We start from the raw sequence: 113,744 nt of genomic DNA, 5'->3' as shown, positions 1-113,744 counted from the left end.
CAGATCGCCAAGGGCGAGGAGGTTCGCGAGCGGCACGTGGTCGAGTTCGCCGCCCGTCAGACCCTCGCGCGGGCCAAGGCCGAAGCCGCCGCTGCGGTTGCCGGTGAATGGCAGCCGTGGCTCGGCGGGTCGGGCAGCGGTGGACTCGGTGGGATCGGCGGCCTCGGCGGCTACGCGCTGCCCGCGCGTGGTGCGTACACCTCGGGCTTCGGCGCCCGCTGGGGCACGATGCACCAAGGCATCGACATCGCGGCCCCGATCGGTAGCCCTATCTATGCCGCGGCGTCGGGTGTCGTGATCGACGCCGGACCGGCGAGCGGGTTCGGTCTGTGGGTGCGCATCCGGCACGACGACGGCACGATCACCGTCTACGGGCACATGTACGACTTCTTCGTCTCGGTCGGCGAACGGGTGCCGGCGGGAATGCAGATCGCCCGCGTCGGCAACCGCGGCGACTCCACCGGCCCGCACCTGCACTTCGAGGTGATCATCAACGGGCAGCACGTCGACCCTGCGCGCTGGCTGGCGCTGCACGGTCTCTCGCTGGCCTGAGCGCCTCGGTCAGACGGTGATCCGCCCCTCGACCGCGCCAAGCCCGATGTCGGTCCGAAAGTGACTGCCCGGCAACTTGATCGACGCCAGTCGCCCATACGCCTCGGTGCGCGCGGCGGACAGATCGGCGCCCGTGCCGATCACGCTGAGAACCCGCCCGCCGGCGGAGACGATCGTGCCGTCGTCGCGCTGTGCGGTGCCGGCGTGCAGCACGCCGTCGATGTCCGCACCGGTGATCACGTCACCGGTGCGGGGCGTGGCCGGATAATATTCGGCGGCGAGCACCACGGTCACGGCAGCGCCGTCGCGCCACCGCGGCGCGGGCTGCTGCGCGAGCGACCCGGTCGCCGTCGCGTACAGCAGCTCGCCGAGCGGGCTGTCGAGCAGCGCGAGCACGGCCTGGGTCTCCGGGTCACCGAAGCGGCAGTTGAACTCCACCACCGCGGGTCCGTTCTTGCCCATCGCCAGCCCCGCGTAGAGCAGCCCGCTGAACCCGCAGCCGCGACGCACCAGCTCGGCGGCGACCGGCACGACGACGTCGGCAACGATGGTGTCGACGCTGCCCTCCGGCAGCCAGGGCAACGGCGTGTACGCACCCATCCCGCCGGTGTTCGGGCCCGCATCGTTGTCGCCGACCCGCTTGTGGTCCTGCGCGGGCAGCAGTGGCACCACGGTTTCGCCGTCGACCAGGCAGAACAGCGATACCTCCGGCCCGTCGAGGAACGATTCGAGCAGCACCGGGTGGCCGTTTTCGAGTAGTTCTGCGGCGTGGTCGCGGGCCGCGGCGCGATCGGTGGTCACCACGACGCCCTTACCGGCGGCCAGACCGTCGTCCTTGACGACCCAGTTCGGGCCGAATCGATCGAGTGCCTCGTCGAGCTTCGCCGGGGTGTCGACGATCTCGCTGTGCGCGGTGCGGACGCCGGCGGCGGCCATGACGTCCTTCGCGAACGCCTTCGAGCCCTCGATCCGGGCGGCGGCGGCGGAGGGCCCGAAGCAGGCGATCCCCGCCGCGCGCACCGCGTCGGCGACGCCGAGCACGAGCGGCACCTCGGGCCCGATGACCACCAGATCGGCGGCGACATCGGTGGCCAGCGCGACGACCGACTCGTCGGAGGACGCGTCGACCGAACGGACCGTCGCAACGGAAGCAATACCGGCATTGCCGGGCGCACAGAACAATTCGGCGACGCCCGGATCGCTCGCCAGGGCGAGCAGCAGGGCGTGTTCACGGGCTCCGGATCCGATGACGAGTACGCGCACGGTGTCACGATACGGACTCCTGGGCTGCCTCGACATATCCGGCACCGGGTCCATGGTTTACGTCACTCCACAATTCCGGGTTTGATCAACCGTAGGAGTCCTGGACGCCGTCGGGGGTCAGGAGGTCGGAGCAGTGAGGTCGTAGACCGTCACTCCGCCCACCGTCTTCGCCGTGAAGTGCTCCTGGATCCAGGTGGAGATCTCCGAAGACGATCCCTCGCCGCCGCCGGGGCCACCGCCACCACCGACGAAGTAGTGGATCTTGCCGTCGGCGACGTACTGCTGGAACTCCGCCAGGGTCGGCGACGGGTCGGTGCCGTTGAACCCGCCGATCGGCATCACCGGCTCCTCGGTGGCCAGCTGATAGCCCGACGCATTCTGCGAACCGATCGCCGCGGCGACCCAGGTGTAGGAGTCCGCATCATGCTCGAGCAGCGCGACCATCTCGGCGCTCGGGTTGCTGCCGTTCAGCAGGCCACCCGCACCGCCCATGCCACCGCGTTGCATGTCCTGACCGGTCGGTGGGGCCATGCCGCCCTGGGTGTTCGTCGTGCCATCCTGGCCCGGCATCATCGGCACTGCGCCGATGTTGGGATCGCGACCGAAGCCGCGCATACCGTCACGCCGGCCACCGGGGCCGCCCATGCCACCGGGTCCGAACCCGGAACTGGGACCTGCAGAGACGATCGAGCCGGTGTGCGGGGTCGAGATGGTGTCGATGGCGTATGCCGTCGGGCCGGCAAGACCCACGATCAGCGCCGCTCCGGCACCGGCCAGGGCCAGCTTTCCGGTGAGCTTCGGTGCCACGATCAGCACGGTGGCGACCACCGCGGCGAAGACTACGACCCAGCGCAGCCACGGCACGAAATCTGTTGCCCGCGAGAGCAGAACCCAGGACACCCAGGCAGTCAGCAGCACCGTCGCGGCGAGCGAGATACGCACCCACAGCTTGTCGCGTTCGCGCCAGGCGAGCACTGATCCGGCGCCGACGAGCGCGGCAACCGCAGGCGCAAGCGCCACGGTGTAGTAGGCGTGGAAGATGCCGGCCATGAAGCTGAACGTGATGCCGGTGACGAGCAGCCAACCGCCCCAGACGATCAGCGCGGCACGGTTGACGTCGGTCCGCGGGGCACGGCCACGCAGCACGAGACCGAGGACGAGTAGGGCGAGCGCCGCCGGGATGAGCCACGCGATCTGGCCGCCCTGTGCCGACTCGAACATCCTGCCGATACCCGTCGAGCCCCACATGCCGCCACCGCCACCGGGACCGCCTCCGCCGCCGGGGAATCCGCCACCGTCGGCCATACCCGCGGGCATCCCTGCCGCGGCACCTGCGGGCATCCCGCCTGCGGCATCTGCCGCGCCCTGCGCCGCACCTGTCCGGTCGCCGCCGCCGGGCACGACACTGCCTCGCTCAGTACCACTGAGCCGGCCGAGACCGTTGTAGCCGAGGGTCAGCTCGAGGATCGAATTGTTCTGCGAGCCACCGATCCACGGCCGCGACGAAGCCGGCCACAGCTCGACTGCGGCGAGCCACCAGCCGGCGGACACGATCATCGCGCCGAGTGCGGCGAACAGCTGCGCGAGGCGCTTGCCGAATTTCGGCGGACCGGCGATCAGGTAGGTCAGCGCCAGCGGCGGCACGACCAGCATCACCTGCAGTTGCTTGGTGAGGAAACCGAATCCGACGAACACGCCGGTGAGCACGAGCCAGCGGGTACGGCCATCGGAGACCGCGCGCATCATCGCCCACACCGCGGCGATCATCAGGAACACCAACAGCGCATCCGGGTTGTTGAACCGGAACATCAGCACCGCGATCGGCGTCAGCGCCAGCACCAGGCCGGCGAGCAGGCCCGCGGCGGCACCGAAGTAGCGCCGAATCGTTGCCCACAGCAACGCAACCGACGCAACGCCGAGCAATGCCTGCGGTACCAGGATGGCCCAGCTGCTCAGCCCGAAGACCCGAACCGACAGTTCCATCAGCCACAGCGAGGCGGGTGGTTTGTCGACGGTGATCGAGTTCGCGGCATCCGAGGAGCCGAAGAAGAAGGCCTTCCACGACTGCGAGCCTGCCTGCACCGCGGCGCTGTAGAACGAGTTGCCCCAGCCGGAATCGCCGAGCGCCCACAGATAGGCGACGGCGGTGCCGATCAGCAGTGCGGCCAACGCCCACCATTCCCAGCGTTTCTTGCGGTGGTCCGGCTCGGCGGCCGGTGCGCCGGGGCGCACCTCGAGAGTGGCGGTCATCGAATGTTCTCCAAATCGCTTGTACGGAAGACCCAGCGCAGGCCGATAAAGCGGACCAGCGTGGCGACGAGATTGGCAATGATCAGCACCGCAAGTTCGACGTGCTTGGCGGCATCGGGCACCCATTCATGCAGCGCTGCAAGCGATCCGCTGGTCAGCGCGAGTCCGATACCGAAGATGACGAGGCCTTGCAGCTGATGGCGCGCGACGTTGGCCGAGCCGCGCACCCCGAAGGTGAACGCACGGTTGGCGGCGGTGTTGAGCACCGCGGTGATCAGCAGCGCAACAAGATTCGCGGCTTGGGCACCGAGCGTGGAGTGCAGCATGAGATAGAGCACGGCGTACGCCAGCGTGCTGGCGACACCGATGATGCAGAACCGGACGATCTGCCCGAGCATTCCGTGCGGCACTCCGGGCAGCAGCGGTTCACGGCCGAGCGAGTAGCGCAGTTCATCGACCGGAAGCCGGCCGCCGACCAGCGCACGACCGAGCCGCCAGATACCGAGCAGGTCCTTGCGCGCGGTGTCGACGATGTCCACCCGGCTGTCCGGGTCGTCGGTCCAGTCGACCGGCACCTCGTGGATGCGCAGACCTGCGCGCTCCGCGATGACCAGCAGCTCGGTGTCGAAGAACCACTCCGAGTCCTGCACGAGCGGCAGGACCCGGCGCGCCACGTCCGCGCGCATCGCCTTGAAACCGCACTGCGCGTCCGAGAACCGGGCATGCAGCGAGGTGCGCAGCAGCAGGTTGTAGCTGCGCGAGATGAACTCCCGCTTACGGCCACGCACCACCCGTGACCCGCGACCCAGCCGCGTGCCGATCGCGAGATCGGAGTGCCCGCTCACCAGCGGCGCGATCAGTGGGAGCAACGCGTTGAGATCGGTCGAGAGATCGACGTCCATATAGGCGACAACGGCGGCGTCGGAGGCCGTCCATGCGGTGCGCAGCGCACGCCCGCGGCCCTTCGCATCGAGATGCAGCACACGCACACCATCGAGCGACGCCGCGAGGTCTTTGGCGACCGCGAGCGTGCCATCCGTGCTGGCATTGTCGGCGATCGTGATGCGCGCCGGGTACGGCATCGCCGCACGCAGGTAGGCGTGCAGTCGGCGCACCGACGGCGCGAGATCGGTTTCCTCGTTGTAGACGGGCACGACGATGTCGAGGGTGGGTGTCATGATGGCGCCCCCGGTCGACACGGGCAGCTCGGCACTCGCCTGCGGCCGAGCGGGAAGTGTCGGAGATTCGGTCATGAAACCACAATCTCGCGCCAGCCTTCGCTGTCCCTCGAGCAAAGCTGGGAGGTTGCTGGGAGCCGAACGACCGCGCCGAAGTCGACCGGCGGTGCGCCCGGTCGGTTACTACAGCGTGCCGTTCTCGATGTCTCGTTTCATGGCCTGCTGGTTCGCGATGTGCGCAGACACGCCGTTCTGCACGGTGTAGTCGATCAGCACCGCCGGGGCCGAGAACGTCAGATGCTCGGTGACCAAGGTCGCTCCGCCCGTTTCGGCGAACGTGACCGTCTGGTGGGTGATCACGCCGGGCATATCCCAGGTATCGGTGCTGTACCAATGATCGGCGGCGTACGTCCGCTGCTGCCCGACGGTGCGTCCCGGGATCGACACCGGGCCCGCCGGGATGTCCTCGAGGGCGATGAACTCCCAGACGTCGGCGTCACCCTCGGTGTAGCTGCGGCGGTCGAGCACGCCCTTCAGGAAGGGGTGGCGTCCGAAGCTGTTGTCGAAGTTCGAATACGCCGGAAACACCCGATCGATGGGCGCGTCGATGGTGACCGGCAGGGCGACATCGCGGGTCACCAGCAGCGAACCGGCCTGACCGGCCTCGAACTTGTAGGCCGCCCACGAGGCATCCCATTCCGCGTCGAGTGCGGAGTAGGACTTCGGACCGGGTTCGGCCGCGGCAACGCCCGTGCTCCCCAGCGCAATTGCGCTAACCAGCATCACGACGGCGAGAAGGTTGGATTTCCAGCCCCGGACCCGCCGGACAAGGAGCTGCTCGCGACGTCCGCTCATCCGCATTACCTCACCGTCGAGACCGTTGCCGGCACTCGACAACCGGGCGAATGCTACCGCGTCGCGTCCCTCGGGTGAATCTCAGCAATTTCGAGTAAGCGATGAATGGAAGATCCGATCCCACATTGTGAACGGAAGATTTGGTGCGCTAGGCGGAGTGAACGCTTCCGTTCACTCCGCTCAACGAGACGAATGTTTCATTCACAATGTGGGATCGGGGACCGCACTCAACCCGTCCGGCCCGCGCACTACCCTGCCAATCATGGCTTCCGTATTCAGCTCGATCATCGCCGGTGACATCCCCGGCCGGTTCGTCTGGTCCGACGACGAGATCGTCGCCTTTCTCACCATCGCCCCGGTCACGCAGGGCCACACGTTGATCGTTCCGCGCGCGGAGATCGACCAGTGGCAGGACCTCGAGCCTGCCGAGTTCGCGAAGCTGACCGACGTCTCGCAGGCGATCGGCAAGGCGGTGCGCAAGGCCTTCGACGCGCCGCGCGCCGGGCTGCTCATCGCGGGCCTCGAGGTGCCGCATCTGCACCTGCATGTGTTCCCGGCCTACGACCTGGGTGATTTCAACATCTCCGGTGCCGATCCGAACCCGTCGGCAGAGTCGCTCGACGAGGCACAGGACAAGCTCAAGGCAGCGCTGCGCGAGCTCGGCTACGGGGCCAACGTCCCGGACTGAGCCGAGCGCTCCGACCCTGCCGGTGCACCGCCGCGCGGCAGCGTCACCGCGAACGTCGTGCCGACGCCCGGCGCGCTCTGCACCGCGACCGTGCCGGCGTGGCCCGCGATGATCGCCGCGACGATCGACAACCCCAGACCGGTACCGCCACTGGCCCGTGAGCGCGACTTGTCGGTGCGGTAGAACCGCTCGAACACGCGCTCCTCGTCCTCGGGCGCAAGCCCGGGACCGGTGTCGATCACCTCGACGCGAACCCAGTCCGGCTCGGCCGCCAGCCGCACGGTGACCGTCGCGTCGGCAGGCGTGTGTGCCACCGCGTTGCCGACCAGATTGTCGAACACCTGACGCAACCGCGCCTCGTCACCGATCACCTCGAGCGTGTCGTGGCCGGCCGCGACGTCGAGATCGATCCGCCGTTGCGGCGCGGTGGCGCGGGCATTGTGCACCGCATCGCCGGCGAGCGTGAGCAGGTCCACCGGACGCTGCTCCATCGGTCGCTGCGCGTCGAGCCGGGCCAGCATCAGCAGGTCTTCGACGAGCACCCCCATCCGTGCGGCCTCACCCTCGATCCGGCTCATCACCAGGGTCTGGTCGGCCGCGCCCTGGCGATACAGCTCGGCGAAGCCGCGGATAGTGGTCAGCGGGGTGCGCAACTCGTGGCTGGCGTCGGCGACGAACTGGCGCATCTTGTCCTCCGACCGGCGGGCGGCCTCCTCGGAAGCTTCGGTGGCCGCGAACGCGTGCTGAATCTGCGCGAGCATGCCGTTCAGTGCCTGGGAGAGGCGGTCGACCTCGGTGTTGGTGCCGCGCACCGGAACCCGCCTGTGCAGGTCCCCGCCGGCGATGGCGGCGGCGGTGGCCTCCACCTCGCGCAGTGGGCGCAGGCTGCGCCGGATGACGAAGTACGCGGCGATCGCGAGCGCGACGAGCACGAGCGCGCCGATGGTCAATTGCAGAAACACCAGTCGGGTGACGACGGCGTTGTTGTCGGTGAGCGGGATGGCGACCGTCGAGGTGCCGAACGGCGTCGTCGTGGACAGCGCCCGCCACTGTTCGGACGAGTCGCCCTCGGAGCCGACCGTGATCGGCTCGGTCCCCATCTGTTCGGGCAGGTCGGGGACGACCTTCCCGTCGTTGATGACGGATTGCACATTTCCGCTCGAGTCCTCGAACTTGGAGTAGAACTTGCTCGGCGGCCTGCCGGGGTTGGGCGCGCCCGGCGGCGGCGAGAGCCGTTCGGGCCGCGGCTTGGCCCACGTTGCGGCGGCCTCGTGCAATTGCTGATCGGTGCGGTCGAGCAAGGACTGCTCGATCGCCGACGTCACCGCGACACCGGAGACGAGCAACCCGATCGCCGTCATCACGACCAGTGCCGCCACCAGCGTCACACGCAGCGGGATCCCGGCAAGAAACTTCATGTCACTCGCGCGGTTCGCGCATGACGTACCCGACGCCGCGCAGGGTGTGGATGAGCCGTTTCGGGCCGGTGTCGACCTTGCGGCGCAGGTAGGACACGTAGGACTCCACCACCCCGACGTCGCCGCCGAAGTCGTAGCGCCAGACGTGGTCGAGGATGCGGGGTTTGCTCAGCACCGTGCCCGCATTGACCATGAAGTACCTCAGCAGGGTGAACTCGGTCGGAGAAAGCGCAACCGGCTCGCCCGCCTTCCACACCTCGTGCGTGTCGTCGTCGAGCTCGATGTCGGCGAAGCCGATTCGCGACGATTTCCGGTCCTCGGCGTTGTGGCCGGTCCGCCGCAGAATGACGCGCAACCGCGCGACGACCTCCTCCAGACTGAACGGCTTGGTCACGTAGTCGTCGGCGCCGAGCGTGAGCCCGGTGACCTTGTCGGAGACCTCGTCGCGTGCGGTGAGGAACAGCACCGGGGCATCGACACCGTCATCGCGTAACCGGCGCAACATGCCGAAGCCGTCCATCCCGGGCATCATCACGTCGAGGATCAACGCGTCCGGACGGAAGCTGCGCGCCTTGTCCAGCCCGGCGGCGCCATCGGCCGCGGACTCGACCTCGAAGCCTTGAAACCGCAGGCTGACGGTCAACAGTTCGACGATCATGGGTTCGTCGTCGACAACGAGGACTTTTGCTTCGGGCACTGCGGTGGTCACAGTGCCATCGTGACCCACCGGACTTCGCGGCGGCTGCGGAAATGCTGCGAGATTCCTGTGAGCGGCGTGCGCGGTCGCCGTCAGCTCAGATGGGTGCCGAAGAACGCAAACACCCGACTCCACGCGTCCTCGGTGGCCTGTTCGTTGTAGCCGAACCCGACGACCCGGGCGAACGGCTGGCCGGCCAGCTTGTTGGCGAACCCGTGCCCGGCACCGCCGTAGGTCTTCAGGTCGTGCTCGATGCCACGCGCGTCCAGACCCTTACGCAGCTTCTGCTCACCGTTGATATTGATCGGGTCGCGACTGCCGAAGCTGGCCACAATCGGGCAGGCGCCGTCGATCACCTTCTCGAACGAACTGGGCAGCGACGGGTAGAACGGTGCGGCGGCCTCGAACCCCTTGGGTGACGCGATCAGCGCGAAGCCGCCGCCGAGACAGAATCCGGCGACGGCGATCTTTCCGGTGCAGTCCTCCCGCGCCGCGAGGTGATCGCGCGCGGCGAGAATGTCGTCGACCGTGCGGCCCTCGTGCCGAATCAGGTCCCGGAAGACCGTGCGCGTACACCGCAGCGCACCGCCGCGCGAATACAGATCGGGCGCGATCGCCAGATACCCGGCGTCGGCGACGCGGCGGGCGATCCCGCGGATGTCCTCGCCCAAACCCAGCGCGTCGTGCAACACCACGACGCCGGGCCACGGACCGGTGCCGTCCGGCACCTCGATCGCTGCGCGAATGTCGCCTTGTGGGGTCTGCACCTGCGCGTCGGCCATGGGCGCGAATCTACCGACCGGTGACCCTGTTCGCCGCTATTGCGAGGTGAGATCGGCCTGCCCCTGGGGATCCGCGGCGGGCCGGTGCCGCGACGGCGTCACCACCCGGACGTCGTAAATCCAGCCCAATCGCTTGCCCACCCGCGCCTCCACGATGTCGCCCTCGGCCAGCGTGTTCCAGGTCTTCTCGTCGATGCCGTACGCATGTGTGATGCGGGCCCGCCCGTCATCGATCCCGATCCAGTAGCGGTAGGTCACGTTTTCGTCGTTGCGTTTCTTGACGAACTGGCGCTGGCGCACCACCTGACCGCGCACGGTCGCGTGGCCACCCAGGTCGAGTACGGCCAGCGCGATCGGGCCGGCGGCGAGCACGGCCGCGAATAACACGGCGAAGCGCACCGGGTCGCCCGGGAAGCCGAGAAAAGCCGAAAGCACTATGGCAACAATGAAAGTCGGTCCGGCCATGATGAGCGCGGCGAACAACCCACGGCCGATTCCCGCCCAGGCGCTGTAGCCCCACACGATCCGGCCCCATGGGCCGCGCCCGTGATAGCGAACGTGCACCAGATGCCACATGCCACCGAAGTCCGACCATGCCTTGCCGTCGTCGGCGGCCGTGCCGATAGGCAGGCTCACCACCGCGCGCTCGGCCAGACCGAGCGCGGCCGCATACGCCAGTGCCCTGCCCCAGATGGTGACCCCGGCGGCGGGTTGCTCGGCGAAGCGCCCGGTGCCGAGATGTTCCTGCACACCGAGCCACCGGCCCGCGGCCTGCGCGCCGGCTTCGGTGCCGCGCTCGCCGTTGATCTTCTCCTGAACCGCGACCAGAACGGCGATGGTCACGAAGACACCGGCGACGAAGCCGCCGAACGGGTCGCCGTCGGTGGCGGGCTCGGCGATCGCGAACAGCGCGCCCACCCCGAGCGCGGGTACGACGGCCGCGATCGTGAGCAGAGTCCGGTGCCACGGTTGCCACCGCGCCTGCGAGAGGCCGGCCGCCCGGGTCTCGTCGCGCACCGCCTTGGCGAACTTCTTCCACCAACCGCCGAGGTGCCGGGCACCCTCGGCGAGCGCGCCGGTCGCCACCACGCCATCGGCGGTCGCGAGCTTGTGCACGTGCGCGAGCACCATGTGCTCGTAGCGGGTCAGTCCGGCGGTGTCTGCGTTGCGGCGCACCCGCACCAGCGACAGTTCCGGGCCGACCTCCTCGATCGTGACGATCCGGCGCGCGGCGAGATCGAGCAACGTCGCCGACGCCGCCTCGTCGCACAGCCGGAACTCGCCGGTGATGAAGTCGACGACCGCGGGCGATTCCGGTCCGAAATTGCCGGTGGGAACGCCCCGTTCGATCCGCGGGGTGCGGGTGGCGCGCATCAGCGCGCCGAGGATCGCGAACCATGCGAGTAGCGCCGCGGCCGCGGCGACAAGTACGCCGAATGTCATGGCATCCATTGCGGGTCCGGCGGTCAGAACTGGACGCGGACCGGGCCGCGCTCCGTCTCCGGGGTGGCGAAGAACTCGCGCACGGTGAATCCGAACGCACCGGCGATGATGTTCGTCGGCACCGTCTGCGCCGAGGTGTTGTAGGTGAGCACCGCGTCGTTGTAGTACTGCCGTGCGTAGGCGATCCGATTTTCGGTGTCGGACAACTCGTTCTGCAGTTCGACGAAGTTGGTGCTCGCCTGCAGCTGCGGATATGCCTCGGCGACGGCGAACACGCTGCGCAGCGCGGCACTCAACGCGTTTTCGGCCTTCGCCTGTTCGGCCGGGCCCCGCGCATCGATCGCGGCGGACCTGGCTGCGGTCACCGCCTCGAAGGTCTGCCGCTCATGGCTCGCATAGCCTTTCACGGTTTCCACGAGGTTCGGGATCAGGTCGTAGCGGCGCTTCAGCTGGACCTCGGTCTGCGCCCAGGCGTTGTCGACGCCGTTGCGTTCGCGCACCAAGCGGTTGTACATCCCGATGGCGACGATCACCACCACGATGCCGATAAGTATCAGGACCCCGACCGCGATGAGTGCGCCCACGGTTGCCACCTTCGAGTTTGTCTGGACGTGTAGGCAGTAATTCTCGCGGGAAAGGCGCCGCGCCGATACATACCGAAGGGTGGGCTACGCCGCACCCTCGAGCCCGCGAATCAGCCGTGCGGATGCGCGAGCCGGGCGAGCAACCGGCCGAGTACCCGACCATCGGAACCGAGTTCGCCGTAGCGTTCCGGCGAGACCACGGCCGGGTGACCCACCCGCGCCCGGATCAGCCGCGACACCTGGGATCGGCGGCGGACGGCGAGGAGAATCTCCCGATCGAGTTCCTCGAGGTGCAGGTACAGATCGTCGAGTTCGCGCTGTCCTCGGACCAAGCGCTCCTCCGACGCGGGGAATGTTGGTGCGCTCATCTCGACCTCCTGGGGCATCTCACCCGGCGGGCCGAATCAAAGGTTGGCCTCGGCCCTACCGGTCGGTAACGCTTTCGAACCTATGGGAGAACACACGGGCCGCACACGCGTAGTTCGGTACTCGAAACCGCCTCACTTGGCACGCGGATTGCGCGGGACGACCACATGGGTACATCGCCACGGTCACGGAATTCGTTTCTGCAGGTCGGATATGCGGGGTCCGGACATGCGACGACCCGGTCCGCTGCATTGCAGGACCGGGCCGTCGGGGGATTGGCAATCAGTTGCCGGTGAGCTTGTCCTTCGCGGACTCCGCGACGTCCTTCGCCTTGCCCGCCGCATCATCGATTTTGCCCTTGACCGAGGACGACGCCTGATCCGTCTTGCCCTCCGACTTGAGGTCGTCGTTACCTGTGAGGCTGCCCGCTGCTTCCTTCGCGCGGCCCTTCAGATCTTCTGCCTTGTTTTCGGCATCGCTCACGATGTCATCTCCGATCGTGTGGTCCGAACTTGTGCGAGCACTGGTTAGCCAAAACCGCGCGAACGAAAACGTGATCCGGGTCACAGAGATGAAGCGGCCGAATGAACCCCGCCGATGGTGATGCACCGAACCTGAGGGGCCGATCACAGCTGCGGCTCCCGCGTGGAGCCCCCTGTCAGGATTGAACTGACGACCGCTCGCTTACAAGGCGAGTGCTCTACCACTGAGCTAAGGAGGCGAAAAGCGAGACCCATCATATCCACCTGCGTGGGCCCGCCCGAACCGGCTAGTTTTTCCCCATGAGCACATCCGAGATCGCCACCGTCCTCGCCTGGCACGACGCGCTGAACACCTCCGACGTCGAGACATTGCTCGAACTCTCGAGTGACGACGTCGAACTCGGCGGCCCGCAGGGTGCCTCGCAGGGAATCTCCGCGCTCCGCGATTGGGCGACCGAGTCCGGTATTCGGCTGGTCCCAGGACGGATCTACTATCACGACGGCGTCGTGGTGGTCGAGCAGGACGCCTCCTGGCCTTCGGGGCAGGATTCTGCCGAGGCGTCGAATCCCGACGAGGTCTCGAAGCTCGCCACCGCCTTCCGTGTCGTACACGACAGAGTCACCTCTGTTTACCGACACGACGACCTGGCTACCGCTCTAGCGGCAACCGACATGAACGAGCAGGACCTAGTTCCGGATAGCTGAGCTTGTGACGGACTTGATCGAATCTTCTACCGACAATTCAACAACGGCCGAACCGGGCGACGGGCGCTTGACGCAGTTCGCCGGCAGCGTGCTGCGCGCGATCACCGCGGACCACCGGGCGACAGCAGACACCGTCACCGAGGCGCCGGCGCCGCTGCAGCCGATCGACCTGACGAGCGACGCGAGTGTCGCCTCGGTGCTCGACCTCGCGGTGCGCATCGGGGAGGTGTTGCTCGCCTCCGGCACCGGTGTGCAGGACACTGTCGCTCAGGTGCAGTTCATCGCCGCCACCTACGGTCTGGCCCGCTGCGACATCGACATCACGTTCAACTCGATCACCATCAGCGCGGCGCGCGGCCCCACAATGCCACCCGCGTCGACGATGCGGATCGTGAATTACCGGTCGCACGACTTCACCCGCCTCGCCGCGGTCGATCGACTGACCCGTCGCATCCGCCGCGAGATGGTGCCGCCCGAGGTGGCGCACCGCGCATTGTCCGAGATCATCGCCGCGCCACACCCGTACAACCGATGGGTGGCCTCGCTCGCGTGGGCCGGCATGGCCGCCGCGATCTCCGCGCTGCTCGGCGGTGGCCTGCTCGTGATGGTGGTCAGCTTCTTCACCACGCTCGCCATCGACCGGACCAACCGGGTGCTCAACCGCTTCGGCCTGCCGTTCTTCTTCCAGCACATGGTCGGTGGCGCGATCGCCGCGGCGCCGGCGATCGCGCTGTACACATATGCCGACGACCTCGGCATCGAGATCTATCCCTCGCAGATCATCGCCGCGGGAATCACCGTGCTGCTGTCCGGACTGTCGCTCGTCGGCTCGGTGCAGGACGCCATCACCGGCGCGCCGATCACCGCCTCGGCTCGCCTGCTCGAGGTCATCATGTCGACGGGCGGGATCATCGCCGGCATCGCCATCACCTTGCGGCTAGCCGAACTGCTCGAGGCCAAGATCCCGGTCATCGAGACGCTGCCGCCGAACGAAATCATCCAGTTTCCGGTGAAGGTCGTGGCCGGTGCCGTCGCGGCGGTGATGTTTGCCCTCGCCAGCTACGCCGAGCGGCGTGCCCTCAGCGCGGCAGCGCTCGGCGCCGCCGTGGGCACGCTGGGCTTCCTGCTGCTGGAGCAGGCGGGGTTCGGGCCGGTGCTGGCATCCGGCTTCGCCGCGACGGTCGTCGGTGTGGCCGGTGGCCTGATGGCCCGCCGCTCGCTGACGCCCCCGCTGGTCGTCGCAGTCGCGGGCATCACTCCCCTGCTGCCGGGCCTGGCGCTCTACCGCGGGCTCTACGCGTCACTCAACGACCAGCTGCTGGTCGGGTTCAGCTCGCTGGCCGGTGCGTTCGGCATCGGCTGTGCGCTCGCCGCGGGCGCGACACTCGGTGAATGGATCGCCCGAACCATGCGCCGCCCACGAATCAAGCGCCGCACCGGCTGGACGTTGCGCGCGTCGCATCGCCAGGGTCGGTCGCCGTGGGGGCGGAGTTCGGCCACGCGGGCGCCCTGGGGCCGGGGTCCGGCCACCAGGGCGTAGGGAAAACTGGGATACCCGCGGTTGCTACGCCGCGGACGAGTCGCTAGTCCGCGGACGAGGCGGCGCGCGCCGCTTCGTCGGCAGCCATCGCCTCGCGCAGGCTCTTCGGCCGCATATCGGTCCAGTTCTGCTCGACGTACTCGAGGCACGCGGCGCGACTTTCCTCACCGAACACGACGCGCCAGCCCTGAGGCACATCGGCGAACGTCGGCCACAGTGAGTGCTGGTCCTCGTCGTTGACCAGAACGTAGAAGCGGCCGTCTTCGTCGTCGAACGGGTTAGTGCTCATTTCACCTCAACTCGTTTCGAGACCCGTTTGCCGGGTCTCTCGCTTTGATTTCGACCGTAGCAAGGTCTGCGTTACCACGGTCACGCACCTTTCCGGCCCAGGAGTGCAGCCTAAGCACCCGCGGGACCGTCTGGTCGCTCGGTGTATAGAGTCAGCCTATTCGGCCAGGAAGTCCAGTAAAACCTTGTTGACCTCTGCAGGACGCTCGAGATACCCGAAATGGCCGGCATCCGGGATCTCCACATAGCGCGCACCCGGGATCGCCGCCGCGACCTCCCTCGACAAGTACGGCGGGATCATCCGATCGTCCGCGAAACCGATCGATAGACACGGCACGGCGATGGCGCGATAGGCCGCGACCCGATTGAACTCATGGTCCATCCGCCGCTGCGCCCGCACACCCGGGGAAACGGCGCCGCCGGAGAACTCGAACAGATCGAGCCAGTCCTGCGCGGCGCGTGGGTCGGCCAGCGTGGCCGGAGACAGATTCATCGCCGCCGTGACGGCCGCCTCGTACTTGGGGGGCAGGTTGATGCCCTGCGCGTCGAGGTCGTGCTCGCCTACCGACAGCGTCTTCTGGAACTCGTCGAGCCGGGCGTGCCCGGCCATGAAGATCGCTTTCCGGACCAGCGCCGGGTGCCGCAGCGCGAGTTCCTGGGCCACCCGCGCGCCCATCGACGTCCCGACCACGAACGCCGGTCCCGCACCGAGATGCTTGATCAGCGCGGCAGTGTCGGCGACGAGGTCCTCGATGGTGATGCCGCCATCGCCCTCATGCGAGGGTGCGATGCCACGGTTGTCGAACGTGCACACCCGGAAGCCGGCCGCGACCAGCGCGGGCACCTGGTGCAGTTCCCATACCCGTCCGGGGCTACCCGTTCCCATGACCAGGACAACCAGCGGCCCAGCCCCCTTGACCTGGTAGTTCAGCGGGATCCCGTTGATCGTTTCGACCGGCATCGAGTGCCCTCTCTACTTGCGGACGTGCCTGGCAACCGTAGAACACCGCAGAATCGCCGCGCCGCACCGCCCGCAAATCAGCTGTGTAAGCCGTCACCTGCGCGAACAATCGACCGAAAGTGGCAATACCGGGTGCACTTCTCATAGAGTCGTTGGGCAATTTCGATATATGCCCGGGGTGCGCCCGAGCAACCGAAGGGGAAGATCATGGCCGCGAAGACGACGGCTCACGACATAGCAGACGACGAGCTCGAACCACTCGCCGACGAGACCGCCCGCCAGGCGCAGCGCGTCGTCGCCGCCTATGCCGAGAACGCCGAGGAATGCCGCATGCTGCTTGCGATGCTCGGCATCGGCCCGACACACCGTTCCGAGTAGCCCCCACCCGGCGCCCCGCCGGACGGGACGCCTGCGCACACCACCGCCGACTCTGCGAGGAACAAGTTGCCAAAAGGCTCGGATTTCGTCGTCGTCGCCAACCGTCTCCCGGTCGACCTCGAGACCTTGCCCGACGGGTCCACGCGGTGGAAACGCAGTCCCGGTGGTCTCGTCACTGCGCTCGAGCCGATCCTGCGCACCAACAAGGGCGCCTGGATCGGCTGGGCGGGAGTTCCGGACGCCGACGCCGACCCGATCATCGAAGACGACGTCGAACTGCATCCGGTTCCGTTGAGCGCAACCGAAGTCGCCGACTACTACGAGGGCTTCTCCAACGCGACGCTCTGGCCGCTCTATCACGAGCTGATCGTCCGGCCGATCTATCACCGGCAGTGGTGGAAGGCCTACGTCGAGGTGAACCGGCGATTCGCCGAGGAAACGGCGAAGGTCGCCGCGCAGAACGCCACAGTCTGGATTCAGGACTACCAGCTTCAGCTCGTCCCCAAGATGCTGCGCATGCTGCGGCCGGACCTCACCATCGGCTTCTTCCTGCACATCCCGTTCCCGCCGGTCGAGTTGTTCATGCAGATGCCCTGGCGGACCGAGATCGTCGAGGGCCTGCTCGGCGCCGACCTGATCGGGTTCCACCTGCCCGGCGGCGCGCAGAACTTCCTGTACCTGGCCAAACGCCTTGCCGGACAGCACACCTCGCGCGGCAACGTCGGCGTCCGCTCACGCTTCGGCATTGTGCAGGTCGGGTTCCGCAACGTCCGCGTCGGCGCCTTTCCCATCTCGATCGACTCCGGTGAACTGGACGAGTCGTCGCGCCGGCGCAGCGTGCGCGACCGCGCCAGGCAGATCCGCAAGGAACTGGGCAATCCGACGACGATCATGCTCGGCGTCGACCGGCTCGACTACACCAAGGGCATCGACGTCCGGTTGACCGCGCTCCTCGAACTGCTCGAAGAGGGCCGCGTCGACCCCGAGAAGACCGTGATGATCCAGCTCGCCACACCGAGCCGGGAACGCGTGGAGAGCTATATCCAGATGCGCGGCGACATCGAACGCCAGGTCGGGCGGATCAATGGCGAGTTCGGCCGGGTCGGGCACCCGGTCGTGCACTACCTGCACAAGCCGGTGCCGCGCGACGAACTGATCGCCTCGTTCGTCTCCGCCGACGTCATGCTGGTGACTCCACTGCGGGACGGGATGAACCTGGTCGCGAAGGAGTACATCGCCTGCCGCAGCGACCTTGGTGGCGCGCTCGTGCTCAGCGAGTTCACCGGCGCGGCGGCGGAGTTGCGCCAGTCCTACCTGTGCAATCCGCACGACCTGGAGGGCGTCAAGGATGCGATCGTGGCCGCGCTCGAACAGGACCGCGCCGATGGTCGCAAGCGGATGCGCACCATGCGCCGTCAGGTGCTCACCCACGACGTGAACCTGTGGGCGAACGCCTTCCTGGACGCGCTCACGCACGGAGGCATCGCCGGCGGGGCGCTGATGGGCAGCGCGGACTACGACCCGCAGGAGAACTAGAAGCCGCGACCCGTGACTACAGCGGGGTCAGCTCCGAGGTGAGCCAGACGCCATCTTCCTTCTGCATGTGCATCCGGATCCGGCTGCCCGAGGTGACCGCCTGCGGGGTGTCCTTCCCCGTGGTCACCTGATTGACGAACAGCAGCACGGTGGCATCGTCGGCCGAGGCATTCACGACGCCCTTGGCCTGCACGGAGACCTTGACGGTCAGCTGCTTCTCCTGGGCGCCGGGGATGATCACGTCCTTGATGAGCTGCGCGTATTCGTCTTTGAACGAACCGGTGAGCCCGTCGGCGGCCTTGGGCAACTCCGCCTCGACGGTGTCGAACTGGTAGCCGAGCATCGCCTCGGCCTGCCGTGCCGCCGCCTCGGGCGCCGCAACACGGGCATCTTCGGCGGCCTGGTTGTCCAGGTACCCCGGCAGCAGGAATCCGATTGCCACGGCCGCGGCGACGATCAGGACGCCGAGGACGACGAGAATGTTCCGAAGGGACTTGTTCGGCTTCTTGTTGGTGGTTTCGGTACTCACGCTACGAACTCCACCTTCGAGGTCTTCATCTGATCGTCCTCGTCGACGACGGTGATCCGGAGCCGGAAGTCACGCGGCTGCGGCTTGTCGGTCCCGGCATTCGTCACCATCGAGCGCACCGCGACAAGCACGGTTCCGGTGTCACCGGCTTCGCTTTCCAGTCCGGCCTCGAGCACCTCGCCGTCGGTGTTCACCTTGGCTTCGGTGACCACGCTGACGAACGGCTCGACTCGGCCGTCGAACTCCTCCTTGAACTCGCCGGTGGCGTTGTCCAGGATCCGCTGCACGTCGTCCTTGGCGGTATCGACGTGAATGCTGGTCAGATTCGTCGCACTGACCTTGGCCGCCTCGATGAACTCGTTCCGCTTGGCATCGAGGGCATCGGCCTGCTGCTTCTCGTACACCAGCCAGCCGGTGGTGCCGAGCAGCGCGAACAGCACGACGATCGCGGCAATCAGGCCGGCAAACTGCAGCCCACGGCGTCCGGAGCCGGAATCACTTGGTTCCGCCGGCGGGGCGTCCGCTACCGCCGACGCGGCCGATGCCGCGTCATCCGGTGAGTCTTTGACCGACTCGATAGGCGCTGGCTCTACACCGCTGGTCGTTCCCTCGACCGGCGGTCCCGATTGGCGGACGGCACGGCGCCGCAGCCGCCCTCCCGATTGCTCTTCGCTGTCGTTGCTTTCCGTCATCCCTGCTGTTCCGTCATCAACGTCTGCCAATCCGGCGTCGCCTTCGGGGATCCCGAGACGAGGTTCGGCTGGTTATAGGTGCGTCCATCGGGGCCGACGAACGTACCGGACGTTGGGTCGTACTGACGTGCTCCTGTTCTGGGTTGGTCGGCAGCCGGTCGATCCGTGGCTATCGGCCCAGTGTAGGAACTCGGCGTCGCGCCGGGCGCGGGCGGCTTCTGGATCGGCGGGTTCGTGCCCTCGGGCACGAACCCCTCCGGGCTGTTGCACTCCTCGATAGTGGGGGCCCGCTTGCCGGGCACCTCCATACACGGGGTGTTGCGAGCGCCGCGCACAACGAACTTGCTGTCCTGCGGCGTCTTGCAGAAAAGGTTGGGCGGGGTGTCCGGCACGCTGTAGTCCGTCGGAGAGCGCCATTCGCTCGGCGGCAGGAAGCCCGTGGTGCAGGCCGGCGGATCGCCCACCGAAAGGTGGAAGTCCGCCACGGCGCCATTCCGGGGATCACCGCGCAGGGCCGTGGTCAGTGCCGCGATCAGCGGCGGGTAGATGACCATAACCTGCTCGATGCTGGGGTTGTAGACCGCGGCGACTTGGCCGACGCTGACCAGGTTGGACAGCAGCAGCGGCAGCGTCGGCTGCAGCTCCTGGAACAACCGGGTGGCATCCGCGGCCGCGGACGGTCCGTTCTCCATGAGCGAGCGCAGCTGCGGGTCGCTGATCCGGAGCTGGTCGGTGAACCGAACGAGATCCGCTGTCCAGGAACGGATCGCATCGCTGCTTTCGACCTGAGTGTCGAGCAGCGGACCGATCTGGTCGATGAGGATCTTCGTCTGGTCGACGTTCGCGTTGGCCTCCTGAATCAGCAGGCTGGCCGAGTCGAGCAGCCGCTGCAGGTCCGGTCCGGTCCCGTTGAATGCGACGAAGGCGTTGTCGACGAGTTCGTGCAGGCGGGTGTTGGAAACGCTCTGCAGCAGCCGGTCGGCCTGGTCGAGCATCGGCCCGACATCCTGCGGCAACTGCGTGTCTTGCACCGGAATGACGTCGCCCTGCGACAGGTACGGCGATCCCGAACTCTTGGGGATGAGGTCGACGTACTGCTCACCGACCGCCGAGACGCTCTTGACCCACGCTTCGACGTCCTCGGGGATGTCGTAGCTGCTGTCGAGCGATAGCTTGGCGTCGACACCGTCCGGGGTCAGCCGCACCTCTTCGACCTTGCCGATGCTGGTGCCGCGGTAGGCCACGTTGGCGTGCGGGTAGAGCCCGCCGGTCGCGGCGAGTTGCACGGTCACCGAGTAGCGGCCGAAGCCGAGCATTGCGGGAACGCCGATGTAGACGACGCCCATCACGAGCAGACCGATCACCGTCAGCACCGAGAAGACAACCAGCTGACCGCGTACGAACCGGGTCAGGTTCACCGAGCACCTCCTGCGCCTGGCAGCGGAGCGGTCAGACCGGGAATCGGCGGCAGACCCGGAATATTCAGCGGCGCGGGAGCATCGGGGCTCGGTGCCGCCGTTGTCGTCGTCAGCGGCCCCTGCACCGGATCGCTCGCCCGGCCCGCGGTGTCGGTTGCGGTTTGGCCGAGCAATCCCTCGACGCCACCGAGCCGGCCGCCGAGGCCGGTGCCCGTCAGGAAGTTGGTGTCGAGTCGCTGGTTGGTCAGATCGATATTGATCACCAGGTTGGCGTAATCACCCTTGAGCCACTTGTCCATGTTGGTGATCGGGAACGGGAACGTGATCAGCGCCGGCAGCGCCTCGATCAGCTTGGTTCCGGTCCGGTTCAGCGCCGCGACAATCGGCTCGAGGTCATTGATATCGGCCTCGAGGTTGTCGCCGGTCTGGTCGAGCACCGAGTTGACGGTCGCGCTGAGCCGCCCGAATGCGATCACCGCATCCGAGATGTTCTGCTGTTGCGCGACAAGCACTTCCAGCGCCGGCGGAATCTGGTCCAGCGCAGTGGCAATGGTGTCCTGCTGCGCGGCAAACTCCACCGAAAGGCGATCGAGGCCATCCAGCGCGGAGACGATGTCGGCGCTCTGATCGTCGAGACGTGTCACCAGTTCGTTCAACTGCGGGAACAACTCCCGCACGTCACCCGCGCGGCCATCGAGTGCCGCGTTGAGCTCGCGCGTGATGTCCTGGAGCTGGGCGAGACCGCCACCGTTGAGCACGACCGACAGCGACGACAGCGTCTGCTCGGTAGTCGGGAAGACGCTCGCCCGCTCCAGCGGAATCGTGTCGCCCGGCTCGAGTGTGCCCTCCGCGGGCTGATCGACCGGCGCAGCGAGCTCCACATGGTTGGACCCGAGGAGGCTGGTCTGGCCGATCTTGGCGGTCGTGTTCGCCGGCAGCGCCACATCACCGTCGAGCTTCACCGTGACCAGTGCATGCCAATCCTGGACTTCGATCTTCGAGACCGAGCCAACCGTCACGTCGTTGACGCGGACCGGCGAATTCTGCGTCAGCGTCGTGACGTTCGGCATCTGAATCATTACTTCGTACGCGCCTGCGCCGGTGCCCTCGGCACCCGGCAACGGCAGCGAGTTCAGGCCGGTCCACTCACAGCCCGCGGTAGCGAACACCACGGCCGTGGCCACCAGGGTCGCGCCCGCAACGCGGCGCGACCTCGAGAACGTCCACGCGGCGCGGAGCGGCCGCAAGATTGCACCGATCACCGTCCACCTCCCGGCAACATCAGCGAACCAAGATTGGTTGCACCAGAGGCGGGAGTCGTCAGCGGCGGCGTAGTCGCAGCCCGCGTCTCGGGCGAAACCTCGTTCACGACATTCGGCGGCTGGTACACGATCTGGTCCGGGAACGCACCCACGTTGCTGGCGACGTTGGTCAGGATCGGTGGGTAGTTGACGATGATCGACTGGAAGATCGGCATCAGGAACTGGCGGCACAGGTCGGCGGTGCGCTGCGAGTCGTTCGTCTCGGTGCCCTCGATCGCGCCGCACAGCAACGCGGCCGGGTTGGCAATTTCGTTGAGACCGATCACACCGACCAGCGATCCTGTCGCCGGCATGTAGATGTTGTAGAAGTTCGCCAAGGCGTTCGGCGCGATGTGTAGCACCTGCTCGAGTTCGGGGCGCTTATCCGCGAGGACCTTGGTGGCCTGGCCCAGCTGGTCGACGCCGGTGGTGAGCCGCTCGTCGTTGTCGTTGATGAACCGCTGCACGTCCACGATCGCGACGTCGAGATCGTTGAGTGCCTGGCCCAGTTCGTCCGAACTCGATGAAAGCACCTCGGACACCGATGCCAGCCGCCCACCGAACTGGACGATCTGCTCGTTGCTGTTCGCCAGCGCCGAAACGAAGATCTGTAGGTTGCGCACGGTCCCGAACAGGTCGTCACGCTTGTCGCCGAACAGACCGATCGTGTGCGAGAGCTCCGTCAGCGCCGCGTTGAGCGACTCTGCGTTGCCACCGGCCAGGTTGTTCGCGGCAGCATCGACAAAGTTGCCGAGCGAACCCTGCTCAGCATCGCCCTGCGGGCCGAGTTCGGTGGACAGCTTGGTCAGCTCGGTCTTGATCTCGTCCCATTCCACCGGAACCGCGGTGCGCTCCAATGGAATCTCGTCGCCGTCGGAGAGCGTCGGTCCATCGGTGTACACCGGCGCCAGCTGCACGAAGCGGCCGGAAACCAGCGACTGCGCGATGATCACCGCGCGCGCGTCGGCCGGAATATCGACGTTGCTGTCCAGCGACATCGTGACCGTGGTGGAGTCCTCGCCCGGCGAGATGTCGTCCACCTTCCCGACCTTGACACCGAGCACGCGGACGTCGTCGCCCGGGTAGAGCCCGGTCGCACCGGTGAAGTGCGCGGTGACCTTGTCGTATCGCAGGGCCTGCCAGACGTTGTACGAAATCGTGATCGCAGCAATCGCGACCGCCACGATCACTACGGCGGCGATCCATTGGCGCGGGATGCTCTTGAGTCTGTTCATCGCGGCGGATCCTGCAGCTGGATGGACGGGGGCGGGTTGAGTAGGTAATTGCGCAGGTCGTCGGGAATGTGTTCCGGCCAGACGAAAGCATCGATCAACGGCTGGAACAACTTGCCCGAGCCGTAGTTCTGCACGAATGCCTGGAAGTACGGGCCGGAGCCGACGGCCTCGCCGAGTGATGTGGCGTACGGTCCGAGGTTCGTGAGCCCTTGGCCGAGGGCGTCGGCGTTGCGCTGCAGCAGCGCAGTCACCTTGTTGAGCTTGTCCAGCGCCGGGCCGATCACCGCCTCGTTGTCTTGCACGAATCCGGTGAGCTGCTGCGAGACGGCGGAAATATTGGAAATCAGTTCGGCAATCGCATCACGGCGGCGGGTGAGTTCGCCGAAGAGCTCGTTGCCGTCGAGAATCAATGCATTGATCTGCTGGCTGCGATCCGCAAGGACCTTCGTGACACCCTGCGCGTGTGTAAGCAATTCACGCAAATTCTGATCACGCGTGTTGAGGCTGCGCGACAACCGGCTCACCCCATCGAGTGCCTCGCGCAACGGCACCGGCGTGTCCTGGATCGCCTCCGACATCGTGTCCAGCGCGGTATTGAGCTGATCGGTATCGAGATCGCGCACCGTGTTGGAGAGGTCGCCGAGCGCGTCATTGAGCGAATACGGCGTGGTGGTGCGGTCGATCGGGATGTTGTCATCGCGTTTCATCCGGCCTTCACCCTGGGGGGTGATCACCAGCGACTTGCGGCCGAGCACCGTGTTGGTCTTGATCGCGGCCGAGGTTTGATCGCCGAGTTCGATCTTCTCCTTGACAGTGAATTGCATGACGACCTTGCCGTCCTGCAGTTTCACGTTACCGACCGTGCCGACCTTGATGCCGGCGACGTCGACCTGATCACCCGCGAGCAGACCGCCCGCGTCGGCGAACTCGGCCGTGTACTCGGTGCCGGAACGGAAGAACGGCAGCTTCTCGTACTGCAGCGTCGCGAGCACGATCGACACGGCCACCACGATGCCGACCAGACCGATACGAATTCGGTTTTCCATCAGCCGGCACACCTTCCTGCGGAGGTGTCCGCACCCGGCAAGTTGATCTTGATTTCCTTACCGTCGGGGCCGGAGAAGCGGGCGGTCGTCGCACACACGTAGAACTGGAAGAACGATCCATAGGCGCCGAGCCGACTCAGTCGTTTGAACGCGCCGGGCAGCGCGTTGATGACGTTCTCCAAAGTCTCGCTGTTGTCGTCGAGAGTCGTTGCCAGACCCTCGGTTTGGACCAGAGTCTCGTGCAGCGACGGACGAGTGCCCTGGAGCAGGTCGGCCAACCGACCGGTCGCGCTGGCGAGCTGCGGAATGGCCGCGCCGATCGGATCCTTATCGGCGGCGAGGCCGCTGATCAGCTGCTGCAGTTGATCGATCGTCGTGGAGAACTGATCGCCCCGATCGTCGACCGTCTTCAAAACGATGTTCAGGTTGTCGATCACGCTCCCGATGACGGCGTCCCGATCGGCAAGCGTCTTGGTGAACGACCCGGTCCTACCGAGCAGCGACACGAGGGTGTCGCCCTGGCCTTGGAAAACCTCGATCAGCGCCGCCGTCAGCGAATTCACCTGATCGGGATCGAGCCCGCGCAGCAGCGGTTTGAACCCGCCGAGCAGCATGTCGAGATCGAGCGCCGGTGCCGTCTGCGCCACCGGGATGGTGCCGTCCGATTCGAGCTTCTCGGTGGAACCGGGTCCCTCCATCAACTCGAGGTAGCGGTCACCGACGAGGTTCTCGTAGCGAATCGTCGCCTTGCTGCTCTGCAGCACAGGGTATTTCGTCTCCACGTCGAATTCGACGTGCGCGAGATTGTCGCTGCCGACCTCGACCGAGCCCACCGTGCCGACCGGCACGCCGGCGATGCGCACCTTCGATCCGGATTTCATTCCCGAGGCGCTGGTGAAGACGGCGTGGTAGCTCGTCGTACCGGCGAACCGCGCCTGACTGAACACGATCGCGAGCGCAGCGAAAATCAGCACCATCACCACGGCAAACGCAATGAATTTGATCGTCGTCGCTGTGTTTTTCATCGGTGCTCCACCGGGGTCAGTTCACCGAAGAGGATCTGGAAAATCTTCGGACCGTTCACCTTGAACTGCGTGTTCGGCACGTACGGTACGTTCGCGTTGTCGGTGACGATGAACGGCGCGTTCGGATCCTCGGGCGTCCGCTCGGGCAGGCCGGCACAGTTCGGCCCACCGGTCGCGTTGACCTTCGGCAGGCTGTCCGGATATGTGTACGGATCCACGCCGTAGGTGAATCCGGTGTTCAATTGGATCGAATTCTGGTAGGTACCCATGACCAGATTCGCCTTCGGAACCGCGTTGCCGAGTCCGACGATCGTGCAGTACAGCGCCGGGCTGTACAGGTTCAGGAGGTCGAGCGTCGGGCGCAGCACGTTGATCGCCGTGACCAGGTTCTGCTCGTTGTCGCTCACCACGGTGTTTGCGGTATCTGCGAGACCGATCGCGTTGAGCAGCAACGCATCCAGGTTGTCCTGCTCGTCGACGATCGTGTTTCCGATCCCGGTGGCGTTCGAGACGATGTGCAGCAGATCGGGCGCGGTGTCGGCGTACAGGTTGGTGACGTCGGCGGCCTTGGCGAAATCCTGTTGCAGCGCAGGCAGACTCGGATTGATTTCGGTCAAGTACGCGTTGGTGTTCGAGAGCAGCTCACCGATCTGCTCGCCGCGCCCATGCAGTGCCTCGGAGATCGCTCCGAGAGTCGCGTTCAGCTTCTCCGGCTCGAGCATTACCAGTACGTCGGACAGGTGCTGGAACAGCGTGTTGAACTCGACGGTGACCGAATCGGCAGGAACCGTCGAACCCGGCGCGAGGGCCTCGGCGTCCGGGCTCGCCGGCGGCACGAAGTTCACATATTTGGCGCCGAACACAGTGGTGGAGCGGATGTTTACGGTCGAGTTGGCCGGGATCAGCTCGAGCTTGTCCGGGTTCATGTCGAGGTGAAGCACGGCCTGCTCACCGTCCTCGGTGACCGACGCGACCCGGCCGACCTCGACGCCACGCATCTTCACCTTCGCCTGCGGGTCCATCACAAGGCCCGCACGCGGCGAGACGACGGTGACGGGGACGGTCTCGGTGAACCCGCCGACGAACATCGTCAACGCCACGACCACGACCACAGCGAGGCCGGCTACCAGCCCGAACGCTGCCAGTCGCTTGAACCAACTCTGCTCGCTCATCTCACCCCCTCGTTTCTAACCGGACAGGTTGAAATTGCCCGACATGCCGTAGATCGCCAGCGAAATCAGCAATGTCACCGTGACCACCGCGATCAGCGATGCCCGCACCGCGTTACCGACCGCAACGCCGACGCCGACCGGTCCGCCGGTCGCGGTGTAGCCGTAATACGTGTGAATCAACATAACGGCCAATGCCATCACGATTGCCTGCACGAACGACCACAAAATGTCGGTCGGAATCAAGAACGTCGAAAAGTAATGGTCGTACAAACCGGATGACTGCCCGTACAACAACACGGTCGCAAAACGGGACGCGAGGAACGACGCAATCACCGCGAGCGCATAAAGCGGCACGATTGCGATCATTCCGGCCACCACCCGCGTCGAAACCAAATACGGAATCGAGGGAATCGCCATTGTTTCGAGAGCGTCGATTTCTTCGGACACCCGCATGGCACCCAGTTGGGCGGTCGAGCCGGCGCCGATGGTGGCCGCGAGACCGATACCGGCGATCACCGGTGCCGCGATCCGCACGTTGATGAACGCCGCGAAGAATCCGGTCAACGACTCGACGCCGATGTTGCCGAGCGAACTGTAGCCCTGGACCGCGATCGTGCCGCCGGTGAACAGGGTCAGGAAGCCGACGATGACGACGGTGCCGCCGATGACGGCGAGCGCTCCGGTGCCCATCGAGATTTCGGCGACCAACCGGATCATCTCGCGCCGGTAGTGCACGACGGCCTTCGGTGCGGACGCGAGCGACTTGCCGTAGAACACGGCCTGCTCGCCGAACGAATCGACCGCGCCGAGCGATCGGCGGTACCGCTGCCGGACACCCGGGAAGCGGAACGTCAAAGCATCGACAACCACCGATTCACCCCGCCGTCAATTTGATACCGACCGCGGTCACTACGACGTTCACCACGAACAGAGCCATGAACGCGAACACCACCGTCTGATTCACCGCGTCCCCGACGCTCTTCGGGCCACCGCGCACGTTCAGCCCGAGGTAGCACGCCATCAACCCCGCGATAAGCCCGAACAAACCTGCCTTCACCTCGGAGATGATCAACTCGCCGAGCCCGGTCAGCAACGTGATGCCGTTGACGAACGCACCCGGATTCACGCCCTGCAGGAACACCGAGAACAAGAATCCGCCCAGGATGCCGATGGTGCAGACCAGACCGTTGAGCAACAACGCCACGATCATCGAGGCCAGCACCCGCGGCACCACCAACCGCTGGATCGGGTCGATGCCGAGGACCCGCATCGCATCGATCTCCTCGCGGATGGTGCGAGCGGCGAGGTCCGCGCAGATCGCGGTCGCGCCGGCGCCGGCGACGATCAGCACGGTCACGATCGGTCCGACCTGCGTCACCGAGCCGAGCGCGGCGCCCGCGCCGGACAGGTCTGCCGCGCCGATCTCGCGGAGCAGAATATTGATCGTGAAACTCACCAGGACCGTGAACGGAATCGCGACGAGCAATGTCGGAATGATCGAAACGCGCGCGACGAACCACGACTGATCGATGAATTCGCGGGTTTGAAACGGGCGACGTACCGACGCTCTTGCGGTTTCCGCCGTGATCTCGAAGAATCCGCCGACCGCGCGCAGCGGCACCGCCAGGAGGTCGTTCAACCGCTCCCCCTCCCTTCGCCGTAGGCGCGTCCGTTGTGGTCCACGTCATAGTACTAGAACACGTTCGGCTGTCAATTATCGGACATGAATGGCGATGATCTGCAATTATGCAGAAACTGCACCGCCATTGTTAGAACAGAATCACCATTGTTTCCGGCATCAAATTTCGAAATGTCTATTGCCCGCGCCGGACACCGAAATATTCGAGCGCGTACCGACCGAGAATGCGCCGGCGGCCCGAGTCGCAATTGCGCGCGCGGACCGCCGAACGCGTCCTAGTCCAGCTTGAGCGCCGCGGTGGCCGAGAACGTCCGCGCGGGATCACGGTCGGCAAAGTACCGACCCAACTCGCCGGCGAGATCCGCCGACGCCCACTGGCCGCCCGCCGCGTCGAAGCGCTGCTCGACCGTCGGCGCGGCCATCAACGCGACCATGCCGCCGTAGACGACGAACACCTGCCCGTTCACCTCCGCCGAGGCAGGCGAGGCCAGGTAGGCCACGAGCGTCGCGACATGATCGGGCGAAAGTGGATCGACCGAACCGTCGGGCGCGTCGCCGAAGACGTTCTCGGTCATCGCGGTTCGTGCACGCGGGCAGATTGCGTTGGCCCGCACGCCGAACCGGGACAGTCCGCGTGCGGCGGACAGCGTCAGCGCGGTGATGCCCGCCTTCGCGGCGGCATAGTTGGGCTGTCCTTCCGGCCCGAGCAGACCCGCCTCCGAGGAGGTGTTGACCAACCGGCCGTAGACCGGTCCGCCCGTCTCCTTCGACTTGGCCCGCCAATAGGCGCCCGCGTTGCGGGTCATCAGGAAATGCCCGCGCAGGTGCACGCCGATGACGAGATCCCACTCCTCGTCGGACATGTTGAACAGCATCCGGTCGCGAACGACGCCGGCGTTGTTCACCACGATATCGAGACCACCGAACTGCTCGTCCGCGGTCGCGATCAACGCATCCGCAGTAGCGCGCTCGGCAATATTGCCCGCGACGAACTCCGCCTTGGCTCCCGCTGCGCGGATGTCGGCGATCGTCTCGGCCACCGCGTCGTTGAGGGCCAGGTCGTTGACGACCACCGAGGCGCCCGCAGTACCGAGTGCGATTGCTTCCGCACGACCGAGCCCGGCGCCCGCGCCGGTCACGATCGCTACCTTGCCGTCCAGATTTGTTACAGGCTCGCTCACCGCGCAAACTCTAGAACGTGTTTCAGTTTTGGGCAAGAGCGCCGACCGGCCGTTTGCTCAGGACTGCTCCATCAGCGCGGCCTTCGGGCACTGCGCTATAGCCGCCCGTGCGTCCTCCACACGATCGGCAGGCACCTCCCCCTCGGCGACGTGCAGTTCGTCGTTGTCATCGAGGTCGAACAAGTCCGGCGCCACGCCGACGCACACCCCGTTGGCTTCGCACTGATCCCAGTCAACACCGATTTTCACGTCTTGCCTCCCATAACTTCACGCTGTTCCGTAGCGCCGTCACGCGTCCGACTAGGGACGAACGGTCGCCGATGAGGTTCAGACTAGAACCTGTTTCACCGCGTATGCAATGATTGGTCTCGCTTGCGAGAACCTGTTCTAGGGGACCGGTGTGCACGCCCGGCGAAGCAGCGGGAAGAGGAACGAATGCGAATCACCTACACCGAGGAGCAGCAGCGACTCCGTGCGGAACTGCGTGCGTATTTCGCGCGCCTGATCACGCCGGAGCGTCGCGCAGCCCTCAGCGTCCAATCCGGCGAATACGGCACCGGCACGGTGTATCGAGACGTCGTACGCGAGATGGGCCGCGACGGCTGGCTGACACTCGGCTGGCCGAAGGAGTACGGCGGCCAGGATCGCTCGATGCTCGACCAGTTGATCTTCACCGACGAGGCCGCCATCGCGGGCGCACCGGTGCCATTCCTCACGATCAACTCCGTCGCGCCCACGATCATGCATTACGGCACCGAGGAGCAGAAGAAGTTCTTCCTGCCCAAGATTTCCGCCGGTGAGCTGCACTTCTCCATCGGCTACTCCGAGCCGGGTGCGGGCACGGACCTGGCCAGCCTGCGCACGAGCGCGGTGCGCGACGGCGACGACTACATCATCAACGGCCAGAAGATGTGGACCAGCCTCATCGCCTACGCGGACTACGTCTGGCTGGCCTGCCGCACCGATCCGAATGCCAAGAAGCACAAGGGCATCAGCATGTTCATCGTGCCCACTGCGACGGAGGGCTTCTCCTACACGCCGGTGCACACGATGGCCGGCCCGGACACCAGTGCGACCTACTACCAGGACGTCCGCGTCCCGGCGACCGCAATGGTCGGCGCCGAGAACGCTGGCTGGCCGCTGATGACCAACCAGCTCAACCACGAGCGGGTCGCGCTGACCTCCGCGGGCGCGTTGCAGCTCGCGGTGCGTGAGGTGCTCGACTGGGCGCAGAACACCAAGGCTGCCGATGGCACTCGCGTCATCGACCAAGAATGGGCGCAGATCAACATCGCTCGCGTGCACGCCAAGGTCGAGTACCTGAAGCTGATGAACTGGGAAATCGCCTGGGGTGCCTCGCAGGGTGGCGAGAGCGCGCACGCTCCGGCGAAATGGGACGCCTCGGCGTGCAAGGTGTACGGCACCGAGCTCGCGACCGAGGCCTACCGGCTGCTGATGGAGGTCCTCGGGCCGATCGCCTACCTGCGGCAGGACTCACGCGGCGCCGCACTGCGGGGCCGGCTCGAACGGATGCACCGATCGTCGCTGATCCTCACCTTCGGCGGCGGCACCAACGAGGTGCAGCGCGACATCATCGCGATGACCGCGCTCGCCCAGCCCCCGGCCAAGCGCTGAGCTCCGCGGAACCCAGGACACGAGGAATTTCATGGACTTCACTCCCACCGAGGGACAGCAGGATCTCGAGCAGCTGACCCGGACCATCGTCGAAAAACTCACCAGCAACGAACGCCAGCGCGAACTCGACGCACTCCCGGCGCGCTTCGACGAGCCGCTCTGGCGCGCGCTCGCCGAGGCCGGCGTGCTCGCCTCGACGCTGCCCGAGAATGTCGGCGGCAACGATCTCGGCGTGCTCGAGCAGACGACCGTGCTGCGCGAACTCGGCCGGCAACTGGCGGCGGTGCCGTACCTGCCTTCCATCGTGCTCGGCGCGGCGACGCTGGCCCGCTACGGCAACGACGACCAACGCGAGTTCGCCCGGCGCGCGGGCACCGGCGCGGACATTCTCACCGCCGCGCTGGCCGAGGAAGCCAACTACGAACCGAGCCGGCCCGTCACCCGTGCGGATCTCACGGACGGCCACTGGTCGCTGACCGGCACCAAGATCACCGTGCCGGTCGCCGACCGGGCCGCCCGGATCCTGGTGCCCGCCGCAACCGATGCCGGTGTCGCGGTGTTCCTCGTCGACCCCACGGCCGATGGAGTCACGGTGGCTGCCCACGACGTCGTCGACCACACGCCCGAGTTCATCGTCGAACTCGGCGGTGTCGCAGGCGATCTCATCGGCTCGGTGGAGCAGGGCGCAGAGATTCTCGACTTCCTGCTCGCGCGGGCCGCGGTCGGCCTGACCGCGAGTCAGCTCGGCACGCTGGAACGCTCGCTCGAGCTCGTGGGCGACTATGCGCGCGAGCGCATTCAGTTCGATCGGCCGATCGGCAGCTTCCAGGCCGTCGCACAGCGCCTCGCCGACGCCTACATCGACGTGAAGGGTGTCCGACTCGCCCTCACGCAGGCGGCGTGGCTGCTGAGTGAGGACCTGCCCGCCGACCAGGAGGCGAACACCGCGAAATTCTGGGCCGCCGACGCCGGACACCGCGTGGCGCACACGGTGATCCACGTGCACGGCGGCGTCGGGCTCGACCGGGATCACCCGGTGCACCGATACTTCCTGGCGGCCAAGCACAACGAGTTCGCGCTCGGCTCGGCCACCGATCAGCTCCGCCGGCTCGGGGCATCGCTCGCCGCCACGCCCGCCTGAATCGGTGACGGCTCCAACACCCTCCGGGTGCTCCGCAGGCTCCGCACCTGCGCCCCCGGGGTGCTCCGCAGGCTCCGCACCGGCACCCTCGGGGTGCTCCGCAGGCTCCGCACCTGCGCCCCCGGGGTGCTCCGCAGGCTCCGCACCTGCCACCGTCACCGAGCTGCTGTTGCGGCTCGGTGACGTGCACGACCGCGGCCTCGCCACCCTCGACGAGGAGGGTGGCGAGTGCCGCTGGTCGTGGGCGCAGCACGTGCAGCTCAGCGCGGACCGTGCCGCGCTGCTCGACGATCTGCTCTCTTCCGATGCGCCAAGGCATTTCGGCGTGTTGCTCGACAACGTGCCCGAGTTCTCGTTCCTGCTCGGCGCGGCCGCGCTGTCCGGAACGGTGCTGGTCGGCCTGAACTCCACCCGGCGCGGCACAGCGCTCGCCCGCGATATCGCGCACGCCGACTGCCGCATCGTCGTGACGAATTCCCGGAACCGGGCGCTGCTCGACGGCCTCGACCTCGGCGATGTGCTCGTGCTCGATATCGATTCCGACGACTGGCCGCGGCGGCTGGACCGCTACCGCAACAGCCCGATCCCCGGGTACCGAGCGTTACCCGACGACCTGCTCATGCTGGTGTTCACCTCCGGCACGAGTGGCGACCCGAAGGCGGTGCGCTGCACGCATCGCAAGGTCGCGTTCCCCGGCACGATGCTCGCCGAACGGTTCGGCCTCGGCACCGCCGACGTGGTGTACCTGGCGATGCCGATGTTCCATTCGAACTCGATCATGGCCGGCTGGGCGGTGAGCCTGGCCGCGGGCGCGGGAATTGCGCTGCGCGCCAAGTTCTCCGCGTCCCGCTTCCTCGGCGACGTCCGCCGGTTCGGCGCCACCTACGCCAACTACGTCGGAAAGCCGCTGAGCTACGTGCTCGCCACACCTGCTCGACCCGACGACGCGGACAATCCGCTGCGCATCATGTACGGCAACGAGGGATCGGCGGGCATCGTCGACCAGTTCGCCACCCGCTTCGATGTGCGCGTGCTCGACGCATTCGGGTCCACCGAGGGCGGGGTCGCGATCCGGCCCGATCCGGCGGCGCCGATCGGGGCGCTCGGCCGCCTACCGGACGGGGTTCAGGTACTCGACCCGGACGGAAAGCCTTGTCCGCCTGCCACCTTCGACAGCGCTGGCCGCCTGATCAATGGCGATGTCGCGATCGGCGAGATGGTGAACACGAGCGGCCCTGGCGAATTCGCGGGCTACTACAACGATCCCGCTGCGGACGCGGACCGGATGCGCGACGGCAGGTACTTCAGCGGGGATCTGGCCTACGTCGACGACGCGGGCTACGTGTACTTCGCCGGTCGCACCGCCGGGTGGTTGCGCGTCGACGGGGAGAACCTGACCGCTGCGCCAATCGAGCGGATCCTGCTGCGGTACTCCGGGTTCCGTCGGGTTGCGGTGTACGCGGTGCCCGACCCGGCAGGCGGCGACCAGGTGATGGCCGCCGTGGTGCCGAACACCGATTTCGACACGGCGCAGTTGCACGAATTCCTCGGCAACCAGCCGGACCTTGGCCCCAAGCAGTGGCCGCGCTATATCCGGGTGTGTGCCGATCTACCCCAGACCGCGACGTTCAAGGTGCTGACCCGGGTGCTCGCCGCCGAAGGCACACAGTGCGCCGACCCCGTCTGGGAGTTACCACCCGCGACCGCGTAGTTGTTCCGGCTCAACAGGGCTGTCGAGCCGGAACAACTATGCAGTCGGTGTGTCAGCGGGCGCTATCGATGCGATTCGCGGCAGCGTCGAACTCGGCGAGCAATTCGGTGAAAATCTGTGCCACCGGCTTGATTTCGTTCATCCTGCCGACGATCTGGCCGACCGGCATCGCGACCACGTCGGGATCGGTGGAGTTCGCAATCCGGGTGTGCGCCTCGCTGACGAGCAGGTTCTGCAGCGGCATCGGCAGCGCGTCGGGCGCGCCCTCCGCGGCCCAGGCCTGGGTCCACTTCGTCTTCAGCAGCCGGGCCGGCTTGCCGGAGTAGATCCGGGTCCGCACGGTGTCGGCCGAGGTCGCCTTCAGCAGCGCGCGCTGCGTGGTGGACATGCCGTTCGCCGCGCTGCCCAGCCGGTACTCGGCGCTGGTAAGCCAGTACGAGCCCATCCACACGCCGGACGCACCGAGCGCGAGCGCCGCCGCGATCTGCCGTCCGCTGCCGATTCCGCCTGCGGCGAGCACGTTTTCGCCGCCTACCGCGTCGACGATCTCGGGTACGAGCACCATCGAGGCGATCTCGCCGGTATGTCCGCCTGCCTCGTAACCCTGCGCGATGACGAGGTCGACGCCATTCTCCCGGTGCCGCTTCGCATGCTCGACGGCTCCGGCGAGCGCGGCGACCGGAACGCCGTGCTCGTGGGCCTGTGCGATCACGTCCGGCGGCGGCGAGCCGAGCGCGTTGGCGATCAGCTTGATCGGGTGCTTGAGCGCGACATCGACGTGCGAGCGGGCCACCGAGTGCAGCCAACCCAAGACGCCCGCAGCGTGCTCCACGCTGGTGTCCAGCGGCGGCACGTTCAGTTCGGCGAGGGTGCGCTCGACGAATGCCCGGTGCTCGGCCGGAATCAGGGCGTCGAGATCGAGGGCCTTGCCCTCGGTGGGAACCTTTGCCGGCATGACGATGTCGACGCCATACGGCTTGCCGTCGGTGTTTTCGTCCATCCAGGTCAGGACTTCGTCGAGCTCGTCGGCGTCGTTGAACCGCACGGCGCCGAGGACGCCCATGCCACCGGCGCGAGTGACGGCCGCCGCCACGTCCTGCGAGGGCGTGAACGCGAAGATCGGATATTCGATCCCGAACCGGTCACACAGCGGAGTACGCATCAGACCGTCTCACGCTTCGCCGCTTCGGCAACCTCGTCCGCGGGACGGGCATCGGCCTGCGCCTGGGCCCACTTGTAGTCGGGCTTGCCCGCGGGCGAACGCTTGATCTCGTCGACGAACCAGAACGAACGCGGGAACTTGTAGGACGCGATCTCCTGCTCGAGGACCGGACGCAGCTCCGCGAACGTCGGGCGCTTGCCTTCACGCGGATGGATCACCGCGGCGACCCGCTGACCCCAGCGCTCGTCGGGCACACCGACGACAATCGCATCGAACACGTCCGGGTGGGCCTTCAGGGCGCCCTCGACCTCTTCGGGATAGATCTTCTCGCCACCGCTGTTGATGCTCACCGAACCGCGGCCGAGCATGGTGACCGTGAGGTCCTCCTCGACGCGCGCGAAGTCACCGGGGATGGAGTAGCGGACGCCGTGGAACTCCTTGAACGTCGCCTTGGTCTTCTCCTCGTCCTTGTAGTAGCCGAGGGGAATGTGACCCTTCCGGGCGATGAAGCCGATCTCGCCGGAGCCGGGCGCGACCGGGTGACCGTCGTCGTTGAGCACCGTGGTTGAGGCGTCGATCTTGACGCGCGGCCCGCCGTCGTGCGAGCCCTTCGTCACGGTGCTGAGTCCGCCGAAGCCGGTCTCGGACGAACCGATCGAGTCGGTGATCATCCGGTTCGGGAGCAGATCGACGTACTCGTCCTTGATGCTCGGCGAGAACAGCGCCGCGCTGCTGGCCATCATCCACAGCGACGACAGGTCGTAGGGCTCGCCCGTGTTCGGGTTGCCTTCCTTGAGCGCGTCGAGCATCGGGCGCGCCATCGCGTCACCGGTGATGAAGATCAGGTTGATCTTGTGGTTGTCGATCGCCTGCCACACGCCGTGCGCGTCGAAGTCCGGGATCATTACGGCCTTGCTGCCGGCAAAGAGGCTCTGGAATGTGGCCCACTGCGAGCCGCCGTGGATCATCGGCGGGATCGGGAAGCGCGTCATCGGCGGGTTCTCCGCGCCGACGCGAGCGAGCTCCCATTCGTCGTTGACGTACTCTCCGGTGAGGAAGTTGATGCCGCCACCGAGCACACGCCAGACGTCCTCGTGCCGCCACATCACGCCCTTCGGCGCGCCGGTGGTGCCACCGGTGTAGAGCATGTAGATGTCGTCGCCGCTCCGCTCTCCGAAATCACGTGCCGGCGAGGACTGGGCGAGGGCCTGCTCGTACTCGATGCCGTCGAAGGGCTCATCGGTACCGTCCTCGACCACAACGGTGGTCTTCAGTGCCGGGGTGCGCCCGCGGACCGCTGCCACCTTCGACGAGTAGCGGCGCTCGTGCACGAGGGCCACCATGTCCGAATTGTCGAAGATGTAATGCAACTCGTTCTCGACGTAGCGGAAGTTGACGTTCACCATCACCGCACGCAGCTTGAAGATGGCAATCATCGCCTCGATGGCCTCGCAGGTATTGCGCGAGTAGATACCCACCTTGTCACCGGCGACCACACCCTGTTCCTGCAGGTAGTGAGCCAGACGGTTGGCCCGATCCTCCAGTTGCGCGTAGGTCACCTCGTGGTGGTCGTCAGCGAGAACGACGCGCTCCGGCATAAGGTCCACAGCGTGTTCGACAAGGTCAGCGATGTTGTAAGCCACGGGTCAAAAATAGAACGTGTTACCGTTTCTGGCAAGAAGCCCCAGCGGCGTACCTCACACGTGTATCGGAGCAGCCAAGTGTCCACCCCTTCCGACACCACCGCAACCAACTCCAGCGAGGCCGCGCAGCCGCACTGCCTCGTCGAGAAGCGCGGCAACGTCCTGATCGTGACGATGAACCGTCCCGAGGCCCGCAACGCGCTGTCCGCCGAGATGACCGCGATCATGCGCGACGCCTGGGACCGGGTGGACAACGATCCGGAGATCCGCGTCGCGATCCTGACCGGCGCGGGTGGCGCCTTCTGCGCCGGTGCCGACCTCAAGGCCATGACGCAGAGCCACCCCGGCGATTCGTTCGGCAAGGGCACCGGCGGCAGCGGCCTGATGGACATGTCCCGCATCGACGCACTGCTCAAGGGCCGTCGCCTCACCAAGCCCCTGATCGCTGCGGTCGAGGGCCCGGCCATCGCCGGCGGCACCGAGATTCTGCAGGGCACCGACATCCGCGTGGCCGGTGAAAGCGCCAAGTTCGGCGTCTCGGAGGCCAAGTGGAGCCTCTACCCGCTCGGCGGCTCCGCCGTCCGCCTGGTGCGCCAGGTGCCGTACACCATTGCCGCCGACATCCTGCTGACCGGACGCCACATCACCGCCCCCGAGGCGTTGGAGATGGGCCTGATCGGCCACGTCGTTCCGGACGGCCAGGCGCTGACCAAGGCGCTCGAACTCGCCGAGATCATCGCGCACAACGGCCCGCTTGCCGTGCAGGCCATCCTGCGCACCATCCGCGAGACGGAAGGCATGCACGAGAACGAGGCATTCAAGCTGGACGCCGAGATCGGTATCGCCGTCTTCAAGTCCGCCGATGCCAAGGAAGGCCCGAAGGCGTTCAAGGAGAAGCGGAAGCCGAACTTCCAGGGCAAGTAGTCCTCACTCGCCACCCCCTGGGCGGAGTGAACGGAAGCGTTCACTCCGCTGAACGCTACAAATCTTCCGTTCACGATGACGCGCGGAGTCGGAACGAAACACTTGGACGCGGACGCTGTGCTGCCAGCTCGAAGTGAGCTTTGAGCTCGCGCAGCGTCCGCTCCGGCTTCTCGAGGATCATCGTCGGCGCGGTTGAAAACACGATGATGCCGTGCGACTGCATGACGGCCCGCCGCTCGAGGGTCATTCGATAGTGCGCCGGCGATAAGTGCCAGCCGAACGAATCGATCTCCCACGCCAGAGCGACTGAGGCGATCCAGCCGTCCGGCCGCGCGATGAAACGTCCGCGCGAGTCGAGCACATCGACGTTGAACAGCATCTCCGGTAGCCCACTCCGGGACCACAGTTCACGAGCCTTGATCTCGGCGACCGAGTGAACATCCGTTCCGACCTCGCCGAGCGCGATTCGCGGGAGGGCTGAGCCGCGAACACTTCCTTCGCTCAACTCGGCTGCCAAGTCAGCGACCGAGATTGACCCACGCTGGACGGCTTGGGCGATCACATCTCGCGCCGCGTCCAGTGTCTTCGATCGGCGCGCAGCGTCCACAACGGATCGAGCGATGGGTGCACATGGGAGGCCATTGCGCATCTCCGGTTCGGGAAGCCTGATTGTCCGCTCGACATATAGGAACTCGCGTGACTGCACCCGCCGCCGGTCCGGCAACAGCACGTGCACGTCATGGAACGGCACGCCAAATCCGTACTCTCGCAAAGCCGATCGCCCGGTCAGCATCGCGCCCTGCCCGGCGCACATCATTGCCGCGATAGTGCGTTGTCGCGCCGTGGGAGCGCCGGCGTGCAGCATGACGACGCCCGGGAGTAACCGTCGCCAGCGGCCGCCCCGCTCGCACCGTCGCCAAATCGTCGAACGCGTAATACCCAGACCCTCGAGGGCGGCGACGGTTACGACGCCGTCCAAGCTGACCTTGTGCAGACTGTCCGGGTTCTCCGCCCAAGTTCCCATTCGCATGTGTCAGACGATGCGAGCAAGCACCGACCGTTCCTCGGTGCCTACCAGGCATTCGGAATTGCCCTGTGGACAACGCGAGCCCTGTGGATACGCGGAAGCACGTTTGACGTGTGAACGGAAGATTTGTTGCGTTGAGCGGAGTGAACGCTTCCGTTCACTCCGGACGGGGGAGACAGCGGAAAGCCCGCCGGATCGCGAATGATCCGGCGGGCTCCCGTCAGCGTGCCGACGCCGTGCAGTTAGATCGCGGTCTTGCGATCGGCCCAGTACGGGTCGCGCAGCTTGCGCTTGTACAGCTTGCCGTTCGGGTCGCGCGGCAGTTCGACGGCGTAGTCGACCGACTTCGGCAGCTTGAACTTCGCCAGGCGCGCCTTCGCGAACTCGAGGATCTCGGCGGTGAGCTCATCGCTGGGCTCGACGCCCTCCTCGGGCTGCACGACGGCCTTGATCTCCTCGCCCCAGTCCGCGTGCGGCACGCCGAATACCGCGACATCGGCGATCTTGGGGTGCAGGATGAGCTCGCCCTCGATCTCGGCCGGGTAGATGTTCACGCCGCCGGAGATGATCATGTCCGACTTGCGGTCGCACAGGAAGAGGTAGCCGTCGGAGTCCATGTACCCGACGTCGCCGAGGGTGAACAGGTCGCCGACGCGGCCCTCTTCGGTCTTCTTCTTGTCACCCTTGTACTCGAAGGTCGAACCGCCCATGCGCATGTACACCGGGCCGATCTCGCCGGGCGGCAGCTCGTTGCCGTCGTCGTCGAGGATCTTGACCACGGAGTTCGGCCACGCCTTGCCGACCGAACCGGGCTTGCGCAGCCACTCGTCGCCGAAGATCGTTGTGCCGCCGCCCTCGGTGGCCGCGTAGTACTCGGTGACAACCGGGCCCCACCACTCCAGCATCTGTCGCTTCACTTCCTGCGGGCAGGGAGCAGCACCGTGGATCACGCAGCGCAACGAGGACACGTCGTACTTCTTGCGCACGTCCTCGGGCAGCGCGAGCAAACGGTTGAACTGGGTCGGCACCATGTGGCTGTGCGTGACCTTGTACTTCTCGATCAGCGCGATCATCTGTTCGGCATCCCAGCGGTCCATCAGAACCGCGGTGTGGCCCAGCTGAATCGAGATGGTGACGAAGTTCAGCACCGCGGTGTGGTACAGCGGCGAGCCACAGATGTGCACGTGGTTGTCGAACGGCTTGATCCCGAAGATGCCGAAGAAGCCACTCGACGCCAGCGGCACGTCGTTCGGGTTCGCGCCGGTGAGCGGACGCTTGACACCCTTCGGCTTACCCGTGGTGCCCGAGGTGTAGAGCATCGGTGCACCGGTGGTCTGGATGTCGGGGCGCCCGGTCTCCCCCGCGCCCAGCTCGGACAGCGGACGGAATCCGTCGATCGCACCGACCGAGAAGCGGCGATCGGCGGGCAGCCCGGCCTCGTCGGCGGCGATCGTCGCGGCCTCGGCGAACCGGTCGCCGGCCAGGAAGATCTTCGCCTCGCTGTCGGAGAGGATGTAGGCGACCTCGGGACCGGTCAGGTGCCAGTTCGCGGCCACGATGTAGGTGCCGGTCTGGAAAGCGGCGAAGTAGAACGCCACCAGCTCGGCCGTGTTGTGCAGCATCATCACGACCGAGTCGCCGGGACGCAGGCCCATCGCCTGCATGCCCCGCCCGTACCGATCGGCAGCCGCGGCGAGTTCGCCGTAGCTGACTTCGCGACCGTCGGGATCGACAAGCGCGATGCGCCCGGGATCGTCCGCAGCGATGTTCCAGAGTCCAGGAGTTGGTTCGTTGCTCACAGCGTCAAATCTAGAACGTGTTCTAACTATCGGCAAGAGCGGCCAGTTTCTTGATCTGTTCGCCGTTCTGCGCGGTGAGCAAGAGCATGGTGACGCCGGCGTCTTCCCAGCGCTTTAGATCCTGCCGGACTTCCGCGTCGTTCCCGATGATCATCGTCTCGGACACCATCTCGTCCGGCACCGCCTTGGCGGCCTCGTCCTTGCGCCCGGTGCGGAACAGCTCGCCAATCTCGGCGACCTCCTTGTGGTAACCCATCCGGCGGTAGACATCGGCGTGGAAGTTCATCTCCGCCGCACCCATTCCGCCCACGTAAAGGGCCAGAATCGGCTTCATCCGATCGATCTCGCCCTGCCGATCGTCGGTGATCACGATCTGGCAGGTTGCAGCAATCTCGAAGGTCTCGCGGGTGTGCCGCGCGCCCTCGCGGGCGAAGCCCTCGTCGAGCCACTCGTTGTACATCGGCGCCAGGCGCGGCGAGTAGTAGATCGCCAGCCAGCCGTCGGCGATCTCGGCGGTGAGCGCGACGTTCTTCGGGCCCTCGGCACCGAGCCAGATCGGCAGATCGGCACGCAGCGGGTGGGTGATCGGCTTGAGCGGTTTGCCCAGGCCACTGGCATTTTCTCCGGTCAGCGGAAGTGGGTAGTGCGGCCCATCGTTGCGCACGTGGGATTCCCGGGCGAGCACCTGACGGATGATCGAGACGTACTCGCGAGTGCGGGCCAGCGGCTTCGCAAACGGCTGTCCGTACCAGCCCTCGACGACCTGCGGACCGGACACACCGAGGCCCAGGATCGCGCGGCCGCCACTGAGGTGATCCAGCGTCAGCGCGTGCATGGCGGCGCTGGTCGGAGTACGTGCGGACAGCTGCGCTACCGACGTCCCGAGGCGCACCTTCTGCGTACTCGAGCCCCACCAGGCCAGTGGGGTGAACGCGTCCGAACCCCACGACTCCGCGGCGAACACCGCATCGAAGCCGGAATCCTCGGCGGCACGCACCAATTCCCCCGCGTTCGTCGGCGGTTGGGCCATCCAATACCCGAGTTGCAGTCCCAGCTTCACTACCTCGCCCTTTCCTCGACTCTTGCGACCAGAATAAGAACCTGTTCTACTCGACCTCGTGAGCTTTGGGAACAGCACGACGGCCGAGTTGCCAGCAAGGACGGATCAGGAGAAGCCGCTAAGCGCGCCCCTGATCCTCGACTTCGACTACACCAGATCGGTGGGGCCGGTCATCGGCCGGTTCCTCACCGGGCTTCGGGATCGCCGCGTTGTCGGCATCCGCGGGTCCGACGGTCGGGTATTCGTTCCGCCGCAGGAGTACGACCCCGGCACCGCCGCGGCGCTCGACGAGTTCGTCGATGTGTCGTCTGTCGGCACCGTCAAGTCGTGGACCTGGGTCCGCGACCCGCTGCCCGGGCAGCCGTTCGATCGCCCGTTCGCGTGGGCGCTGATCCAGCTCGACGGCGCCGACACCTCGATCCTGCATGCGGTCGACGTCGCGTCCCCTCATGACATCAACACCGGCATGCGGGTGCGGATCAAGTGGGCCGAGGAAACTGTCGGGTCCATTCACGACATCGCGTGCTTCGTGCCGGGTGAGGATGTCGAATCCACCCCGGCGGCAACCGATTCCGACCCGGTCACGATGCTGATCACGCCGGTGCACCTCGAGATCGACCACTCGGCGTCCTACGAAGAGTCCTACTACCTGCGCGGCCTGGCCGAGGGCAAGCTGCTCGGTGGCCGTTCCGAAGCCAACGGCAAGGTCTACATCCCGCCGCGCGGCGCCAACCCGACCAACGGAGAGCCGACCACCGAGCAGGTCGAACTGCCGGACCGCGGCATCGTCACCACGTTCTGCGTCGTCAACGTCCCATTCCTCGGGCAGCGCATCAAGCCGCCGTACATCGCGGCGTACGTGCTACTCGACGGCGCCGACATCGCATTCCTGCATCTGATCCTCGAGTGCGATCCCGCCGAGGTGCGGATGGGCATGCGCGTCGAGGCGAAGTGGCGGCCACGCGAGGAATGGGGCACGAAACTCGAGAACATCGAGTACTTCCGCCCCACCGGCGAGCCGGACGCCGAGTACGACACCTACAAACAACACCTGTAAGGGAGCCCCACCCCGTGACCGACATTGCTGTCGTCGGTTTCGCGCACGCACCACATGTTCGCGAAACCACTGGAACGACCAACGGCGTGGAAATGCTCGTGCCGTGCTTTCAGCAGCTTTACAAAGAACTTGGAATCACCAAGTCCGACATCGGATTCTGGTGCTCGGGTTCGTCCGACTACCTGGCCGGACGCGCCTTCTCGTTCATTTCCGCCATCGACGCGATCGGCGCTGTTCCGCCGATCAACGAATCGCACGTCGAAATGGATGCCGCCTGGGCGCTGTACGAGGCCTGGGTCAAGCTGATCACCGGCGAGGTCGAGACCGCGCTCGTGTACGGCTTCGGCAAGTCCTCGGCTGGCAAGCTGCGCCGGACCATGACCATGCAGCTCGACCCGTACACGGTCGCCCCGCTGTGGCCGGACTCGCTGTCCATCGCCGGCCTGCAGGCCCAGGCCGGCATCGACGCCGGCAAGTGGTCGCAGCGCTCGATGGCCGAGGTTGCGGCCGCCTACCAGGGTGACGTCGATATCGACGCACTGCTCGACACGCCTTTCATCGCCGACCCGCTGCGCAAGCACGACGTCGCCCCGATCACCGATGGTGCGGCCGCGATCATCCTCGCGACCGGCGACAAGGCCCGCGAACTGTGCGAGAACCCCGCGTGGATCACCGGTTTCGAACACCGCATCGACACGCCGAACTTCGGCGCGCGTGACCTGACGATCTCGCCGTCCACCATCGCTGCGGCCAAGGCGGCAACCGGTGGCGACACCTCGTTCGACCTCGCGGAACTGCACGCCCCGTTCACCCACCAGGAACTGATCCTGCGTGAGGCGATCGGCCTGGGCGGCTCCACCCGGGTCAACCCCTCGGGCGGCCCGCTGACGGCCAACCCGATGTTCTCCGGTGGACTCGAGCGGATCGGCGAAGCCGCCCACCGGATCATGACCGGCGAGGCAAAGCGTGTGCTCGCGCACGCGACGAGCGGCCCTGCGCTGCAACAGAATCTGATCGCGGTCATGGAGGGACGTCGATGAAGCAGCCGGCAGCGGTGCTCGGCACCGGGCAGACCCACTATGTCGCCAAGCGCCACGACGTCTCGATGGCGGGCATGTGCCGCGAGGCGATCGACCGGGCGATGGTCGATGCGAACGTCACCTGGGACGATATCGACGCGGTCGTGGTCGGCAAGGCCCCGGACTTCTTCGAGGGCGTCATGATGCCCGAGTTGTTCATGGCCGACTCGCTCGGCGCGACGGGCAAGCCCCTTATCCGCGTGCACACCGCGGGCTCGGTCGGTGCCTCCACGGGCATCGTGGCCGCCAGCCTGGTGCAGGCCGGCGTGCACAAGCGGGTGCTCGCGGTCGCGTGGGAGAAGCAGTCGGAGTCGAACGCCATGTGGGCGTTGTCGATTCCGGTCCCCTTCAACATGCCGGTCGGCGCGGGCGCGGGCGGATACTTCGCACCGCACGTCCGTTCCTACATCCGGCGTTCCAACGCACCGACGCACATCGGTTCGATGGTGGCGGTCAAGGATCGTCTGAACGGCTCGAAGAACCCGTACGCGCACCTCCAGCAGCCCGACATCACGCTCGAGTCGGTGCAGGCCTCGCAGATGCTGTGGGACCCGATCCGCTACGACGAGACCTGCCCGTCCTCGGACGGCGCGTGCGCCATCGTGCTCGGCAACTCCGAAGCTGCCGCGCTGGTGGAGGCGCAAGGCCGCAAGGTCGCCTGGATCCACGCCACGTCGATGCGGACCGAGCCCACCACCTTCTCCGAGCGCGACCAGGTCAACCCGCAGGCGGGCCGCGATGCGGCCGCGGCGCTGTGGGAGGCCGCGGGCATCAAGGACCCGCTCGAGGAGATCGACGCCGCCGAGATCTACGTGCCCTTCTCTTGGTTCGAGCCGATGTGGCTCGAGAACCTCGGCTTCATGCCCGAGGGCGAGGGCTGGAAGCTCACCGAGGCCGGCGAAACCGCGATCGGCGGCAAGCTGCCGGTCAACGCTTCCGGTGGCGTTCTTTCGTCGAACCCGATCGGCGCCTCGGGCATGATCCGCCTCGCGGAATCGGCCATGCAGGTGATGGACCGGGCCGGCGACCATCAGGTTGCGGGCGCACGTAAGGCGCTCGGTCACGCGTACGGCGGTGGCTCGCAGTACTTCGCCATGTGGGTCGTCGGATCCGAGCGCCCGGACTGGGCAGAAGGAAAGTAACTATGAAATTCACCGTCGGCGTCGCAATGAGCCCGCTCGATCAGCTGAGCGGGCTGGCGCAAACGGCAGAGGAATGCGGCTTTGCCTCCATCGCCCTGCCGGATTCGTTGTTCTACATGGAGACGGCGGCGGAGAAGTACCCCTACACGCCCGACGGCTCCCGGATGTGGAACGAGGAGACGCCGTGGGTTGACCCCTTGATCGCCGCGGCCTCGATGGCCGCGGTGACCAAGACCATCCGCTTCTACACCAATGTGCTGAAGCTGGGCTCGCGCAATCCGTTGCTGCTCGCCCGGCAGGTCGGATCGGTTGCCAACCTCACCGGCAATCGCTTCGGCTTCGGCGTCGGAATCGGCTGGGCACCCGAGGAATTCGAATGGTGCGGTGCGCCTTACGCGAAGCGGGGTGCGCGGGTCGACGAGATGATCGAGGTGATCAAGCTCGTCCTCGACGGCGGCATGGTCGAATACCACGGCAAGTTCTTCGATTTCGACCGGCTGCAGATGAGCCCGGCCCCGAGCGAGAAGGTGCCGTTCTACGTCGGCGGCCACACCGAAGTCGCCCTGAAGCGGGCGGCGCGGGTCGGTGACGGCTGGACCTCGGCGATGATGAAGCTGGACGACCTGAAGTCCACCATGGCCCGTCTCGATGAGCTGCGCGCCGAATACGGCCGGGCCGATGAGCCGTTCGAGATTCAGGCGGTGTGCATCGACCGCTTCGGCAAGGCCGGTTACGAGGAGATGGCCGAGGCCGGCATCACCGACGCAATCACCGTGCCGTGGATCTTCGACGGACTCGGCTTCGACGCCCCCTTGGGGGCCAAGCAGGACTCCCTGCGCAAGTTTGCTGCGGAGAACATCGCATGAGCACCGAACATCCCGTCCGCGTAGCCGCTCTCGCCTCGCAGGCTTGCGCCCGCACCAAGGACAAGGACGGCTGGCTGGCCCTCTTTGCCGAGGACGGCTGCGTCGAGGATCCCGTCGGCCCTTCGGGTTTCGATCCAGAGGGCAAGGGCCATCACGGCAAAGAGGCGATCGCGCGGTTCTACGACATGGCGATCGCGAAGACCGACTCGATCGAGTTCATTCACAATGACTCGTTCCAGTGCGGCAACGAGATCGTCTTCACCGGCCTCATCCGGACCTCGATCGGCGGCAGCATCATCGACGCCGAGGGCGTGTTCACCTATCGGGTGAACGACGAGGGCAAGCTGCTGAACCTGCGGGCCTTCTGGGAGGTCGACCGGGCGATGAAGACCGCCCGCCCGGCCTGACCCACCGACCACCGACCGCCGAAAAAAGGAGGGGCGGTACCCGATTCGGGTACCGCCCCTCCTTTCGCGTTGTCCGTGTCGGTCTAGTGCGCGACCGGGCAGCCCGTCGTCTTGTAGTCGACCTTGAACTCCTTGAGGCCGTTGAGCCAGCCCGAACGCAGGCGGGTCGGCGGGGAGACCTTGGTGATGTCCGGCAGGGCATCGGCGATCGCATTGAAGATGATGTTGATCTCGAGCCGGGCGAGGTTGGCACCGAGGCAGTAGTGCGCGCCGGTGCCGCCGAACGACACGTGCGGGTTCGGGTCCCGCGTGATGTCGAACTTCATCGGGTTCTCGAACACGTCTTCGTCGAAGTTCGCCGACGCGTACAGCATGACGACGCGCTGGCCCTTCTTGATCTGCACACCGCTGAGCTCGGTGTCCGCGAGCGCGGTGCGCTGGAACGCGGAGATCGGCGACGCCCAGCGAATGATCTCGTCGGCGGCGGTCGCGGGGCGCTCCTTCTTGTACAGCTCCCACTGCTCGGGGTTGTCCAGGAACGCGGCCATACCGTGGGTGGTGGCGTTACGAGTCGTCTCGTTGCCGGCCACGGCGAGCATCATCACGAAGAACCCGAACTCCTCGGAGCTGAGCGCCTCGCCGTCGATGTCGGCCTCGATGAGCTTGGTCATGATGTCGTCCGCCGGGCAGGCCTTCTTGTTCTCGGCCATCTGCCACGCGTAGCCGAGCAGTTCGGTCGACGCGGCCAGCGGGTCGGCGCCCTCGAACTCGGGGTCGTCGTAGGAGGTCATCGTGTTCGACCAGTCGAAGACCTTGGAGCGGTCCTCCTGCGGCACGCCGATCAGATCGGCGATCGCCTGCAGCGGCAGTTCGGCGGCGACCTGGGTGACGAAGTCACCGGAGCCGGACTCGGCCGCCTCGCGGACGATCTTCGCCGCGCGCTCGCGCAGCTCGTCGGACAGGCTGTTGATCGCGCGAGGGGTGAAGCCCCGCGACACGATCTTGCGCAGCTTGGTGTGCTCCGGCGCGTCCTTGTTCAGCAGCACGAAGCGCTGCATCTCGATCTGGTCACGCGTGATGTCATCGTTGAAGCGCGGGATCGCGGTGTTCTCCCAGGTGGAGAACACGTCGCTGCGAATGGAGACCTCTCGGACGTCGGCATGCTTGCTCACCACCCAGTATCCGTCGTCGGTGAAACCGCCGACCTCGGGCGACTTGGGATTCCACCAGATCGGCGCGCTCTTGCGCAGCTCGGCGAACTCCTCGAACGGCACTCGCTCGGCATAGATCTCCGGGTCGGTTACGTCGAATCCCTCGGGAAGATTGGGTTTGCCCACAGCGTCTCCTCCAACAATGAACATCGCGGTGCACTGGGGACTGCCCGCGATGTGGAACACGTTCTATTATGTATTGAATCACAACCCGCCAGTAGTCGAAAGAAAGGGCTCGGGGACCTGCCATTTGGTGGGCGAACGTGTTCTATTTTCTCCAAGCAAGGGAAGGACCCATCGTGGGCAATCCGGTCATCGTAGAGGCAGCGCGTACCCCCATCGGCAAGCGTGGAGGATGGCTGTCCGGACTGCATGCAGCCGAAGTCCTCGCCGCCGCGCAGCAGGGCCTCGTCGACCGCGCAGGAATCGACGCCGCGCTCGTCGAGCAGGTCATCGGCGGCTGCGTCACGCAGTACGGCGAGCAGTCCAACAACATCACCCGCACGGCGTGGCTGAGTGCCGGCCTGCCGTGGCAGACCGGCGCGACCACCGTCGACTGCCAGTGCGGTTCCGCGCAGCAGGCGAATCATCTCATCGCAGGCCTGATCGCCACCGGCGCGATCGACGTCGGCATCGCCTGTGGCGTCGAGGCGATGAGCCGAGTTGGCTTGGGCGCCAACGTCGGTGGCGGCGGCATCCCGCGGCCCGAATCGTGGGACATCGATCTGCCCAACCAGTTCCTGGCCGCCGAGCGCATCGCCAAGCGGCGCGGCATCACCCGCGATGACGTCGACGCACTCGGCGTCCGCTCGCAGGCGCTCGCAAAACAGGCATGGGCCGAGGGCCGCTTCGACCGCGAGGTGCTGCGGGTAACTGCTCCCGTGCTCGACGGCGACGGCACCCCAACCGGCGAGAAGCAGGAAGTCACCCGCGATCAGGGTCTGCGCGACACCACGCTCGAGGGCATCGGCAAGCTCAAGCCCGTCATCGAGGGCGGCATCCACACCGCCGGCTCGTCGTCGCAGATTTCCGACGGTGCCGCCGCCCTGCTGCTGATGGACGAGGACCGCGCCAAGGCGCTCGGTCTGAAGCCGCGCGCCCGGATCAAGACCCAGTGCCTCGTCGGCGCCGAGACCGAGTTCCACCTCGACGGCCCGGTGCAGGCCACCGAGCGACTGCTCGAGCGCAGCGGCATGGCGATCTCGGACTTCGACCTGTTCGAGGTCAACGAGGCGTTCGCCTCGGTGCTGCTGTCCTGGGCCGCGGTACACAAGCCGGACATGGACAAGGTGAACGTCAACGGCGGCGCGCTCGCGCTGGGCCATCCCGTCGGCAGTACCGGATCCCGGCTGATCACCACCGCGCTGCACGAGCTCGAGCGTCGCGATGGCAGCACTGCGCTGATCACCATGTGCGCGGGCGGCGCGCTGTCGACGGGCACGATCATCGAACGGATCTGATCCGGGGCCGACCCGACGGATCGCGACGAGGGCGCGTGCGGATTTCACTCCGCGCGCGCCCTCGTCTTTGCCCGAATGTCGCCGGCCGACGGTGACGCGCGCGGTTGATGCTCGACGTCGCCGAATTCGGGTTTGCGGCAAACCCGTTGCAAATGGCTAACTGTGCCCCCCTGCTATACTTCAACCCTGGACATACCGACCGGTCTGCAAGTGTTGACCCATGGTTCGGGGCAGTAACCAGGCATTTCTAAAGACCGATGCGAATTCGACGCAAAGGTTTGCAAAGAAATGTCCGCGTGATGCTAGGTTTGCAGTTACCAGGCCGCTATTGTCGGTGCCACTGTGCCGCAGATGCGCTACGGGCAGCGGCGGAGGAGGTGACCAGCGACGATGGCAGATTTCGCGGCAAGACTGAACAAGCTGTTCGAGACCGTGCATCCGCCGGGGCGTAAGCCCCATACCAACGCGGAAGTTGCATCGGCCCTGACAACGGCAGGGCATTCGATCTCGAAGCCCTACCTGTCCCAGTTACGTTCCGGGCAGCGGACCAACCCGTCCGATGAGACGGTGTCCGCGCTTGCGAAGTTCTTCAAGGTGAAGTCGGACTACTTCTTCAACGACATCTACGCGGCAAAGATCGAGCATGACCTCGAGCTGCTGGCGCAACTGCAGGGCTATGGCCTGCGCCGGTTGTCGGCGCGAGCGTTCGACCTCTCCGAGGAATCGCAGAACCTGCTGACGTCGATGGCGGAGAAGCTCCGGGCCAGCGAAGGGCTCCCCGAAGTCCCGCCGGACGCATCGAGCTAACTCCCGGTCGGTCGGCCGTCGAGATCGATCCCCGGCGGGGGCCGGTCATGTGGTTGCCGAGTACGCCCGCGCGACCGCAACCACCCACCGTCGTGTGGACATTCCTTTCGGCGGCGCAACCCAGGCAGCGTCGAGCGGTTCGCTGGTCACCGGGTCGCGCGCCCAGCGCGCGACCACGACCGCCCGCTCCCTGCTCGATTCCGGTGGCGGAGTCGGCTGCACGGTTTCGATGCCGCCGCCCGACTGCAGGTACATCGCGTCCATGATGTGCGCAACCTGGTCCGAGGCTCGCAACACGGTCGTCGTCCGCCGGAAGCCGTCGGTCATCACCACCTCGGGGAACCGGTCGGTCAACGAGCGATGCAGGCTCTTCGTCCGGCGCAGCAGCAGCCGTGCCCGGATCCACACCTCGACGAGAATCCACACGGCCGCAACCGCGATCGCAACGGCGGCGACCGACCATGCCCAACCCGGTGTGGCGAACGGCGCCTGGCCCGGTTGGTACGACGGCGGATCGAACACCTGCAATACCGCGAGCACGGTGACGAACGCCGTCGCGGCGGTAAAGATCGCGATGCCCCGGCCGAGCGGCGACCACACCAGGTTGCGCAGGCCGGTGATAACGGTGAACACGCCGCAGCACGCCACCACAACCCAACCCACGGTGACCGACCAGATGCAGGTGACCAGCACGAGGATCGCGGTGCCGGCATAGGTCACGGCCGCCACCGGGCGCAGGTTCCGCGAAGCAATCGGCCAGGCCGCGATCGCGATCACCATCACTGCGCCACCGGCGCACACCCATAGGGACACGCCGAGCGTGGCCGACAGCGACGCGCCATTCGCCCCGTCATCACCCGAGACCAGTTCATCGAGCGCTTGCGCAACGTCGGGCACCGCCACGGTCGTCGCACCCGCGACGGCGGCGACCGCGACGACGATCGCCATCCGGACCACGGTCGCGGGCCGGACCAGCACTCTACCGACACGCGCACCCGCCGCCACCCATACCAGCAGCGCCACGATCCAGGCACTCACCCGAGCGCCTCGTCGAGCCGCAGCCTCGCCACCCCGCTATCGCGATAGTTGATCACCCGCAACCGAGTCAGCAGCATGTTCGCGAACGTTTCCGCCTCCCATTCGGCAAGCGCATCGCTGCCGTGGTCGACGGCGAGTTCGTAGGCTCGCTGACTCAGCATGTAGGCGATCAGGTCGTCACTGGCTTCGAGCACCGTCTCGCGTGCCGAGGTTCCGGGATGCTCGAAAACGATGTGCCCGAGTTCATGTGCGAGGGTCCAATCCCGGTTCGGCAGCGCCGACGACAACACGATGACGTCGCGGTCCGGGTATCCGCGGCGTTGTCCACATACGCCGGGGGCAAGGCTGGCCGACGCTATCTCGATCATGCGGTGCCGCTCATCCGCGACCGCACCCACCACCGCGTCGAGGTTGGCCGAATGCGCGTCCGCCGCGACCGAGCAGACCGCGTCGACCGCGGCCGCGACCCGTCGGTACGACCTGGTGCCGGCGAGGACGCGATGGTCGGCCATCAGGCGCCGGTCCCGAAGAACTCCGCGCGGGCCGCCGCGATGCGGTGCTGCTGGGCCGCCGCCCCCTGGTAGGTCACCACGCCTGCCAATACTGCGGCGAGCAGCAGGCCGACGACACCACCGAGCACGGCCGCGGTCTGCGCGGGGCCCAAAGTGTCCATCGCGACGGCGGGCGACACGTCGGGTTGCTCCTTGCCCGTGCCGGCAGCCTCGGTTGTGCCCGAAACGCCTGTCCCCGAACCGTCGCCGGCACCGGGTGACGCGGCACCACCCGCGGGCGGCCCGCCGGGAGGCGCGGCAGGGATCGGCGGCGGCAAGGCGGGAAGAGCGACGTCCGTGCCGGGCGACGCCGGACCTTCCTGTTCGGCCGGGGCGAACGGCGCCGCGACAGGGTTTTCGGCGAACGGGTCGACGGGCGAGAACTGTTCGATCGCGGGCGGGACGGCGGCGGGCGGTCCCGGCACCGCAATCGAACCGGGCGCCGTGTCGTTCGCGGATTGTGCTGTGTCGTTGCGGGGTTGGGGGACAACGATTTCCGGCCGCGGTTGCGGAGCGGGAATCTCGATGCGTGGCGCCTTGGGAGGCTTCGGCTTCGGCTTGGGCGCAGGAGTGCCACCGCCCGCGCCGGGCTCCTCGCCGCCGCCGGGACCCTCGCCACCCTCACCGGGTTTGGTGCCGCCGTCACCCGGCTTGGTCCCGCCGTCGCCCGGCTTGGTGTTGCCGTCACCCGGTTTCGTATCGCCCGTGCTCACGCGATCGGACGCGGTACACGACGAGCACGAGGTCGACTGGGCGACCGCGAGGCCCGGTGCGCACAGCACCAAACCGGCCGCGACCCCGGCCGCGGCGATCACGCGCAATACGCAGTGACCAGGCACAACTCCATCCTATCCGGCGCCGACGGTTCCGGAAGGCGGTTGCGCAGGGTAGCTGGGCGCGTTCGAACTCTCAGGCGCCGTACACGGCCTCCGGCGGGGCGGAGCCGTCGATCAACTTCTGCACGACGTCGCCGAGTTCGGCCGGCTCCCACCGATCACCCTTGTCGATCGGTTCACCGTGCCGCCAGCCGTCCGCGAGCGCGACCTTGCCCGCCTCCACCTCGAACACGCGGCCCGTGACGCCCGCGGCGGCCGGGCTGCCGAGCCACACCACCAGCGGCGACACGTTCTCCGGCGCCATCGCGTCGAAGCCCGCGTCCGGCTTGGCCATCGTCTCGGCGAAGGCGCCTTCGGTCATCCGGGTGCGGGCCGACGGGGCAATCGCGTTGACGGTGACGCCGTAGCGGCCGAATTCCGCGGCCGCCTGAATGGTCAGGGTCGCGATGCCACCCTTCGCCGAGGCGTAGTTGCCCTGGCCGATGCTGCCCTGCAGACCGGCGCCGGAGCTGGTGTTGATGATCCGCGCATCGACCTGCTCGCCCGCCTTGGACTGTGCGCGCCAGTACTCGATGGCGTGCCGCATCGGGGCGAAGTGACCCTTGAGGTGCACCCGGGTGACGGCATCCCACTCGGCCTCGGACATGTTGGCGAGCATGCGGTCGCGCAGGAAGCCGGCGTTGTTCACCAGCACGTCGAGACGGCCGAAGCTGTCGATCGCGGTCTGGATCAGGCTCTGAGCGCCGGCCCAGTCGGCGACGTCGGCACCGTTGACGACGGCCTCGCCGCCGGCGGCCTTGATCTCCGCGACGACCGCGCTCGCGGGATCCTCACCCGTCGACGAACCGTCGATACCGGCACCGAGGTCGTTCACCACGACCTTCGCGCCCTCGGCGGCGAACGCGAGCGCGTGGGCGCGGCCGAGGCCCCGTCCGGCGCCCGTCACGATGACGACTCGTCCCTCACAGATACCGCTCACGCCTCTAACTCCTTCTTGTTCTGCTGATGCTTGCTGGGGCAGGCCGCTAGGCCGATGCGCCCTGGTCGACGTTTGCCGCGCCCAGGAAGGCCGGCCGTTCGCCACCGCCGTGCGCCACCAGCGCGGCACCGGTGACATACGACGCCAGCGGCGAGGCCAGGAAGAGGGCACATTGCCCGATCTCCTCGGGGCGAGCCAGTCGGCCGATCGGGATCGTCGCGCCGACAGCCGCAATTCCCTCGTCGTCGCCGTAATGCAGGTGGCTCTGCTCGGTCTCCACCATGCCGACCACGATCGAGTTGATCCGCACCTTGGGCGCCCACTCGACGGCGAGCGAGGAAACGAGGCTGTCCAGCCCGGCCTTGGCGGCGCCATAGGCGGCCGAACCGGGCGACGGACGCCGTCCGCTCACACTCGACACCATCACGATCGAGCCGCCCTGCTCCTGCTGCTGCATGACTCGATTTGCTTCCTGCGAAACCAGCAGCGGTGCAAGCATATTCAGATCCGTGATCTTGGCGTGGTAGCCGGGCGTCGCATCGGCGGCGAGCCGGAACGGGGTGCCGCCGGCATTGTTCACCACGGTGTCGAGGCGGCCGAACTTCGCGACGATCTCGTCGACGAGTCCGCGCACCGCCTCTTCGTCGCGCACGTCGCAGGGCAGGTAGTGCGCAGTCCGGCCTGCTGCGGTCACCGGCTCGTCACCCGGGCGTCGAGCGCAGGCGACGACGGTCGCGCCGGCCTCGAGGAAGACCCGGCTGATACCTGCGCCGACACCGCGCACGCCGCCGGTCACCAGGACAACCGTTCCATCGAGATCCAGGTCGATACTCACCGTGCTAACGTACCAAGCAATCGCTTGGTTTGGCGACTGCGGGCGGACACCGCCGCCACATCGCCCAAACGTTAGGAATCACGATGGGGATTACGTCCACGTCCAACGGCGACGGGATCGCGGTCGTCACTATCGACTATCCGCCGGTCAATGCCTTTCCCGCGCAGGGGTGGTTCGACCTCGCCGACGCGGTTCGCGCCGCCGGGCGCGACAAGAACAACCGGGTGGTGGTGATCCGCGCCGAGGGCCGCGGCTTCTGCGCCGGCGTCGACATCAAGGAAATCCAGCGCACCGAGGGTCATCAGAACCTGATCGACCACAACTCCGGCTGTGCGGACGTCTTCTCCGCCGTCTACGAATGCCCGGTTCCGGTCATCACCGCGGTGAACGGCTTCTGTCTCGGCGGCGGTATCGGCATCGTCGGCAACTCGGACATCATCATCGCCTCCGATGACGCCACCTTCGGCCTGCCCGAGGTCGACCGCGGCGCCCTCGGTGCCGCAACACATCTCGCGCGGCTGGTGCCCCAGCATCTGATGCGGGCGCTGTTCTTCACCGCGTCGACGATCACCGCGCAGGAACTGCACCACCACGGTTCCGTGTTCAAGGTCGTGCCGCGTGACGAACTCGACGCCGCGGCCCTGGACGTCGCCAAGAATGTCGCGGCCAAGGACGGCCGCGTGCTGCGCGCCGCCAAGGACGCGCTCAACGGGATCGACCTGCAGGACGTGCGCCGCAGCTACCGCCTCGAGCAGGGCTACACCTTCGAGCTCAACCTTTCCGGTGCCTCCGACGAGATCCGGGAACGGTTCGAGGACGACCTCGCGCGCCAGCGCGCCGGAAAGGGGGCATGATCATGCGCGACAAGCGGACGACGCTCGACGACGCGATCGGCGAGCTGCGCAGCGGAATGACCATCGGCATCGGCGGCTGGGGCTCGCGGCGCAAGCCGATGGCCTTCGTGCGCGCCCTGCTTCGCTCGGACATCACCGACCTGACCGTGGTCAGCTACGGCGGTCCGGACCTCGGTCTGCTGTGCTCGGCGGGCAAGGTACGCAAGGCGTACTACGGCTTCGTGTCGCTGGATTCGGCACCTTTCTACGACCCGTGGTTCGCCAAGGCCCGCACCACCGGCGCCATCGAGGTCCGCGAGATGGATGAGGGCATGGTCAAGTGCGGCCTCGAGGCCGCCGCAGCCCGGCTGCCCTTCCTGCCGATCCGCGCCGGACTTGGCTCCGACGTCCTGAACTTCTGGGGCGACGAGCTGAAGACCGTCACCTCGCCCTACGCCGACGAATCCGGCAAGGCCGAGACGCTCATCGCGATGCCGGCGCTGAATCTCGATGCCGCATTTGTGCATCTCAACATCGGCGACAAGCACGGCAACGCCGCCTACACCGGCGTCGATCCCTACTTCGACGACTTGTACTGCATGGCCGCCGAGAAGCGCTTCCTCTCCGTCGAGCGCATCGTCGACACCGAGGAGCTGGTGAAAGCCGTTCCGTTGCAGTCGCTTCTGCTCAACCGAATGATGGTCGACGGCGTCGTGGAGGCCCCGAATGGCGCCCACTTCACCCTCGCAGGCGACAGTTACGGCCGCGACGAGAAGTTCCAGCGGCACTACGCGGAGGCCGCCAAGACACCCGAGTCGTGGCAGGCGTTCGTCGATACGTACCTGTCCGGCAGCGAGGACGAGTACCAGGCCGCGGTCGCACGTTTTGCAGAGGAGCAGGCATGACCTCCACCGAGAGCATCAGCAGCGACACCGTCACGAGGGCGGAGTACTGCGCGATCGCGTGCGCCGAGATCTTCAGCGGCGCAGGCGAGATCATGGCCAGCCCGATGTCGACGCTGGCGACCATCGGCGCGCGGCTGGCGCGGCTCACGACCGAGCCCGACCTGCTCATCACCGACGGCGAGGCGCTGATCTTCAGCGGCACCCCGGCGGTCGGCGCCAAGGCGCCGATCGAGGGCTGGATGCCGTTCCGCAAGGTGTTCGACGTCGTCGCCTCCGGTCGTCGCCATGTCGTGATGGGCGCCAACCAGATCGACCGGCACGGCAATCAGAACCTGTCCGCGTTCGGCCCGCTGCAGCAGCCGACCCGGCAGATGTTCGGCGTTCGCGGCGCCCCCGGCAACACGATCAACCATGCGACCAGCTACTTCGTCCCCAAGCATTCCGCGCGAGTGTTCGTGGACAAGGTGGACATCGTCTCCGGCGTCGGTTACGACAAGGTCGATCCCGAGAACCCGGCGTACAAGTACCTGCACCTGCACCGCGTGGTCAGCAACCTCGGCTCCTTCGACTTCGGCGGACCCGATCACACCCTGCGCGCGCTGAGCCTGCACCCGGGTGTCACGGCGGACCAGGTCGCCGAGAACACCTCCTTCGAGGTCGCCGGACTTGCCGAGGCCGGCGTGACCCGTGCGCCCACCGCCGAGGAACTGCGCCTGATCCGCGAGGTCATCGACCCCCGCGGGCTACGCGAGCGCGAGGTCGCGGCATGACCGGCCTGCGTACCCCGCTGACCGATCTGGTCGGCATCGAGCACCCTGTTGTCCAGACCGGCATGGGCTGGGTCGCCGGACCTCGGCTGGTCGCGGGCACATCGAACGCGGGCGGGCTCGGCATTCTGGCCTCGGCGACGATGACCTACCCGGAACTCGAAGCCGCGGTCGCCAAGACGAAGTCGTTGACCGACAAGCCGTTCGGCGTCAACATCCGCGCCGATGCGACCGATGCCAAGCAGCGCGTCGACCTGCTCATCCGCGAGGGCGTGAAGGTTGCCTCGTTCGCGCTCGCGCCGAAGCAGGAGCTCATCGCAACGCTGAAAGAGGCCGGGGTCGTAGTGGTCCCGTCCATCGGCGCGGCCAAGCACGCCAAGAAGGTGGCGAGCTGGGGTGCGGATGCGGTGATCGTGCAAGGCGGCGAAGGCGGCGGGCACACCGGTCCGGTCGCGACCACGCTGCTACTGCCCTCGGTGCTCGACGCGGTGGATATCCCCGTTGTCGCGGCGGGCGGTTTCTACGACGGCCGCGGGCTCGCGGCCGCGCTGGCATACGGTGCCGCGGGCGTCGCGATGGGCACCCGCTTCCTGCTCACCCAGGAGAGCACCGTCCCGGATTCGGTGAAGCAGGAGTATCTGCAGCGTGGGCTGCAGGACACCACCGTTTCGGTGCGCGTGGATGGCATGCCGCATCGCGTCCTCAACACCGAACTCGTGGAGCGCCTGGAACATTCGGGCCAGGCGCGCGGGCTCGTCGCCGCGGTCGGCAACGCCGCGAAGTTCAAGAAGATGACCGGGATGAAATGGTCGACCCTGGTCCGGGACGGTCTGGCCATGCGCAAGACCAAGGACCTCACCTGGGCGCAGGTGATCATGGCCGCGAATACGCCGATGCTGCTGCGCGCCGGACTGGTCGAGGGCAACACCGCGGCCGGTGTGCTCGCTTCCGGTCAGGTCGTCGGCATGCTCGACGACCTGCCGACGTGCAAGGACCTGATCGACTCGATCGTCGCCGACGCCATCGCGCGGATCGAGGAGATGAGCAAGCTACCGGGGTGAGGTGTCGACCGTCCTCACCCCGGGATCCACCAACACGAACGGGCTGTCACCGTAGGGAATCGGAAACGATTCCGACGATGACAGCCCGTTCGTGTGCGGTCGGTCGGCCCAGGCGCAGCTGGACACGTACGGCGCGGTCCGAAGGACCGCGCCGTACGAACCCTGAGGAGGTTTGGGGTCAGCCGAGCCGTTCGATGATGGTCGCGTTGGCCGTGCCGCCACCCTCGCAGATGGTGAGCAGGCCGTAGCGGCCGTCGACCCGCTCGAGCTGGTTGAGCAGGCTGGCGAACAGCTTCGCGCCGGTGGCACCGAGCGGGTGCCCGAGCGCGATCGCGCCGCCGTTGACGTTGACCTTCTCCGGATCCATCTTGGTCTCCTGCAGCCAGGCCAGCACCACCGGCGCGAAGGCCTCGTTGATCTCGACCGCATCGATGTCGTCGATGGTCAGACCGGTCTTGGCCAACGCGTACTCGGTGGCCGGGATCGGGCCGGTGAGCATGAAGATCGGGTCTGCGCCACGGGCACTCACGTGATGGATCCGGGCGCGCGGGGTCAGGCCGTGCTCCTCGACCGCCTTCTCCGAGGCGAGCAACGTCGCGCTCGCGCCATCGGAGATCTGGCTGGCTACCGCGGCGGTGAGCCGGCCGCCCTCGACCAGCGGGGCGAGCGCAGCCATTTTTTCCAGGCTGGTTTCGCGCGGCCCCTGATCGACGGCGAAATCGCCGACCGCCACGATCTCCTTGTCGAACTTGCCGTCCACGATCGCGGCGCGGGCCCGTTCGTGGCTGCGCAGCGCCCACTGCTCCATGTCCTCGCGGCTGATGTTCCACTTAGACGCAATGAGTTCGGCGCCGTGGAACTGCGAGACCTCGGCGTCACCGTAGCGGTGCAGCCAGCCCTTCGAGCCGGCAAAAGGCGTGTCGAAACCGTACTGCTGACCGGCGGTCATCGCCGATGCGATCGGGATCTTGCTCATGTTCTGCACGCCGCCGGCGAGGATGAAATCCGCCGTGCCGGCCATGATCGCCTGCGCGCCGAAGTTGATGGCCTGCTGGCTGGAGCCGCACTGCCGGTCGACCGTGACGCCAGGAACTTCCTCCGGGTAGCCCGCCGCGAGCCAAGCGGTGCGGGCGATGTTGCCGGCCTGCGGGCCGATCGCATCGACGCAGCCGAAGATCACATCGTCGACCAGCCGCGGATCGATGTCGGTGCGCTCGACGACCGAACGGATCACGGCGGCACCGAGATCGGCGGGATGCGTCTCGGAAAGGGCGCCGCCACGCTTGCCGACGGCGGTACGAATCGAGTCGATGACATATGCCTGCGCCATGACGAGGTACTCCTATTTCTCATTGCGGCGCGCCGCTTTGCGCGACCGCCGATCGGGGCTGGACAAACCGTCCAACACAATCGAAAGATATTGTTTGGCAACCGTTTCCGCGGTCAGCTTGCCGCCCGGCCGGTACCAGCCGACGGCCACCCAGACGGTGTCGCGGAGGAACCGGTACACCAGGTCGACGTCGGTGTCGGAGCGGAAGGTGCCGTCCGCGACGCCGGAACGCAGTACCCCGTACCAGAGTTCGCGGAACTCGTCGTTGCGCTCGCCGATATAGGCGAACCGGTCGACGCCGCGCAGCCGCTTGGCCTCGTCCTGGTAGATCGCGACCGCGGCGTGCGAATCCTCGATCGACTGATACGACGCCGTGATCAGCCCTTCGAGCGTGGCCCGCGGTCCGAGGCCCCCGTCGATGATCTCGTGGTAGCGGCCGAACAGTTCGTCGAGGAAGCCGCGCAGGATCTCGTCCACCATCGACTCCTTGGAGTCGAAGTGGTGGTACAGGCTGCCCGACAGGATCCCTGCCGCGTCGGCGATATCGCGCACCGTCGTGGCCTGCACGCCCCGTTCGGCGAACAACGACGCCGCTAGCTCGAGCAGTTCCTGGCGCCGCCCGGACTTGCCGTTCGTGCCATCCTCCCCGCGTACTCTCGAGTCTGGTGTCACCCGTTCATCCTATCCACCAAGCGCTTGCTAGGCCTTCGTCGTTGGCGCGGCCTCAGGCCCGCTGGCTGCTCACCGAGACGACCTCGCCGGTCAGGTAGGTGGTGTAGTCACTGGCCAGCATCGCGATCGTCGCGGCCACCTCCCACGGCTCGGCCGCCCGGCCGTAGGCCTCCTGGTTGGACAGGTGCTCGAGCAGTTCGGGCGAGGTCACCTTCGCCAGGAACGCATGCGAGGCGATGCTCGGCGAAACCGCGTTGACCCGGACACCGTATTCGGCAGCCTCGATCGCGCTGCACCTGGTCAGCGCCATGACACCCGCCTTCGCCGCCGCGTAGTGCGCCTGGCTGTGCTGGGCCCGCCAGCCGAGCACGCTGGCGTTGTTCACGATGACCCCACCGTGCTCGGCTTCGCGGAAGTAGCGCAGCGCCGCACGGGTGCAGCGGAACGTGCCGTTGAGCGTGATGTCGAGGACCTTGTCCCACTGGTCGTCGGTCATGTCGACGACGGGCGTCTCACCGCCGAGGCCGGCGTTGTTGACCACGATGTCGATACGACCGTGCGCGGCGACCGCCGCGGTGATCAGTTCGTCGACCGCCTCGGTGCTCGTCACGTCGCACACCACAGCGGCAACGCGACGCTCCGAAAACTGACTCGACAGTGCCTCCGCGGTCTCCTTGAGCCGGCGCTCGTGCCAGTCGGAGACCACCACATCGGCGCCCTCGGCCAGCATCCGGCGCGCGGTGGCCGAGCCGATTCCGGTACCCGCGGCCGCGGTCACCACGGCGACACGACCCGTGAGCAGGTCGTGGCCAGCAGTCTCTTCGGGCGGAGTGGACAACGGACCGTTCACGCGCGGGCCTCCCTCGGTAGGCCGAGCACTCGCTCGGCAATGATGTTGCGCTGCACCTCGTTCGAGCCGCCATAAATCGTGTCGGAACGGGTGAACAAGTACAGCCGTTGCAGATCGTTGAGGCCGCCGTCGGACGGGTCGCCATCGGCGACGAGCGACTGCGCGCCGCTCACCTCCATGGCGAGTTCGCCGAGCCCACGATGCCAGTTGGCCCAGAGCAGCTTGGCCACCGACGCTTCGCCCCCGTTGCTGCTCGCATCCACGGTGGCCAGCGTGCGCATCGCGTGCGATCGCATCACCCGCAGACCGATCTCGGCGCGGGTGAGCTTCTCGCGGATGATCGGGTCGTCCGCGGCGCCGTTGCGCTCGGCGAGTTCGACGATGCCGGACAGCTCGCGGGCGAAGCCGATCTGTTGCCCCAGCGTCGAGACGCCGCGCTCGAAGGTCAGCGTGCCCATCGCCACCCGCCAGCCGTCGCCGGGCTCACCGACGACGAGGTCGGCGTCGGTGCGGGCGTCGTCGAAGAACACCTCGTTGAACTCGGAGGTACCGGTGAGCTGCACGATCGGCCGCACCGTCACCCCCGGTTGCCGCATCGGCACCAGCAGGTAGGACAGGCCCTTGTGGCGCTTCGAGCCCGGCTCGGTACGGGCCACGACGAAGCACCAGTCCGCAGTGTGGGCGAGCGAGGTCCACACCTTCTGACCGTTCACCGACCACTGGTCGCCGTCGAGATGGGCGCTCGTGGCCACCGCCGCGAGATCCGAGCCGGCTCCGGGCTCCGAGTAGCCCTGGCACCACAGTTCGCTGACATCGACGATCTTCGGCAGGAAGCGTTCGCGCTGCTTGTCGGTGCCGAACGCGATCAGCGTCGGGCCGAGCAGGTTCTCGCCGAAGTGCGAGACGCGCGCGGGGGCGTCGGCCTTGGCGTACTCCTCGTGGAAGAGCACCTGTTGGTTGATGGTTGCGCCGCGGCCGCCGAATTCCTTCGGCCACCCGATGCAGTTCCAACCATTCGCGGCCATATGCCGGTCCCATGCGAGACGCTCGTCGAACGCCTCGTGTTCGCGACCCGGTCCGCCGCGACCACGCAGGTCGGCGAATTCACCGGTGAGATTATCGGCCAGCCACTCCCGGATCTCGGCGGCGAACCGCTCGTCCTCGGATGTGCTGGGCAGGCTCTGGCTACCATCCACAACGGTAGGATAACCTACCAAGCACTTGCTTTGTTAGCCCGACAAGGAGGCGCAGTGACCGAGGGAGCCGATGCAGGCACCGTACGGACCACTCCGGCCGCGTTGCAGCACGCCGCCCGCGCTTACGCGGACCGCGATGCCGTCGTCGACGGCAATGTGCGTTTGACCTACGCGGATCTGCTCGGCGAGGTCCGCAGCGCCGCCCGAGCGCTGATCGCACGCGGTATCGAGCGCGGCGACCGGATCGCGATCTGGGCGCCGAACACCCACCACTGGGTGGTCGCCGCGCTGGCGACGCACTACGTGGGCGGCACGGTCATTCCGGTCAACACCCGCTACACCGTCACCGAGACGGTCGAGCTGCTCGAGCGCACCCGCGCGCGAGCAGTGTTCGTCGCCGGGCCGTTCCTCGGCCGCGACCGGCTCGCCGAGCTGCGCGCCTCCGGCGCCGGGCTGCCCGCGACCGTCATCGCGATCACCGTCGAGGACGAGTCCGCGGACAAGGCCCCCGACCACCTCGACTGGTCCGATCTGGCCGGCTACGCAGAGAATGTCTCCCCCGCCGACGCCGACCGGCGTGCGAGCGAAGTTGACCCCGAGGATGTTTCGGACATCCTGTTCACTTCCGGCACCACCGGGCGCAGCAAGGGCGCGATGTGCGCACACCGCCAGTCGCTGGACACCTCGGCTGCCTGGGCGGCGTGCGGGCGGCTCGACGAGAACGACCGCTACCTGATCATCAATCCGTTCTTCCACAGCTTCGGTTACAAGGCAGGCATTCTCGCCTGCCTGCAGACCGGCGCCGCAATGGTCCCGATGATCGCCTTCGATCCGGAGCAGGCCATGCAGGTCGTCGCCGACCAGCGCATCACGGTGCTGCCCGGTCCACCGACGATCTACCAGGTGCTGCTCGACCACCCCAAGCGCGGCGATTACGACCTGAGTTCGTTGCGGTTCGCCGTGACCGGCGCCGCGATCGTCCCGGTCGCGCTCGTCGAGCGGATGCAGACCGATCTCGACTTCGACATCGTCCTCACCGCGTACGGCCTGTCCGAGGCGTGCGGTTTCGGCACCATGTGCCGGCCCGAGGACGACGCGGCGACCGTGGCACACACCTGCGGTGGGCCGATCGCCGGCTTCGAACTGCGCATCGACGACAACGGCGAGGTGCTGCTGCGCGGGGAGAACGTGATGCTCGGCTACCTCGACGACGAGGAAAACACCGCGAAGACCATCGACGCCGATGGCTGGTTGCACACCGGTGACGTCGGCACCGTCGACGATCGGGGATATCTGCGCATCACCGACCGGCTCAAGGACATGTACATCTCCGGCGGATTCAACGTCTACCCCGCCGAGATCGAGCAGGCGCTCGCCCGTTTGGACGGTGTGGCCGAGTCCGCCGTGATCGGCGTGCCCGACGAACGGATGGGCGAAGTCGGCATGGCGTTCGTGGTGACGAAGGCCGGGCACGAGCTGTCCGAAAAGCAGGTGATCGACTTCGCGCTCGAGCACCTGGCCAAGTTCAAGGTGCCCCGCCAGGTCGCGTTCGTTCCGGAGCTGCCCCGCAATGCCGGTGGCAAGGTGCTCAAACGGCAACTCCGCGAGGAACTTTCATGACTGGCGAGCCGGTACCGAACCAAGCAACGAAGGGCTGACCCCGGTGGATTTGGAATACGACGAGGCCGAGACCGCGTTCCGGCACGAGGTGCGCGAGTTCCTCGCCGCCAACGTGCCGAGCGAGCCGCTCGGATCGATGGACACTGCCGAGGGCTTCGAGGCGCACCGCGAGTGGGAACGCAAGCTTTTCGACGCCCGGCTGTCCGTGGTGGCCTGGCCCGAGGAGTTCGGCGGCCGGGACGCCTCGCTGCTCGAGTGGGTCATCTTCGAGGAGGAGTACTACCGCGCGCAGGCCCCCGGCCGGGTCGGCCAGAACGGTATCTTCCTGCTTGCCCCGACCCTCTTCGAGCACGGCTCGCCCGAACAGCTGCAGCGCATCATGCCGCGCATGGCGCGCGCCGACGACATCTGGGCGCAGGTCTGGTCCGAGCCCGAGGCCGGCAGTGACCTCGCCGGTATCCGTTCCACCGCGCGGCGCGCGGACGGCGGCTGGGTGCTCAATGGGCAGAAGACCTGGAGCTCGCGCGCATCGTTCGCGGACTGGGGATTCGGCCTGTTCCGCAGCGATCCGGAAGCCGAGCGGCATCGCGGCCTGACCTACTTCATGTTCCCGCTGACCGCCGAAGGCGTGACGGTGCGGCCGATCCCGCAGCTCGACGGCGAGGCCGGATTCGCGGAGATCTTCTTCGACAATGTCTTCGTGCCCGATAGCGACGTGATCGGCGCGGTGAACGACGGCTGGAAAGTCGCGATGAGCACGTCGAGCAACGAGCGCGGCCTGTCACTGCGCAGCCCCGGCCGCTTCGACGCGGCCGCGGACCGGCTCGTCGATCTGTGGGCCGACCATGCCGACCCGGCCGACACCGCGGTGCGGGATCGGGTCGTGGACGCCTGGATCGGCGCGCGCGCCTATCACCTGAGCACCCTGGCGACCGTGACCCGCCTGAACGAGGGTGGCGCGCTCGGCGCCGAGTCCTCGATCAACAAGGTGTTCTGGTCCGAACTCGATATCGCCCTGCACGAGACGGCGCTCGACATCCTCGGCGCCGACGGCGAATTGACCGGACGCTGGCAGGACGGCTACCTGTTCTCACTCTCGGGCCCGATCTACGCCGGTACCAACGAGATTCAACGCAATATTGTGGCCGAACGGCTGCTCGGCCTGCCCCGGGGGGATCGATGAAATTCGCACTGTCATCCGAGCAGAAGGATTTCGCGGCCAGCCTGCGTGACCTGCTGAACGGCGCGAAGACCCCGTCAATCGCCCGCGCCTGGGCCGAGGGCGACACCGCGGACGGGCGCAAACTCCTGACGCAACTCGCCGACACCGGCCTCACCGCACTCGCGGTGGACGAGCAGTTCGGCGGAATCGGTGCGCACCCGGTCGATCTCGTCGTGGCGTTCACCGAGATCGGCCGCGCCGCGGTCCCCGGCCCGCTGGTCGAGACCGCCGCCGCGATTCCGGCCCTGCTGCAGTCGCTCGACAACGACGAAGCTGCGCAGCGCTTCCTGCCCGCACTCGCCGAGGGCACCTCGCTCGGCACCGTGACGCTCGGCGACTGGCTGCCGCGCGCGCTCGACGCCGCCCAGGCAGACGTCGTGCTGATCGCCGAGGGCGACCGGATCGCAGTCGGAGAGGTTGGCGCACAGTTTGATTCGGTTGACGCCACCCGCAAGCTCAACGCGATCGCGGTCGGCGAGGTCGTTGCCGAAGGCCCCGCGGTCGCTCGCGCAACCGCACGCGCCCTGGACGCCGGCAACCTCGCCGTGGCCGCGCAGTTGCTCGGCGCCGGCCGCGCCGTGACGGATCTGTCCACCGAATACGTCGGTGGACGTGTGCAATTCGGTAAGAAGATCGGCAGCTTCCAGGCGGTCAAGCATCACCTGGCCAACTCGATGATCGGCCTGGAGATGGCCTTGCCGCTGCTGTACGGCGCGGCGATCGCCCTCGCCGAGGATTCACCGACCGCGTCCCGTGACGTCTCGGCCGCGAAGGTCGCCGGCGCGGACGCAGCCGAGCGGGCCGCCCGCGCGGCCCTGCAGGTACACGGCGCTATCGGCTACACCGCCGAATACGACTTATCGCTGTGGCTGACCAAGATTCGCGCGCTGCGCTCCGCCTGGGGCACCACCGCCCAGCACCGGGCCCGCGTCGCCGAGTCGCTGAGGAGTGCGCGATGACCACCCCGTTGACCGAGGAGCAGCGCGACCTCGTCGAGTCGGTGCGCGGCCTACTGGCCAAGCATGTCGACACGGCGTCGCGGCGCAAGGCAATGGAGTCCGAGCTCGGTTACGACGACACGCTCTGGCGGATGCTGTGCGAGCAGGTCGGCGTCGCGGGCCTCGCGATCCCGGAACGCTTCGGCGGACTCGACGCAGGCCTGGTCGAAGCGAACCTGGTGCTCGAAGAGCTCGGCCGGGTGCTCGCCCCGACGCCGATGTTCGGGTCGGTCGTCCTCGGTTCACAACTGCTGCTGGCCACCGGCGACGAGGAGGCGTGCGCGCGGCTGCTGCCCGATGTCGCCGAGGGCAGTCGCAATCTCGCGGTCTGCTGGGCCGGTCCGGACGGCTGGGACGCCCCCGGCGTTACGGCGACCGAGGACGGCGTGCTCAGCGGCACCGCCTCGTTCGTACTCGAGGCCACCAACGCGGACGTACTGCTGGTCATTGCGCACAATCCGTACGCGAACGCCGTCTACGAGATCGATGCGAACGCCGACGGCGTATCGCGCACAGCGGTTCCCGCGATGGACCCGACGTTGCGGCTCGGCGAGGTGAGCTTCGCCGATGTCCGGGCGCGGCAGCTCGGTGCTGCCGATGCGCGGGCCGCCATCGAACGACTGCGCGCGGTCGCGGTGACTGCGCTCGCGGCCGAGCAGGTCGGCGCCGCCGACGCGTGCCTGCAGATGACGGTCGAATACACCAAGTCCCGGGTACAGTTCGGCCGCCCGATCGGCAGCTTCCAGGCGCTCAAGCACCGGATGGCGGACCTGTACGTGCTCGTCGAGGCGGCCCGATCGGCGTCGCTGACCGCCGCCGAAGCAGTCGCCAACGAAAGCGGCGATGCAGCAAAGGCTTCCGCCACGGCGAAGGTCTATTGCTCGGAGGCGTTCGGTAGCGTGAGCGCCGAGGCGATCCAACTGCACGGTGGCATCGCGATCACGTGGGAGCACGACGCGCATCTGTTCTTCAAGCGTGCGCATGCGACCGGGCAGCTGTTCGGCTCGGCGGGCTCCTGGGTGCAGCGCCTGGAACAAGCCGGCTTGCCGGAGTAGACCCGACGACGAGAGAGCGAGGAAGCGATGACGGTGAGGACACGATGACGGAGTCTTACGATGTGCTCGGCCAGACCGTGTCGATGCCGGTGGAGATCCGGCTCGCGAACGCTTTCACCGCCGTCTATTCGGTGAATGCCGATGCGGCGCAGCGGGCGATCGACTACTCCGGGCTGGAGATCCTGCGCTTCCGGCCGGGACGCGGCATGTGCTGCCTGGTCTTCGTCAACTACGTCGATGGAGATCTCGGACCGTACAACGAGTTCGGCGTGGCGTTCATGGTGCGCAAGCACACCGGCAGTGGCGTCGCAAAACTCACGGGCAACTCACAACTCGCGGACCTCAAGGCATTGGCCACCGGCAACTACGGTGTCCTCATCCACCGGTTGCCGGTGGACGGCGAGTTCACCATGGCAGCGGGGCGCGGCATCTGGGGCTTTCCCAAGGTGCTCGCCGATTTCGAAGCCGACCACACCAGCCCGACCAGACGCGGGCTGGTGCGCATCGACGGCAGCGAGGTTGCGGAACTGACCGTGCGCGAGGGATTCCCGGTACCCGGCCAGGGCACCCGCATGTCGATCGCCGCGTATTCGCACCTCGACGGGGTGACCCGCTGCGTGCCGTGGCAGATGCGTCCGTCCGGACTGCGCTCCCGCATCGGCGGAGCGACCCTGCGGCTGGGGAGCCACCCGTGGGCGGACGAACTCGCCGGCCTCGAAATGTCGCGCCGTGCCCTGTTCACTTCGGCCATCCCGACGCTCGGCATGACCTTCGAGGACGCCGAGATCATTTGAGTTCGGCCACACCGCAACTCGCCCGTTGCCGCAGCAGAACGGAAACCACATGACTGCACTCTCGCGCTACGCCGACCGCCGGGTCCTCATCACCGGCGGTGGCTCCGGAATCGGGCAGGCCACGGTACTGCGCATCCTCGGCGAGGGCGGGCACGTGGTCGCGGCCGACGTGAGCGAACCGGGGCTCGCCGACACCGTCGGCAAAGCGGGCGCGCTGGCGGACCGGCTCGACACGGTGGTCCTCGACGTGTCCGACGAGGAGTCGGTGCAGGCCGGCGTGGCCGAAGCGACGCGCCTGCTCGGAGGTGCCATCGACACCCTCGTCAACGCCGCTGGGATCCTGCGCTCCGCGCATCTGGAAAAGACCACCGTCGCGGACTTCACCGAGGTTCTGCAAATCAACCTCGTCGGAACGTTTCTCGTGATCCGCGAGAGCCTGCCCGCCCTGCGCACGGGCAACAAACCCGCCGTGGTCAACTTCAGCTCGACCTCGGCCAACTTCGCGCACCCCTATATGTCCGCGTACGCCGCGTCGAAGGGTGGGGTGCAGGCCATGACCCATGCCCTGGCGATGGAGTTCAGCAAGGAAAGCATCCGATTCAACTCGGTGCAGCCAGGATCGATCGCGTCGGGCATGACCGACGGCAGCGGCGAATCCAAGCGCAGCATCGGTCCGGGGCTGCCGGCCGACGCCGACTATTCGATGTTCGGCAAGGTCGCCCCGATGCTGCCGATCGACGGCGGGAAGGCGATCTTCGCGCAGCCCGACGCGGTGGCCGCGGTGGTCGCGATGCTGGGTTCCGCCGATGCCTACTTCGTCACCGGCACCGAGGTGCGTGTCGACGGCGGCTCGCATATGTAGTTCGGGGCACTGCGAACCGGCGAGCCCCCTCGCCGCACACTTTCTGATGCGCTGCCCGGCGTGTCCCACGGCGAGTCGCTGTGCGACACGACAGGAAGTGTGCGACAAAGTGATCGTTCCGCCTTCGCGACTGGACAAATCCACTAACATGTATGGTCGACGACGAGGAGGGGCCGAATGTCGAAGGAATATCTCTGCCGGGCGGTCGACCGGAGCTTCATCGAGAAGGCACGGTTCAGGTTCACCAACTCCGTCGACCTGCCCGTCACCCCCGACCAGGCATTCGAGATACTCGCCGACGTCGACTCCTGGCCGCACTGGGTCACCATCATCAAGAAGGCGACCTGGACCAGCCCAGGTCCGCCCGGGGTGGGCACCATGCGCACCGTCCATATGACCGGCGGCATCGTCGGCAATGAGGAGTTCCTCGCCTGGGAGCCGGGCGTCGGCATGGCGTTCCGGTTCAACTCGTGTTCGACCAGCTCGGTCGCGGCATTTGCCGAGGACTACCGGATCGAACCGACGCCGAGCGGGTGCAACCTCACCTGGACCCTCGCGATGGCGCCCGCCGGGGTTTCGCGCGTCGCAGTCATGCTGGTTCAGCCGATCATGAACCTCTCGTTCCGGCGCTTTCTCACCAACCTGAGCAAGTACGCCGCCGAGCGGTACCCCGCGCCGGCACAGCGCCCGGCCACCTGACATGCGCACGCACGGCTGGGCGGGCTCGGCGCCGGCCACCGACGAGGAAGCGGTCGAGCGCATTTTGATCGCCGCCGGCGAGGCCATCGACGCGGCCGGGGCGTCGGTCAAGATCACCGACGTCGCCCGCGCGGTCGGTGTGACCCGACAGACGGTGTACCGCTACTTCGAAAGCGCCGACGCGCTGGTATTCGCGGCCGCGGTGCACTCGGCGTCGGCCTTCCTGGACCGGGTGTACGAGCACATCGCGGGAATCACCGAACCGGATATCGCACTCGTCGAGGGAATCGCGTTTGTGCTCGAGGCGCTGCCCGAGGACAAACACATGAGCCTGCTGCTCGCACCGGACCGGGCGAACGCGCTCGGTCCGGCAGTCACCTCGGAGCTCGCCGTGCAGCTCGCGCAGCCGCTGCTGCGGCGCTTCGATGTCGATTGGGCCGCAAATGGTTTCGACGACGACGAGGTCGACGAGCTCGCCGAGTTCGTGCTGCGCATCATCGCGTCGTTCGTGGTCGACCCCGGCCGCCCACACCGGACCGGGCCGGATCTGCGCAGGTTCCTCGACCGCTGGGTCGGTCCGGCACTGCGCGGCAACCGCTGAGCCCTACAGCCAGGTGTCCTTCGTCGTGGTGGTGAGAAACGACTCCAGGTCGTCCCGCCAGGGTGCCGGTTCCATCTTGTCCGGCTCGATAGCGGTGTACTGGCCGCGGTAGAACAGCAGCGGACGCTGGCGTTCCTCGCCGACCCAGGCACCGGTGTTGGTGCGCCCAGCGGGCACCTCCCACAGCGACTGCACGCGGCCGAAAACCACGAAGTGGTCACCGCCGTCGTGCACGGTCTCCACCGTGCAGTCGAGGTGCGCCAGCGAGCCGTCGAGGATCGGCGAGCCCAGATCGGAAAGGTGCCAGTCGATTCCGCCGAACTTGTCCGGCTCGCGGGAGCCGAACCGCGCGCAGGTGGACTGCTGATCCTCGCCGAGGACGTTCACGGCAAACGTGCCACTGCTCTCGATGGCCGCCCAGGACCGGGACTGCTTGGTCGGGCAGAACAACACCATGGGCGGATCGAGCGACAGCGCGGCGAACGACTGACACGCGAAGCCGATCGGCTCGCCGTCGTCCACGGTCGTGATGATGGTGATCCCGGTGCAGAACCGGCCGAGCACCGTCCGGTACAACCGCGGGTCGACCTGCTCCGTTGCCGTCACTGCTATTTCATCCCCACGGTGAAGTCGTGACCCCACAGGCTCACCGCGGTGCTCTCCCGAGCGATCCAATCCGCGTCCTCGACTTCGAGTCCCTCACAACCGAACTCGATGTCGAAGCCGCCCGGCGTCTTCATGTAGAACGACAACATCATGTCGTTGACATGCCGGCCGAGCGTCGCGGACATCTTCACCTTCTTGCGCGCCGCGCGATCGAGGCAGAGGCCGACGTCGTCGGAGTTCTCCACCTCGACCATGAGGTGCACGATGCCCGTCGGGTTGGGCAGCGGCAGGAACGCGAGGCTGTGGTGACGCGGGTTGCAGCCGAGGAAGCGCAGCCAGGCCGGCTCGCCGTCGGCCGGGCGGCCCACCATCTGCGGCGGCATGCGCATCGAGTCGCGCAGCTTGAAGCCGAGCACGTCGCGGTAGAACCGCAGCGAGGCATCGTCGTCGGTGGTGGTGAGCACCACGTGCCCGAGGCCCTGTTCGCCGGTGACGAACTTGTGGCCGTAGGGGCTGACGATGCGGCGATGCTCGAGCGCGGCACCGTGGAACACCTCGAGCGAGTTACCGGAGGTGTCCTCGAAGGCGATCATCTCGACGACGCGGCGATCGGCCAACTGGTCGGCCGTGCCCTCCTTGAAGGGCACCCCCGCCGCGGCGAGATTGTCGCGAACTTCCTGCAGCTCGGCGGCATTGGCGGTCTCCCAGCCGGAGACCTGCAGCCGGTCACGCTCACCCGGGACGATCACCAGGCGAGCCGGGAAATCGTCCATGCGCAGGTACAGCGCGTCGGAATTGGTGCCGCGGCCCTCGATCATCCCGAGGACCTTGAGGCCGTAGTCGCGCCAGGCCGCCATATCGGTGGCCTCGATGCGCATGTACGCCAGCGAGCGAATACCCATCACTTACCCCCTTCGAGAAGGAAGTCCGCGGCGAGGCGGTTGAACTCGTCGAACTTCTCCAGCTGCGCCCAGTGGCCGCAGCCGCCGAACACGTGCAGCTGAGCGCGCGGGATCTGCTTGAGCGCGATCAGCGCGCCGTCGAGCGGGTTGACCCGGTCCTCGCGGCCCCAGATGAGCAGGACGCGCTGGCGCAGCTTGTGGGCCTCGCGCCAGAGCATGCCCTTCTCGAAGTCCGCGCCGGCGAACGACTTACCCATGGCCTTGGTCGCGGCAACCGACTCCGGCGTGCTCGCCGCGGCGAAGCGGTCGTCGAGCAGTTCCGGCGTGATCAGCGACTGGTCGTACACCATGACCCGAAGGAAGGCCTCGAGCTTCTCCTTGGTCGGGCCCTCCGGCGGTGCGGCGAACCTGCCGAGGTTCTTGACGCCCTCGGTCGGATCGGGCGCAAACAGGTTGAGGCTCAAGCCACCCGGGCCCATCAGGACCAGGCGGCCGGCCTTGTCCGGGTAGTCGAGCGCGAAGCGGACCGCGGCACCGCCGCCGAGCGAGTTACCCAGCAGGTGCACCCGCTCGGTGATACCGAGATGGTCCAGCAGGTCCGCAAGTGCGGACGAGCTGTGCACGAAGTACTGCGGGTGGTCAATCGGCTTGTCGGACTTGCCGAAGCCGGGCTGGTCGACCGCGAGCACGTGGAACTGCTGCGCCAACACCGGGATGTTGCGCGAGAAGTTCGACCACGAGGAGGCGCCGGGGCCGCCGCCGTGCAGCAGCACGATCGTCGGGCCGTTGCCGACACCGGCCTCGTGATAGTGCAGCTTCAGGTCCGGGCGGACCTGCGCGAAGCGCGAGGTGGATTCGTAGGTCAGTTCAGCGGTCGTCGTCACTCGCCCTCCTAGACCATCGTGTCGGCGATGGGCAGACCGAACTCGCCCGAGCCGAACATCTGGTAGGCGCGCTCCGGCTCGTTGGCCGCGTGCACGCGACCGGCGTGCGCATCGCGCCAGAAGCGCTGCAGCGGCTGGTCGTTGCCGAGTGCGGTGGCACCGGAGCTCTCGAAGAGCAGGTCGATCGAGGCGATCGAACGGCCGGTGGAACGCACCTGGTCACGACGAGTGCGCAGGCGCAACTCGAACGGAATCTCCTCATCCGCGACCAGGTAGGCGTACTCCTCGGCGATGTTGCCGGACAGCTGCCGCCACGCGGCGTCGATGTCGCTGGCCGCCTCGGCGACGCGGACCTTCATGAACGGGTCCTCCTTCGCCTTCTCGCCGGCGAAGGCCGCGCGGACACGCTTGCCCTGGTGCTCGACGTGCGCCGCGTATGCGCCGTAGGCCATGCCCACGATCGGCGCCGAGATGGTGGTGGGGTGAATCGAGCCCCACGGCATCTTGTAGACCGGCGCGGTGTTGCGCTCGAAGCCACCGGCGGTGCGGTCGTTCATCGCCTTGTAGGACAGGAACCGGTGCCGCGGCACGAAGATGTCCTTGACCACGACCGTGTTGGAACCGGTGCCACGCAGGCCGACCACGTTCCAGACGTCGTTGATCTCGTAGTCCTCGCGCGGGATCAGGAAGGAGCCGAAGTCGACCGGGCGACCGTCCTTGATCACCGGGCCGCCGACGAACACCCAGCTGGCGTGGCCGGAGCCCGAGGACCAGGCCCACGCACCGTTGACCTTGTAGCCGCCCTCGACGACTTCACCGGCGCCCATCGGCGCATACGACGAGGAGATCCGGACATCGGTGTCCTTGCCCCAGACATCGTCCTGCGCCTGCTGGTCGAACAGCGCAAGATGCCAGTTGTGCACACCGAGGATCGAAGAGACCCAGCCGGTGGAACCGCACGCGCTGGCGATCTTTCGGACGGTGTCGTAGAAGAGCACCGGGTCGGCCTCGTAGCCACCCCACTGGCTCGGCTGCAGCAGCCGGAAGAAGCCGGACTCTTGAAGATCCTTGATCGACTCATCAGGAATCTGCCGAAGGTCCTCGGCCTCTTGCGCACGATCGCGGAGGGTGGGAAGCAGGGCTTCCACCTTCTGCACTACTTCGTGCTTTTCCTGATCTGCCACGGCCGTGCTCCCGTCTATAGGCATTGGTTCACCTTCCTTCAGAGACTAGAACACGTTCCGATTTGTGTCGAGACCGGGTCAAACTCCCTGCTCATCTGCGGCTTGTCTGATCGCGGCAGCCCACACGGCTAGCAAAATGACGCCAACATCTATAACGTGTTCTAGTAGGCAACTGGAGATTGTGAGGGGCAAATGGTTCGCGTTCGCGAGATCGATGTAGGCAGCGTTCCCACGCGGTACGCACGTGGCTGGCATTGCCTCGGGCTGGAGAGCGACTTCCTCGACGGCAAGCCGCACAGCGTGCAGGCGTTCGGCACCAAGCTCGTCGTGTGGGCGGATAGCCAGAACAAGCTGCAGGTTCTCGATGCTTACTGCCGGCACATGGGCGCCGACCTGAGCGAGGGCGAGATCAAGGGCGACAGCCTCGCCTGCCCGTTCCACGGCTGGGAGTGGGGCGCGGACGGCAAGTGCGCGAACATCCCCTACGCGCGCCGCGTGCCGCCGCTGGCCCGGACGCGTTCGTGGATCACGCTGCAGCAGAACAAGCAGTTGTTCGTCTGGCACGACGCGGAGGGCAACCCACCCCCGGACGACGTCGTCATTCCGGAGATCCCGGAGGTCTTCACCGACGGCTGGACCGACTGGACGTGGAACACGCTGCTCGTCGAGGGCTCGAACTGCCGCGAAATCATCGACAACGTCGTGGATATGGCGCACTTCTTCTATGTGCACTACGGCTTCCCGAAGTACTTCAAGAACGTCTTCGAGGGACATGTCGCCGCGCAGTACCTGCAGAACCACGGCCGTGCCGATATCCAGGGCATGGGCACGCAGTACGGCGACTCGGTGCTCGATTCGGAAGCCGCGTACTACGGCCCGTCGTACATGATCAACTGGCTGCACAACAACTACAGCGGGTTCAAGGCCGAGAGCATCCTGATCAACTGCCATTACCCGATCGACCAGAACTCGTTCATGCTGATGTACGGCGTGAGTGTGCAGAAGCCGCAGGGACTCGACGACGCGACGTCCAACAAGATCGCCAAGGCGTTCACCAAGGGCGTCACGATGGGCTTCGAGCAGGACGTCGAGATCTGGCTGCACAAGACCAAGATCGAGAACCCGTTGCTCTGCGAGGAGGACGGCCCGGTCTATCAGCTGCGCCGTTGGTACGAGCAGTTCTATGTCGACGTCGCCGACGTCACCGACAAAATGACCGCGCGGTTCGAGTACGAAATCGACACCACCCGGGCCGTCGAGTCGTGGCAGAAGGAAGTCGACGCGAATCTCGCCCGGCAGCAGGCCGAGGCCGAGGCGAAGACGGACAGCGACAACACCGCAGGCGTGTGACGATGGACGCCTCGACCGGGTCGAAAGCGCCGGGCTCCGCGGCGAGTTGGGCCAAGGCCCCAACTTTCGCGGACAACCCTGCCCGCGTCGAGGCAGTCCGCGCCCAAACGGTCGCCGATAAGGCGAACTACATGGACGAGATGAGTCCGGTGGAATGCCGGACCTGCGGGACCTGTGTATTGGTGCGCAAGAACAGTTTTCAGCACACCAGCATTCAATGGACCACCGCGCCGTCGGATTCTTGCCCGCACTATGCCGACTCGAATTCGACCGCATCGCGCACGGCTCGGCCCACGTGCCCCCGACTGAAGGCGAGTATCGAACACGCGGTACTCGAAGGTTTACTGCACGTACCCGACGAGCCTGCCGACTGAACTCGCGTTGTGAGTTCCGCGTCATACGACACGAAATGCGCCCGTCGTTCCGACGGGCGCATTTCGATTTCACTGAACAAGTCCCCCGTGAACTAGCGGCGCAGCTGGCCCGAGCCGACCAGGAAAGTCATCAGGTCGCGCATCGTCTCCTCGGTCGGGCGAGGAAGGTAGCCCAGCACCCGGGCGGCCTTCGACCCGTCGACCACGGGTGAGGTCAGCAGTGTGTCGATCGCACCCTTGGAGAGGATGTCACTGCCCAGGCGAGAGCCGATCGGGTCCGCAATCGGCAGCACCAACTCGAGCGCGCGCAGTGGAATCGAGAATCGCGGCCCACGCCGGCCGACCGACCGCGCGGCGGTGCGGGCCAGTTCGGTGAGTCCCACCATGTGGCCGGTGAGCAAATAGTTCTCGCCGCGCTCACCCTTCTCTGCTGCCGCGATGAGACCAGCGGCCACGTCACGAACGTCCACCATGTCGAACTTGGCGGCGACCCCGACCGGCATGCGGCCGCGCGCGGCGTCGCGCAGCATGGCGTTCATCCGCGACAGGCCGTAATCGATCGGGCCGTAGATACCGGTGGGATTGCAAATCACCGCGTCCAGGCCGCGGTCGACCACCTTGAGGAGCTCGACCTCACCCTGCCACTTCGACCGGTCGTACACCGGCAGGTCGGCGCCGGTTGCGCGCGCCGACGACTCATTGAGAGCGCTGCCGAGGTGGTACTGATCGAACGCATGCAACGAACTGCAGTGCACGACCTTGCGTGCACCAACGGTGAGCGCGGCCTCGGCAACGGTCCGGACACCCTCCGTATTGACCCGCCAGGCCAGATCGTCCTGCTGAGCCAACGTGATCACCGCAACGAGGTGGTAGACCACCTCGACGCCGTCGAGTGCACGGATCATCGAATCGAGATCGAGAATGTCGCCGTCGATCCAGGTGACACCCGTTGCGGCGAGCGCGTTCGAGCGCACCCGGTCGATCGCCACCACCTCATGACCGGCATCGAGCAACTGCTCGACCAGATTGACTCCGACGAATCCCGCCGCGCCGGTGACTGCCACCTTCATCAGCGTGCCCCTCAGTTCTGCGACGACACGACGGTCAGCGGCAATGGAATGCCCCGGTCGGCGAATACCCAGTCGGCACCCTTGCTGAACCGGGTCAGCGCCACCTCGCCGAACTCCTTGAACGGCTTGTCCGCCAGGTCGATTCGCACCGTCAGGTGCCGATCGTCCGAATCCACCAACGTGACGTCGAAACGCGGGTTGACGCCGCGCACCATCGCTCGCAACGGGTCGAGATGGTCGGCATCGACCATCGACGACCAAGACCGGTCTGCCTGCGCACCGCAATCGCGGCCGATTCGCAACGTGACCGATTTGCCGGCTTCTACCGAAACATCTACGTACTGACGCGGATTCAGCGCCGGGTGCAGGTCGAGCACGATGGCGAGCGCCTCGGCGTCGTCACCGAGTTCGAGCACGTTACGCAGGCGCTCCGAGGTGATCCCCGCGATACCCGCGAACTGCTTGCGGCCGATCTCGAGCGCCTTGTCCTCGTCCACCCGCGACCGAACGGAGATCATGAAGCCCAGCGTCAGCAGGTGCTGCTGCAGGCAGACCTCTTCGGCCATGCGGACCAGCGCGGACGCCGAGAACGCATCGAAACGGATGTCGGACAACAGCGGACCCGAGTAGTCGGCAGCGCCCTCGTCCGAAGGGTCGATCGCCGACAGCTCGACCGACGCCGCATGCGAGGCCTCCATCACGTCGGTATTCGGCGGAATGGCCGGCGGCTCGTGCGACGGGTCGATGATGACCGTCCACGCGCAGTGCGGGTTCCGATCGACCGGCGCGCGCGGCGGCCGATGAATCGGCCGCACCTGCGCGTGCGGGTTGGTGGCCAGCGCCGTGGCATCGAAGGTCGGGTCCTCGATGTCGTGGCACATGCCCTGCACGTACGCCTCGCCCATCGGCTCGACGTCCATCAACGCGCCGCAGTGATCGAGCCAGAACTCGCCGTGGTTGGCATCGTCCACCTTGTAGCGGAAGTCCATGAACTGCGGCGGCGCACCGATATCGAGCTGCAAACCCTTGAATATCGTGACGATGTCGGTGCCGGTGTAGTTGAGCGCATGCTGCATCCGACGGGTGTAGATCGGACTCGAGACCTGCCACTCCTCGATCGCCACCTCGACCATGCCCTCCCGGCCGAACTCGGTGATGAGGTGGGGCATACCGGAGCGGTCGATCAACTGGCCGGTGAGCAGCAGCTCCGGCAGAATCTTGGCGAGCTGTTCGCGCGACAACCGCGCGAACGCCGCCTTGGTCTCGGGTTTCGTGGTCATCGCAGGGTCACCACAGCGGTGCCGGGGCTTCGCCGATTTTGTACCAGCCCGCCAGATCCTTGCCCGACATCGATCGCTCGATACGCTTCTGCATGCCGTCGGAGAGTGCGTTGTTCGTGATCATCTCCAGGAACAGATTCGACACGTTGCCGAAGTCGAAGAAGTCTCGCTGCCAGGACCACTGGAAGTTGCCGCCGTAGCGGAACCAGCTGCCGCCGATGCCCTGAACCACGTAGTTCGAGCCGTCCTCGCGGGTGGCGTCGGCCACCTGCTTCCAGAAACCGATGCAGTCTCCCGTGCGGTCGTCGACGACGAACTGCTGGTACGGGTAGGTCCAGCCCTCCAGGCCTTCCATCTCCTGACCGAGCGCGATCTCGCGGATCTCCGCGCGCCCGACGGCCATGAATTCCTGGGTGGGGCCGTAGTTCCAGCCGTAGGTGGCGTCCTCGGTGTACAAGTCCGCCAGCGGACGCCAGTCCCCCAATTTCTCACATCGCTCGTTCTCGGCGATCCAGCGCTCGACCATCTCGTCGAGCTCTGCGCGATCCCACTGACCCATCGTTGATCTCCTCGAAAGTTGTTTGCCGTGAGCTGTTCAGGTGTCGGCGTCGTCCACGATGGACAGGGCCTGAGTGGGGCAGAAGCGCACTGCCCGTTCCACATCCGCACGCTTGGTCTCCGGCGGATTTTCATCGAGCAATTCGACCGTGCCGTGTTTGGGCACCGTGAAGACGTCCGGGGCTTCGAGCTCGCACATGGCGTGCCCCTGGCACAGATCGGTGTCGACCACGATCCGCATGTCACACGCGCTTTCGGTACTTCACCCGGCACGGCTGCTGCAGCTGAACAACCATCTTGCTGTGGTCGTTGCGGTAGGTCTCGGACGGCTGCATCAACTCGAACTCGTAGTCCTTCAACAGAACCGAGAAGATCGCCTTGAGCTGCATCAGCGCGAACGCGGCACCGACGCAGCGGTGCCTGCCCGCGCCGAACGGGATCCAGGTCCACCGGTTGACGATGTCTTCCTGGTTCGGGTCGATGTAGCGGTGCGGATCGAACCGATCCGGATTCGGGAAGTCCTCCGGAATGCGGTTGGAGATGGCGGGAGTGGCACCGACGAGGTCACCCTCCTGGATCGTGAACCCCTCGACCTCGAAGTTGCCGCGCGCCAAGCGCAACAGCAAAATCAGCGGCGGATGCAGGCGCAGTGTCTCCTTGAGAACCGACTCCAGGATCGGAATCTGGCGCAGCGCACCGAAACTCACGTCGGACCCGTCGGAGTACAGCTCGTCGAGTTCGTCGCGCACCGCGGTCATGTAGTCGGGGTGGCGCAGCAGCTCGATCAGGGTCCACGCCGCGGTGCCGGAGGTGGTGTGGTGGCCGGCGAACATCATCGAGATGAAGATGCCGGTGATCTCGTCGGCGGTGAACCGCTCACTGCCGTCCTCGTCCTTGATCGAGACGAGCACGTCGAGCATGTCGCGGTCTTCTTTGCCCTTGGGCGGGTTGGCGATCCGGCCGGCCATGATCTCCTGCACCAGGGCGACGAGTCCCACGCGGGCCTCATCGCGGCGGCGGAAGCTTTCGATCGGCGCATACGGGTCGACGAACGCCAGCGCGTCGGTGCCCTGCTCGAGCTCGTGGTAGAGCGAAGCGAACCGGCCGTCGAGCTGCTCACGGAACTTCTGGCCGATCAGGCAGGCCGAGGAGGTGTAGATGGTCAGCTCGGCGAAGAAATCGAGCAGGTCGATCTCACCCTCGTCGTCCCACTTGGCGACCATTCGCTCGACCTCGTTGGAGATCGTCGCGGCGTGCCCCTTCATCTGCTCACCGCGCAGTGCCTGGTTGTGCAGCATTTCCTTGCGGCGCTCCGGGCTCGCGTCGAAGACGACGCCCTTACCGAAGATCGGCGTCATGAACGGATAGGCGGCCTGCTGATCGAGATCCTCGTCCGAGCTGCGGAAGAAGAACTCGTTGGCGGTCGCACCGGAGAGCAGCACGACATCGCGGTCGGCGAGCTGGAATACGCCCACGTCGCCGCACTCTTGACGCACTCGGTTCATCAGTGCAATGGGATCGGTGCGCAGTTCCTCGAGGTGGCCGTGCTCATGCTCGCCACCCGAGACCCGCGCGGGCTTCGTAACCGTCACTTGAACTCCTCGTTTATGGGTGCTTCGGGCTGCACCTCGACCAGCACCATGTGCGCGCCGCGCGGTGCCGTGACGACTGCCACGACGGCGGACGCGATATCGGCAGCGCGCAGGAAGAACGAGTGTCGCGCGCAACCCCACTTGACCCAGTCCTCGAGCACCGGGCCGATGATCTCGGGGGTGGTGTCCATGCCCATGGACGTCTGGGTCGGGCCGGGGCGAACGATGGAGGCGCGAACACCGCTGCCCTCCAACTCCATTCGCATCTGCCGGCCCATTGCCTCCAGGCCGGTCTTCGACGCGTTGTAGGCGCCCATGCGCGGCCGCGGGCTCTCCGCGCAGTCGGAACCGATCAGCACGAAATCACCGCGACGGCGCTCGATCATGCCGGGTACGATCCGGTGCACCAGCCGCTGCGCGCCGATCAGGTGCACCTGCACCTGCTTGGCGAAATCGTCGGGATCCATGTCGTGGACCGTGGAGAACTCCAGGTCGCCGGCACCGGAGAGCGCAATCTCGGTGGGGCCGTATTGCTTCTCGGCGGCCGTGACGAACTCGTTCACCGAGTCGGTGTCGGTGACGTCGAGGAAGTGCGCGAACGCCTCACCACCGGAGCTGCGGATCTTGTCCGCGATCGCCTCGCATTCCGCGACCCGGCGCGCGCCGAGTGTCACCGGATGGCCGAGTTCGGCCAGAGCGAACGCGGTGGCGGTACCGATCCCCGACGACGCGCCGCTGATGATGACGGGGCGTCGTTGCGGGTTCGGTTCGAATCTCGGCATCAGCGGGCCTCCACTTGCACGGGCAGCGCGGCGAATCCGCGCACATTGGTCGAATGGACTCGTTCGGCGCCGGATTCGTCGATGCCGAAGGACTTTGTGCGCTCGATGAACTCGGTGAGCGCGATGTTGGTTTCGAGGCGCGCGAGGTGCGCGCCGAGGCAGAAGTGCGGACCGCCACCGAAGCTGGCCAGCGTGCTGCGGCTGTCCCGGCCGATGTTGTAGACGTCGCCGTCGGAGAACACGGCGGCGTCCCGATTGGCCGAGCCGATCAGCAACAGCACCTTCTCGCCGGCCGGGATTGTCGCCTCGGGGTAGTCGATATCGACGGTCGACGTGCGCGCCACGATCTGACTCGAGGTGTCGAAGCGCAGCGACTCCTCCGTCCACTCCGGCACGCGTTCGGGGTTCTCGTAGATCTTCGCGATCTCTTGCGGATTCTTGGCCGCCCAGTAGAGCGAATTGCCGAGCAATTTGGTGGTCGTCTCGTTGCCGGCGACGACCATCAGGAACATAAATCCGATGATTTCTTCGTCATCGAGCCGGTCACCGTCGATCTCGGCATCGAGCAGTGCCGAGGTGAGGTCGTCGGTCGGCGACTTGCGGCGCTGCGCGAGCATGTCGGCGTAGTACCCGATGAGCTCGAGCGAGGATTCGATCGCGGTCATCGGAATGTCGAGCACACCGTCCTCGCGGTGCACGACCAGATCGGCGTGTCGGCGCAGTTCGTCCCGGTCGGGCCTGGGCACGCCGAGCAGTTCGGAGATGACGTCCATCGGCAGTTTGCCGGCGAATTCGGAAATCCAGTCGAACTCGGGCTGCTCGAGCGCGGGCACGAGATGCTCCAGGGTCAGTTCGCGAATCCGCGGCGTCAGCTCGTTGACCCGGCGCGGCGTGAAACCGCGCGACACCAGTTGACGCATCCGCATATGGCGTGGGTCGTCCATCGCCAGAAACGACATCGTCTTGTGCGCATTGGGGCCGTAGGCCGCAGGATCCAGCGAGACACCGTTGGCACTGGAGAGTCGCTTCGCGTCACGGAAGCCGGCGTTGACATCGGCGTGCCGCGAAAGTGCCCAGAACCCGAGGTCGGGGTTGTGGTAGACCGGCGCTTCCTCGCGCAGCCGCCGATAGGTGGGATACGGATCGTCATGGAACCCGTAGTCGTACGGGTTGAACGTCACCGGCTCGACTGAAGCCGCTGCGACCGAGTCGCTGCGCGTCATCGGGAACCCTCCGGAATCATTGCTGCGGGAGATCTTCTGGACACGTGTCTGGACGTTACTACAGGTACCCGGAGGTGACAACAGTCGGTCGACTAGAACGTGTGCCAATGTTGCAACGGTAGCTTGCGGGCTTATCACTGCAATCCGCTGCGGAGCGAGGCCCGCTTCCGGCTAGAATCTGTTCTCATCGAGACTGCCGCAGACGGCTTCGGACCATTGCGCCCTCGCATCGTCCAGACTAAGGTCCAGACACATGTCCAGACTGTGGCAGGTAGCCCTATGAACGCCCTCCGCCCAACCGACAGCTCGGCCCTGACGATCGACGGCAAGCTCGTCCCCGGATCCGCAGGCGTCTTCGAGACCATCAATCCCGCGACCGAACAGGTCCTCGGTCACGCGGCCAACGCGAACGCCGACGACATGGACGCGGCCATCGCCGCGGCCCGTGCCGCGTTCGACAACACCGACTGGTCGCGCAACCACGCGTTCCGCGCGCGTTGCATCCGTCAGTTGCGCGACGGGCTCAAAGAACACATCGAGGAACTGCGCGAGATCACCATCGCCGAGGTCGGTGCACCCCGCGCGCTCACCACCGGCCCGCAGCTCGAGGGGCCGGTCAACGACCTCGGCTACTTCGCCGATCTGGCCGAAAGTTATGTCTGGGAAACCGATCTCGGCCATGCCGAGCCGATGGGCATTCCCACCCGCCGCATTGTTCGCCGCGAGGCGGTTGGTGTGGTGGGCGCGATCACGCCGTGGAACTTCCCGCACCAGATCAACTTCGCCAAGCTCGGCCCGGCACTCGCCGCCGGTTGCACCGTGGTGCTCAAGCCGGCGCCGGACACCCCGTGGGTGGCGGCACTGGTCGGCAAGGTCATCGTCGAGGAAACCGACATCCCGCCCGGCGTGGTCAACATCGTCACCTCGGACGACCACCGGCTCGGCGAGCAGCTCGTGCGTGACCCGCGCGTCGACCTGGTCTCCTTCACCGGCTCGACCCGCACCGGCAAGGCCGTGATGGTCGCCGGCGCCGAGACCGTCAAGAAGGTCTTCCTCGAGCTCGGCGGCAAGTCCGCGTTCGTGATCCTCGACGACGCCGATATCCGTGGCGCGGCCAGCATGGCTGCCTTCTCGGTGTGCGTGCACGCCGGTCAGGGTTGCGCACTCAACACCCGCCTACTCGTGCCGCGCGAGCATTTCGAGACCGCGGTCAAGGCGGCGGCGCGCACCATGTCCGGGCTCGCCCCGGGCGACCCGAACGATGGCGGCACCATGTGCGGCCCGGTCGTCTCCGAGCGTCAGCGCGCCCGCGTCGAGGAATACATCGCCCTGGCAAAGGCCGAAGGCGGCACCATCGTCACCGGCGGCGGCCGTCCGGCCGACTCCGAGCGCGGCTACTTCGTCGAACCCACCCTGATCACCGGCCTGGACAACTCCTCGCGGGTGGCCCAGGAAGAGATCTTCGGCCCGGTGCTCGTGGTGATTCCGCACGACGGCGACGACGACGCGATCCGCATCGCCAACGACTCGCCCTACGGCCTGTCCGGCTCCGTCTACGGCACCGATCCCGAGCGGATCGATCACGTGGTCAACGGAATTCGCACCGGCACACTCGGCGTCAACGGCGGTATCTGGTACTCGGCGGACGCGCCGTTCGGCGGCTACAAGCAGTCCGGCATCGGCCGCGAGATGGGCGTGCTCGGCTTCGAGGAATACACCGAAACCAAGCTCATCGCCTACCCGGCCTGAATCAGCGTGACCTACAACAACTTTCGATACACAGGAGTTCTCAGATGACACGTTTCACCGGCAAGACCGCGATCGTGACGGGCTCCGCCCGCGGAATCGGCGAGGGCTACGCCCGCGCGCTGGCCGCCGAGGGCGCGAACGTCGTGATCGCCGACCTGAACGCCGAACTCGGCGAGCAGGTCGCCAAGCAGATCGTCGCCGACGGCGGCTCCGCGGCATTCAAGTCCGTCGACGTCTCCAGCGAGGAGTCGGCCAAGGAACTCGTCGAGTTCACCGTCGAAAAGTTCGGCAAAATCGACCATCTGGTCAACAACGCCGCGATCTACGGCGACATGAAGCTCGACCTGCTGCTCACCGTGCCCTGGGACTACTACAAGAAGTTCATGAGCGTGAACATGGACGGCGCACTCGTTGTGACCCGCGCCGTGTGGCCGCAGATGAACCGTGGTGGCTCGATCGTCAACCAGTCCTCCACCGCGGCATGGCTCTACTCGGGCTTCTACGGCCTGGCCAAGGTCGGCGTCAACGGCCTCACCCAGCAGCTCGCGCACGAGCTCGGCGGCTCCAAGATCCGCGTCAACGCCATCGCGCCGGGTCCGATCGACACCGAGGCCACCCGCACGGTGACCCCGGGCAACATGGTCGCGGACATGGTGAAGGCGCTGCCGCTCAAGCGGATGGGCACCCCCGAGGACCTGGTCGGCGCCTGCCTGTACCTGCTCTCGGATGACGCCAAGTGGGTCACCGGTCAGATCCTCAACGTCGACGGCGGACAGATCTTCCGCTCATGAGCGAGAACGGCGCAACGACCCCACCGCGGGTCGGCTACATCGGGCTCGGCAACATGGGCGCGCCGATGGCCAAGCGATTGTTGGACTGGCCGGGCGGGCTGGTCGTCTGCGACACGCGCGAAGAGGCGGTCGCGCCCTTCGTCGAAAGCGGCGCCACTCGGGCGGCAAGCCCGCGCGGGGTCGCCGAGCAGGCCACGGTCATCTCCGTGACGGTGCTCGACGACGCCCAGGTCACCGACGTGATCTGCGGTCCGGACGGCATTCTGGCCGGCGCCGCACCCGGCACCGTGATCGCGGTGCATTCCACGATCAGCGACGAGACCGCGGTCGCGCTCGCCGAGCGCTGCAATGCGGTGGGCGTCGAGTTCGTCGACGCCCCGGTGAGCGGTGGCGCGGGCGGCGCGGAGAAGGGCGAACTCGCCATCATGGTGGGTGGTTCCGAAACCGCATTCGCCGCGGTGAAGGCACCGTTCAAGTGCTACTCCAACCTGGTGATCCACGCCGGCGACGTGGGCGCAGGCACGCGGATGAAGCTGGCCCGCAACCTGCTGCACTTCGTCTCGTTCACGGCGGCGTCCGAGGCCCAGCGCCTCGCCGCGGGTGCCGGGATCGATATCCGGAAACTCGGCAAGGTGGTGCGCCATACCGACGCGATCACCGGTGGCGCGGGTTCGATCATGTTGCGCGACACCATGGATGACGTCGAGCCGGACGATTTCTGGTTCTCGATCCTGAACCACGTCCGCGATCTCGGCGAGAAGGACCTTGCCCTCGCGCTCGACCTCGGGGGCCGGCTGGGTGTAGACCTGCCGCTGGCACAGCGTGCGCTCAGCGCGTTCGGCCCGGGGCTCGGCGTCGGACTTGGCAAGGCGGCAACGGCAGCAATGAACGATGCGCGGCTCGCCGCGGCGAACGAGGAGAAGGCATGACAAACGGCCAGACCGGCGCGGAAAGCTACGCGGTCGACCCCGAGAAGCGCGAGCTCGGTTTGCGCAAGATGGAACAGGCCTACGGCTTCTCCATGCAGGACGGTCCCGGGCTGCACTTCCGCTACACGGTCGAGCACCTCTTCGGCGACATCTGGCAGCGCCCGGGCCTGAGCATGCGCGACCGCCGGCTGCTGCTGCTCGGCGTGCTCACCGCGCAGGGCGGCTTCGATCTCGCCGAGATCCAGCTCGGTGCAGCGTTGCAGAACGAGGAACTCGACGAAGAGCAGATGCGCGAGATCGCGGTATTCCTCTGTCATTACGTCGGCTGGCCCAACGGCACCAAGCTGGACAACGCCGTGAGCTCGGTAGCGCGAAAGGCAAGCAAGAAGTGAGCGATACGACCCCCTTGCAAGTACCCGCTGTGCGGCCGGTGAATGCCGCCGAGATCACCGAGTGGCATGACGAGGCCGACGTCGTCGTCGCGGGCTACGGCATCGCGGGCGTCAGCGCCGCGATCGAGGCTGCCCGGCGCGGCGCCGACGTGCTCGTACTCGAGCGCACCGGCGGCTGGGGCGGCGCAGCCGCCCTGGCCGGTGGGTTCATCTACCTCGGCGGCGGCACCCCGCTGCAGCAGGCACTCGGCTTCGAAGACACCCCCGAGAACATGGCGACGTTCATGCTCGCCGCGCTCGGGCCGGGTGCCGACGAGGCCAAGATCCGCGACTACTGCGATGGCAGCGTCGAGCACTACAACTGGCTGGTCGACAACGGCGTGCCGTTCAAGGAGGCGTTCTGGGGCGAGCCCGGCTGGGAGCCGCCGCACGACGAGGGCCTGATGTACTCCGGCGGTGAGAACGCTGCGCCGTTCAACGCCATCGCCACTCCGGCGCCGCGCGGGCACGTGCCGCAGATGCTGCACAAGCGGACCGGTGAGAAGGGCGGCGGCTTCATGCTCATGCAGCCGCTCGTGGAGACCGCCGAAAAGCTCGGTGTCCGAGCCGAATACGACATCCGGGTGCAGCGGCTCGTCGTGGACGACGACGGGCGCGTGGTCGGCCTGATCACCAAAAAGTACGGCGACGAGTTCGCCGTGCGGGCCCGCAATGGCGTCGTGCTTGCGATGGGCAGCTTCGCCTACAACAACAAGATGATCGAGTCCAACGCTCCTCGCCTGATCGGCCGGCCCGGTGCCGCGATCGAGGAGCACGACGGCCGCGCGATCCTCATTGCCCAGGCCCTCGGCGCCGATGTCGCCCACATGGACGCCACCGAGGTCGCATTCTTCGGCGATCCGCAGCTGATGGCCCGCGGCATCCTCGTCAACGGCCGCGGTCAGCGTTATGTCCCGGAGGACACCTACCCGGGCCGGATCGGCCAGATGACGCTGTTCCACCAGGAGAACCAGGCGTACCTGCTCATCGACGAGGCGGCGTACGAGGAAGCCATGGCGACCGAGTCGTCCACGCCGTTCTTCCGGACGCAGCCGAAATGGGTGTGCGAGACCATCGAGGAGCTCGAATCCGAGATGGGCCTGCCGGAGAAGTCGTTGCAGACCACGGTCGAGGTCTACAACCACCACGCGGCCAAGGGCGAGGACCCGCTGTTCGGTACAAAGCCGGAGTGGACCAAGCCGATCGGCACGCCGATCGCCGGTTTCGACCTGCGCAACTGCACCGCCGGTTTCACCCTCGGCGGCCTGCGCACCGACCTCGACTCGGCGGTGCTCGATATTGCGGGTGAGCCGATCCCCGGCCTGTTCGCGGCCGGACGGTGCACCTCGGGCGTGTGCGCGGGCGGTTATGCCAGCGGCACGTCGCTGGGCGATGGCAGCTTCTATGGCCGCCGGGCCGGTATCAGTGCCGCCACAAAGCATGCCGCCACAAAGCATGCAGCCACCGGGCAGCCCGCCACCGAGACGAACTGACCGATCAAGGAGCAACAGCTATGAAGGCAGGCATCGTCCTGTTCACCAGCGACCGCGGCATTGCGCCCGCGGCCGCCGCGAAGGCCGCCGAGGAACGAGGCTTCCATTCGTTCTTCGTGCCCGAGCACACCCACATCCCGGTCAAGCGGGAGGCTGCCCACCCGCAGACCGGCGACGAGACGCTGCCGGACGATCGCTACATGCGCACCCTCGACCCGTGGGTCGCGCTGGCCACGGCGTCCTCGGTCACCGAGCGGATCGAACTGGCCACCGCGGTCGCGCTGCCGGTCGAGAGCGACCCGATCACGCTGGCCAAGACGATTGCCTCGCTCGACCACCTCTCCGGTGGCCGGGTGGTGCTCGGTGCCGGCTTCGGCTGGAACACCGACGAGCTGGCCGACCACAACGTGCCTGCGGGCAAGCGGCGCACCGTGCTGCGCGAGACGCTGCAGGCCATGGAGTCGCTGTGGTCGGACGAGGAAGCCAGCTACGACGGCGAGTTCGTGAAGTTCGGGCCGAGCTGGGCCTGGCCCAAGACGGTGTCGCAGCCGCGGGTGCCGATCCTGATCGGCGCGGCAGGCAACGAGCGCAACTTCAACTGGATCGCCAAGTACGCCGACGGCTGGATCACCACGCCGGGCGAGCAGGACATCGCCGATCGCGTGCGGCTGCTGCACAAGATCTGGAAGGAAGCCGATCGGCCGGGTCTGCCCCGCGTCGTGGTGCTCGAATTCAAGCCGGACGCCGAGCGGCTGGCACAGTTCACCGAACTCGGGGTGACCGACGTGCTCTACGGCCTGCCGGACAAGTCCGAGGACGAGGTGGTCGCATACCTCGACCGCCTTGCGGGCAAGCTACGCGGCCTGGATACCGGTCTATTAGCATGACGTGAAAGGTGCCGCCGGTCACAACCGGCGGCACCACCGGCAAGTTCCGTCCCCCGACCACCCGGCGCCGTGCGCACCGGGGCGAAATGAGAGCGCGTGCGAATCGCCCTGCTGTCCTATCGGAGCAAACCTCACTGCGGCGGTCAGGGCGTTTACGTTCGCTATCTGAGCCGTGGGCTGGTCGAGCTCGGTCACGAGGTGGAGGTGTTCTCCGGTCAGCCCTATCCCGAGGATCTCGATCCGCGGGTCCGGCTGACCAAGGTGCCGAGCCTCGACCTCTACCGTGAGCCGGATCCGTTCCGCACGCCTCGGCCGAGTGAGATCCGGGACCTGATCGATGTGCGCGAGCTGGCCACCATGTGGACCGCCGGATTCCCGGAGCCGCAGACCTTCAGTCTTCGCATGGCGCGAATTCTGGCCGAGCGCATCGGTGATTTCGACGTGGTGCACGACAATCAGTGCCTCGGTTACGGATTACTCGATATCGCGGCTGCGGGCATGCCCGTTGTCGCGACCGTGCACCACCCGATCACCCGGGACCGGACCCTGGACCTCGCGGCCGCGAAGTGGTGGCGCAAACCTGCGGTAGTCCGCTGGTACGGGTTCCTGCGGATGCAGCGCAAGGTTGCGCAGCGCCTGCCACACCTGCTGACCGTGTCGAGCACCTCGGCGCGAGATATCGCCACGGACTTCGATGTTCGGCCCGAACAGCTCGACGTGGTGCCGCTCGGGGTGGACACCGAGCTGTTCCGGCCCGGCGCCGCACAGCGCAAGCGCGGGCGCATCGTTGCGATCGCCAGTGCCGACGTGCCACTCAAGGGCGTCGGCAACCTGCTGGCGGCCGTGTCGAAACTGCGTATCGAACACGACGTCGAACTGCAGCTCGTCACCAAGCTCGAGCCGAATGGCCCGACGCGCAAGCTGATCGACGAACTCGGTATCGGCGATATCGTGCACACCTCGTCCGGGCTGTCCGACGAGGCTCTCGCCGAGCTCATCACATCGGCCGAAATAGCCTGCATCCCTTCACTTTATGAGGGATTCTCGCTGCCCGCAGTCGAATTCATGGCCAGCGGTACGGCACTGGTGGCCAGCCGCGCGGGCGCGATACCCGAGGTGGTCGGCACCGACGGCGAAGCCGCCCTGCTGGTCCCGCCGGGCGATGTGGAAGCTCTCATGAAGGTCATCGGCGAACTGCTGGAATCTCCCGAACGGGTCGCGGCGCTCGGCGCCGCCGGGCGTGCGCGGGCGGTCGAGCGGTTCAGCTGGAGTTCGGTTGCCGCGCAGACCGCCGCGGTGTACGAGGCGGCCATCGCGGCCGTGAAGGAGGCAGGCCGGTAATGCTGACCGTGGATTTCGACCGGCTAGGTATCGGAGCCGGAACCCGGGTCATCGACGTGGGCTGCGGCGCGGGACGGCACTCGTTCGAGGCGTACCGGCGCGGCGCGGACATCGTCGCATTCGATCAGAACGCCGACGAACTCGCCGATGTCGGCGAGATGTTCGACGCCATGGCCAAAGCCGATGAGGCGCCCGCCGGCGCCAACGCCAAGACCGTCGCCGGTGACGCGCTTGCGCTGCCGTTCGCCGACGGCGAGTTCGACTGCGTGATCGCCTCGGAGATCCTCGAGCACGTCCCCGCCGACGACGCAGCCATCGCCGAGCTGACGCGAGTGCTCAAGCCCGGCGGCAAGCTCGCGGTGACCGTGCCGCGCTGGCTGCCGGAGAAGCTGTGCTGGCTGCTGTCGGACGAATACCACGCCAACGAAGGCGGCCACGTACGGATCTACCGTGCCGACGAGCTGACCGACAAAGTCACCGCGACAGGCGTGCAGTTCACCCACAGCCATCATGCCCACGCACTGCACGCGCCGTACTGGTGGCTGAAATGCGCAGTGGGCGTGGAGAAACCGAACAACGTCCTGGTCCGCGGGTACCACCAGCTGCTGGTGTGGGACATGCTCTCCGCACCGCGCGTCACCCGGACCGCCGAGTCGCTGCTGAACCCGCTGGTCGGCAAGAGCGTCGCCCTCTACTTCGAGAAGCCGGTGCAAACCATTGCGTCGGAGTGAGATTCCCGCAGTACCGGGCGTGCTCACGGCCCAGGACTGTGTCGCCACCGCTCGATCCATCGCCGCCACCCAGGAATCCGACGGGGCCATACCCTGGTTCACCGGCGGCCACACCGACCCGTGGGACCACGTCGAGAATGCGATGGCGTTGTCCGCCACCGGACTCATCGACGCCGCGGAGGCGGCCTACGAATGGTCGCGACGCAACCAGCGTGCGGACGGGTCGTGGCCACTGCAGATTCGCAACGGCGTTGTCGAAGACCCGCACTCCGACACCAATTTCTGCGCCTACCTCGCGGTCGGCGTCTGGCATCACTACCTGATCACCCGCGATCAGCGGTTCATCGAGCGAATGTGGCCGGCTGTACGCGCAGGCATCGACTTCGTACTCGACCTGCAGAATGCGTCCGGCACGATCGGCTGGGCGCGAACCCCCAAGGGCGACTTCACCGAAGCCCTGCTCACCGGCTGCTCGAGTATCCACCAAAGCATCTGCTGCGCCCTCGCGATCGCAGACCGAGTCGACGAGCCACAGCCCGAATGGGAGATGGCGGTCGGCCGGTTGCGCCATGCCATCGCACAACATCCCGAACTGTTCAGCGAGAAGGCGCGCTATTCGATGGACTGGTACTACCCGATCCTCGGTGGTGCGCTGCGCGGTACCGCCGCGCATCGCCGAATCGAGTTCGGCTGGGACGAGTTCGTCGTCGACGGACTCGGTATCCGTTGTGTGAGCGACCGCCCGTGGGCAACCGGCGCAGAGACGTGCGAACTCGTACTCGCTCTCGACGCCCTCGGGCGCCCGCGTTCGGCGCACGAACAGTTCGCGGCGATGCAGCATCTGCGGGAGTCCGACGGATCCTATTGGACCGGGTTGGTATTCGCCGACGGCAAGCGCTGGCCGGAGGAGCGGACCACCTGGACCGGCGCGGCCGTGATCTTGGCAGCGGACGCGCTCTCCCGAACGACCCCGGGCAACGGGATATTCCGTGGAGAGCAGCTGCCCCGCGGGCTCGAGGGCAGCTACGACTGCGAGTGCGTCACGCAGCGATGACGCGCTCGGCCGGGTGCCGTTGCCGACCGAGGCGACGAATGAACGCGCACCTTCTTGGATGAACGCGAACGCCCGGTCATGCGCGGACATCCGATCGGGTGCGCGTTCGCCGGTGCTGACCGCCGCGATCTGTGCTCCCCGCCGGGGCAGCCGAGCGGCCATATCGCTCAGTCGATCTCGTCGCCGGCCTCTCCGTCGACCCGCACCAGAATGCGCAGCGACCCGGTGACCGAATCCTCGTGGAACTTCGTGCTGTCCATGGCCCGCCGGTAGATGCGGTAGGGCGCCTGGCCGCCATCGTTCGGATCCGGGAACACGTCGTGAATGGCGAGCGCACCGCCGTTGCGGACCCACTTCGCCCAGCCCTCGAAATCGGCCTTGGCGGCCGCGTCGGTATGCCCGCCGTCGATGAACAGGAAGTCGATGGGTGCGCGCCACACCGTCGCGACCGTGCGTGACGCACCGACCATCGCCACCACCCGCTCGGTGAGCTCGGCACCGACGACGGCGTGCCGGAACGACGGCAAGGTGTCGAAACGCCCCGTCACCGGATCGACGAGCGAGGTGTCGTGATATTCCCAGCCGGGCTGATGCTCCTCGGAACCGCCGTGGTGATCGACGGTGTAGACGACTCCGTCGGCCGTTTCCGCAGCCGCGCCGAGCAGCAGCGTGGACTTGCCGCAGTAGGTGCCGATCTCGACCGCGGTACCAACCCCGTTCCGCGATCCGAGATGCGCCGCGGCCGCCTGGTAGAGCGCGAATCCCTCGTCGGCAGGCAGGAATCCGGTGGTGGATTCGGCGAGCTCGAACAGGTGCGCGGTGCGCGCCGAAAGTGTGGTGCCGGGGCGTGTCATAGGTGTCAAACTAGTCACCGGTCGTGGCGCTGACCAGACCGCCTCCTACGGTCCGATCGTGTTGCCACCGATACCCCGGTGTAGTAGCGTCCAGACATGTGTCTAGTTCCGTTAACCTGGAGTCCACCCGACGCCGTCTGACCGAGAAGCAGGCCGACACTGTCGACCGGCTCACTCGTGCCGCCGTCGAGGTGCTGAGTCAGGAGGGTTTCGCGGGACTCACCGTCCGAATGGTCGCTTCGCGTGCCGGTGTCGCGCCGGCCACGGCGTACACATATTTCTCGTCCAAGGAGCACCTGGTCGCGGAAGTGTTCTGGCGCAGGCTCGCAGGCACACCCCAACCCGAACTTCAGGAGACCGATCCCGCCGAACGTGCGATCGCCGTGCTGCGTCATATCGCCCTGCTCGTCGCCGACGAGTCCGAACTCGCGGGCGCGGTGACGAGCGCACTGCTCGGCCGTGACCCGGACGTCGACCATCTGCGCCTGCGGGTCGGTATCGAGATCCGGGACCGGCTCACCGCCGCCCTCGGCGCGGGTGCCGACCCGGACGTCATCGAAGCGCTGGAATTGCTCTACGCGGGTGCGCTCGTGCGTGCAGGTATGGGATACGAGTCGTACACCCAGATCGCCGACCGGATCGAGAAGTCCGCTCGGATGATTCTCGCCTAGCACTGCATACGAAAGGCCATCATGACCAGCGCTGCACCCAAGGGACTCGACTCGCCCAAGGCCGTAAAGATCATCAAGATCATGTCGCAGGTGAACACCCGCCTGTACCGCGCGACCGGTGGTCGGCTGGGCAGCAAGTGGCGGGTAGGCAGCGCATTCCCGTGGGGAGTGCCGGTTCTGCTGCTCACCACCATCGGCCGGAAGACCAGCGAAAAGCGCATCAGCCCACTGCTGTTCATCCAAGACGGCCCGCGCGTTGTCGTCGTCGCCTCGCAGGGCGGTCTGCCCAAGAACCCCGCATGGTTCTACAACATTCGGTCCAACCCGAATGTCACCGTGCAAATCAAGTCGAACGTCCGGCAGATGACGGCCCACGTTGCCGATGCCGAGGAGCGGGCCGAGGTGTGGCCCAAGCTCGTCGCGATGTACCCCGACTTCGACAAGTACCAGTCCTGGACCGATCGGCAGATCCCGGTGGTGATCTGCGAGTGAGGAATACCCGATGACCGAACTGACCCTGCCCATAGGTTTCGATGTCACCGATCCGGTGATGCACGGCCGCGGCCTACCGTTCGAGGCGTACGCCGAACTGCGCCGTTGCGCGCCGGTGTGGTGGAACGAGAAGCCGTCCGGCGTTGGCGGGTTCCCCGACACCGGTTTCTGGGTCGTTTCTCGGCATGCCGAGGTGCGCGATGTCTCGAAGCGCTCGGAGGTGTTCTCCAGCAACGCCCAGGGCGCCATCCCACGGCACGAGGACGCGATCACCCCCGAGGAGCTCGAACTCACGAAGTTCGTGCTGATCAACAAGGACGCCCCCGAACACACCCAACTGCGTCGTCTGGTGTCCAAGGTGTTCACGCCGCGCGGCGTCGAAGCGATGCGTGCGCAACTGCGCGAGAAGGCAACCCGGATCGTGGCGGAGGCCGCGGAGTCCGGCAGCGGTGACTTCGTTACGCAGGTTGCCAGCGAGCTGCCCATCCACGCGATCTCGGAGTTGCTCGGCGTACCCGAGGACGCCCGCAAGCAGATCTTCGACTGGTCGAATCAAATGAGCGGCTACGACGACGCCGAAACCGCCGGTCAGGCGCGGATGGCCAACGCCCAAATGCTCGGCTATGCCTACGAACTCGCTGAGCAACGACGCAAACAACCGGTGGACGACATCATCTCCACGCTGGTCCATGCCGACGTGAACGGCGAACTGCTCACCCCGGAGGAGTTCGGCTTCTTCTTCATCATGCTGGCGGTCGCCGGCAACGAAACCACCCGCAATGCAACCACTCTCGGCACACTCGCTTTCATGGAGAATCCCGACCAGTGGCAGCTGTTCCGCACCGAGCGACCGGCGAGTGCCGCGGACGAGATCATCCGCTACACGACACCGTTGATCTGCCAGCAGCGAACTGCTTTGGTGAACACGATGATCGGAGACACCGCAATCGAGCAGGGCCAGCGCGTCGTGATGTTGTACGGTTCGGCGAACTTCGACGACGAGGTGTTCGACCGACCGCACGCATTCGACATCACCCGCAACCCCAACCCGCACCTGTCCTTCGGCGGCACCGGGGCGCACTACTGTCTCGGCGCGAACCTGGCCCGGCTCGAGGTGGGCCTCATCTTCGATGCGATCGCCGACGGCATCCCCGATATCACCAGGCTGTCCGAACCGACCCGGCTGCAGTCGGGCTGGCTGAACGGGGTCAAGCACCTCGAGGTGGATTACGGCGTGAGCTCGGACGCCGGGCGCTGCCCGGTCGCACACTGACCCCTCGCCGCCACCGGACAAACGAAGAACCGCGGTGGACAACGGTGTCCACCGCGGTTCTTCGCTTACGAAGTGGTCAGCTCGCCGCTGTCTTCTCCCGCTGCAGTTCGAGCGCGATGTCGATGAGCTGATCCTCCTGGCCGCCAACGAGCTTGCGCTTGCCGGCGCGCACGAGCATCTCCGAGGCGGACACGCCGTAGCGCTCGGCCTGCCGCTCGGCGTGCTTGAGGAAGCTCGAGTACACACCCGCGTAGCCCATCATCAGGGCGGAGCGATCGAGCAGGCACTCCGCCGGCATCGCCGGACGGACGACATCCTCTGCCGCGTCCGCGATCTTGAAGAAGTCGATGCCGGTCTTGACGCCGATCTTGTCGCAGACACCGACGAACGCCTCGACCGGCGCGTTACCCGCACCGGCGCCGAAACGGCGCGTGCTGCCGTCGATCTGCTTGGCGCCCGCGCGGACCGCCTCGATCGAGTTCGCGACACCGAGGCCGAGGTTCTCGTGGCCGTGGAAGCCGACCTGCGCGTCCTGGCCGAGCTCGTCGACGAGCGCGGAGACGCGATCGGCGACCTGCTCGAGCACGAGCGCACCGGCCGAGTCGACGACGTAGACGCACTGACATCCGGCGTCGGCCATGATGCGGGCCTGCTTGGCCAGCTTCTCCGGCGGGATGGTGTGCGCCATCATCAGGAATCCGACGGTCTCGAGGCCGCGCTCGCGGGCGAGCCCGAAGTGCTGGATCGAGACATCGGCCTCGGTGCAATGCGTGGCGATCCGGCAGATCGACGCACCGTTGCCCTGCGCCTCGACGATGTCTTCCTTGGTACCGAGGCCGGGCAGCATGAGGAAGGCGATCTTCGCCTGCTGAGCGGTGTCCACCGCGATCTTGATGAGTTCCTGCTCCGGCGTCTTGGAGAAGCCGTAGTTGAACGAGGAGCCACCGAGCCCGTCACCGTGCGTGACCTCGATAACCGGCACACCCGAGAGATCCAGCGCCGCAACGATTGCCCGGACCTCGTCGCCGCTGAACTGGTGGCGTTTGTGGTGCGAGCCGTCCCGCAGCGAGGTATCGGTGACCCGGATATCCCACGACGGGTCGAAATGAATTGAGCTGTCGATCAAAGACATTGGTCAATCACACCCTCACGCTGAGAAGCTGCTGGGCGATTTCCTCGCCCACCTTGGTGGCGGCCGCCGTCATGATGTCGAGGTTGCCGGCGTACGGCGGAAGGAAATCGCCTGCACCCTCGACCTCGACGAACGTGGTGACGGTGGCATAGCCACCCGAAACGACACTCGGCTCGTTGAATTGCGGCTCATTGAGCAGCCGGTATCCGGGCACATACTCCTGGATGTCGGCGACGACGCGGTGAATCGACGCCGCGATCGCGTCGCGGTCCGCATCCTCCGGAATGGCACAGAAGATGGTGTCGCGCATGATCATCGGCGGATCGGCCGGGTTCAGGATGATGATCGCCTTGCCGCGAGCGGCACCGCCGATCACCTCGACGCCACGACTGGTGGTTTTGGTGAACTCGTCGATGTTCGCGCGGGTACCCGGACCGGCCGAAACGGACGCCACCGACGCCACGATCTCCGCGTAGGGCACCTCGACGACCCGCGAGACCGCGTACACAATCGGGATGGTCGCCTGCCCACCGCAGGTAATCATGTTGACGTTCGGCGCATCGAGGTGCTCGCGCAGGTTCGCCGGCGGCACCACGGCGGGACCAACCGCCGCGGGAGTCAGGTCGATCGCGCGGATTCCGGCTGCGGCGTACTTCGGCGCCGCGTCACGGTGCACGTATGCCGAGGTCGCTTCGAACACCAGATCCGGTTTCTCGTCCTGCGCGAGCAGCCAGTCGACGCCGTCCGACGACGTTTCCAGGCCGAGCCCGGCCGCGCGCTTGAGTCCTTCGCTGTTCGGGTCGATGCCGATCATCCAGCGCGGTTCGAGCACCTCGGAACGCTGCAACTTGTACAGCAGGTCGGTGCTGATGTTGCCCGACCCAACAATGGCCACCGAGGCCTTCGCTTTACCTCCGACAGCTTTGGTCATAACCACTCCCTACTTGAACTGAAGCGAGACCGAGCCGAGCCCGGTGAACTCGGCGAGGAATTCGTCGCCCGGACGGGCGTCGATGGCTCGGGTGCACGACCCGGGAAGAACGATGTCGCCGGCCTCGAGCCGGACTCCGAAGCCGGCCACCTTGCGGGCGAGCCAGGCGACCGCAATCACCGGGTCGCCGAGTACGGCGTCGCTGCGGCCTTCCGCGATCCGCTCACCGTTACGGGTGAGCACCGCGTCGATGGCCTTGATGTCGATGTCGCCGGGCGCGACGCGTTGCTTGCCGAGCACGTAGCCCGCCGACGAGGCGTTGTCCGAAATCGTATCGCCCAGTTTGATTTTCCAGTCCCGGATGCGGCTGTCGATCAGCTCGATGGAGGGCGCGATCGCGACGGTGCCGGCGAGCACGTCGGCCTCCGTGCAGTCCTCGCCGGGCAGGTCGGCGCCGAGGATGAAACCGACCTCGACCTCCACCCGGGGGAAGCAGTAGCGCGCGGTGTCGACCGGCTCCTCCTCGGTGACGACCATGTCGGAGAGCAGGTGGCCGTAGTCGGGCTCGCCGACGCCCATCATCTGCTGCATCACCTTCGAGGACAGGCCCACCTTGTGGCCCACCACCTTGGCACCGGACGCCAGTCGCTGCCGGATATTGATCAGCTGGATCTCGTAGGCGTCGACGACGTCGATGTCGGCGTAGTGGTCGGTCAGCGGATCGATCGGGACGCGATCGCGCTCGGCGACCGCGAGCCGCTCGGCCAGATCGGCCCTCACATCGTCGGAAAGCATCACTTCCCCTCCTCCGCGGATACCCGCGGCTCAATCCCGCCGAACGTGCCTACATTGGAACACGTTGCCATAACCGATCCAGTATCGGTCAAAAGTTCCTGTCAGGAAAGATTGGACCAGCGGGCACTCTTTTCTATAACGTGTTCTACATGAGCGAGCAGCAATATGACATCGTCGTGGTCGGAAGCGGCGGCGGCGGTATGACCGCCGCGCTGGCCGCGGCCGATCGTGGCCTCAGTGTGGTCATCGTCGAGAAGGCAGCGCACTACGGCGGGTCCACGGCCCGCTCGGGTGGCGGCGTCTGGATTCCGAACAACCCGGCCTTGAAGAAGGACGGCGTGAAGGACACTCCGGAAGCGGCCCGGACGTACCTGCACTCGATTATCGGCGAGCACGCCCCCGCCGACCTGATCGACACCTTCCTCGAGCAGGGTCCCAAGATGCTCGAGTTCGTGCTGGACAAGACACCGCTGAAGCTCACGTGGGTGCCGAACTACTCGGACTACTACCCCGAGGCTCCCGGTGGCCGCCTTGGCGGCCGCTCGGTCGAGCCCAAGCCGTTCAACGGCAAGGTGCTCGGTGCCGAACTGAAGAACCTCGAGCCGCCGTACGGCAAGACCCCGATGAACGTGGTGGTCACCCAGGCCGATTACCGCTGGCTGAACCTGCGCAAGCAGACCTACAAGGGTTGGCTCCGAGGTATGCGCATCGGCGCCCGGCTGTTCTACGGCCGCCTCACCAACAAGGCCCTGCTCGGCATGGGCCGCGCCCTGATCGCCGGCCTGCGCAAGGGTCTGCTGGACGCGAACGTGCCGATCCTGCTCAACACCCCGATGACCGACCTCTTCACCGAGGACGGCGTGGTCCGCGGCGTGAACGTGCTGCGCGACGGCAAGCCCGAACTCATCCGCGCCCGCTACGGCGTGGTGCTCGCGGCCGGCGGTTTCGAGCACAACGACGAGATGCGCAAGAAGTACCAGCGCGCGCCGATCGGCACCGAGTGGACCGTCGGCGCGGCCGCCAACACCGGTGACGGCATCGAGGCCGGACAGAAGCTCGGCGGCGCCGTGGCGCTCATGGACGACGCCTGGTGGGGCCCGACCATCCCGCTGCCCAACGGCCCGTGGTTCTGCCTCGCCGAGCGCTCGCTGCCCGGCGGCATCATGGTCAACCTGCGCGGCAAGCGCTTCATGAACGAGGCGCTGCCCTACGTCGAGGCCGTGCACTGGATGTACGGCGGCGAGTACGGCATCGGCGAGGGCCCGGGCGAGAACGTCCCGGCCTGGATGATCATGGACCAGGGCTACCGCGACCGCTACATGTTCGCCGGCCTGCAGCCCGAGCAGCGCTTCCCGAAGAAGTGGCTCGAGTCCGGCGTCGTGGTTTCGGCCCCGACCATCGCCGAGCTGGCCGAGAAGACCGGCCTGCCCGCCGCCGAGCTCGCCGCGACCATCATCCGCTTCAACGGGTTCGCGAAGACCGGCAAGGATGAAGACTTCGGCCGCGGCGACAGTGGTTACGACAATTACTACGGCGACCCGTGGAACAAGCCGAACCCGAACCTGGCCGCGCTCGTGAAAGCGCCGTACTACGCGATCAAGATGGTTCCGGGCGACCTCGGCACCAAGGGCGGTCTGAAGACCAATGCCGTCGCGCAGGTGCTGCGTGCGGACGACACCATCATCGAGGGCCTCTATGCCGTCGGTAACAGCAGCATCCCGGTCATGGGCCACACCTACGCCGGTCCCGGCGCGACCATCGGCCCCGCGATGACCTTCGGCTACCTCGCCGCGCACCACATCGCCGACCACAAGGGCGCCACCTCATCCGTGTCGGCCGGGAAGTAGGGACGCGAGATGCCGATCGACCCCAGCATTGCCATCGGCGCGGAGCTGCCCACCCAGGAGTTCTCCTGGGACACCTCGGACGTGCAGCTCTACAACCTCGGTGTCGGCGCGGGCAGCAACCCGCTCGACACCCGGGAGCTGCGCTACCTCGATGACGTGGACCCGTACGTGCTGCCGACGTTTGCGACGGTGGCGGCGACCTTCCACGACACCGAGCCGCCGAAGGTTTCGTTCCCCGGCGTGGAGATCGATCTGGCGAAGGTGGTGCATGGCAGCCAGTCGGTGACCGTGCATCGTCCGCTGCCGCCCTCGGGCAAGGCGACCACGACTCGGCGGATCGCCGAGGTGTGGGACAAGGGCAAGGCCGCGGTGGTCGTCCAGGAGTTCGTCACCGTCGACTCCGACGGCCAGCCGCTGTGGACCGCACGCTCGTCGATCTTCGCCCGCGGCGAAGGCGGCTTCGGCGGCGAACGCGGCCCGTCCGAATCGGTGCCGCTGCCGGACCGCGCCCCCGATCTGGACGTCACCACGCCGATCGCGCCACAACAGGCGCTGCTGTACCGCATGTGCGGTGACCGCAATCCGCTGCACTCGGACCCCGACTTCGCCAAGAACGCCGGCTTCCCCGCGCCGATCCTGCACGGCCTGTGCACCTACGGCACCGTCTGCCGGACCGCCACGGATGCCGCACTCGACGGCGACGCCCGTCGGGTCACCGGTTTCAGCGCGCGCTTCGCGGGCGTTGTTTTCCCTGGTGAAACCCTGCGCATCCGGATCTGGCGCGAGGACGGTCGCCTGATCATCGGCGCGACCGTCGTCGAGCGCGACGACGCGGCCGCGCTGGCCGACGTAGTGCTGACGTTTTCGGAGTAGTACCGCAGGTCATCGGGCATCGAGGCAGCACCGCGGCCAGGATCCAACTCGGTTACTGGATTTAACTGCTACACGCAGTTACCGTTAATGCGAGTTACAGGATCCTGGCCGCTGGGCACTCTGGTTGGGATCAACCCGTACCAGGAGCACGAAGGACGCCTGATGACCATCATCGAAAAGCCCTCCACCAGCAACGTGCCGTCCGTGACGGACGCTGGAGCCGAGTACGACGAGCTGCTCGACCGGCTGACGGACGGATCGATCCATCGCAGCTTCGATCCCTACCGGGACATCGACTGGGAGTCGCCGGAGTTCGCCGTCGTCGAAAACGACCGTCGCTGGATCCTCCCGCACATCGATCCGCTGGGCGCCCACCCGTGGTATCAGGCGCTGCCCGAGGACAAGCAGATCGCGATCGGGATGTACCGGCAGGCCAACGTAGCCAAGGTCGGACTGCAGTTCGAGCAGATCCTGATCGGCGGCTTCATGCAGCACATCTCCCGGCTGCCGAACCGCTCCGCCGAGTTCCGCTACGCCACCCACGAGGTCATCGAGGAGTGCAACCACACCTTGATGTTCCAGGAGCTGGTGAACCGAACCGGTACCGACGTGCGTGGCCTCGGCCCGTTCATGCGGCGCATCGCACCGTTGCTGCCGATCGCCGCGCGGCCGTTCCCGTCGATCTTCTTCATGGGCGTGCTCGCCGGCGAGGAACCGATCGACCACATTCAGAAGAGCTACCTTCGTAGCGACGGTGACTATCACCCGACGCTCGAGGGCGTGATGCGCATCCACGTCGCCGAGGAAGCGCGGCACATCTCGTTCGCGCACGAGTTCCTGCGCCAGCGCGTACCGCAGCACGGGCCGTTCGCCCGCTTCGTCCTCTCGCTCGTGTACCCGATCGTGCTACGGGTGCTGTGCAACGCGATCGTGGTGCCACCGCCGGAGTTCTGGTCCGAGTTCGACATCCCGCGTTCGGTGAAGAAGGACCTGTTCTGGCGCACCAAGGAATCCCGTGCCACGCTGCGCAGCTACTTCGGTGATCTGCGCATGCTCGGCGAAGACATCGGCCTGATGAACCCGGTCGCCAAACTGCTGTGGAAACTGCTGAAGATCGACGGCCGCGCCTCGCGGTTCCGCAGCGAACCCGAGCGAACACCGGCCAGGCGCGCTGCGTAACAGCAGCCCCCACCCGGACCCGAGGAAGTTCGTCATGCCCCACGTCGTCACCCAGTCCTGTTGTAGCGACGCGTCCTGCGTCTACGCCTGCCCGGTGAACTGCATCCACCCCACACCGGACGAGCCGGATTTCGCCACCGCCGAGATGCTGCACATCGACCCGACGTCCTGTGTGGACTGCGGAGCTTGTGTGACGGCGTGCCCGGTCGATGCGATCAAGCCGCAAGCCAAGCTGACCCCGGCCGAACTCCCGTTCGTCGAGCTCAACGCCGACTTCTACCGGAACGTGCGCGACGAATACCCGATCTTGGCACCGGTGGTGCACACCACCGTCGCGGAGACCGGCGGTGTGCGGGTCGCGATCGTCGGGTCGGGGCCCGCCGCGATGTACGCGGCCGACGAAATTCTCAAGCAGCCGGGTGCGCGGGTAAACGTCTTCGATCGTCTGCCGGTCCCGTTCGGACTCGCCCGGTCCGGTGTGGCACCGGATCACCAGCGCACCAAGCAGGTGACCGAGCTGTTCGACTCGATCTCGGCCGAGGACGGCTTCGAGTTCTTCCTCAATGTGGAAGTGGGCAAGCACATCTCGCATGAGGAGTTGCTCACCCACCATCATGCGGTGATTTACGCGGTTGGCGCGTCGTCGGACCGCCGCCTCGACATCCCCGGTGCCGACCTGCCCGGCGTCGCGTCGGCGACCGAGTTCGTCGGCTGGTACAACGGCCACCCCGACCATGTGCACCGCGAGTTCGACCTGACCGGGCAGCGGGTCGTCATCGTCGGCAACGGCAACGTCGCACTCGACGTCGCCCGAATCCTCGCCAGCGATCCGGAACGCCTCGCCGGCACCGATATCACCCGTGACGCGCTCGCGGCACTGCGCAAGAGCAGCGTGCAGGAAGTCGTCGTGGTGGGCCGACGCGGCCCCGCGCAATCGGCGTTCACCATGCCCGAACTCGCCGGCCTGATCGCGGCCGAGGACCTGGACGTGGTCGTCGACCGGGAATCCGCGGCGCTCGACAGCGCCACCGCTGCTGCACGGCGTGCTGGCACCCTTGCAACGACGTTGCGGCACAAGCTCGATGCGATCGCCGCGCTGCGCAACGCCGCCTCGGCCGATCCCGCGCGGCGGCGGATCGTGCTGCGCTATCTGCTCTCGCCGACCGCGGTGCTCGGCGACGAGCAGGTGCGGTCGGTCAAGTTCGCGCCCGGCGAGTTCACCGATGCGGGTGCCACGAGCTACGACGCCGATAGCCCGGTGCGGTTCGACACCGGCCTGCTGCTCACCTCGATCGGCTACTACGGTCTGCCGGTCGCGGACATGCCCTACGACCCGGCCCGCGGAATCATCCCGAATACCGCCGGACGAGTGGGTGATCCGGACGCGTCGCTGCCCGGCACCTACGTCACCGGCTGGGCGAAGCGCGGACCCACCGGCTTCCTCGGCACCAACAAGAGCTGCGCCCACGAAACCACCGAGAACCTGATCGACGATCTCAACGCCGGCCTGCTCCGCCGCCCCACGCGTGCGCAGAGCGACCTGGTCGCGCTGGTCCGCAGCCGCCGCCCGGAGTATGTCAACCGAACCGGCTGGGCCGCGGTCGACCGTGCCGAGCGCAGCCGCGGTACGGACTGGAACCGCGTGCGGGACAAGATCATCGACATCGACGAGGCCACCCGCATCGCGCACGACGCGCAGGCTCCGCGGCGCCGATTCGGGCTGCGCCGAGGGCGCTGACAACGGCAATTGCTGCTCACGACACGCTAATTTGGGGGCACCCCAAAGCAGAGGAGAGTCCCGTGGGCAAGGTTGTCATGTACAGCTCGGTGTCGGTGGACGGCTTTATCGCGGACGGGAACGACCAGCCCGGACCGCTGTTCGACTGGTTGCTCAGCGGTGACGTGCCGTTGGACGAGAGCGGCGCGTTGAAGGTGTCGCAAGCGTCCTATGACTACACCCGGCCGTACTGGGACCAGATCGGGGCGACCATCGCCGGCCGCCACGTCTTCGACCTGACGGACGGCTGGGACGGGAAGCCACCGAGCGGGATCGACCACGTGGTCGTCGTGACGCACCGACCGGCGCCCGAGGGCTGGGACCCCGAGGCGCCGTTTCACTTCGTCGACGGCGTCGAGGCAGCCGTGGCCAAGGCGCAGCAGCTTGCGGGTGACCGCGTGGTCGAGGTCGCGGCCGGCGACGTCGGTGGCCAGGTGCTTGCCGCGGGCCTGATCGATGAGGTGCGCATGGACGTCGTACCCGTCGTGTTCGGCTCCGGCAAGCGCTACTTCGGGTCGGTCCACGCGCAGCACCTGCTGGCGGATCCCGACGTGGTGATTCGGGGCAACCGGGTGCTTCACCTGCGCTATCGGGTGCGCCGTCGACCGATCTGAGCGGGTACACGAAGAAGTCGGGACCGACGCGCCAGCCTTGCCACGCTGCGCCGGGGCGCTACCCCGCCGCGCTACGGACGGCCGTGAGGGCCCCGGCGTAGAGCACGACGACGAGCACCGGGACCACGACCGGGAGCCACGTCGGCGCCACCGGTAGCAAACCCGCCGCCGCTGCGACAACGGTGAACCCGGCAATACCGAGCATCGTCTGACTCGTGAACGGCTGTACCGCAGGCAGATCGGCGTGCACGGCAAGCAGGTATCCGATCGCGGCCAGTCCCGCGAGGGTCGACGCCCCCAGCGAGGGCGTACCCAGCGCGAGCACGCCGATCGTCGCGAGCACGGCCACAGGCGAGAGCCGCGGCACCGCGACACCGAGCAGGGCGAGCACGCCCGCCACCGCAACCGCGGCCACCGCCGCACCCGAAGCGCCGAATGCCGCCGCGGTGACCATCGCCAATCCGGCAACTGCCGCACCGATTCTCATCGCCGCCGCCTGCGCACCGTGCGTGCCGAGGCCAACCGCATGACCGCATCGAGTTCGACCTCGCCGTTCCACGCCACGACCTGCACCCCGACCACGCCGAAGTCGCGCCGCATCGAAGCGCGTTCGAGGCGCCACAGGTGCGCCAGCATCGCGTCCGACTCGTGCTCGAACGGACTGCCCGCGAGCACGTCGACGGCAACGACGGTGTGACCCCGCCGGCACAGGTCGATCAGCGCGAGCGCGAACGCGGTGTCGAGCATCGTCGAGAATGCGATCACCACCGCACCGGGCGGCACTGCGAACCGCGGCGCGAGGGTGCCCCGGACCGGGTGCTCGTCACCGGCACCGAGCACGGCGTCGAGTACGCGGTAGAACTGCCTGCGCCCGATGTCGGGGCCGAGCCAGCGCGGCCGCTGACCGAGCAGGACCACGCCGGCACGATCCCCCTCCTGCAGCGCGGTCTGCACCACCTGCACCGCACCGCGCACCGCGCGATCCAGTGCTTCGGTCGCGGGGCCGGTCGGCTGCGGATACGTGTCGATCGCGACCACCACATCCGCCGCGCGATCGGTGAGCCGTTCCGTCACGTGCAACCGGCCCCGCCGCGCACTGACCGGCCAGTTCACCGCTCGCAGTTGGTCCCCCGGCGCCCATACCCGGATCTCGGCGTACTCGGTGCCCGGGCCGTGCCTGCGCGTCAGGTGCGTGCCGAGCCGGTCCGGCAGTTCGGTCTCGGGCATCCGGGTGCGGCGCGGGCTGACCAGCGGATACACCAGAGCCGCCGCCACCGGCACGCGGGCGCTCCCGATCAGCAGTCCGGACGGCGCGGTGACCTCGATCTGCGCGGTCACCGCATAGTTGCCCCAGCGCGGCGCGGTCAGGTCGGCGACGAATCCCGCTGCGCCCGAATCGGTTGCGGTCTCGTCAAGGTCCACGGTGACGCCGGGCAGTGGCGCAAGGTCGGCTCGCATCCGGGTGCCACCGGATACCGGTTCAGCGGTCACCGCGATGCGCATCGGCTCGGACTCGAAGCAGCGCACCGTATCCGGCTCCGCAGACGCACGTACCGCTCCCGAACCGCGTTGCCAGGCAGCGGAGACCAGGACGCCGAGCAACGGCGCTGCGAACGCCACCAAGTCCGGCCGCGCCAGTGCGACGGCACCGATCAGCGCGACCGCGGCACAAGCGGCGATTGCGCCGGTGAGTGGCGCGACGCGCCAGCGCAGTTCGGCGACCACGCCGCGGGTCGATTCGTCCACCGCGGCGGTACTCATCGCTTGGCCCGAGGTACCGGCAGCCGACGCAGCAACTCCTCCACCACGTCCGCGCCTTGGATCCGCCGAACCCACATCTCGGGACGCAGACTGATTCGGTGCGCAATCGCCGGAACCGCAAGGGCTTTGACGTCCTCGGGAATGACGTAGTCGCGACCGGCCAGCATCGCGCGTGCCCGGGACAGTTGCACGAGATCGAGTTCCGCGCGCGGACTCGCCCCCACCTCGACCTGCGGGTGGCTACGGGTAGCCGCGGCCAGCGCCACCACATAGGCGAGGACATCGCCGTGTACGGACACCTCTTCGACGGCCCCGCGCATCGCGAGCAGATCGGCGGTGTCGACGACCTTGTTCACCACCGGCTCCCGCGCGCCCCGATCGATCCGGCGGCGCAACATTTCCCGCTCATCGGGCTCGCCGAGATAACCCAGGCGCAAGCGAACCGCGAACCTGTCCAGCTGCGCCTCCGGCAACGGGTAGGTGCCCTCGTACTCGATCGGGTTGTCGGTGGCAAGCACCACGAACGGATCGGGCAGCGGCCGTGTCTCACCGTCGATGCTGACCTGCGATTCGGCCATTGCCTCGAGCAGCGCCGCCTGCGTCTTCGGTGGTGTGCGATTGATTTCGTCGGCGAGCAGCAGATTGGTGAAGATCGGGCCCGGCCGGAAATCGAATCGGGCCGATCGCATGTCGTAGATCATCGACCCGAGCAGATCGGCGGGCAGCAGGTCGGGAGTGAACTGCACTCGCTTGAAATCCAGACTGAGCGCAGCGGCGAAAGAGCGTGCGATGAGGGTCTTTCCGAGACCGGGCAGGTCCTCGATGAGCGCGTGTCCACCGGCGAGCATGGTGAGCAGAACCAGGCGCAGCGCCTGCTGTTTGCCCACCACGACCCGTTCGATCTCCGCGAGCACCGCCTCCGCGCGCTCGGTCGACAGCTCCAGCGGTGTGGTCACGTCGCCACCCGATTCACATTCGCTCCAATCGGTCGAGGATCTCGCCGAGCACCTCGCGCCCCGGCCCGGGGCGATCGCGTTCTGCGCCGCGCACTCCCGACGGGTCGACCCAGGTCCAGAGTTCTGCACCGAACATCACGTTGCCGGCGGCATCGAGACCGGCTGTGCTGCCGTCGAATCGGCGTCCGAGCGCGAGCTGGAAGTCGCGCGCGACCATCGGCCGAACATGCCGGTCCCAGTCGCCGCGAGTGCCGTCGGCCCAGGCGAGCTGCATCCGGGTGCGTTCGCGCCACCGGCGCAGCGCGTCATCGGGTGTCGTGTCCGCCGGGGTGGTCGGGCCGGGTGGTGCCGGCTTCAACGCCCGGGACAGCACCCCCCACAATGCGATTGCCAGCACACCCGCACAGGCAAGCAGGAGCCATTCCCGCAGCGGGCCCGCCACCAGCGCCACCTCGAGCAGGACGAGCAGCACAACGCTGCCGACGACCACCCGCGTCATGGCCGCCGCCCACGCAGGTCATCGAGCACCGATTGCAGCTGCCGCGTTGCCGATTCGCGGTGCGACTCGCCCATCCGATGCGGGCTGAACCGCGCCTCGGTGAACAGCGCCACCAGCTCGCCCGCCGCGTCCGTGTGTAGCGCGTCGTGTGTGACCGCTCGCGCCAACACTTCCGACGGCGTGTCCGACGCGCGCGGGGCGACCAGCGGCGCATCCGCCAGCGCGGTCTCCATAGCGGCGTAACAGGCGATGATCGCTTCGCGGGGATCCCGGCCCGGCTCCGACATTTCCGCCAGGCCGAGTTCAGCAGCGCGCGCGAGTGATTCGGAGACATCGACGTCGACCGGCACGGGCCCCACGATGCTCTCTCGCCTGTCGTTGGACAGGCTCGCGCCGGTTCGGGCCGAGACCAGACCGGCCCCGGCGATCGTCAGCACCACCAGCGTGGCGCCACCGAGTGCGACCCAGTCGAACACATCGGGCGGGTCGGGCCGCGCCTGTTCATCGGCGCGCTCGGCGGCGGGTTCCGCGGCGGGTTCGTCGGCGTCGGGATCGGTGTTGCGCACCGGAGTCTGCTGCGCCGGGTCCGGAGCGAGCGCGGCACGGACCATCGACAGCGCGGCGAACAACGCCAGCACGACCGCCGCGACGCCGGCGAGGATGAGAACCTGGCGCGCGGTGGGGCGGTTGGTCTCCAACTGCCAGGACCGGGTTTCGCCGCTGGGTGCGTCCCGGCCGCCGCCGCGGCGCAGCGCCACGACCAGCCCGGCCATCAGGATTGCGACAGCGAGGATGAGCAGCACCGCGACGGCGACGAGCGACCCGTTGCCCTCGGACGGGTGTGGTCGCGGCGGGGTGTAGCCGGGCAGGGTGCCGCCAAGCGCGATCGCGACGGTCGCGAGGAGAAGTGCCAGGCCAGACGCTCCGACCGCTCGTCGCCGCTCGCTGAACATGGCATCCCCGACCGCCGCGCCGCCGGCCCTTCCGGTGGATCGCCGCGCCGATTTCAATCGTCGCACGCTGGTTCGCGCGGCGAGGGCGTTCCCGATACTGCCCGCGACCGCACACCCCCGCCACATCACCGCACACTCGCATCAGCGGGTGTGCGGCACCGAGGAGAAGTGTGCGGCCGAAGCGCAGCCGTCAGGCGGTGAGGACCAGCCCGGAGGTCGGTACGCCGGTGCCGGCGGTGACGAGCACGTTCGTCACATCCGGCACCTGATTGACCGCGGTTCCCCGGATCTGACGCACGGCCTCGGAGATCCCGTTCATGCCGTGGATGTAGGCCTCGCCGAGCTGGCCGCCGTGCGTGTTGATCGGCAGTCGACCACCGAGTTCGATAGCGCCGTCGGCGATGAAGTCCTTCGCCTCGCCCCGGCCGCAGAAGCCGAGTTCCTCGAGCTGCATCAGCGCGTACGGCGTGAAGTGGTCGTAGAGGATGGCGGTCTGCATGTCCTGCGGACTCAGACCGGACTGCGACCAGAGCTGATCGCCCACCATGCCCATCTCCGGCAGACCGGACATCTCGTCCCGGTAGTAGCTGGTCATGATGTATTGATCGGAGCCGGAAGCCTGTGCGGCAGCGGCGATCACGACCGGCACGTTGGGCAGGTCCTTCGCCCGTTCGGGCGAGGTCACCACGATCGCTATACCACCGTCGGATTCCTGGCAGCAGTCGAGCAGGTGCAGCGGTTCGGCGATCCAGCGCGAATTCTGGTGATCCTCGATCGTGATCGGCTTACCGTAGAAGAAGGCGTTCGGGTTCGTCGCCGCGTGCTTGCGGTCGGCGACCGCGATCGCGCCGAAATCCCTACTGGTGGCGCCGTACACGTGCATGTAGCGCTGCGCGACCATCGCGACAAAGGAGGCCGGCGTGCTCAGCCCGTGCGGGTAGGAGAACGCGTTGTCGGTGCCCGAGGAGTTGACCTGCGCCACCAGCGACGTATTGACCTGGCCGAAGCGCATTCCCGAGCGCTCGTTGAACGCGCGGTAGGCGACAACCACATCGGCGACGCCGGTGGCCACCGCCATCGCCGCCTGCTGAATGGTCGCGCAGGCCGCGCCACCGCCATAGTGAATGCGGGAGAAGAACTTCAGGCTCGGAATCCCCACCGAGCGCGCAACCGCGATCTCGGTGTTGGTGTCCATCGTGAACGAGGTGAGCCCGTCGACGTCCGCGGGAGTCAGCCCGGCGTCGGCAATCGCGGCGCTGACCGCCTCGGCGGCGAGCCGCAGTTCGCTGCGCCCGGAATCCTTGGAGAAGTCGGTCGCACCGATGCCGACAATGGCTGCCCTCCCTGAAAGATTACTGCCGGACAATTCGCTCATTCGGACACTCCATTCATGACCAGGGTGACCTTCGACGTGATGTGGTCACCGAGGCTGTCCTTGCCGACGACATCGACCGTGATCAGGCCGTCCTCGTCGATGGACGCGACGGTCCCGTTCAGGACCAGGGTGTCGTATGCGTACCAGGGGACGCCGAGACGCAGCTTGATCGACTTGATCACCGCGCGCGGACCGGCCCAGTCGGTGATGAACCGCTGCACCAAACCGGTGTCGGTCAGGATGTTGGCGAAGATGTTCTTCGACCCGCGCTGACGCGCCAGGTCCATATCATGGTGCACGTCCTGAAAGTCCCTGGTGGCCAGGGCAGTCGACACGATGAACGTCGGATCGGCGTAGATCGACTGGGTGGGGAGGGTCTCGCCCACCGAGAACTGGAGGGTAGAGGTCATGATGGCTCCTCGATCGGTCGCCACGCGTACAGCGTCCACGGCTTCTGGTCGGTCTCCTCATCACCGGGCAGATCGAGGAACTCGACCTGCACGCGCTGACCGATCTTGACGTCCGCGGAGTCGATGCCGCGCAGCTCGCCGAGCATGCGCACGCCCTCGTCGAGTTCGACGAGCGCCACCACGAACGGCACCGATCGGCCCGGCACCTTGGGCGCGTGGTGCACCACGAAGCTGAAAACCGTTCCGGTACCGGCAGCGACGACGTAATCGGTCTGCTCGGACTTGTCCTTCCACAGCGCAGGCACCGGCGGGTGCGCCAGCGTGCCGTCCGGTCGCTGCTGCAGCCGAAGCTCATGGGCGGCAACGCCGTCCCAGAAGAACGCGGTGTCCTGCGAGGCCGACGGACGCAGCATCCGCGACGGATCGAGATCGTCGAGCGGCGCACCGAGGCTGGAGGACGCTTCGGTCCTCGGTTCCGCCACAGGCTCCTTGGCGCGTGGCGCGAACTTGAGGATGCGGAACATCATCTCGGCCACGACCTCGTCGGTGCCGGCAATCTTCCAGATGCTGCGCGTGGTGAAGAACCAGCCCTCGCCGAGGCCCGTCTTCTTCGGGCCCACAACATCTTCGAGGACGGTCTCGATCGAAACCTCTTCGTCCGGACGCAGGTAACGGTGGTAGACCTGATCGTTGTTGGTCGCCACCACCGAGGTGTAGCCGGCCTCGTTCAACAGGTCGGTCATCCGGCCGAGCGGGTCATCCTCGGCACGCGTGGCTCCGAGGCCACGCATCGTCCACACCTGCGCCATCGCGGGCGGCGCAACGATTCCGCCGTGACCGGCCGCAATGGCCGCGGCCTCGTCGACATAGATCGGGTTGTCGTCGCGCATGGCCTCGAGCCAGGTACGGATCATCGGCATGTTCACCGGATCGCGCCCGGTGCGCGGTTTGCTCGCGCCGTTGTCGCGGATCTTCTGCGACTCGGCGAGAATCATTTCGGATTTGGCGTCCGCTTCGGCCTCCGGGGTCGCCGTCATCGCGGAACCTTCGGCAGATTCAGGCCGACCATGGCGATGAGCTCACGCATGACCTCGTTGACGCCACCACCGAAGGTGATGACCAGGTTGCGCTTGGCCTGCTTGTCGAGCCAGTCCGCGAGCTGCGCGGTTTCCGGATCGGTGGGATCGCCGTGGCGACCGATGATCTCGGCGATCAGTCGGCCGACGTGCTGAATGCGCTCGGTTGAGTACACCTTCGTCGCGGAAGCGTCGGCCACGTCGACGTCGCCGACGGCGGAGGCGACCTGCCAGTTCAGCAGCTCGTTCACCCGGTACAGCGCGAACAACTCGCCGAGCGTGCGTTGCACGTCCGGCTCGCCGAGCAGGTCACGGGCGGCCGCCCAGGAGCGCAGGGTGTCGTACAGGCCGCCGATGCGGCCCGCGGGACCGAGCATGACGCGCTCGTGGTTGAGCTGCGTGGTGATCAGGCGCCAGCCCGCGTTCTCTTCGCCGACAAGCATGTTCGCCGGAACCCGGACATCCGAGTAGTACGTCGCGTTGACGTGGTGGGCGCCATCCGCGGTGATGATCGGCGTCCACGAGTAGCCCGGATCGGTGGTGTCCACGATCAGAATCGAGATGCCCTTGTGCCGGGAATCGGCCGCGCCGGTGCGGACCGCGAGCCAGATGTAATCGGCATCGTGGCCGCCCGTGGTGAAGATCTTCTGGCCGTTGATGATGAAGTCGCCGTTGGCATCACGGACCGCGGTGGTACGCAGCGCCGCCAGGTCGGTGCCGGCCTCGGGCTCGCTGTAGCCGATCGCGAAATGCACTTCACCGGCGAGGATCGCGGGCAGGAACTTCTTCTTCTGCTCTTCGGTGCCGTACCTCTGCAGCGTCGGGCCGACCGTCTGCAGCGTGACCGATGGAAGCGGGATGTCGGCGCGGGACGCCTCGTTCACGAAGATCTGCTGTTCGATCTCGCCGAAGCCGAGGCCGCCGAACTCCTTCGGCCAGCCGACGCCGAGCCGACCGTCGCTACCCATCCGGCGAATCACTTCGCGGTAGGTGGGGCCGTGCCGCTCGGTCATCATGATCTCGGCCTCGGCCGGGCTGATCAGCTCCGAGAAGTACTTGCGCAGTTCGACCTGGAGTGCCTTCTGCTCGTCGGTCAGATCGATGAACATTGCGCCCCCAGAAGGTCGAGACGGTAGGCCGCGCCACCGACGAGGCGGGCGAGGTCCTTGCCTTGCGAGAAGTACCGGTGCATCGGGTAGGTGATATCCACACCGATACCGCCGTGCAGGTGATGACACACCTGCAGCGCGGTGGGCGCCTCGGCGGCCACCCAGTAACCGAGCACGTTCAGGTCGGAATCCGCATCGCGACCGGTACCGAGCCGCCACGACGCAGCGATCGATGAAACGTTCAGGGTGCGGGAGGTGACGTAGACGTCCGCGATCTGCTGTGCCACCGCCTGGAACGTGGCCAACGGCTTGCCGAACTGGTGCCGCGTGCGCAGGTGCTCGGCGGTCAGTTCGGCTGCGCCGGAGAGCAATCCGTCGGCTGTCGCACCGATGCAGGCCACCGCGTAGCGGTACAGCACGGCGGGCTCACCGGTCAGCAGCCGCGTCCGCGGAATCCGGACGCCGGACAGCTCCACCGCGTACTCCGGCGTGCCGGCCGAGGTCGGCGCCTTGGTCAGCGTCACGCCGTCCGCATCGGGCGCGACGAGCGCGATACCCGCGTCGGTCGGCACCAGGATGGCGATGGCCTCCTTCGCGTAGGGCACGCCGATCTTCTTGCCCTCGATGACGACGGTGTCGCCGTCGAGCGTCGCGGTGGTGGCGGGCGCAGAGCCGAGCGGACGGCTCGGCTCGGCCAGCGCGGCGGTCAGGATCGCGCCCTCGGCAACCTTGGGCAGGATTTCCGCCTGCAGGTCCGCATCGGCAAGTTCGAGCAGGGGCAGTACTCCGAACCCGAGCGTGGCCAGCGCCGGTGTCGCGACGGCCTTGCGGCCGAGCTCACCGAGCAGGGTCACCACTTCGGCGAGTCCCTGATCGTCGCCGCCGAAGCGCTCGGGCAGCGGCAGCGCCAGCAACCCATTTTCCGCGAGTCGGTGCCACGTCCCAACGCTGTAGCCGGCGCCGGGATCGGGCTCGGATTCGCGGCTCAACAGTGCCTGATGGTGATCCGCTTCGCGGCTCAACAGCGCCGTGACAACCTCGGCCACGGCATCGCAGGTCTTCTCTCTGGAAAAGTCCACGCTGCCTCGTTTTCATATTAGAACGTGTTCTAGTTGTATCAACTCGTCCGGCGACGCCGGAAACCAACCCTCGGTCGACGGTGCCGGAGCTAACCTCGCGGCAGTCCGAGAATTCGTTCCGCGGCGACGGTGAGCAGAATCTGAGTGGTCCCGCCGGCAATCGACAGGCAGCGGGTGACCAGGAACTCACGCGCAGGACCGTCGTCGAGCACGCCCTCCACGCCGGCCACCTCGAACGCGAACTCGGCGATGCCTTGGCGCTGCTGCACGCCGAGCAGTTTGCGCACGCTCGATTCGGGACCGGGATCCTGCCCCTCGAGCGAGCGGATCGCGGTACGCAGGTCGAGCAGCGAGCCCACGATGGAGTTGGCGATCAGCGAACCGAGCTTGTCGTTGGCGACGGCGTCGTCCACGGGCGTGGCCTCGACGAGTTCCTCGATCGACTTGTCCAGCAGGGACCCGCCGCCGATCGCGACGCGCTCGTTGGCGAGCGTGGTGTTGGCCAGCTTCCAACCATCGTCGATGGTGCCGACCAAACAATCGTCGGGCACGAACACATCATCGAGGAAGACCTCGTTGAACCGTGGCTCGCCGATGATCTCCAGCAGGGGGCGGATGTCGACACCCGGGCTGCGCATATCGACCACGAAGTAGCTGATGCCGCGGTGCTTCGGGGCGTCCGGGTTGGTGCGGGCCAGGCAGATGCCCCAGTCCGATTCCTGCGCCTTCGAGGTCCACACCTTCTGCCCCTGCAGCTTCCAGCCACCCTCGACCTTGGTGGCGGAGGTACGCAGCGCGGCGAGGTCCGAGCCGGCGCCCGGCTCACTGAACAGCTGGCACCAGTTCAATTCGCCGCGCAGGGTCGGCATGGCGAAGCGCTCGATCTGCTCGGGCGTGCCGTGCTCGAGGATGGTCGGCACCGCCCACCAGCCGATGATCAGGTCCGGGCGCGCGACGCCGACGCGGTCCAACTCTTCGGCGATCAGCAGTTGCTCGGCAGCATCGGCCGCGCGGCCGTACGGCTTCGGCCAGTGCGCGGCAAGCAGACCCGATTCGGCGAGCGGGACGCGACGCTCGTCCGCGGGGAGCGCGGCGATCTTTTCCGCTTCGGCCACTATCTCGTCGCGCAGATCGGTGTACTCGCTCAGGTCGATGTTCGAGCCGCGCCGGGCACCCGCGCGGGTGAGCTCGACAACCCGGGCACGCCACTTGGGGCCACCGCCGAGCAGCTGACGCAGCGTGCCGGCGCGGCGCAGGTACAGATGCGCATCGTGTTCCCAGGTGAAGCCGATGCCGCCGAGCACCTGAATGCAGTCCTTGGCCGTTTCGACCGCGTCGTCCAGCGCCACCGCACCCGCCACCGCGGCCGCAATCGGCAGATCGCCGCCGCCCTTGGCGGCCGGATCCAGTGCCTCTTCGGCGGCAACGGCCGCGTCCCACGCGACCGCGCGGATGCGCTCGACGCGGGTCAACATCTGCGCGCAAATGTGCTTGACGGCCTGGAAGGAGCCGATCTTCTTGCCGAACTGCTCGCGCACCTTGGCGTACTCGACGGCTGTCTCCAGGCACCACCCGGCGATGCCGGCGGCCTCCGCGGCGGCGAGCGCGACGGCGAGGTTGCGCGGCACGTCCGCGTCCAGTCCGGTGAGCACGCGGTCCGCGTCGACGTGCACCTCGGCCAACGAGACCCGGGCGAGCGGAACTCCGTGATCGAGGCCCTGCACCGCAGTCAGGATCAATCCTGGCGCACCGGCGTCAACGAGGCACCACACCGTCGTGTCGTCGACGAGGACGGGCAGCAACACTGCCGTCGAATCGGTCGCACCGAGCACCAGGCC

At 66.9% G+C, this 113,744-nt stretch carries 114 protein-coding genes and 1 tRNA gene (2 of these 115 running past the window's edge); 48 read left to right on the top strand and 67 right to left on the bottom strand.

Annotated features, from left to right (window positions below; all coding sequences use genetic code 11):
• A protein-coding gene (locus tag OG921_RS09390) for a M23 family metallopeptidase (protein WP_266112115.1) crosses the window boundary here: on the top strand, positions 1-552 show its 3' portion. It extends 210 nt beyond the left edge of the window; 552 of the gene's 762 nt are visible here — the last part of the coding sequence; its start codon lies beyond the left edge, outside the window; the stop codon is at positions 550-552.
• 9 nt (positions 553-561) lie between these two features.
• Here the strand turns inward: OG921_RS09390 and purD are convergent, their stop codons facing one another.
• From purD to OG921_RS09370, 4 genes are all read right to left on the bottom strand, one after another.
• Positions 562-1,815 carry a phosphoribosylamine--glycine ligase gene (gene purD, locus OG921_RS09385; RefSeq protein WP_266112114.1) on the bottom strand — a complete coding sequence of 418 codons (1,254 nt, stop codon included), beginning with the start codon at positions 1,813-1,815 and terminating at the stop codon, positions 562-564.
• Between the two features lie 117 nt (positions 1,816-1,932).
• Positions 1,933-4,065 (bottom strand): glycosyltransferase family 39 protein, encoded by a 2,133-nt coding sequence (locus OG921_RS09380; protein WP_266112113.1) that lies wholly within the window; start codon positions 4,063-4,065, stop codon positions 1,933-1,935.
• Positions 4,062-5,243, bottom strand: a complete 1,182-nt coding sequence (locus OG921_RS09375) for a bifunctional glycosyltransferase family 2/GtrA family protein (protein ID WP_266112298.1) — start codon at positions 5,241-5,243, stop codon at positions 4,062-4,064. Before OG921_RS09375 ends, OG921_RS09380 begins: the two co-directional genes overlap by 4 nt.
• Positions 5,244-5,426: 183 nt before the next feature.
• The gene (locus tag OG921_RS09370; RefSeq protein ID WP_266112112.1) at positions 5,427-6,098 is read right to left on the bottom strand and encodes a hypothetical protein; all 672 of its coding nucleotides are present in this window, start codon (positions 6,096-6,098) and stop codon (positions 5,427-5,429) included.
• 262 nt (positions 6,099-6,360) lie between these two features.
• On the opposite strand from OG921_RS09370, the gene OG921_RS09365 reads away from it, so the two are divergent.
• On the top strand, positions 6,361-6,786 hold the full coding sequence (locus OG921_RS09365; RefSeq protein WP_266112111.1) for an HIT family protein: 426 nt from the start codon (positions 6,361-6,363) through the stop codon (positions 6,784-6,786).
• Here the strand turns inward: OG921_RS09365 and OG921_RS09360 are convergent.
• The 8 genes from OG921_RS09360 to OG921_RS09325 form a co-directional block, all read right to left on the bottom strand.
• Positions 6,762-8,204, bottom strand: a complete 1,443-nt coding sequence (locus tag OG921_RS09360; RefSeq protein WP_266112110.1) for a cell wall metabolism sensor histidine kinase WalK — start codon at positions 8,202-8,204, stop codon at positions 6,762-6,764. The two genes, OG921_RS09365 and OG921_RS09360, sit on opposite strands and share 25 nt — an antisense overlap.
• Position 8,205: 1 nt before the next feature.
• Positions 8,206-8,913 carry a response regulator transcription factor gene (locus tag OG921_RS09355; RefSeq protein ID WP_266112109.1) on the bottom strand — a complete coding sequence of 236 codons (708 nt, stop codon included), beginning with the start codon at positions 8,911-8,913 and terminating at the stop codon, positions 8,206-8,208.
• An 80-nt stretch (positions 8,914-8,993) separates the two neighbouring features.
• Positions 8,994-9,683 carry a dienelactone hydrolase family protein gene (locus OG921_RS09350; protein ID WP_266112108.1) on the bottom strand — a complete coding sequence of 230 codons (690 nt, stop codon included), beginning with the start codon at positions 9,681-9,683 and terminating at the stop codon, positions 8,994-8,996.
• Between the two features lie 36 nt (positions 9,684-9,719).
• The gene (locus OG921_RS09345; RefSeq protein WP_266112107.1) at positions 9,720-11,135 is read right to left on the bottom strand and encodes a DUF2207 domain-containing protein; all 1,416 of its coding nucleotides are present in this window, start codon (positions 11,133-11,135) and stop codon (positions 9,720-9,722) included.
• 14 nt (positions 11,136-11,149) lie between these two features.
• Positions 11,150-11,710 carry a LemA family protein gene (locus OG921_RS09340; protein ID WP_266112106.1) on the bottom strand — a complete coding sequence of 187 codons (561 nt, stop codon included), beginning with the start codon at positions 11,708-11,710 and terminating at the stop codon, positions 11,150-11,152.
• A 110-nt stretch (positions 11,711-11,820) separates the two neighbouring features.
• Positions 11,821-12,078: a chorismate mutase gene (locus OG921_RS09335; protein WP_266112105.1), complete on the bottom strand. Its 258-nt coding sequence runs from the start codon at positions 12,076-12,078 to the stop codon at positions 11,821-11,823.
• Between the two features lie 280 nt (positions 12,079-12,358).
• Positions 12,359-12,559 carry a CsbD family protein gene (locus tag OG921_RS09330; protein ID WP_266112104.1) on the bottom strand — a complete coding sequence of 67 codons (201 nt, stop codon included), beginning with the start codon at positions 12,557-12,559 and terminating at the stop codon, positions 12,359-12,361.
• 163 nt (positions 12,560-12,722) lie between these two features.
• Positions 12,723-12,797: transfer RNA gene (locus tag OG921_RS09325), tRNA-Thr, on the bottom strand.
• A gap of 61 nt (positions 12,798-12,858) precedes the next feature.
• Between OG921_RS09325 and OG921_RS09320 the strand changes: the two genes are divergently transcribed.
• Both OG921_RS09320 and OG921_RS09315 read left to right on the top strand, forming a co-directional pair.
• Positions 12,859-13,263: a nuclear transport factor 2 family protein gene (locus tag OG921_RS09320; protein ID WP_266112103.1), complete on the top strand. Its 405-nt coding sequence runs from the start codon at positions 12,859-12,861 to the stop codon at positions 13,261-13,263.
• 67 nt (positions 13,264-13,330) lie between these two features.
• Complete coding sequence (locus OG921_RS09315; protein WP_266112102.1) at positions 13,331-14,803, top strand: threonine/serine exporter ThrE family protein; 1,473 nt, start codon at positions 13,331-13,333, stop codon at positions 14,801-14,803.
• A gap of 43 nt (positions 14,804-14,846) precedes the next feature.
• On the opposite strand, the gene OG921_RS09310 is transcribed toward OG921_RS09315, so the two are convergent.
• Both OG921_RS09310 and OG921_RS09305 read right to left on the bottom strand, forming a co-directional pair.
• Positions 14,847-15,092: an MbtH family protein gene (locus OG921_RS09310; RefSeq protein ID WP_266112101.1), complete on the bottom strand. Its 246-nt coding sequence runs from the start codon at positions 15,090-15,092 to the stop codon at positions 14,847-14,849.
• Between the two features lie 156 nt (positions 15,093-15,248).
• Entirely contained in the window at positions 15,249-16,052 is an 804-nt protein-coding gene (locus OG921_RS09305) for an alpha/beta fold hydrolase (RefSeq protein ID WP_266112100.1), read from the bottom strand.
• Positions 16,053-16,259: 207 nt separating this feature from the next.
• Here OG921_RS09305 and OG921_RS09300 point away from each other — a divergent pair, with 207 nt between their 5' ends.
• Positions 16,260-16,430, top strand: a complete 171-nt coding sequence (locus OG921_RS09300; protein ID WP_266112099.1) for a hypothetical protein — start codon at positions 16,260-16,262, stop codon at positions 16,428-16,430.
• Positions 16,431-16,496: 66 nt separating this feature from the next.
• Positions 16,497-17,966, top strand: coding sequence for a trehalose-6-phosphate synthase (locus tag OG921_RS09295; protein WP_266112098.1), 1,470 nt, complete (start codon positions 16,497-16,499; stop codon positions 17,964-17,966).
• Between the two features lie 16 nt (positions 17,967-17,982).
• On the opposite strand, the gene OG921_RS09290 is transcribed toward OG921_RS09295, so the two are convergent.
• The 12 genes from OG921_RS09290 to OG921_RS09235 all read right to left on the bottom strand — a co-directional run bounded on the left by OG921_RS09290 (position 17,983) and on the right by OG921_RS09235 (position 29,453).
• Positions 17,983-18,495, bottom strand: coding sequence for a h domain protein (locus OG921_RS09290; protein WP_266112097.1), 513 nt, complete (start codon positions 18,493-18,495; stop codon positions 17,983-17,985).
• Positions 18,492-19,187 (bottom strand): hypothetical protein, encoded by a 696-nt coding sequence (locus tag OG921_RS09285; protein WP_266112096.1) that lies wholly within the window; start codon positions 19,185-19,187, stop codon positions 18,492-18,494. Before OG921_RS09285 ends, OG921_RS09290 begins: the two co-directional genes overlap by 4 nt.
• Positions 19,184-20,605, bottom strand: coding sequence for an MCE family protein (locus tag OG921_RS09280; RefSeq protein WP_266112095.1), 1,422 nt, complete (start codon positions 20,603-20,605; stop codon positions 19,184-19,186). Before OG921_RS09280 ends, OG921_RS09285 begins: the two co-directional genes overlap by 4 nt.
• The gene (locus tag OG921_RS09275; protein ID WP_266112297.1) at positions 20,602-21,792 is read right to left on the bottom strand and encodes an MCE family protein; all 1,191 of its coding nucleotides are present in this window, start codon (positions 21,790-21,792) and stop codon (positions 20,602-20,604) included. The genes OG921_RS09280 and OG921_RS09275 overlap by 4 nt, the downstream gene beginning before the upstream one ends.
• A gap of 71 nt (positions 21,793-21,863) precedes the next feature.
• The gene (locus OG921_RS09270) at positions 21,864-23,141 is read right to left on the bottom strand and encodes an MCE family protein (RefSeq protein ID WP_266112094.1); all 1,278 of its coding nucleotides are present in this window, start codon (positions 23,139-23,141) and stop codon (positions 21,864-21,866) included.
• The gene (locus OG921_RS09265; protein ID WP_266112093.1) at positions 23,138-24,187 is read right to left on the bottom strand and encodes an MCE family protein; all 1,050 of its coding nucleotides are present in this window, start codon (positions 24,185-24,187) and stop codon (positions 23,138-23,140) included. Before OG921_RS09265 ends, OG921_RS09270 begins: the two co-directional genes overlap by 4 nt.
• Positions 24,187-25,212 carry an MCE family protein gene (locus OG921_RS09260; RefSeq protein WP_266112092.1) on the bottom strand — a complete coding sequence of 342 codons (1,026 nt, stop codon included), beginning with the start codon at positions 25,210-25,212 and terminating at the stop codon, positions 24,187-24,189. The genes OG921_RS09265 and OG921_RS09260 overlap by 1 nt, the downstream gene beginning before the upstream one ends.
• Positions 25,209-26,384, bottom strand: coding sequence for an MCE family protein (locus tag OG921_RS09255; protein WP_266112091.1), 1,176 nt, complete (start codon positions 26,382-26,384; stop codon positions 25,209-25,211). The genes OG921_RS09260 and OG921_RS09255 overlap by 4 nt, the downstream gene beginning before the upstream one ends.
• A gap of 15 nt (positions 26,385-26,399) precedes the next feature.
• Positions 26,400-27,254 (bottom strand): ABC transporter permease, encoded by an 855-nt coding sequence (locus OG921_RS09250; RefSeq protein ID WP_266112090.1) that lies wholly within the window; start codon positions 27,252-27,254, stop codon positions 26,400-26,402.
• 4 nt (positions 27,255-27,258) lie between these two features.
• The gene (locus OG921_RS09245; RefSeq protein ID WP_266112089.1) at positions 27,259-28,023 is read right to left on the bottom strand and encodes an ABC transporter permease; all 765 of its coding nucleotides are present in this window, start codon (positions 28,021-28,023) and stop codon (positions 27,259-27,261) included.
• 275 nt (positions 28,024-28,298) lie between these two features.
• Positions 28,299-29,204, bottom strand: a complete 906-nt coding sequence (locus tag OG921_RS09240) for a 3-oxoacyl-ACP reductase (RefSeq protein WP_266112088.1) — start codon at positions 29,202-29,204, stop codon at positions 28,299-28,301.
• Positions 29,205-29,261: 57 nt separating this feature from the next.
• Positions 29,262-29,453 (bottom strand): ferredoxin, encoded by a 192-nt coding sequence (locus tag OG921_RS09235; protein WP_266112087.1) that lies wholly within the window; start codon positions 29,451-29,453, stop codon positions 29,262-29,264.
• Positions 29,454-29,639: 186 nt separating this feature from the next.
• On the opposite strand from OG921_RS09235, the gene OG921_RS09230 reads away from it, so the two are divergent.
• The 3 genes from OG921_RS09230 (at position 29,640) to OG921_RS09220 (ending at position 33,691) form a co-directional block, all read left to right on the top strand.
• Positions 29,640-30,839: an acyl-CoA dehydrogenase family protein gene (locus OG921_RS09230; RefSeq protein ID WP_266112086.1), complete on the top strand. Its 1,200-nt coding sequence runs from the start codon at positions 29,640-29,642 to the stop codon at positions 30,837-30,839.
• Between the two features lie 31 nt (positions 30,840-30,870).
• Positions 30,871-31,980: an acyl-CoA dehydrogenase family protein gene (locus OG921_RS09225; RefSeq protein WP_266112085.1), complete on the top strand. Its 1,110-nt coding sequence runs from the start codon at positions 30,871-30,873 to the stop codon at positions 31,978-31,980.
• Between the two features lie 184 nt (positions 31,981-32,164).
• Positions 32,165-33,691 carry a long-chain-fatty-acid--CoA ligase gene (locus OG921_RS09220; protein WP_266112296.1) on the top strand — a complete coding sequence of 509 codons (1,527 nt, stop codon included), beginning with the start codon at positions 32,165-32,167 and terminating at the stop codon, positions 33,689-33,691.
• Positions 33,692-33,743: 52 nt separating this feature from the next.
• Here OG921_RS09220 and OG921_RS09215 read toward each other — a convergent pair whose 3' ends face one another.
• Together OG921_RS09215 and OG921_RS09210 are read right to left on the bottom strand one after the other, a co-directional pair.
• Positions 33,744-34,853: a nitronate monooxygenase family protein gene (locus OG921_RS09215; protein ID WP_266112084.1), complete on the bottom strand. Its 1,110-nt coding sequence runs from the start codon at positions 34,851-34,853 to the stop codon at positions 33,744-33,746.
• Positions 34,853-36,496: an acyl-CoA synthetase gene (locus tag OG921_RS09210; RefSeq protein ID WP_266112083.1), complete on the bottom strand. Its 1,644-nt coding sequence runs from the start codon at positions 36,494-36,496 to the stop codon at positions 34,853-34,855. Before OG921_RS09210 ends, OG921_RS09215 begins: the two co-directional genes overlap by 1 nt.
• 78 nt (positions 36,497-36,574) lie before the next feature.
• On the opposite strand from OG921_RS09210, the gene OG921_RS09205 reads away from it, so the two are divergent.
• Positions 36,575-37,420 carry a crotonase/enoyl-CoA hydratase family protein gene (locus OG921_RS09205; RefSeq protein ID WP_266112295.1) on the top strand — a complete coding sequence of 282 codons (846 nt, stop codon included), beginning with the start codon at positions 36,575-36,577 and terminating at the stop codon, positions 37,418-37,420.
• 70 nt (positions 37,421-37,490) lie between these two features.
• Here OG921_RS09205 and OG921_RS09200 read toward each other — a convergent pair whose 3' ends face one another.
• The 3 genes from OG921_RS09200 to OG921_RS09190 all read right to left on the bottom strand — a co-directional run bounded on the left by OG921_RS09200 (position 37,491) and on the right by OG921_RS09190 (position 41,306).
• Complete coding sequence (locus tag OG921_RS09200) at positions 37,491-38,285, bottom strand: hypothetical protein (RefSeq protein WP_323182723.1); 795 nt, start codon at positions 38,283-38,285, stop codon at positions 37,491-37,493.
• Positions 38,286-38,689: 404 nt separating this feature from the next.
• Positions 38,690-40,246, bottom strand: coding sequence for an acyl-CoA synthetase (locus tag OG921_RS09195; RefSeq protein WP_266112081.1), 1,557 nt, complete (start codon positions 40,244-40,246; stop codon positions 38,690-38,692).
• Between the two features lie 22 nt (positions 40,247-40,268).
• Entirely contained in the window at positions 40,269-41,306 is a 1,038-nt protein-coding gene (locus tag OG921_RS09190) for an LLM class F420-dependent oxidoreductase (RefSeq protein WP_266112080.1), read from the bottom strand.
• 58 nt (positions 41,307-41,364) lie between these two features.
• On the opposite strand from OG921_RS09190, the gene OG921_RS09185 reads away from it, so the two are divergent.
• From OG921_RS09185 to OG921_RS09165, 5 genes are read left to right on the top strand one after another with little or no spacing between them, the layout of a single operon-like run.
• Complete coding sequence (locus OG921_RS09185; protein WP_266112079.1) at positions 41,365-42,363, top strand: Zn-ribbon domain-containing OB-fold protein; 999 nt, start codon at positions 41,365-41,367, stop codon at positions 42,361-42,363.
• A 14-nt stretch (positions 42,364-42,377) separates the two neighbouring features.
• Positions 42,378-43,403 (top strand): thiolase domain-containing protein, encoded by a 1,026-nt coding sequence (locus OG921_RS09180; RefSeq protein WP_266112078.1) that lies wholly within the window; start codon positions 42,378-42,380, stop codon positions 43,401-43,403.
• The gene (locus OG921_RS09175; protein WP_266112077.1) at positions 43,400-44,584 is read left to right on the top strand and encodes a thiolase domain-containing protein; all 1,185 of its coding nucleotides are present in this window, start codon (positions 43,400-43,402) and stop codon (positions 44,582-44,584) included. Before OG921_RS09180 ends, OG921_RS09175 begins: the two co-directional genes overlap by 4 nt.
• 2 nt (positions 44,585-44,586) lie before the next feature.
• Positions 44,587-45,450: a TIGR03619 family F420-dependent LLM class oxidoreductase gene (locus tag OG921_RS09170; RefSeq protein WP_266112076.1), complete on the top strand. Its 864-nt coding sequence runs from the start codon at positions 44,587-44,589 to the stop codon at positions 45,448-45,450.
• Complete coding sequence (locus OG921_RS09165; protein WP_266112075.1) at positions 45,447-45,857, top strand: nuclear transport factor 2 family protein; 411 nt, start codon at positions 45,447-45,449, stop codon at positions 45,855-45,857. The genes OG921_RS09170 and OG921_RS09165 overlap by 4 nt, the downstream gene beginning before the upstream one ends.
• An 83-nt stretch (positions 45,858-45,940) precedes the next feature.
• On the opposite strand, the gene OG921_RS09160 is transcribed toward OG921_RS09165, so the two are convergent.
• The gene (locus tag OG921_RS09160; RefSeq protein ID WP_266112074.1) at positions 45,941-47,194 is read right to left on the bottom strand and encodes a cytochrome P450; all 1,254 of its coding nucleotides are present in this window, start codon (positions 47,192-47,194) and stop codon (positions 45,941-45,943) included.
• Between the two features lie 173 nt (positions 47,195-47,367).
• On the opposite strand from OG921_RS09160, the gene OG921_RS09155 reads away from it, so the two are divergent.
• Positions 47,368-48,528: a steroid 3-ketoacyl-CoA thiolase gene (locus tag OG921_RS09155; protein ID WP_266112073.1), complete on the top strand. Its 1,161-nt coding sequence runs from the start codon at positions 47,368-47,370 to the stop codon at positions 48,526-48,528.
• Positions 48,529-48,918: 390 nt separating this feature from the next.
• A complete protein-coding gene (locus tag OG921_RS09150) occupies positions 48,919-49,335 on the top strand; it encodes a helix-turn-helix domain-containing protein (protein WP_266112072.1) in 417 nt (138 codons plus the stop codon).
• 45 nt (positions 49,336-49,380) lie between these two features.
• Here OG921_RS09150 and OG921_RS09145 read toward each other — a convergent pair whose 3' ends face one another.
• The 5 genes from OG921_RS09145 to OG921_RS09125 all read right to left on the bottom strand — a co-directional run bounded on the left by OG921_RS09145 (position 49,381) and on the right by OG921_RS09125 (position 53,568).
• Positions 49,381-50,373 carry a hypothetical protein gene (locus OG921_RS09145; protein WP_266112071.1) on the bottom strand — a complete coding sequence of 331 codons (993 nt, stop codon included), beginning with the start codon at positions 50,371-50,373 and terminating at the stop codon, positions 49,381-49,383.
• Positions 50,370-50,885: an ImmA/IrrE family metallo-endopeptidase gene (locus tag OG921_RS09140; RefSeq protein WP_266112070.1), complete on the bottom strand. Its 516-nt coding sequence runs from the start codon at positions 50,883-50,885 to the stop codon at positions 50,370-50,372. Before OG921_RS09140 ends, OG921_RS09145 begins: the two co-directional genes overlap by 4 nt.
• Entirely contained in the window at positions 50,885-51,763 is an 879-nt protein-coding gene (locus OG921_RS09135; protein WP_266112069.1) for a hypothetical protein, read from the bottom strand. The genes OG921_RS09140 and OG921_RS09135 overlap by 1 nt, the downstream gene beginning before the upstream one ends.
• Before the next feature lie 70 nt (positions 51,764-51,833).
• Entirely contained in the window at positions 51,834-52,739 is a 906-nt protein-coding gene (locus tag OG921_RS09130; protein ID WP_266112068.1) for an SDR family oxidoreductase, read from the bottom strand.
• Positions 52,740-52,785: 46 nt separating this feature from the next.
• Entirely contained in the window at positions 52,786-53,568 is a 783-nt protein-coding gene (locus tag OG921_RS09125; RefSeq protein WP_266112294.1) for an SDR family oxidoreductase, read from the bottom strand.
• An 89-nt stretch (positions 53,569-53,657) separates the two neighbouring features.
• Here OG921_RS09125 and OG921_RS09120 point away from each other — a divergent pair, with 89 nt between their 5' ends.
• The 4 genes from OG921_RS09120 to ipdC are packed head-to-tail and all read left to right on the top strand — an operon-like array spanning position 53,658 to position 57,140.
• Positions 53,658-54,428, top strand: a complete 771-nt coding sequence (locus tag OG921_RS09120) for an enoyl-CoA hydratase family protein (RefSeq protein WP_266112067.1) — start codon at positions 53,658-53,660, stop codon at positions 54,426-54,428.
• Positions 54,425-55,312: a cholesterol ring-cleaving hydrolase subunit IpdA gene (ipdA, locus tag OG921_RS09115; protein WP_353962093.1), complete on the top strand. Its 888-nt coding sequence runs from the start codon at positions 54,425-54,427 to the stop codon at positions 55,310-55,312. The genes OG921_RS09120 and ipdA overlap by 4 nt, the downstream gene beginning before the upstream one ends.
• Positions 55,309-56,082, top strand: coding sequence for a cholesterol ring-cleaving hydrolase subunit IpdB (gene ipdB, locus OG921_RS09110; protein ID WP_266112065.1), 774 nt, complete (start codon positions 55,309-55,311; stop codon positions 56,080-56,082). The genes ipdA and ipdB overlap by 4 nt, the downstream gene beginning before the upstream one ends.
• Positions 56,079-57,140 (top strand): (3aS,4S,5R,7aS)-5-hydroxy-7a-methyl-1-oxo-octahydro-1H-indene-4-carboxyl-CoA dehydrogenase, encoded by a 1,062-nt coding sequence (gene ipdC / locus OG921_RS09105; protein ID WP_266112064.1) that lies wholly within the window; start codon positions 56,079-56,081, stop codon positions 57,138-57,140. The genes ipdB and ipdC overlap by 4 nt, the downstream gene beginning before the upstream one ends.
• A 178-nt stretch (positions 57,141-57,318) precedes the next feature.
• Here the strand turns inward: ipdC and OG921_RS09100 are convergent, their stop codons facing one another.
• Genes OG921_RS09100 through OG921_RS09085 form a run of 4 tightly spaced genes read right to left on the bottom strand, consistent with a single transcriptional unit; the run spans position 57,319 to position 61,188 of the window.
• Positions 57,319-58,470, bottom strand: a complete 1,152-nt coding sequence (locus OG921_RS09100) for an acetyl-CoA C-acetyltransferase (RefSeq protein ID WP_266112063.1) — start codon at positions 58,468-58,470, stop codon at positions 57,319-57,321.
• Between the two features lie 12 nt (positions 58,471-58,482).
• A complete protein-coding gene (locus tag OG921_RS09095) occupies positions 58,483-59,142 on the bottom strand; it encodes a TetR/AcrR family transcriptional regulator (protein WP_266112062.1) in 660 nt (219 codons plus the stop codon).
• Between the two features lie 52 nt (positions 59,143-59,194).
• Positions 59,195-59,992: an SDR family oxidoreductase gene (locus tag OG921_RS09090; protein ID WP_266112061.1), complete on the bottom strand. Its 798-nt coding sequence runs from the start codon at positions 59,990-59,992 to the stop codon at positions 59,195-59,197.
• A complete protein-coding gene (locus OG921_RS09085) occupies positions 59,989-61,188 on the bottom strand; it encodes an acyl-CoA dehydrogenase family protein (RefSeq protein WP_266112060.1) in 1,200 nt (399 codons plus the stop codon). The genes OG921_RS09090 and OG921_RS09085 overlap by 4 nt, the downstream gene beginning before the upstream one ends.
• A 54-nt stretch (positions 61,189-61,242) precedes the next feature.
• On the opposite strand from OG921_RS09085, the gene OG921_RS09080 reads away from it, so the two are divergent.
• The 8 genes from OG921_RS09080 to OG921_RS09045 all read left to right on the top strand — a co-directional run bounded on the left by OG921_RS09080 (position 61,243) and on the right by OG921_RS09045 (position 69,039).
• Positions 61,243-62,808: a FadD3 family acyl-CoA ligase gene (locus tag OG921_RS09080; protein WP_266112059.1), complete on the top strand. Its 1,566-nt coding sequence runs from the start codon at positions 61,243-61,245 to the stop codon at positions 62,806-62,808.
• Between the two features lie 43 nt (positions 62,809-62,851).
• Positions 62,852-63,991 (top strand): acyl-CoA dehydrogenase family protein, encoded by a 1,140-nt coding sequence (locus OG921_RS09075; protein ID WP_266112058.1) that lies wholly within the window; start codon positions 62,852-62,854, stop codon positions 63,989-63,991.
• On the top strand, positions 63,988-64,989 hold the full coding sequence (locus tag OG921_RS09070; protein ID WP_266112057.1) for an acyl-CoA dehydrogenase family protein: 1,002 nt from the start codon (positions 63,988-63,990) through the stop codon (positions 64,987-64,989). The genes OG921_RS09075 and OG921_RS09070 overlap by 4 nt, the downstream gene beginning before the upstream one ends.
• Entirely contained in the window at positions 64,986-66,083 is a 1,098-nt protein-coding gene (locus OG921_RS09065; protein WP_266112056.1) for an acyl-CoA dehydrogenase family protein, read from the top strand. Before OG921_RS09070 ends, OG921_RS09065 begins: the two co-directional genes overlap by 4 nt.
• Positions 66,084-66,127: 44 nt before the next feature.
• A complete protein-coding gene (locus tag OG921_RS09060; protein WP_266112055.1) occupies positions 66,128-66,877 on the top strand; it encodes an acetoacetate decarboxylase family protein in 750 nt (249 codons plus the stop codon).
• A gap of 49 nt (positions 66,878-66,926) precedes the next feature.
• A complete protein-coding gene (locus tag OG921_RS09055) occupies positions 66,927-67,739 on the top strand; it encodes an SDR family NAD(P)-dependent oxidoreductase (RefSeq protein WP_266112054.1) in 813 nt (270 codons plus the stop codon).
• Between the two features lie 177 nt (positions 67,740-67,916).
• Entirely contained in the window at positions 67,917-68,438 is a 522-nt protein-coding gene (locus OG921_RS09050) for an SRPBCC family protein (protein ID WP_266112053.1), read from the top strand.
• Position 68,439: 1 nt separating this feature from the next.
• Complete coding sequence (locus OG921_RS09045) at positions 68,440-69,039, top strand: TetR/AcrR family transcriptional regulator (protein WP_266112052.1); 600 nt, start codon at positions 68,440-68,442, stop codon at positions 69,037-69,039.
• Positions 69,040-69,042: 3 nt separating this feature from the next.
• On the opposite strand, the gene hsaB is transcribed toward OG921_RS09045, so the two are convergent.
• The 4 genes from hsaB to hsaA are packed head-to-tail and all read right to left on the bottom strand — an operon-like array spanning position 69,043 to position 72,615.
• Entirely contained in the window at positions 69,043-69,651 is a 609-nt protein-coding gene (gene hsaB, locus OG921_RS09040) for a 3-hydroxy-9,10-secoandrosta-1,3,5(10)-triene-9,17-dione monooxygenase reductase subunit (protein ID WP_323182731.1), read from the bottom strand.
• On the bottom strand, positions 69,648-70,547 hold the full coding sequence (gene hsaC, locus OG921_RS09035; protein ID WP_266112050.1) for an iron-dependent extradiol dioxygenase HsaC: 900 nt from the start codon (positions 70,545-70,547) through the stop codon (positions 69,648-69,650). The genes hsaB and hsaC overlap by 4 nt, the downstream gene beginning before the upstream one ends.
• Positions 70,547-71,431: a 4,5:9,10-diseco-3-hydroxy-5,9,17-trioxoandrosta-1(10),2-diene-4-oate hydrolase gene (hsaD, locus tag OG921_RS09030; protein WP_266112049.1), complete on the bottom strand. Its 885-nt coding sequence runs from the start codon at positions 71,429-71,431 to the stop codon at positions 70,547-70,549. The genes hsaC and hsaD overlap by 1 nt, the downstream gene beginning before the upstream one ends.
• Before the next feature lie 8 nt (positions 71,432-71,439).
• A complete protein-coding gene (gene hsaA / locus OG921_RS09025) occupies positions 71,440-72,615 on the bottom strand; it encodes a 3-hydroxy-9,10-secoandrosta-1,3,5(10)-triene-9,17-dione monooxygenase oxygenase subunit (protein WP_323182722.1) in 1,176 nt (391 codons plus the stop codon).
• Between the two features lie 192 nt (positions 72,616-72,807).
• Between hsaA and OG921_RS09020 the strand changes: the two genes are divergently transcribed.
• Positions 72,808-73,965 (top strand): Rieske 2Fe-2S domain-containing protein, encoded by a 1,158-nt coding sequence (locus tag OG921_RS09020; protein ID WP_266112047.1) that lies wholly within the window; start codon positions 72,808-72,810, stop codon positions 73,963-73,965.
• Positions 73,966-73,967: 2 nt separating this feature from the next.
• Positions 73,968-74,339 carry a hypothetical protein gene (locus OG921_RS09015; protein ID WP_266112046.1) on the top strand — a complete coding sequence of 124 codons (372 nt, stop codon included), beginning with the start codon at positions 73,968-73,970 and terminating at the stop codon, positions 74,337-74,339.
• 92 nt (positions 74,340-74,431) lie between these two features.
• Here OG921_RS09015 and OG921_RS09010 read toward each other — a convergent pair whose 3' ends face one another.
• From OG921_RS09010 to OG921_RS08980, 7 genes are read right to left on the bottom strand one after another with little or no spacing between them, the layout of a single operon-like run.
• Positions 74,432-75,409 (bottom strand): NAD-dependent epimerase/dehydratase family protein, encoded by a 978-nt coding sequence (locus OG921_RS09010; RefSeq protein ID WP_266112045.1) that lies wholly within the window; start codon positions 75,407-75,409, stop codon positions 74,432-74,434.
• Between the two features lie 11 nt (positions 75,410-75,420).
• Positions 75,421-76,689, bottom strand: coding sequence for a hypothetical protein (locus tag OG921_RS09005; RefSeq protein WP_266112044.1), 1,269 nt, complete (start codon positions 76,687-76,689; stop codon positions 75,421-75,423).
• 7 nt (positions 76,690-76,696) lie between these two features.
• A complete protein-coding gene (locus tag OG921_RS09000) occupies positions 76,697-77,248 on the bottom strand; it encodes a nuclear transport factor 2 family protein (RefSeq protein ID WP_266112042.1) in 552 nt (183 codons plus the stop codon).
• A gap of 36 nt (positions 77,249-77,284) precedes the next feature.
• Positions 77,285-77,488: a ferredoxin gene (locus tag OG921_RS08995; RefSeq protein WP_266112041.1), complete on the bottom strand. Its 204-nt coding sequence runs from the start codon at positions 77,486-77,488 to the stop codon at positions 77,285-77,287.
• A 1-nt stretch (position 77,489) separates the two neighbouring features.
• Positions 77,490-78,839: a cytochrome P450 gene (locus OG921_RS08990; protein WP_266112040.1), complete on the bottom strand. Its 1,350-nt coding sequence runs from the start codon at positions 78,837-78,839 to the stop codon at positions 77,490-77,492.
• Positions 78,836-79,621: an SDR family oxidoreductase gene (locus OG921_RS08985; protein WP_266112039.1), complete on the bottom strand. Its 786-nt coding sequence runs from the start codon at positions 79,619-79,621 to the stop codon at positions 78,836-78,838. The genes OG921_RS08990 and OG921_RS08985 overlap by 4 nt, the downstream gene beginning before the upstream one ends.
• On the bottom strand, positions 79,621-80,844 hold the full coding sequence (locus OG921_RS08980; RefSeq protein ID WP_266112038.1) for a cytochrome P450: 1,224 nt from the start codon (positions 80,842-80,844) through the stop codon (positions 79,621-79,623). Before OG921_RS08980 ends, OG921_RS08985 begins: the two co-directional genes overlap by 1 nt.
• A 279-nt stretch (positions 80,845-81,123) precedes the next feature.
• Between OG921_RS08980 and OG921_RS08975 the strand changes: the two genes are divergently transcribed.
• The 9 genes from OG921_RS08975 (at position 81,124) to OG921_RS08935 (ending at position 90,250) form a co-directional block, all read left to right on the top strand.
• Positions 81,124-82,593: an aldehyde dehydrogenase gene (locus OG921_RS08975; protein ID WP_266112037.1), complete on the top strand. Its 1,470-nt coding sequence runs from the start codon at positions 81,124-81,126 to the stop codon at positions 82,591-82,593.
• Between the two features lie 44 nt (positions 82,594-82,637).
• A complete protein-coding gene (locus OG921_RS08970; protein ID WP_266112036.1) occupies positions 82,638-83,384 on the top strand; it encodes an SDR family oxidoreductase in 747 nt (248 codons plus the stop codon).
• Positions 83,381-84,313 carry an NAD(P)-dependent oxidoreductase gene (locus OG921_RS08965; protein ID WP_266112035.1) on the top strand — a complete coding sequence of 311 codons (933 nt, stop codon included), beginning with the start codon at positions 83,381-83,383 and terminating at the stop codon, positions 84,311-84,313. Before OG921_RS08970 ends, OG921_RS08965 begins: the two co-directional genes overlap by 4 nt.
• Positions 84,310-84,705: a carboxymuconolactone decarboxylase family protein gene (locus OG921_RS08960; protein ID WP_266112034.1), complete on the top strand. Its 396-nt coding sequence runs from the start codon at positions 84,310-84,312 to the stop codon at positions 84,703-84,705. Before OG921_RS08965 ends, OG921_RS08960 begins: the two co-directional genes overlap by 4 nt.
• Before the next feature lie 14 nt (positions 84,706-84,719).
• The gene (locus OG921_RS08955) at positions 84,720-86,237 is read left to right on the top strand and encodes an FAD-dependent oxidoreductase (RefSeq protein ID WP_266112293.1); all 1,518 of its coding nucleotides are present in this window, start codon (positions 84,720-84,722) and stop codon (positions 86,235-86,237) included.
• 20 nt (positions 86,238-86,257) lie between these two features.
• Positions 86,258-87,124, top strand: coding sequence for an LLM class F420-dependent oxidoreductase (locus tag OG921_RS08950; RefSeq protein WP_266112033.1), 867 nt, complete (start codon positions 86,258-86,260; stop codon positions 87,122-87,124).
• A gap of 96 nt (positions 87,125-87,220) precedes the next feature.
• Positions 87,221-88,465: a glycosyltransferase family 4 protein gene (locus tag OG921_RS08945; protein ID WP_266112032.1), complete on the top strand. Its 1,245-nt coding sequence runs from the start codon at positions 87,221-87,223 to the stop codon at positions 88,463-88,465.
• Positions 88,465-89,196: a class I SAM-dependent methyltransferase gene (locus tag OG921_RS08940; protein ID WP_266112031.1), complete on the top strand. Its 732-nt coding sequence runs from the start codon at positions 88,465-88,467 to the stop codon at positions 89,194-89,196. Before OG921_RS08945 ends, OG921_RS08940 begins: the two co-directional genes overlap by 1 nt.
• Positions 89,183-90,250 carry a prenyltransferase gene (locus OG921_RS08935; RefSeq protein ID WP_266112030.1) on the top strand — a complete coding sequence of 356 codons (1,068 nt, stop codon included), beginning with the start codon at positions 89,183-89,185 and terminating at the stop codon, positions 90,248-90,250. Before OG921_RS08940 ends, OG921_RS08935 begins: the two co-directional genes overlap by 14 nt.
• A 167-nt stretch (positions 90,251-90,417) precedes the next feature.
• On the opposite strand, the gene OG921_RS08930 is transcribed toward OG921_RS08935, so the two are convergent.
• Positions 90,418-91,104: a class I SAM-dependent methyltransferase gene (locus tag OG921_RS08930; protein ID WP_266112028.1), complete on the bottom strand. Its 687-nt coding sequence runs from the start codon at positions 91,102-91,104 to the stop codon at positions 90,418-90,420.
• Positions 91,105-91,202: 98 nt separating this feature from the next.
• Between OG921_RS08930 and OG921_RS08925 the strand changes: the two genes are divergently transcribed.
• From OG921_RS08925 to OG921_RS08915, 3 genes are read left to right on the top strand one after another with little or no spacing between them, the layout of a single operon-like run.
• Complete coding sequence (locus OG921_RS08925; protein ID WP_266112026.1) at positions 91,203-91,775, top strand: TetR/AcrR family transcriptional regulator; 573 nt, start codon at positions 91,203-91,205, stop codon at positions 91,773-91,775.
• Positions 91,776-91,796: 21 nt separating this feature from the next.
• Complete coding sequence (locus OG921_RS08920) at positions 91,797-92,267, top strand: nitroreductase family deazaflavin-dependent oxidoreductase (protein WP_266112025.1); 471 nt, start codon at positions 91,797-91,799, stop codon at positions 92,265-92,267.
• A 10-nt stretch (positions 92,268-92,277) separates the two neighbouring features.
• Complete coding sequence (locus OG921_RS08915) at positions 92,278-93,540, top strand: cytochrome P450 (protein WP_266112024.1); 1,263 nt, start codon at positions 92,278-92,280, stop codon at positions 93,538-93,540.
• A 76-nt stretch (positions 93,541-93,616) separates the two neighbouring features.
• Here OG921_RS08915 and dmpG read toward each other — a convergent pair whose 3' ends face one another.
• Genes dmpG through OG921_RS08900 form a run of 3 tightly spaced genes read right to left on the bottom strand, consistent with a single transcriptional unit; the run spans position 93,617 to position 96,398 of the window.
• Positions 93,617-94,672 carry a 4-hydroxy-2-oxovalerate aldolase gene (dmpG, locus tag OG921_RS08910; RefSeq protein WP_266112022.1) on the bottom strand — a complete coding sequence of 352 codons (1,056 nt, stop codon included), beginning with the start codon at positions 94,670-94,672 and terminating at the stop codon, positions 93,617-93,619.
• Between the two features lie 7 nt (positions 94,673-94,679).
• On the bottom strand, positions 94,680-95,603 hold the full coding sequence (locus OG921_RS08905) for an acetaldehyde dehydrogenase (acetylating) (protein ID WP_266112021.1): 924 nt from the start codon (positions 95,601-95,603) through the stop codon (positions 94,680-94,682).
• Between the two features lie 9 nt (positions 95,604-95,612).
• Positions 95,613-96,398 carry a 2-keto-4-pentenoate hydratase gene (locus OG921_RS08900; RefSeq protein ID WP_266112020.1) on the bottom strand — a complete coding sequence of 262 codons (786 nt, stop codon included), beginning with the start codon at positions 96,396-96,398 and terminating at the stop codon, positions 95,613-95,615.
• 149 nt (positions 96,399-96,547) lie between these two features.
• Between OG921_RS08900 and kstD the strand changes: the two genes are divergently transcribed.
• The 5 genes from kstD to OG921_RS08875 all read left to right on the top strand — a co-directional run bounded on the left by kstD (position 96,548) and on the right by OG921_RS08875 (position 102,688).
• Positions 96,548-98,245 (top strand): 3-oxosteroid 1-dehydrogenase, encoded by a 1,698-nt coding sequence (kstD, locus tag OG921_RS08895; RefSeq protein WP_266112019.1) that lies wholly within the window; start codon positions 96,548-96,550, stop codon positions 98,243-98,245.
• 9 nt (positions 98,246-98,254) lie between these two features.
• Complete coding sequence (locus tag OG921_RS08890) at positions 98,255-99,118, top strand: MaoC/PaaZ C-terminal domain-containing protein (protein ID WP_266112018.1); 864 nt, start codon at positions 98,255-98,257, stop codon at positions 99,116-99,118.
• A 162-nt stretch (positions 99,119-99,280) separates the two neighbouring features.
• Positions 99,281-100,297 (top strand): diiron oxygenase, encoded by a 1,017-nt coding sequence (locus OG921_RS08885; RefSeq protein ID WP_266112017.1) that lies wholly within the window; start codon positions 99,281-99,283, stop codon positions 100,295-100,297.
• A gap of 34 nt (positions 100,298-100,331) precedes the next feature.
• Positions 100,332-102,035 (top strand): FAD-dependent oxidoreductase, encoded by a 1,704-nt coding sequence (locus OG921_RS08880; protein WP_266112016.1) that lies wholly within the window; start codon positions 100,332-100,334, stop codon positions 102,033-102,035.
• Between the two features lie 62 nt (positions 102,036-102,097).
• A complete protein-coding gene (locus OG921_RS08875; protein ID WP_266112015.1) occupies positions 102,098-102,688 on the top strand; it encodes a dihydrofolate reductase family protein in 591 nt (196 codons plus the stop codon).
• 58 nt (positions 102,689-102,746) lie between these two features.
• Here OG921_RS08875 and OG921_RS08870 read toward each other — a convergent pair whose 3' ends face one another.
• The 11 genes from OG921_RS08870 to OG921_RS08820 form a co-directional block, all read right to left on the bottom strand.
• A complete protein-coding gene (locus OG921_RS08870) occupies positions 102,747-103,175 on the bottom strand; it encodes a hypothetical protein (RefSeq protein WP_266112014.1) in 429 nt (142 codons plus the stop codon).
• On the bottom strand, positions 103,172-104,449 hold the full coding sequence (locus OG921_RS08865) for a DUF58 domain-containing protein (protein WP_266112013.1): 1,278 nt from the start codon (positions 104,447-104,449) through the stop codon (positions 103,172-103,174). The genes OG921_RS08870 and OG921_RS08865 overlap by 4 nt, the downstream gene beginning before the upstream one ends.
• Positions 104,446-105,405: a MoxR family ATPase gene (locus OG921_RS08860; protein ID WP_266112011.1), complete on the bottom strand. Its 960-nt coding sequence runs from the start codon at positions 105,403-105,405 to the stop codon at positions 104,446-104,448. The genes OG921_RS08865 and OG921_RS08860 overlap by 4 nt, the downstream gene beginning before the upstream one ends.
• A gap of 13 nt (positions 105,406-105,418) precedes the next feature.
• Positions 105,419-105,904: a hypothetical protein gene (locus tag OG921_RS08855; protein WP_266112009.1), complete on the bottom strand. Its 486-nt coding sequence runs from the start codon at positions 105,902-105,904 to the stop codon at positions 105,419-105,421.
• On the bottom strand, positions 105,901-106,914 hold the full coding sequence (locus OG921_RS08850) for a DUF4129 domain-containing protein (RefSeq protein WP_266112007.1): 1,014 nt from the start codon (positions 106,912-106,914) through the stop codon (positions 105,901-105,903). The genes OG921_RS08855 and OG921_RS08850 overlap by 4 nt, the downstream gene beginning before the upstream one ends.
• 133 nt (positions 106,915-107,047) lie before the next feature.
• Positions 107,048-108,232, bottom strand: a complete 1,185-nt coding sequence (locus tag OG921_RS08845) for a lipid-transfer protein (protein ID WP_266112006.1) — start codon at positions 108,230-108,232, stop codon at positions 107,048-107,050.
• A complete protein-coding gene (locus OG921_RS08840; RefSeq protein WP_266112005.1) occupies positions 108,229-108,642 on the bottom strand; it encodes a MaoC family dehydratase in 414 nt (137 codons plus the stop codon). The genes OG921_RS08845 and OG921_RS08840 overlap by 4 nt, the downstream gene beginning before the upstream one ends.
• A complete protein-coding gene (locus OG921_RS08835; protein WP_266112004.1) occupies positions 108,639-109,679 on the bottom strand; it encodes a bifunctional MaoC family dehydratase N-terminal/OB-fold nucleic acid binding domain-containing protein in 1,041 nt (346 codons plus the stop codon). Before OG921_RS08835 ends, OG921_RS08840 begins: the two co-directional genes overlap by 4 nt.
• Positions 109,676-110,827, bottom strand: coding sequence for an acyl-CoA dehydrogenase family protein (locus tag OG921_RS08830; protein ID WP_266112003.1), 1,152 nt, complete (start codon positions 110,825-110,827; stop codon positions 109,676-109,678). The genes OG921_RS08835 and OG921_RS08830 overlap by 4 nt, the downstream gene beginning before the upstream one ends.
• On the bottom strand, positions 110,812-111,906 hold the full coding sequence (locus OG921_RS08825) for an acyl-CoA dehydrogenase family protein (protein WP_266112002.1): 1,095 nt from the start codon (positions 111,904-111,906) through the stop codon (positions 110,812-110,814). Before OG921_RS08825 ends, OG921_RS08830 begins: the two co-directional genes overlap by 16 nt.
• Positions 111,907-111,995: 89 nt before the next feature.
• A protein-coding gene (locus OG921_RS08820; RefSeq protein WP_266112001.1) for an acyl-CoA dehydrogenase crosses the window boundary here: on the bottom strand, positions 111,996-113,744 show its 3' portion. Its footprint extends 429 nt past the window's final position; 1,749 of the gene's 2,178 nt are visible here — the last part of the coding sequence; its start codon lies off the right edge, out of view; the stop codon is at positions 111,996-111,998.

It is taken from the genome of Aldersonia sp. NBC_00410, from assembly GCF_026342035.1.
GTDB lineage: Bacteria > Actinomycetota > Actinomycetes > Mycobacteriales > Mycobacteriaceae > Aldersonia.
The sequence above is the reverse complement of the archived record's forward strand: the minus strand, read 5'-3'. Positions and strand labels throughout refer to the sequence as shown.

What these genes read in the sequence shown, in the direction of transcription:
- OG921_RS09380 (WP_266112113.1), bottom strand. Translation starts at nt 4,065, where the DNA reads ATGACCGCCACTCTCGAGGTGCGCCCCGGCGCACCGGCCGCCGAGCCG.
- OG921_RS09375 (WP_266112298.1), bottom strand. Translation starts at nt 5,243, where the DNA reads ATGACACCCACCCTCGACATCGTCGTGCCCGTCTACAACGAGGAAACC.
- OG921_RS09370 (WP_266112112.1), bottom strand. Translation starts at nt 6,098, where the DNA reads ATGAGCGGACGTCGCGAGCAGCTCCTTGTCCGGCGGGTCCGGGGCTGG.
- OG921_RS09365 (WP_266112111.1), top strand. Translation starts at nt 6,361, where the DNA reads ATGGCTTCCGTATTCAGCTCGATCATCGCCGGTGACATCCCCGGCCGG.
- OG921_RS09360 (WP_266112110.1), bottom strand. Translation starts at nt 8,204, where the DNA reads ATGAAGTTTCTTGCCGGGATCCCGCTGCGTGTGACGCTGGTGGCGGCA.
- OG921_RS09350 (WP_266112108.1), bottom strand. Translation starts at nt 9,683, where the DNA reads ATGGCCGACGCGCAGGTGCAGACCCCACAAGGCGACATTCGCGCAGCG.
- OG921_RS09345 (WP_266112107.1), bottom strand. Translation starts at nt 11,135, where the DNA reads ATGGATGCCATGACATTCGGCGTACTTGTCGCCGCGGCCGCGGCGCTA.
- OG921_RS09335 (WP_266112105.1), bottom strand. Translation starts at nt 12,078, where the DNA reads ATGAGCGCACCAACATTCCCCGCGTCGGAGGAGCGCTTGGTCCGAGGA.
- OG921_RS09320 (WP_266112103.1), top strand. Translation starts at nt 12,859, where the DNA reads ATGAGCACATCCGAGATCGCCACCGTCCTCGCCTGGCACGACGCGCTG.
- OG921_RS09310 (WP_266112101.1), bottom strand. Translation starts at nt 15,092, where the DNA reads ATGAGCACTAACCCGTTCGACGACGAAGACGGCCGCTTCTACGTTCTG.
- OG921_RS09305 (WP_266112100.1), bottom strand. Translation starts at nt 16,052, where the DNA reads ATGCCGGTCGAAACGATCAACGGGATCCCGCTGAACTACCAGGTCAAG.
- OG921_RS09300 (WP_266112099.1), top strand. Translation starts at nt 16,260, where the DNA reads ATGGCCGCGAAGACGACGGCTCACGACATAGCAGACGACGAGCTCGAA.
- OG921_RS09285 (WP_266112096.1), bottom strand. Translation starts at nt 19,187, where the DNA reads ATGACGGAAAGCAACGACAGCGAAGAGCAATCGGGAGGGCGGCTGCGG.
- OG921_RS09270 (WP_266112094.1), bottom strand. Translation starts at nt 23,141, where the DNA reads ATGAACAGACTCAAGAGCATCCCGCGCCAATGGATCGCCGCCGTAGTG.
- OG921_RS09265 (WP_266112093.1), bottom strand. Translation starts at nt 24,187, where the DNA reads ATGGAAAACCGAATTCGTATCGGTCTGGTCGGCATCGTGGTGGCCGTG.
- OG921_RS09260 (WP_266112092.1), bottom strand. Translation starts at nt 25,212, where the DNA reads ATGAAAAACACAGCGACGACGATCAAATTCATTGCGTTTGCCGTGGTG.
- OG921_RS09255 (WP_266112091.1), bottom strand. Translation starts at nt 26,384, where the DNA reads ATGAGCGAGCAGAGTTGGTTCAAGCGACTGGCAGCGTTCGGGCTGGTA.
- OG921_RS09230 (WP_266112086.1), top strand. Translation starts at nt 29,640, where the DNA reads ATGCGAATCACCTACACCGAGGAGCAGCAGCGACTCCGTGCGGAACTG.
- OG921_RS09225 (WP_266112085.1), top strand. Translation starts at nt 30,871, where the DNA reads ATGGACTTCACTCCCACCGAGGGACAGCAGGATCTCGAGCAGCTGACC.
- OG921_RS09215 (WP_266112084.1), bottom strand. Translation starts at nt 34,853, where the DNA reads ATGCGTACTCCGCTGTGTGACCGGTTCGGGATCGAATATCCGATCTTC.
- OG921_RS09200 (WP_323182723.1), bottom strand. Translation starts at nt 38,285, where the DNA reads ATGCTGCACGCCGGCGCTCCCACGGCGCGACAACGCACTATCGCGGCA.
- OG921_RS09175 (WP_266112077.1), top strand. Translation starts at nt 43,400, where the DNA reads ATGAAGCAGCCGGCAGCGGTGCTCGGCACCGGGCAGACCCACTATGTC.
- OG921_RS09170 (WP_266112076.1), top strand. Translation starts at nt 44,587, where the DNA reads ATGAAATTCACCGTCGGCGTCGCAATGAGCCCGCTCGATCAGCTGAGC.
- OG921_RS09165 (WP_266112075.1), top strand. Translation starts at nt 45,447, where the DNA reads ATGAGCACCGAACATCCCGTCCGCGTAGCCGCTCTCGCCTCGCAGGCT.
- OG921_RS09150 (WP_266112072.1), top strand. Translation starts at nt 48,919, where the DNA reads ATGGCAGATTTCGCGGCAAGACTGAACAAGCTGTTCGAGACCGTGCAT.
- OG921_RS09140 (WP_266112070.1), bottom strand. Translation starts at nt 50,885, where the DNA reads ATGGCCGACCATCGCGTCCTCGCCGGCACCAGGTCGTACCGACGGGTC.
- OG921_RS09120 (WP_266112067.1), top strand. Translation starts at nt 53,658, where the DNA reads ATGGGGATTACGTCCACGTCCAACGGCGACGGGATCGCGGTCGTCACT.
- ipdA (WP_353962093.1), top strand. Translation starts at nt 54,425, where the DNA reads ATGATCATGCGCGACAAGCGGACGACGCTCGACGACGCGATCGGCGAG.
- ipdB (WP_266112065.1), top strand. Translation starts at nt 55,309, where the DNA reads ATGACCTCCACCGAGAGCATCAGCAGCGACACCGTCACGAGGGCGGAG.
- ipdC (WP_266112064.1), top strand. Translation starts at nt 56,079, where the DNA reads ATGACCGGCCTGCGTACCCCGCTGACCGATCTGGTCGGCATCGAGCAC.
- OG921_RS09100 (WP_266112063.1), bottom strand. Translation starts at nt 58,470, where the DNA reads ATGGCGCAGGCATATGTCATCGACTCGATTCGTACCGCCGTCGGCAAG.
- OG921_RS09070 (WP_266112057.1), top strand. Translation starts at nt 63,988, where the DNA reads ATGAAATTCGCACTGTCATCCGAGCAGAAGGATTTCGCGGCCAGCCTG.
- OG921_RS09065 (WP_266112056.1), top strand. Translation starts at nt 64,986, where the DNA reads ATGACCACCCCGTTGACCGAGGAGCAGCGCGACCTCGTCGAGTCGGTG.
- OG921_RS09060 (WP_266112055.1), top strand. Translation starts at nt 66,128, where the DNA reads ATGACGGAGTCTTACGATGTGCTCGGCCAGACCGTGTCGATGCCGGTG.
- OG921_RS09055 (WP_266112054.1), top strand. Translation starts at nt 66,927, where the DNA reads ATGACTGCACTCTCGCGCTACGCCGACCGCCGGGTCCTCATCACCGGC.
- OG921_RS09050 (WP_266112053.1), top strand. Translation starts at nt 67,917, where the DNA reads ATGTCGAAGGAATATCTCTGCCGGGCGGTCGACCGGAGCTTCATCGAG.
- OG921_RS09045 (WP_266112052.1), top strand. Translation starts at nt 68,440, where the DNA reads ATGCGCACGCACGGCTGGGCGGGCTCGGCGCCGGCCACCGACGAGGAA.
- hsaC (WP_266112050.1), bottom strand. Translation starts at nt 70,547, where the DNA reads ATGGGTATTCGCTCGCTGGCGTACATGCGCATCGAGGCCACCGATATG.
- OG921_RS09020 (WP_266112047.1), top strand. Translation starts at nt 72,808, where the DNA reads ATGGTTCGCGTTCGCGAGATCGATGTAGGCAGCGTTCCCACGCGGTAC.
- OG921_RS09015 (WP_266112046.1), top strand. Translation starts at nt 73,968, where the DNA reads ATGGACGCCTCGACCGGGTCGAAAGCGCCGGGCTCCGCGGCGAGTTGG.
- OG921_RS09010 (WP_266112045.1), bottom strand. Translation starts at nt 75,409, where the DNA reads ATGAAGGTGGCAGTCACCGGCGCGGCGGGATTCGTCGGAGTCAATCTG.
- OG921_RS09005 (WP_266112044.1), bottom strand. Translation starts at nt 76,689, where the DNA reads ATGACCACGAAACCCGAGACCAAGGCGGCGTTCGCGCGGTTGTCGCGC.
- OG921_RS09000 (WP_266112042.1), bottom strand. Translation starts at nt 77,248, where the DNA reads ATGGGTCAGTGGGATCGCGCAGAGCTCGACGAGATGGTCGAGCGCTGG.
- OG921_RS08995 (WP_266112041.1), bottom strand. Translation starts at nt 77,488, where the DNA reads ATGCGGATCGTGGTCGACACCGATCTGTGCCAGGGGCACGCCATGTGC.
- OG921_RS08985 (WP_266112039.1), bottom strand. Translation starts at nt 79,621, where the DNA reads ATGCCGAGATTCGAACCGAACCCGCAACGACGCCCCGTCATCATCAGC.
- OG921_RS08980 (WP_266112038.1), bottom strand. Translation starts at nt 80,844, where the DNA reads ATGACGCGCAGCGACTCGGTCGCAGCGGCTTCAGTCGAGCCGGTGACG.
- OG921_RS08975 (WP_266112037.1), top strand. Translation starts at nt 81,124, where the DNA reads ATGAACGCCCTCCGCCCAACCGACAGCTCGGCCCTGACGATCGACGGC.
- OG921_RS08970 (WP_266112036.1), top strand. Translation starts at nt 82,638, where the DNA reads ATGACACGTTTCACCGGCAAGACCGCGATCGTGACGGGCTCCGCCCGC.
- OG921_RS08965 (WP_266112035.1), top strand. Translation starts at nt 83,381, where the DNA reads ATGAGCGAGAACGGCGCAACGACCCCACCGCGGGTCGGCTACATCGGG.
- OG921_RS08960 (WP_266112034.1), top strand. Translation starts at nt 84,310, where the DNA reads ATGACAAACGGCCAGACCGGCGCGGAAAGCTACGCGGTCGACCCCGAG.
- OG921_RS08950 (WP_266112033.1), top strand. Translation starts at nt 86,258, where the DNA reads ATGAAGGCAGGCATCGTCCTGTTCACCAGCGACCGCGGCATTGCGCCC.
- OG921_RS08940 (WP_266112031.1), top strand. Translation starts at nt 88,465, where the DNA reads ATGCTGACCGTGGATTTCGACCGGCTAGGTATCGGAGCCGGAACCCGG.
- OG921_RS08930 (WP_266112028.1), bottom strand. Translation starts at nt 91,104, where the DNA reads ATGACACGCCCCGGCACCACACTTTCGGCGCGCACCGCGCACCTGTTC.
- OG921_RS08920 (WP_266112025.1), top strand. Translation starts at nt 91,797, where the DNA reads ATGACCAGCGCTGCACCCAAGGGACTCGACTCGCCCAAGGCCGTAAAG.
- OG921_RS08915 (WP_266112024.1), top strand. Translation starts at nt 92,278, where the DNA reads ATGACCGAACTGACCCTGCCCATAGGTTTCGATGTCACCGATCCGGTG.
- dmpG (WP_266112022.1), bottom strand. Translation starts at nt 94,672, where the DNA reads ATGTCTTTGATCGACAGCTCAATTCATTTCGACCCGTCGTGGGATATC.
- OG921_RS08905 (WP_266112021.1), bottom strand. Translation starts at nt 95,603, where the DNA reads ATGACCAAAGCTGTCGGAGGTAAAGCGAAGGCCTCGGTGGCCATTGTT.
- OG921_RS08900 (WP_266112020.1), bottom strand. Translation starts at nt 96,398, where the DNA reads ATGCTTTCCGACGATGTGAGGGCCGATCTGGCCGAGCGGCTCGCGGTC.
- kstD (WP_266112019.1), top strand. Translation starts at nt 96,548, where the DNA reads ATGAGCGAGCAGCAATATGACATCGTCGTGGTCGGAAGCGGCGGCGGC.
- OG921_RS08890 (WP_266112018.1), top strand. Translation starts at nt 98,255, where the DNA reads ATGCCGATCGACCCCAGCATTGCCATCGGCGCGGAGCTGCCCACCCAG.
- OG921_RS08885 (WP_266112017.1), top strand. Translation starts at nt 99,281, where the DNA reads ATGACCATCATCGAAAAGCCCTCCACCAGCAACGTGCCGTCCGTGACG.
- OG921_RS08880 (WP_266112016.1), top strand. Translation starts at nt 100,332, where the DNA reads ATGCCCCACGTCGTCACCCAGTCCTGTTGTAGCGACGCGTCCTGCGTC.
- OG921_RS08870 (WP_266112014.1), bottom strand. Translation starts at nt 103,175, where the DNA reads ATGAGAATCGGTGCGGCAGTTGCCGGATTGGCGATGGTCACCGCGGCG.
- OG921_RS08865 (WP_266112013.1), bottom strand. Translation starts at nt 104,449, where the DNA reads ATGAGTACCGCCGCGGTGGACGAATCGACCCGCGGCGTGGTCGCCGAA.
- OG921_RS08855 (WP_266112009.1), bottom strand. Translation starts at nt 105,904, where the DNA reads ATGACGCGGGTGGTCGTCGGCAGCGTTGTGCTGCTCGTCCTGCTCGAG.
- OG921_RS08845 (WP_266112006.1), bottom strand. Translation starts at nt 108,232, where the DNA reads ATGAGCGAATTGTCCGGCAGTAATCTTTCAGGGAGGGCAGCCATTGTC.
- OG921_RS08840 (WP_266112005.1), bottom strand. Translation starts at nt 108,642, where the DNA reads ATGACCTCTACCCTCCAGTTCTCGGTGGGCGAGACCCTCCCCACCCAG.
- OG921_RS08835 (WP_266112004.1), bottom strand. Translation starts at nt 109,679, where the DNA reads ATGACGGCGACCCCGGAGGCCGAAGCGGACGCCAAATCCGAAATGATT.
- OG921_RS08830 (WP_266112003.1), bottom strand. Translation starts at nt 110,827, where the DNA reads ATGTTCATCGATCTGACCGACGAGCAGAAGGCACTCCAGGTCGAACTG.